We start from the raw sequence: 110,934 nt of genomic DNA on the forward strand, positions 1-110,934 counted from the left end.
CTGCGCGCTGAGGAGTGGGAGCGCCGCGCGTTGCGCGGCGCAGGGAGCCGATCCGCGTTGCGGATCGGGGCGCGGCCCTGCCGCGCTGGGCCCGCGTTGCGGGCCCGGGGGCCGGCGGCAGGCCGCCGGGGCCGATCCGCGTTGCGGATCGGGGCGCGGCAAGCCGCGCCGGCGGTCTCCGCTTCGCTGCAACCGCCAGAAGGCAGGCCCGCGTTGCGGGCCTGGAAAAAGCGGCCGGCAGCAGGGGTGGTGGTTGCTTCGCCTTGTGTGCTGGGCGAGGGTGGTGTCATGGCTGATGTGATTGGACCTCGGGTTCATATGCAGTTCACCGACTTCCTGCCAGATCCGCATGATGCGGACGTGATGCGCAGAGCCATCGAGGTCGAGGCGGACGTGATGACCTTTGAAGACGGCATGGTCACTCTCTGGCTGCAGGGCACCGAGGTGGCTGCGTTCCCCCTGCACTTGCTGAAAGCAGCAAGACTCCATCCTGCTACGGCTGCTCCCCCGCCAGATTCCCGCGCCTACACCGTCTCAGGGATTCGTAAACAGCACGGCAACGCCTACCAGCGCTGGTCCGAGGAAGACGACCAACGTCTCCTGCAACTCCACGCTTCCGGCCACGACATCGACATCCTCGCCGAAAACTTCTCCCGCCAGCCCAGCGCCATCCACGCCCGCCTGGAAAAACTCGGCGCACACCAGCCGGGCAGCCCGCAGCAGCCGGCCACGCCACCCTTCTGACACTTTGAAACCCGTGTCTCCTCCTGCGGCACGGGTGCCGCTTCACGGGCTCGGACCGTGTGCAGGGGGGAGGGGTCGGCGGGTTTGTGAAGGCATCGCCCGTATGCGAGGCGTGCGGCTGACACCCATCTCGTGTCCGGCGCTCGCGCGGTACAGTCATAAGTGCATCATCGCGTTGTGATGTGCTGTGTGAGATCCCGAGAATATTGCCATCCCCGCCCGGCGGGTCATCTTCAGCGGAGCGGATGAATGAAGAAGACCGGTGAAATCACGCTCCGGCCGCATCAGGAAGAAGCCGTGGAGGCCATCGTCCGGGGCCTGGATATTCCGCCGGGGAAGCGGATCCCGGAGGCCGGGCTGCGGGCCACGGTGGTGGCCGCGTGCGGTACCGGGAAGACGTTCATGGCTGCCGCGGCAGCGCTCCGGCTGGCCCGCGGCGGCCGGGTCCTGGTCCTGCTGCCGACCCTGGACCTCCTCACGCAGACCGTGCGCGAGTGGCAAGCTGCCGGCCATACCGGACCCGCCGTCGCCGTCTGCTCGCTCGAGGACAACTCCCAGTTGTGGCAGTCCGGCATCCGCTCGACCACCTCGGCGCCTCAGCTCGGCCTGTGGCACGGCCGCGGCCCCGTCACCGTCTACGCCACCTACGCCTCCCTCCCCGTCATCGCCGAAGCACACCGCGGCGAGTACGGCCTGCCCATGGACGTCTTCGACCTGGTCGTCGTCGACGAGGCGCACCGCACATCGGGGTCTGCGGGGAAGGCGTGGGCGGACGTCCACGACCAGGACGTCATCCCCGCCATGCGCCGCCTCTACCTGACTGCCACCCCACGGGTCTGGGTCGAGCGGCCCCCGCGCAGCCGGCGTGAGGAAGAGCTGTACGAGGCCCAGGCGGCGGTGGTGGACGAGGAGACGCCGGGCCGGACACGGCGGGCCTGGGACCGGCTCCCGAAAGAACTGGCCTGTTCCATGGACGACGAGTCGGTGTTCGGGCCGATCGTCTACGAACTCTCCCTCGCCGACGCGATCGCACGGGGGCTCCTGGCCAAGTACCAGGTCGTCGTGGCCGAACTCGTCGACCCCGTCGTCACGCCGGACCGGCTCTACGGCGAGGAACGGTACGAAGAGCAGCTTCGCGGCCAGCGGCTCGCCGCCATGCAGACCACCCTGCTGGAGACCATGGCCACCCACGGGCTGAAGACCGCCATCACCTTCCACCACCGCACAGTGGAGGCGCAGGCCTTCGCCGAAGGACTCCCCCGCGTCGCCCGCCGGCTCCACACCGTCGACCCCGCCCGGCACCCGGAGAAGGTGTGGACAGGATGGTTGCGCGGGGAGCACGAGGCCGGGCACCGGGCTGCTGTCCTTGCCGACTTCGGCCGCCGAGCAGGGCGCGCCGTACTGGCAAACTGCAAGGTCCTCTCGGAAGGCGTCGACATCCAAACCGTGGACTCAGTGGCCCTCATCGACCCCAGGGGTTCAGCCGTCGACATCGTCCAGGCCATCGGCCGCGCCCTCCGCCAGAAACCCGGAGAAGGGAAGGTGGCCACCCTGATCGTTCCCGTGTTTCTGCGGGAAGATGAGAATCCCGAGGACATTCTCTCCTCGGAATCGTACGGGCCTCTCATTCGGGTGCTGAACGGGCTTCGGGCCCATGATCAACGGGCTGTGGAAATGCTCGCAATTCCACAAGAGGCCCAGAGGCGCACTGTGGAGCCGTCGCCGCTGATCGGTGAAGCGCCCGCCGAGGGCGAGGACGAGGCGCGGCTGCTGCTCCGGTTCGCCGTGCCCCGCGACCCCGCACTGATCGCGAAATGGATCAGTTACCAGATCTTCAACACCGAACGCGCCGACTGGCGCCGCGGCCTGGAATCCGCCATCCGGTACCGGGAGCGGGAGGGCGGACTTGAGGTCCCCTACGATCACACCGAAGGGGCGTACCCGCTCGGGCGCTGGCTCTCCGACCAGCGCTGTGCGTTCCGGGCTGGGACCATGACCGGCCAGCGGGCCGCCGAGCTCGAGGCGCTCGGGATCGTCTGGGACACCTCAGACGCCGCCTTCGAGACCAGCCTCGGCGCCGCCAGGGCCTACTACGAGCTCCACGGCACCCTGGCCGCCGCCCGGGGCGCGGCGATCCTCGGTATCCAGATCGGCCAGTGGCTCACCAACATGCGTCGGCCCGGCGGGCTGGGGAAGGACCCCGTCCGCGCGGAGCGGCGGGCCGCTGCCCTGGCCGCCATCGACCCGGACTGGAACCCCGCAACGCTCGGGTGGAGGGTGGACTGGCAACGCCACTACGCCTACCTCGCCCAGCTCCTGGCCGACGGCGCCCTGCCCTCGGCCATCATCCCCGGCGTCACCCGCCACGGCGAGGACATCGGCCGCTGGCTCGCCGCCCAACAACGCGACTACCACCGGCTCAACCAGGAGCAGCAGCGCCGCCTCGCCGCTCTCGGTGTCAGCGCAGCGCCCGTACGCCCCCGTGCCGCCGCGGCGGAGGCCGGCCCTGCATCCGCGGCCGGGCGGGGCGCGGCAGCCTTCCGGAGGGGCCTGGCTGCCCTGGCGCAGTACGTCGCGCGGGAGGGCGGCGGCGCTCCTGGGCGGGCGCACGTCGAACGCCTCCCGGATGGGGCCGTGCATCGGACCGGGGTGTGGATCGCCAACCAGAAACAGCGCCGCGACCGGCTCGACGACGCGCAGCTGCGTGCGCTCGTCGGCCTCGGCGTGGACTGGGCACAGCAGGCGGGCGGGAAGGCCGTTCCGTAGGGGAACCGGATCGGTGAAAGGCATGCTCCCGCGTGTCTGGCCGGCAGCAGAGATCAGGCCGGGCGAGTCTGTCCGGTGTATGGCCTTGGGGGGGTCTGTCCCTTCAGTACGGCTGTCAGATACGGCACGGAAACGGGAGCACACCCGATCAGCACCACAGCGCCGCGATCACGGCACTCGACCACCTCCCAACCGCTCTGGACCAGGGGGGATCCGCGCGTCTTCTTGGACGCACCCGGACCACTTCCAACCGGTCCACCGGAATCGGGCTCCGGTGAAGATCCGCGGAATCCGTCGGCGTGACATGAAGAGCGCGACGCGAGGCCCAGAGAAAGACCAGCGATGTACCCCGGCAGTACGGACGGTCGCCGAGGACGCAGGCGGCGAAACGCACCTCCGCCCCCGCCGCGAAGCGCCGTGCTTGCCTCTTGGTCCTCCAGCGTTCATGACCCCACGTCAGCAGAGTCCCGACACCCAACTCCAGCAGCACACCCGGCACAGCTGGCCCCTCTCAGCGTGGTTTCCTCACCCGCAATCGAAACAGGCACAGCGCAGCCCCGCCCTCCTCCCCGAGGAGGAATGCGGAACCGGCCACAGGAACCGGCAGCGGCGGGCTCACAGCGGTTCGCCTCTACCGCAAGCCGGACGCCCTGTGGCCGAAGACCGGCATGCTCGCCGACCGGCGCCGCGGTGCATGAGAAACCCGGTGTGACGGCTGGTCGGCAAGCGGAGGACCACAGTGATCGGGGCAGAACTGGAGCGGCTGGTGTTCACCCGGGCAGTGCCGGACACCAACGAGCGACAGCTCCGTGCCCTGCTCAGGTGGGCGAAGCGCTCCAAGCAGACGGTGGCACAGGAGCTGGGGGTGTCCCGGCGGACAGTCCAGCGGTGGACGGCACGCAAGGCGTCGGCACGGGCCAGGCCCAGTGCCCGCCACATGGAACTGATCCAGGCGCGGGTCCGGACAAGGCGGCAGCCGGCTCGGCCGGCGCGTCGGCGTCCTCGTCCGTGGACCAGGCGGACAACTCGTCTTGCCCTTCCGCGTCCTTGGCCAGGGCCAGTCACGGGTCACCAAGCCGACCGCTGCGTGCCGCCCCCGCCCGCGGCCACCGGCAGCGAGCCCACGGGCATTTCCGTGGGCACTTCGATCTTGTCGATGGTCAGCAGCCAGGCCACCACCGCGGACCGGTCGAACTCCGGATGCACGTCCGTGCCACAGTGGTTCTGTTCACGAGTTCCGACGGCAGATGTGCACGACTTTGGGAGGCGCCCGGCCCGGGGCGTGGTCGATGTTCACGAGAGCGGGAGGCACTTCGTGGACCCTCCTGTCAGCCGAGTGGAGGCAGGCGTCGGCTGGGCCGCGCGCCGACGTCAGCGCGCCCCGTAGGGTGGTCTGATGTTCGATCACTTGGAGATCAAGGTGTTGCCGCCGGGACGGTTCCCTGCCCAGGTGCGGTTCTGGGTCAACGGCGAGGACGTGGTCGAAGTGGCGGTCGGTGACGGCGGCCGCGGACCGTACGCGGCTGATGCGCTGCCGGCCGACCTCCCCAGCCCTCTCCGGGCGACCGGTGAGGCACGCCGCCTGGAGCTGGGGGAACCCGACTGTACCGGTGACTGCTGCGGCTTCCTGGCCGTCGTCGTGCAGCGGTTCGGTGAGATCGTGCAGTGGTCGGACTGGGAGGTTCCGTGGGCGGTGCACAGTCCCATGCCCTACCCGCCGCCGGAGCTCCACTTCGATGCGAGTCAGTACGACGCCGAAGTGGCTCGCGCTGAGGCGGACCGCTGGTGGCAGGTGTACTCGTAGCCCAGCACGGCGCGCCGCCGACCGGCCGCGGGCTTGTACCAGCCCCACGTCCTTGCCGGCGGGGAACGCTCTGGAGAGCCCAGGTGCTGTCGAAACTCGTGAACATTTCGGCCGGGCTGCGACCGTTAACCGCCTCCTGAACTGACGTAGAAGTGCTGCCCGTTGTCGTGAACAGAGCCACACCAGCCTGCGCGGGGAAGTCGGCATGCCGGTGCCGCCCGTGCACCACTGCGGCCCGGCCCACCCGGCCCACCCGGCTCATCTGTGCCACTTCCGCGAGCAGCACCCGGTCCTGGCCCGGGATGACCGGGTCGAGGGCGGCGAGCGGGGAGCGGCGGCCGGCCGGGGCGGTGCGCACCGCCCGCCAGTCGATCCAGGGCGGCAGGAGGGGGAGCAGCGCGATGTCGAGGGCGGAGCAGAGGGGGACGACTGTGAGGGCGCCGTGGTGCTTGTAGTCGATGGTCACCGTGGTTGTTGGGGAGACGAGACCGAGCCTGACCACCTGGTCCCAGTCGGTCCTTCGGACACCGAAGCGCGGGGCGGCCTGGTCCGGGCCCAGGGGGACGTGCCGGTCGAGGAGGGCGGGCAGGGCCCGGCGGCGGGCCAGGGTGGCCACCTGGTCCGGGTGGACGTCAGGGAACGGACGGTCCCGCCTCGCACCCTGGTGGGACGGGGCAGGCGGGGCCGGTCCGTTCACACATCGCGGTGTCGGCCTGCCGCCGCCCCGGTCGCCAGCGCGGCTCCCGCGTGCCCGGCCATCGCAAGCAGAGCCGGTCCTGTGGGCAGTGCGGCCAGGTTGGGGAGCATGTACGCCGCCATGTCCCAGGGCAGGAACGCCGCGAGCGCCGGCAGTACGAAGATCAGTGCCGTCAAGGCCGTGAACGTCCCCGCCGTGGACCGGATCAGGGCCCCCACCCCCAATCCCACCAGGGCGGAGGCGGTCAGGTTCAGCCCCTGCAGGACGGCCTCGGCCAGGCCGGTGGTGGCGGCGATGGGAGCGGGCCGGTCCCCGGTGAGAAGGTGGCCGGCCGCCATGGAGGCGAGGGCGACGAGCTGCCCGGCCGCCAGACCCAGGGCGGTGACGACCACCGCCTTGGCCGCGAACAGCCGGCGCCTGTCCGGGACAGCCACCGAGCTCGTGTGGATCATCCCGGTCGCGTGTTCCGAGGTGACCGCGAGGGCACCCAGCGCCGCCAGGCAGAACTGCGCGAACGGCATGACCAGGACGCCCGGGTCGGGACTGGCGAACACCGCCCGCGCCTCGGCGGTGGAGCCGTCCCAGTCGGCGATCATCGCGGCGGAGATACCGGCTGCCGGAAACAGGATCCCGGCACTGGCGCCGAGCAGGGTGTAGGTGGAGCGGACGGTGCGCAGCTTCAGCCACTCGGATGCGACGACGCTGCTGAGAGACATGGTCTTGATCGGTGCTCCACGCCGGTCTCGGTGAGGCGGACGTAGGCGTCTTCCAGAGAGCCGTAACGCCGGGTCAGTTCGGCTACCGGTGCGGTGTCGATCAGCCTGCCGTGACCGATCACCACGACGTGGTCGGCGGTGAGGGCCATCTCGGTGATCAGGTGGCTGGACATCAGCACGGTCCGCCCCTCGGCGGCGAGCGAGCGCATGAGGCCGCGGATCCATCGGATGCCGTCCGGGTCCAGGCCGTTGACGGGCTCGTCGAAGACGAGGGTCCCCGGGTCGCCGAGCAAGGCGGCGGCCACGCCGAGGCGCTGCTTCATTCCGAGCGAGAAGCCCTTGACCCGTTTGCGGCCGACGCCTCCCAGGCCGACCTGCTCCAGTACTTCCGGGACCCGTGAGGGTGCGATCGCGTTGCTCCGCGCCAGGCAGCGCAGGTGGTCTGCGGCCCGCCGTCCGCCGTGGACGGCTCCGGCGTCGAGCAGGGCCCCCACCTCTCGCATCGGGGAGGCCGAGGTGACGAAGGGGCGCCCGTTGACCAGGGCCTGGCCCGAGGTGGGGGCGTCGAGGCCGAGGACCGCCCGCATGGTGGTGGATTTGCCGGAGCCGTTGGGGCCCAGGAAACCTGTCACCCGGCCCGGCTCCACCTCGAAGGACAGTCGGTCGACAGCGAGCGTGTCGCCGTATCTTTTGGTCAGTGCGTGGACGGAGATCATGGGCTGAAGCCTGCGGCCGGGGCGGCGGGTGATACATCGGAGCACGGTCGGGTCTTCGGCATCGGACCCTGGTCCGATCCGCGGTTCCGGCCGGTGGGCTACCGTCGGTGGGATGATCCTCAGCCGACAGCGCTTGATCGTGGTCGACGCGGTGATCGCTCCTGCTCTGGTCTTCGCCGCCTACCTGGCGGTCCGGGAGCCGCCCGCGCCGGAACCGGTCTGGGCGTCCTGGGCGTTGGCGGCGGCATTGGGCGGGCCGGTCGCCGTACGGCGGGTGTGTCCGATGCCCGCCTGCGCGGTGGTGCTCGCCGCGGTCGTCGTCGCCTTCGCCGCCGGGACGATCCCGGACTTCGCGAGCCCGGCGCCGTACGCGTGCCTGGCACCCGTCCTCTATACAGCGGCGCTCGGCGGGCGGTGGGAGCCCTTGGCGGCTTCGCTGGTCACGGGACTGTTCCTCGCCCGAGACGTGGGCCCGTGGCCCTTGGTGCTGCTCGCGCTCGCCGCGCCGTGGGGCCTGGGCCACTACGTCCGCGAGCGGCGGGCGTTCGCCGAGCGGACGGCGCTCGAGCTGGCCGAGCGCGCGGTGTCCGGGGAACGGCTGCGCATCGCCCGGGAGATGCATGACATCGTGGCGCACAGCCTGTCGGTCATCACGGTGAAGGCCGCGATCGCCGCGCACGTGGCCGATGTGCGCCCACACGAGACCCGGGAGGCGCTGCGGCACATCGAGGAGACGGGCCGCCGGGCCCTGGCCGAGATGCGCAGCACCCTGGCCGTGCTGCGGACCCCCGAAGGCCGTGCGGACCCAGAGGTGGGTCCCGCCCCGGGCCTGTCCGATCTGGCCGCGGTCGCCGAACGCGCCGCCCGGGCCGGGGTCAAGGTCACCCTGGACCTCGCCGAACTGCCGCCGCTGCCCCCCGGGCTGGAGCTGACGGCGTACCGGATCGTCCAGGAGGCGGTCACCAATGTGATCAAGCACGCGGCCCCGACCACCTGCCGGGTCACGGTGACGCCCGATCTGCACATCACGGTCGTCAACGAGGGTGACGTGCTGGCCGGTCACACGCCGGGCCACGGGCTCACCGGAATCCGCCAGAGGGTGGCCATGTACCGGGGCGAGTTCACCGCCGGTCCCCGGCCCGGGGGAGGCTTCCGGGTCGCGGCCCGGCTGCCGTTGGAGGCGGGCGCATGACGCGGGTGCTGATCGTCGACGACCAGGCGCTGCTGCGCGGGAGCTTCCGGGTGCTGCTGGAGACGGCGCCTGGGTTGAGCGTGAGCGGTGAGGCGTCGAACGGGGTCGAGGCGGTGGAGCTGGCTGCCTCGGGTCGTCCCGACGTGGTCCTCATGGACGTCCGGATGCCGGAGATGGACGGCATCGAGGCGACCCGCTGGATCATCGCGGCCCGGCCGGAGGTCCGGGTGCTGATCCTGACCACCTTCGATCTGGACGAGTACGTGTACGCGGCGCTGCGCGCCGGGGCCAGCGGCTTCCTGCTGAAAGACACTCCGCCGGCCGCGCTGCTGGACGCGATCCATGTGGTGGCCTCGGGCGAGGCGCTGCTGGCCCCGTCGGTGACCCGGCGGCTGGTGTCCGAGTTCGCGCGGCGCCCGCCCGGCGCGGCGGTGGTGGAGGGCCTGGGCGAGCTGACCGGGCGGGAGCGCGAGGTGCTGCTGCTGATCGCGCAGGGCCTGTCGAACACCGAGCTTGCTGAACACCTGACACTGAGCCGTGGGACGGTGAAGACCCACATCGGCCGGCTGCTGGCCAAACTCGGAGCACGGGACCGGGCGCAGTTGGTCATCGCCGCCTACGAGACGGGCCTGGTCACCCCGCACTCGGCCGCCCCCGGCCTCTGAGGAGAAGACCGGGGTGCCCGGGACCGGCCGCGGCGAGGTACTCGCCGACCTTCCGGGACACCCCCGGGGCGCAGCGGTACCGTCCGGCCGACCGCGCGCAGCCGGCCCGCCGTGTCGTGGCGGCCGAGGACGAGAAGACCGGGGCAGGTGAAGTGCCCGTGACGGCGCCGATAATCGCTTCGATAGTGTCCCTGCGGCGGATCTTGGTCCAGCCGCGGTAGCCGGTCAGGTACCGGGTGTTCATGCCTTTGAGCACGATGCCAGCCTGCATCCGGTGACGTGTCTGCCACAGTCCCCGCGGGCTGATCTGACGGGACTGGCCTCTGCGAGGTTCGGGTGTGAAGCCTGCGGACCTGAGCTCAGCGACAGCGGAGCCAGCCGTCTGTCCTCTCACGTCGGGCACCGTGACAACCGCCGTGCCGGTCGAACCCTCCAGGTCCGACTCTCCAGCCCGGGCGGATGCGCTGGGCGTGGCTGAGGCCGGCCGAGATGTCGAAGACGGTCGTTTGCCGACACTCGCAGCCGTGGACCCCACCACCGCTACACTCACGCAATGCAACGATAATGACAGAGTGCTGCTTGTCGTTTGACGGCGGCTCGGGGATACAGGGCCCTCCTCAACCGCCACCGGCTGCGACGTTCCTGCGCCGCAGCCAGTGCCACCACCGGCTCTGTGGCCGTTGGGTGGACATGGCTAGCGCTGTCTCCAGCGCGTTGCGGGTGCTCAAGGTATGTGTGTGCTCATCGCCCAGGATGCGGACGCGGTCATCGAGGGTTCGGCGCAGCAGGTCTATCGCTTCGGCATGCTCACCTGCACTGGTCAAAGCGAGAGCGAGGTTGTGGCGACTGGCAAGGGTATCTGGGTGCTCGGGGCTCAGGATGCGGGTGCGGCCCTCCAGGGTCTGCCGGTGCATGCGCACTGCTTGTGCGTGCTCGCCCATCCCATCCAGCGCGAGACCGAGGCTGTCCCGGCTGGCCAGCGTGTGCGGGTGCCCGTCGCCCAGAATGCGGGCGTGGTCGTTGAGTGCCTGCCGTAGCAGCTGTATCGCTTCCGTCTGCTCACCCGCCCTGGTCAGGGCGCTGGCGAGGTTGTGGCGGCTGAGCAGGGTGAGGTGGTGCTCGGGGCCCAGGACACGGATGCGGTCCTCCAGGGTGCTCCGGTGGATGCGCACTGCTTGTGCGTGCTCGCCCATCCCATCCAGCGCGAGACCGAGGCTGTCCCGGCTGGCCAGGGTATGCGGATGCCCGTCGCCCAGGACACGGGTACGGTCGTTGAGGGTCTGCCGCAGCAGACCCACTGCCTCGGCATGCTCACCCGTTCCGTCCAAAGCGCATGCGAGGTCATTGCGGCTGGTCAAGGTATCGGGGTGCACGGGGCCCAGGATGCGGGCGCGGTCTTCCAGGGTCTGCCGGAGCAGACGTATTGCCTCGGCCGGCTCTCCCATTCCGAACAAGGCATTGCCCAGGTTGTTGCGGCTGGTCAAGGTATCGGGGTGCTCGGGGCCCAGCATGCGGGTCTCGACCTCGAGGACCCGTTCATGCAGCAGGCGCGCCGCTCCGAAAGCGCCGGCGTTCTGCAGCACCTGTGCCAGGGTGTTGAGAGTGGTGCGGTGGTGCGTGGCGGTGCGCGGGTCCGCGTAGTCGAGCAGCAGCGGCAGGTGGGGGGCGAGGAGCACGGCTGCAGGCCAACCAGCGCGCCCGCGCTGGTTGGCCTCGTGCACAGCCGTGGTCAGCCGCTCGGCGAGAGCCCGGTGCCACACGGCGAGATCGGAGGTCTCGGCCGTGAGGGCGACAGCGTTGATCTCTCGAATCAGGGGATGCAGCACCACCTGCGCCCCCTCACTGCTGCCCGACGCCGGGCCGGTGCTGCCGGGAGAGTGGGGCAGGCCGAGGAGACCGTAGCGGTGCAGCCCGGCGAACGCGGCCTCCAGGGCCACCGCGGTGACCTCGTGTCCGGTGACGTCGGATAGCAGGTCCGGGGTGATCAGGGACAGTGGGACGGGGGCTTGAGCCAGCAGGGCCAGCAGTCGCAACAAGGGGCGGGCCAAAGCGTTGCCCTCCCCGGCGAGCTGGTCCAAGGACACCTCCCAGGTGTGCCGCACCACGGCGCGGGCGACGTGCGGATGGGAGGCGTTCGGGTGCGCCGCTCCCAACAGGAACTGCAGTTCCTGTTCCAGGGCCTGGCGGTAGGCGGCAAAGGTGCGGTAGCGGCTGGTGGGTCCGGCCAGATAGGTGCCGGCCGCGTGCAACGCCAGTGGCAGCCCGCCCAGTCGCGCCGCCAGCTCCCGGGCCTGCTCGGCGGTGCCGGCCGCGGGAGCAGCGTCCAGCAGGACCTGCCCCGCAGGTCGCACCGGCAGCGGCTCCAGTGGCAGCAGCTGTGCGCACGGACCCCAGGTCTGCTCGCTGCCGTCCCGGCTGGTCACCACCAGCAGGCCCCGGCCGTGAGGACGGATCCAGCCGCGATAGTCGGCCACCGGCTCCCCTGCCGGGCCGATCTCGTGCGGCTCGTCGGCGTTGTCCACCACCAGCAGCCACCGCCGCACCTGGCCCAACTGTCGCCAGACCACATCCGGCAGGCTCGCCTGCCCCGCTCGCGCGGCCTCCAGCTCTGTCTCTGGCAGGCCGCAGGCCAGCGCCGCCTGCACCATCTGCTGCGCCAGCTCGGCACCGTCGCGCCAGCGCACCCAGAACACTCGCCAGCCCGCCGCCTCGGCCTGGGTGGCCAGTTGCGCGGCCACCGTTGTCTTGCCCATCCCGCCGACCGCGCACAGCACCGCGAACCGGCCTTGTGGCCGCCGAAGCATGCCTGCCAGCACGGCGAGTTCTCCCTCACGCCCCCGCACGCGCTGAACATGCGGGGGGCGTAACGAAGCCTGCTGGCCTCGGGCCAGTCGGCTCACCGGTGCCGGCCGCGCCGGGGGCCTTGGTGCGGCATCCAGATGCCGGCCCCACAGCAACAGCCCGATGCTGACCACCACCAGCACGGCGAACACCGGCCAGATCACCCACGCCTGCGCCGCCCAGCCAGGCACCGCGTCACTGGCGTAGTTGGTCACCGGCCCCAGCACGGCCGCCACCAATGCGGCCCCTCCCGTTACCGCCGACCCGGCCCACGCACCCCGGCTACGCCCCACCGTCTGCCACCCCCGTCCACCGTCACCAGGATGTTCCCGCCTGGATCACGTCCATGGAAGGGTGCGGGTGGTCACGACGCGGACGGCGGTGTTGCTCCGGTTCAGCGACCGGATGCCAGCCCCGCTCACGGCCGCGAACGGGCGGAGTCGCGATGACCGCATTCCTCAGGACAGGTCCCCGGCGTGCTGCCTGTCGTTCCGGACCCCGCCACGCGCAGACGAGGAGCGGGCGGTGGAGCGGTTCGTCGTCCGCGTCGCCAGCGGCCGGAGCGTCAGCGTGCCGAGTCGTCGCTGACACCGCTGAGAAAGCCGGCTGGCATCGGGCCCGGTTCGCCCTGGCAGATGAACGCTCCCCAGTAGTAGGGATCGGGCCTGCGGGCGCGCATCCCCAGCCGGGCCGCGCGGAACGCGGCCCCTCGCGGCTCGCCCCGCTTCAGACGGCCGTAGAAATCCTCCATCAGCTCCTGCGTCTCCCGGTCGGGTACCTGCCACAGGCTCATCACCATGGTCCGTGCGCCGGCGATCCCCACCGAGCGGCGCAGACCGTACACGCCCTGCCCGACGGAGACCTGGCCGCGCCCCGTGTCGCAAGCCGACAGGACCACGAGCTCGGTGCCCGACAGGTCCATGGTGGCGAGGTCGGCCGCGGTCAGCAGCCCGTCCTCCGCCAGTTCGGGCAGGTGGCCACTGCGCAGCCAGGTATTGGCGCCGGCGAGGGCGAGCCCGGAGTTGAGCAGAGGAGCCGGGAACGCTCCGAGCGCGCGCCCGTCACCCTGCCGGACGCGGCCCTCCGGCAGCCGGTCGTCGTCCAGGAAATAGCCGTGCGAGGCGATGTGGAGGACGACCGGGGAGCGCTGCTGCTTGAGCTGCCCCTCCATGGCGTCGGCACCGAGCCACGCCTCCACGCCGAGCAGGGCAGCCACCTGCCGGCCTTCGTCGTGCGTTCCGGGCAGCCGGGCGAAGCTGAGGCCGGCGGCACGTCGCGGGTCCGTGTCGTCTTCCGGAGGATGCCGGTCGGTGGTCGCACCGAGGGCGAGGTCGTAGTCGGGGTCGGCGATGACGACCGGGGGGCCGGCCGGCTCGGGCGCGCTCCGTTGGGCGGGTATCAGGTCGCGGCCGGTCGTCAGGTAGGCGATTTCCCGGGCGTCGATGACGAGGCGGCCGTCATCGAGAGGCAGGACCTCGAAGGGCAGGGTGTACAACTCGCCGTCGGGAGCGACGTACCACTGCGTGAGGTCGTCGATCCCCAGCGGGTCCAGCAGGGCCTTGCGCAGGTCGGCGGCGGCCTTGTCGGCCGCCCTCACTGCCTCCTCGTCCGGAGGGGTCTTTTCGGGGTCGATGTCGCGGGCCCGTCCGCCGCGGGTGATGGCGCGGCGCAGCACTGCGATGTCCTCGTCGACGGTGTCGGCCGGACCCAGGTCCATCAGGCGGACGTCCTCATCGTGATCGGGCGTGACGACGAACGCGTAGTACCTGGCGGGTCCCCACCGCGATCCGCCTTCGGCCTCCACGGCCGTCCCGTCGAGGGTCGGGACACGTAGGAACTCGACGAGCGCCGCCCCTTCCGGGAGACAGGAACGGACGGCCTCCAGGGTGACCCGCGACAGCACCTCTGCCAGCCATCCGTCGCCGGGGAACAGGGTGCGGACCTCGGATTCGAGCTGGTCGCGGATCCCCATGAGGGACCCTGCCCGGGCCACGTACGCGATGATCCGTTCCTTCCACTCCTCCTGGCTCAGGTCACCCTGCTCTGGCCGCCCCTCCATCATGTGCGCGTGCAGTTCCCGATGAGCCTGCTGAAGTCTCGGGTACATCCCGTACCGCATGTTCCGCGCGTAGGCGTCGGTCACTTGCTCGATTCGGGCCGGCTCGGGCATCCCGCCGCTCTCGATGGTCTGCGTGAGCGCGTCGAGTGTGCTCCGCACGTCATCGCCGTCGTGCTGTCCGCTGTGGATCTCCTCGCGCCTGCGGACGAAATCGGCCTCGGCGACGATGCCCTTGCGCCGCCAGACGACTTCCAGCAACTGGGACAGCAGGGCGGGCGACTGAAGCCCGGGCTTGCCGAGGATGTTGAGCAGCGCAGCGGGCTGGTGGACCACGATGGCCTGGACTCCCGCCACCTTGGACCTCTCCTGCAGGAGGCCGTCCTGGTGCCGTTCCGCCGTCAGCAGGACCTCGATCGCGTCGCGTTCGCGTCCCGTCGCCACGAGAGCCGAAGCGAGCCCCTCTAGCAGCTCGACGTACGCGGTCTGCCTGCGTTCCGGGCCGGTGTCCTCTCCCATTAGCTCGAGCGCGCGGCGGAAGAGGCGCTCCGCTCCGTCCCACTGGCCCTTCGCGAGCAGGACCTTCGCGCGCATGCCGACGATGGCCGCGACGGCGGGAGCACTGTCGCCCAGCGCTTCCTCCGTCAAGCGCAGGCCGGTCTCCAGGAGCTCGTCGGCTTCGTCGTAGCGCCGCTGCTCGATGCGGTGGCTCGCCAGTGCGGTGCAGGCCTTCGCGTAGTGCTCGTTCTCGCGACCCGCGTGGTGTGCGATGAGGTCCATCGCCTGGCGCAGGCTGCGCTCCGCTTCGTCGTACCGCTCGTCGCCGGCGTCGATCGAGGCCACGACGATGAGCATCAGCGCGTGTTCGAGGGAGTCCTGCAGGCCGAGGGAGCAGTGTAGCTCGATCGCGTCCTGGGCGTAGCGGCGGGCGAGGTGGGTGCTCCCGGTGTCGAGGAGGAGCTTGGCGTAGTTGAGCTTGGTGATCGCCAGATCTGCACCCGACTGGCGGCCCACGAGGTACTGGTACGCGCGCAGCGCCTCCCCGAGCCGGCCGGCGAGCTTGTCGGAGACCGCCAGTTTGGCGGCGGTGTCGAGGGCGGCAGGGTCGTCGGGGCCCAGCCTGTGGTGGTCGATCACGAGGGCGAGGCGGTACTGTTCGGCGCTGTCGGAGTACCGGCCCATCCGGTGGTACAGAGCACCGAGCTGTTTAAGGCGCGCGCCGAACTCCTGCGAATCGGCGCCGTTCACGCGGCTGACGATCGCGGCGATCTCGGTCACCAGCGGCTCGGCCGCATCGAGCCTGCCCCTGCCCTGGAAGAACTCGACGAGGCCATCGACCATGGCGATGTACCGCGGGTCATCGGTTCCGAAGAGGCGGCGCCGCAGTTCCACGGCCTCGTGGTAACGCCGTTCGGCCTCTTCATCCTTGCCGAGCTGCGCGCACGCCAGGGCCAGATGGCCCAGACAGGTCGCGAACGAGGGGTGCTCGGCTCCTACCGCCTCGGCGAAGGCCGCCAGCGCCTGGCGGAACAGCCATTCGGCAAGTTCGTTCTTTTCCTGCCCCAGCTTGGCCTGGCCTAGGTTGTCGAGGACGATGGCGTACGGCTGGCCCGATGCCCCGTCGAACAGCAGAACCTGCTGCAGGGCGGAGGTCAGGAGCGGCTCGGCCCGCGCCCAGTCGCCTGTCGCCAGGTAGGCCGTGGCCAGGTCGTTCAGACTGCGGGCAGTTTCCGGGTGGTAATCGCCGTGGTGGCCGACGACGAGGGCCAGCACGAGGTCGGCGATGTGGATCGACTGCTGATCGCTGTCCGTGGACCGGAGGTGATGGAAGGTGTCCCGCAGGCGCTCGACCTCTTGGTCAACCTCGGATACCTCCCCGCTCCACTGGTCGACCCGGACCGTGTCCATCAACGCGATCTGGGTCTCCACGCACTGGACGTCCAGGTCGAGGCACTGGCGCAGGAGCCGGCGTCCGGCATCCAGGTCACCCGTGGTGATCAGGTGCGCTCCGGCGTAGCACAGCGCCTGACACCGCTGCAGGACACCATCCGCTTCGGCGATGATCTCTGCGGGGTCCCGTCGGCCCATGGTGACGTCCATGAGGGCGCACTGCCAGGGTTCGGTGGCGGCCTCGTACACGGCCTGCGTCAGCGCCTCACTGGGCGACATCCCCATCCGGTGCACGCTGATGAGGAGGATCTGCGCTGTCCCCAGGCCGGCGCCCTCCTCCAGGAGGCCCAACGCGCTCTTGGCCGCGGTGAGGTAGTCGCGTCGTACGAAGGCTTGCAGACACTGCTCGAACGATTCGTGGTCCACGTCGTCTCCGGTCTATCGCTGAAGGGCTGCGGGGCCGGGGCCGCCCGGTATCCGCGTGGTGACCTCGAAGGTTTTGACCGCCCAGTCCAGAGCTACAGGCGGCGCCGGATCGGCGTCACGCTGCACCGCGAGCAGGCCGAGCCGGTCCAGGACCCCGGTGACGCCGCGCCGCCCGGCCCGGGCAGACGTCCGGGGCGTCTCGCGGAGCCGGGGCAGCACGAACGGGTCCGAGCCGAACGGCTCCTCCGCGACCAGGAGCACCAGCCAGTCGGTGCTGCGAGCGCCGGGCTCGACCGGCTGGTCGGGCGGCAGGGACAGGGTGACGGGAGCGCCGTTGCCCGCCTGAGCCGTCCAGTGACCTGCCACGTACTCCCCGGGGAAGAGGTTCGGGTGCATGCGGTACCGATCGGTGAGGTCGAGCAGAACGCAGAACAGCTTCCGGTTCATGGTGTTGCGCAGCCTCATGAACACCGAGGGCGGCTTCCATCCCGTACCGGTCCAGGTGTAGGCGAAGTCGAGTGCCTGCAACGGTGCGGGGGCCTCTTCGTGGGGCAGGCGTCGGCAGCCGGGCGGCGCCGGGAACAGCTCGAGACGGACCGCCTCCTCCAGGGCCGGCGAGGCGCTCTCCAGGTTGCGGACCTGGAGCCAGCGGGCCATGTGGTCCAGGTCGCTGACGGTCTGCCGGACGCCGTGTTCGTCGGTGGGGACCGGGGAGGCCAGGGGCCTGTCGTCGAGGCCGGTGACCTGGATCGAGCGGCCGTCGTCGGCTTCGCGCACCCGCAGCGCGAGCCGGGACGCGGAGCCGTCGCCGGCGGGCGGGACAAGGCGGATGTGAGGCGAGGGGCGGCCACCCGGGCCGGCGGTACGGACGGTCTCGGTCAGGCGCAGCAGGACGTCGGGATCCGCCCGGACCGACACGGCCACCGGGGGAAGCGGAACGTCGGTCAGGACCATCTCGTACTGCTGGTCCTCCTCGGGCGTCCAGCCGACGGGGGTCACGACGCTGCATTGGGTGAGCACCTCGGCGACGTGGACCTCCCGGAAGGGCGCGGTGCGGTGCACCCCGAACCTCGAGCCGGTGACGACGCCGTGCACGGCACCCGCGTCCACCTCCCACTGCCCCCACAGGTACCGCAAGGCGACGCGGGTGGCACGCGGCCGCAGCGCCCCGCCGAAGACCTCACGGTCGGGAAGGTCCCCGATCGCCTCCAGGTGCGGCACCTGCCGCAGGAGCCGGCCCTCGACCCGGCACCGGGCGTGGCCGAGCACCTGCCGATAGGTGGCATCCGGGCCGAGTCGCGTCAGGGCGTGGCCGAGGGCCTCGGTGAACACGCCGTGCCAGCCGTCGGTGAACTCCCCCTCGTTGGCCACTTCCCACTCGTCGCACGCGGAGAGCGCCACGTGCCCGGGTAACTGTGCGCCGGGAGCCGGACGGGACGGGTCCGTGACCGCGGCGGCCAGCTCGGGCAGGAGGTCGCCGAGCCGGGGCGGGGCTTCCTCCAGCCTCGGCGCGCACCGCGGGGTCAGGCCGGGTGCCGGTGCTTCACGCATCGCGCTTCGGGAGTGGCAGGCGTCGATGACCGTCACGAGGGCGGCGCCGGTGGCGAGCACCTCGTGGGCCAGGACCGCGAGTTCCTTGTCGTACAGGTCCGGGGCGCCGGCGCGGCTGTCGTGGCACACCAGCGTCTGGCACATTCCGGCGCTCTCGGCGTAGGGCATCCCTTCCGGCAGGGGTGCCGTCGAGCCGTGCCCGCTGTACCAGAACAAAGCGGTGTCGCCGGGGCCGAGACCGCCCAGGTGGCCGCGGAACGCCTCGACTATCCCGGCCCGGGTGGCCTGCTCGTCGCAGAGCCTCTCGACCACGAGGTCTGCGGGCGCTATCCGGTCGCGCAGCAGCCGCTCGGCGAGCTCGACGTCGTTCACACAACCACGCAGGTTCAGACGCGGAAGCCGGTAGGTGTCGATACCGACCAGCAGGGCGTGGACCTTGGGCATCGAAGAACTCCTGTCCGGGCGGTCTCGTATCGCAGTGCCTGTCCTGGTAGCGAACGAGCACAGCCGTTCGTTCCCGAGCCCGGGGGCGCACAAGCGCACATCCCCGGCGCACGGTTTCGCCTGCCTCGCACCCCTTCCCGAGCGGTCGTCGTTGCATGGGACGAGAAGCTACTGGCCGCGCGGGACCGTCGCGATCCTCTCCTTCGCGGGCGCCCGGGCTCAGCGCAGCGGGAACTGGGCCGTGTGGCCGAACGCGATGGCGGGAACCATGTGGTGCGCGTCGAAGGAGCCGAACTCGGGGATGGTCTTCAGGTGACCGGGCGCCTTCGTCTCCCCGAGCAGGCTGGGGTTGGAGGAGTGCACCCAGGTCACCCGCCCGTCGTCGGAGTTTCCTTCCTCCACGTAGATCCCCCTGACCGGAACGCGGGGCAGCCGGATGATGTGGGAGGCGGGGACGAGCCCGTTCTGGGCGGCGGAGTAGGTGTCCTGGGAGTGGTAGGAGCGCAGACCGCGCCCGCCGCGCGGCGGCCGGGATCGAGTCCGGCGCGGTCGTGGGGGGGGCCGCGCGGGCGTCGGAAAGGGCGTCACCGGCCGGTTCCCTCACGGCTCGGGCAGCCTGGCCGCCGGGACTGGCGGTCAGGTCCAGTCCGCGCAGCGGGGTGAAGTCGACGTCGGGTTCCCGGTCGTACGCCTCGGGTCGGATGCCGAGTTCGTGGGGGCGTGAACCGCCGGCTGCCGTCGCAGCGGGTACAGCAGGAACGCGCCGAAGGCGAGTGCGAGGACGGCAAGGGGGAGGCCGCCGAGCATGAGGCGGAACGCGACTTCCTCTCCGCACGCAGAGGCGGCGAACGCGCCGTCGATGTCCTCTCCCGCGTCGCTTCTCCACGTGCCCACGACTATGTCCGCCAGGTCAACCACGCCCTGCAGCCCTGGCGGCAAGAAGGGCGCGTCCGGGGGTTCGTACGCCAAAGCAGCGCGCGCGGTACTCCTCGTCCTGGAGGAACGCCCGGTGTCGTAGCCCTTCACTTCGCCGAAGCGGGTGCCGTTCATCCAGTCATCGCGGGCTTGTGCGATATCTCGCGCGCCCGCCTCGACCAGGCCCTGGCCGGCGTACCGGCCGCAGCCGCCAAGACATCGGAGATAGCTCAACCAGCCGGTCTGGAGAAGTGATGGTGTGCCGTCAGGCTGACGAGGGCCAGACCTGGAGCAGGTAGTGCTCGGCGATGGGGTCGCTCTCCTGTTGGACGCCGTCGGGGTTGATGCTCCGGCCCCGGGCATGGAGGCGCATGCGGTAGTCGTCCGGGCCTGCGAAGGCCAGGTCGATTTCGTAGGCATCCATGTCGTCGCTCTCCTCGTCGGGGCCCATGCAGGCCGCGAGGTGGACGGTCTCCGTGGTGGAGGTGTAGTCGAACTCGGCGACGTCTTCCCACGGCTGCGACGTGTCGGGGCCGAGCCGGGCGGGAGTCAGGTCGAAGCGGATCGTCGCCGTGCCGGCGCCGATCCCCGTAATCGCGACGGCATGGTCCTTTCCTCCCGCGGCCAGGCCGTTGTTTCCGGCTGCGGCGATGGTCCGGTTCTTCAGGTGGCCCGGGTCGCCGTCACCGAGGACGTAGAACTGGTTCTCCGCGACAGAGAACCGGTAGGGACCTTTCATGTTCGGCAGCTCCAGGGAAAGTCGGAACCAGCATGGCTAGTTCATGCGTGAGTGGAAGGCGTCGCCGGGCAGGATGCGGTGGGCGTTGTAGAACTGGCCGAGCTGGTTTCCGCCCTGCCGGTTGTGCTCGGCGGCGATCATCTTGCGGCTCTGGGTCTTGCCGAGCACCCCTCCGCCTTCCCTGGCCGACGCACCGGCTCTCTGCATTCGTCGCTTCGGCACCCGCCTCAGTGAGTGCTCCAGACCTCTCCTGGGTACGGCTACTCATGCCTAGCGCAATGGTGACGCCTACCGTCACATACATGTTCAAGAGTCTTGTATCCAGAGCCCGGGCCTCCACGCGGTCCGTGCTCTATGCCGTCACAGCACTCGTGATGGTGGCGCTGCTGGTCGTTGCCGTAGTGGCGGGGAACGTCATGTGGAACGGTGCGCCGTATCCTTCGGTCGACCCCGACGCGGTCGCGCAACGGCTCAAGGCCCGGTCCGACGAGGTGTACGACGGGTTCGCGCTGCCCGAAAAGTACGCTGCGGACTCGGGCAGGGTCGATACCGGCGCCTGCTACTACCGCGGGCTGAGGAGCATCGCCCACATTGACGAGGCGCGAAGCGACGTCCGCAGCTTCGGTCTCGATTGGAGCGTGCCCGACGTCCCCGAAGCCACCGCCCGAGACGCGCAGCGGCGCGTGCGCCAGCAGCTGGTGCAGAAGGGTTGGAGACTCACCCACGAAGGCGACCGCGCAGGCGCAACCTTCCGCGAACTGGGCTTCCGATTCGAAAACCCGGAAGGCGCCGACCAGATCGACGTGCGGTGGAACAACTCGACCACGACTCTGTTCATCAGCGTCTACGCCCCTTGTGGGCAGGTTCCCGACGAGTTCGAGGAGTACAACTGGTCTGAGGCGGATTGGCACTCGAAAGAGCGACCCGCTGGGCTTTGAAGGGCCCCTCCCGCTTCTGAGGGACGGGACGCGACTCGTCACTCGGCTGGATTCGTTGGCCGAACGACTGACTTCATTGGCGGTCAAGAAGATCGTCGATGACGAGGACGAGCTGCTGGCGTTCTACGACTTCCCCGCCGAGCACTGGATCCACTTGCGGACCACGAATCCCATCGAGTCGACCTTCGCGACCGTCCGTCTGCGGACCAAGGTCACCAAGGGCGCCGGATCCCGGGCCGCCGCCCTGGCCATGGTCTTCAAGCTGGTGGAGTCCGCTCAGGCCCGCTGGCGAGCGGTGAACGCACCGCATCTCGTCGCCCTCGTGCGGGCCGGAGCCCGCTTCGACAAGGGCGTGCTCATCGAGCGTGAGGAGGTGACAGCAGCCTGAGCTACGTCCCGATCGCAGGACCCGGCAGCGGCATGTTCATGGCCGCCCTCACGCCGTTGGGTCGACCTCGTCCGAGCAGTCCGCTGAGCTCGGCGGCCAGAGCGACCGAGGCCTCGATCTCGACCTTGCGGATGGACACGCTCTCCACGAGGAAGCCAAACGGCATTCCGAGCTTGCGGCAAAAGGCCATCAAGTCTCGGGCGTTCGCCAAGCAGTGCTGATAGGACTCGGCCAGCGTGTCGTCCGCGTGGCGCAGGGAGTTCTCCAGCCAGCGTGGGATGTCGACGCCGAGCCATTTGAGGAACGTCAGTGTCTTCACCGAGCCGCACACCGAGAGCGTGAACACGACGGGCTTCGGTTCCAGCTGCCGCTCGCGACACGCGTAGTAGTAGTCCGAGACCATGCTCTTCACCGCGTCGGCGTTGTAGACGACCTGCGAGATAAAGTACGCACATCCGGCCTCCTGCTTGGCGAGCAGCCGGAGGTGCTCCTGGGGGCGCTCGGTGATGGCGACGCCGCCGAGCAGCAGGTCTGGACGGGCGCCGGCGCGTAGGGTTTGCGCCTGAAACAAACGGGTCCGCACCGCTTTGTCTTTCGAGGACGCACCAACGAAGACGCTGAGCACGCGGCCTGTGTCGGCCATCTGCATCCAGGTCCGCAGCTCCGCCGCCGTGTACTTGCCGACGCATCGGTAGATGACCGCGGGGCGGGTCCACTCGCCGAGGTGTTCCGCGTGGTAGGTGGCTGGATCGATCGTCGGCAGGTACGGAAACGGCCGCTCCGCCGGATTGCGATCGATCTCGTCGTCGATGTCGTAGAGCGCCAGGCCGTCCACATCGAGGAAGTTCAACCGTGCCAGAGTGGCCGCAGTGATCTCCCGGATCCGCTCGGGAGCGGTGCCCAGGCGGGGCGGCGTGATGCCGAACAGCAAGACACCGCTCTTGGCGCTGGCCACCAGTATCCGGTCGGCTGCGTTGTCGCTGTGGTCCACCATGACGCGGAAGTTAGCAGCCCATCCACCTCGCGGCCGGCGAGCACCACTCTGTGAGACAGAACGCCTCCCGAACCAGGGGCCGGCCGCAACCCCTTGGCGACGTCAAGACTCGTCGCCGTCGCATGTCACGATGCGACCGACGCCCAGCCGTGCCGATCAGATCCACAGGATTTGACAATTACTCGCCGACGGATCGGACGGTTTCCACATGGACAAAGACTTCGTCAACCCCGACCACGCAGCCCAGCAGTCCCGACGCAGCCGAGGTATCCGGTGACCGACATCAGCGCTCTGACCCGCCTGTGCCCGCCCCCAGAGAAACCCATGACCATCGACTGGACGTCAGTGGAGTCGGCCCTGGGCATGGCGCTGCCCGCCGACTACCGACAGCTCGCCGACCGCTACGGTCCCGGCCGGTTCAACGACTACCTCTCCCTCTTCCACCCACACGGGGTCACCGAGTTCGTCAACCTCACCGGCCTAATGCCCGGCCGAATCCGAGCCCAACTCCACGAACAAGCGCGCCTGGGCACCCCGCCCCTCCCTCATCACCCGGACTCCCTGTTCCCCATCGGCGTGACCGACAACGGCGAATACCTGTTCTGGGTCACCGATTCCCTCGATGCTCCCGAGCAATGGCGGATCGCGGTCAACGAGGCCCGCGGGCCGCACTGGTACACCTTCGACGGCGGCCTCACCAACTTCCTCGTTTCCGTGCTCTCTGGGATGACCCGTGTCCCGGTGTTTCCCTCCGGGCTGGCCGAACAAGAGCCGAGCTTCGCTCCCTCGCGCCCTGTCCTGTACAAGACGTCATACACACCGCTACAGCCCCCCGTCGACACGGCCGCAATCCGCACATGGGCACGGGCCAACGGCTACGACGTGCCCAGCCGCGGCCGCATCCCTCCCGAGGTCCGACGAGCATGGGAAGACGCCCACCAAACGTGAACCGGCCCACCCGAGATCAGGGCTTGGTCCGGCCACGGGACGCGCCGGCCGTTACGCCGTCACACACGGCTGACCTTCGGCAGGAGCTGATCCGGCTCGTACGGCTGATCAACTCCCATCCGTACCGGCAAGATCGGGGCTGATACCCGGTTGGAGCTCCACCGTGCCGCCGAGGCCGGACCGGAGAGCAGGCCGAGCGGGGACTGCCAGGCGATGCCCTGATGTCACCGGGGGCGGAGCGTGGTCCTCGTGACCGGCTTGGAGGAGCGGCTGGCGGCTCCTGGCCAGCACAGACCCCGAACCCGGACAGGTGCACGGACCGTCACCGCACACGGGCGACGGCCCTTCGGCCCAGCAGACAACCCGGGCCATGCCCGGGACGGCGTTCAGCAGGTCTTGTAGTCGTAGCGGACCGAGTTCTAGGAGCAGGTGTCGTGCACGGTCCCGTTCGCGCGGCGGAGGGTGGCCGTGTCACGGTCGTTGTTCCACACGTACGCGGAACGCTGCTGGTAAGGGTTCGTCGTCGTGTTGGTGCCGCGGCCGGATCGGATCGTGACCGTCTTGCCGGGCTTGAGGGTGAAGGCGGGGAACGTGTACCGGTGGCTGGAGGCGTCGGTCAGGGTCCGGCTCCGCAGGTTCACCGCCGTCCCGGTGGTGTTGGTGATCTGCACCCACTCCGCGTTCAGGCCGGCCTGGGTACGGGTGTCGCTGCCCGGCGAGTCGTACCAGATCTTCGACAGGTGCACCGACCCCGCCGCCTCCGCCGGAGTCGGGGAGAGCAGGGCCAGCCCGGCAGGCAGGCGGTTACGGTCAGCTCCCGGCCGCGCGAAGCCAGGCCACCACCGCGGCACGGTCGAACCACGGGCCCGGTCCCCTCATGGCTCTGGCTGCCGGCCTGGCGGGCTGCCTGACGGGCGGGCGGGAGGCGGCCCGCCGGTCGGCCCGGCTGGTACACCGCCCTCCCGGGCGGAATGGGACATGGCGCGAAGCAGTGGGATCCCGGGCCTTCATCATGCTCCGGAACCTTCGGGCGCAAACGTGCATCAGGATGAACGGGACCAAATCACCCAGCGGGCCGCCACACGCACCCGCACCTCACCGCGGACAGACGGACAGTCGCCATGACCAACCATCGGGGGAAGCAATGACATCGAACGCCGCCTGCGCACAGCCACAGCCACACCCGCCACGACCGCCCCGAATAGCGGAGGTCGACGCCCTCCGCGGTTTCGCGCTGCTGGGCATCCTGCTGGTGAACGCCCTGATGATGGCTGGCCCCTACGGCCTGGGAACAGTCGGAAACGCGGACGCCCCCGCCCTCGACCAGACCGTCAGCGGCATCGTCCAGACTCTCGCGGTCGGCAAGTTCTACCTGATGTTCTCGTTCCTGTTCGGATACAGCCTCACGCTCCAACTAGCCTCGGCCGAACGTGACGGCGCCCGCCCCGTGCCCCGGCTCCTGCGGCGGTCCCTCGGCCTGTTCGTCCTCGGTGTCGCCCACGCCGTGCTGCTGTACACCGGGGACATCCTCGTGACCTACGCGGTGCTCGGTCTGATCCTGATCACGGCACGCGACTGCGCGGCGCGGACGGCACTGCGCGCCGCCCAGACCGTGTACGCGTGCGTGAGCGGTTTCCTGCTCCTCCTCGGCCTGGGGTCGCTGTTCTTGTCCGACGCAGAGTCGGCCGAACTGGACGCGGACATCGCGTCGGAGTTCGCCGGACTGATCGCCGGCTACCAGGGCGACGCGGCCTCCGTCGTGCGGACCAACCTCTCGCAGATGCCGACCGCCCTCCTCGCCGCAGTCATGATGGGCGGCTTCGTCCTGGCTGCCTTCCTGACCGGGCTGCACTGCGGCAAACGGCGTCTGCTCGCCGATGCGGGCGTCCCGGCGGCGCGGCTGCGTCGCATCTGCGTGCTCGGTGCCGCCGTCGGCCTGCCCGGCGGCCTCTTCATGGCGTTGGCGACCAACGGGCCCCTCGGCCCCCGATGGGCGCTCTTCGGCGAGATCACTGGCATGGTCACGGCCCCGGCCCTGACCGCCGCGTACGTCTGCGGAGCACTCCTGCTGCTGCGTTCGGCTCGCGGGGCACGCGTCTCGGCGCTCTTCGCCCCCGCCGGCCGGATGGCGCTGACGAACTACCTGAGCCAGTCGCTCGTCATGGCATTCGTCTTCACCGCGTACGGCCTCGCCCTGTACGACCGTCTCGGTGCGGCCGTCGTCACCCTCGGCGTGCTGCTGTTCTACGCCGGCCAGCTGGCCCTGAGCGCACGGCTCATGGCCCGGTACCGGTACGGTCCCGTGGAATGGCTGCTCCGCGCGATCACTCTGGCACGTCGCCCGCACGCCGCCGAGCGGCCGGTGCCCGTCCGCTGAGGCCTCCGGCCCGGCGCGGGGGCCCTTGCGGATACCGACCGCCGCTGGCCCGACGGGTGGCGGCACATCGTCCGCCGCCACGTCCGGGGACTGCCGCCGGAGCTCATGAAACTGCGTCGCATGAACAACGCCGCGCCCTGCCCTGACCAGCACCCCCTGGTAACCGCACCACATGCACCGCACACACGGGACCGCCCCACCACCAGGCAGCGGCCCCGCCGCCGTCACCCCGCGGGCACCGCGCTGCGTCGCTCCGGGCCCGCCCGAAATGGCTCACTTGCTGAGTACGTCATCAGCCGGGTGCGGCCCGGGCCACGATGCCCCCACAGCTGTCAGCCGCAGTCGCCGCCCGCATCGTCGCCGGCCGAACCGGTTCGGCGGGCGTTGTGGGCACGCCATCCCTTCCACGCCCTGGCGGCGGCCGCGGTGAGCGCGGTGGAGACGAGAGCGCCGAGCACTGCTGCCGCGGACTGGGCGAGCAGCTCGGTGATGGTCGTCATGCGGTCCTCCCTTGGGCCGGTGAGCACCGGCCGGGCGGTTCCCGGCATGTGCTGTCTCCACTGCACAGGGCGGACCGGGTCCGGGCGGCGCAACTTGTGCCGGCTCGGGGCGATGTTGGGGATTGTGCTGGCAGGAGGCCCCAGCTTCCCTATGTTGTGGGGTGGTCGGGGTCGAAGGATGGGGTGGGCGATGGTCGGGATCGACGAACTGGTGCGGGTGAAGGACGAGGAGAGCTTCACCGCGGCCCTGGCCAAGCTGATAGCGGGCCACCTCGCCAAAGGGGCGTCGCTGGCCGGGCTTGCCCGGCGTGCCGGCGTCTCGGAGAACTCGCTCGCGAACTGGCGGGGCGGAGTCATCCCACGGGAGGAACAACTCGAGCGGCTGCTGGCTGCGTGCCACCGGCACAGCGAAGCCCGGGCGTGGGCCGAGGCCCGGCGCCGGGCCCTGCAGGCCCGCACCGCCCGGCAGGCCGCCCTTCAGCAGCACCGCGACTTTGACGCTGCGCAGGAGGCGCTGGCCACGTCGCGCGGTGAACTTGAGCAGGCCTTGGCGGAGCTGGGGGCGCAGCGGGCGGCGGCAGCCCTGGCCGCGGAGGAGGCAGATGGGCTGCGTCAGCGCCTGGCGAAGGAGCGGGCCGAGGCCGAGCGGCTGCGGGCAGAGGTGGCGGCGACCGCCGCCCGGGAGGCCGCGGTGGAGGCCTGGGCCCGGGAGTGGCCGCCGTTCCCGTTCGTCTTCCAGGTGCCCGAGACCAGGACCGTGGTCAAAGGGGCGTTGACCGAGTACCTCTATCCCGGAGGCCGCTACGTCGCCGCCGGAGGAAAGAACGGCAAGAGCCTGTACCTCGACCTCGTGATCCACCCGGCCAGCTACACCCAGCGATACACCCTCAGGAACGTCAGCGGAATCATCACCGACCGCACACTCCCGGCCCACGACACCTGACCAAACGCAGCTCACCGGCCTGGGCCCGCGCCTGCGGGCCGGAGTTACGCTCCTCGTCGCCGGAGCCGGATACACAGCCAAGAAGATCCGTGCCAAGAACCGCAATCGGAACCGCACCACCGACCAGACCACCGACAGCACCGACAGCACCGACAGCACCGACAGCACCGACAGCACCGACCAGACAACCGCCTGACGGCACCACGCACGACCTGCCCGGGCCCAGGCGTACCCCAGGAACGCGACCCGGAACCCGGAAACACACGCGCAGGATGACCGAGCACCACCCGCTGGGCACCAGACCCCAACCCACCACACCCCGGCACCGGCCGCGCGTCGTACCCGACCCGCCGCCGAACCAGCCGAGGGCCCCAACCCCGATAACGGAGGTTGGGGGCCCTCGGCCTTCCTGCACAGGGCTACGGGGCCGGGGTGAACTCCACGTCGGTACCGCCGCAGCCCGCCTCGATATCAGGCAGCCGGTCCCGCTCCGCCTCAGCCACCGCAAGACCCCACCGGAGCTTCGTCGCGGTCCACTTCGCAGGAGGCGGAGCGGGTTCGAAGGTTTCCCGTCCTATCGCGGACGGGTCGCATACCGTGATCTGCATGTACAGGGGGATGGAATTGGCGGGCCGCTACCGGCTCGACAGCCGGTTGGGGCACGGCGGCATGGGCGAGGTGTGGACGGCATCCGACCTGAGGCTGCGCCGCACCGTCGCGGTCAAAATGGTGCTCGCCTCCCATCTGCGTGACGACCGGCTCGCCGCCCACGTCCTGGCCCGCTTCCGCCGTGAAGGCGAGGCAGCCGCCCGGCTGAACCACCGCAACATCGCCGTCGTCCACGACCTCGGCGAGCACCGGGAGACGGGAGACGGCGGGCAGGTGGAAGTCTCTCCGTTCCTCGTCATGGAATTCCTGGCAGGGCGTGATCTCGCGACGGTCCTGCGCGAGGACCACCCCGATGGGCTTCCCATAGAGAAGGTGCTGGAGTACGGCGCCCAGGTGTGCGACGGGCTGGCCGCCGCCCACGCGCGGAACATCATCCACCGCGACATCAAGCCGTCCAACCTCATGCTGCTCGACGACGGCACCGTCAAGATCTGCGACTTCGGGATCGCCCAGATCCAGGACAGCACCCTCGTCCTGACCACGACCGGAGCGCTACTCGGCAGCCCTCTCTACATGGCTCCCGAGCAGCTCAGAGGCCAGACACCGATGCACTCGGCCGACCTGTACGCCCTGGGCGTCAGCCTGTACGAGCTCCTCACCGGGCGCCCCCTGTTCACCGCAGACTCCGCGTACGCCGTCATCGCCATGCACCTGTCCACCACCCCCGAACCGCCCAGCACCCACCAGCCCGCCATCCCGCCCGGCATCGACACCCTCATCACCTCCCTCCTGGCCAAAGACCCCGCCGACCGTCCCCTCACTGCCAAGGACGTCGCCGCACGCCTGCGCTCCGCCCACCTCGCCCCCGGGCCAACCCCCGAACCAGCAGCGGATGCCTCGGAAACCGACGAGCAGCGCCTCCAACGGGCCGCCGAAGCCGGCAACACCGACGCAATGTTCAGCCTCGCGCTGCTGCTGGCAGAGGACGACCGCCTCGACGAGGCGGAAACCTGGTGCCGGAAAGCCGCCGAAGTCGGCAACACCGACGCAATGACCGGCCTCGGACTGCTGCTGGCCAACGCCGGGCGCGCGGCCGAGGCAGAAACCTGGTACCGGAAGGCCGCCGACACCGGACACACCAACGCCATGCACAACGTCGCACTGCTGCTGGCCAACGCCGGGCGCGCGGCCGAGGCAGAAACCTGGTACCGGAAAGCCGCCGGCACCGGGAACACCGACGCCATGACCGGCCTCGGACTGCTGCTGGCCAACTCCGGGCGCGCGGCCGAGGCAGAAACCTGGCACCGGAAAGCCGCCGACACCGGACACACCATCGCTTTGAACAACCTCGCAGTGCTGCTACAGAACACCGGCCGCGCGGCCGAGGCAGAAACCTGGTACCGGAAAGCCGCCGACGCCGGAAACACCGTAGCCATGAACAACCTCGCACTGCTGCTGCAGAACACCGGCCGCGGGGCCGAGGCAGAAACCTGGCGCCGGAAAGCCGTCGGCACTCCTGACGGCACATGACCTGCGAGTGTTCAGAACCCCGCCACCGCGGAAGCGGGAACCTGGACACTGAAGCCGTTCCCGCTCCGGAGTGCTCGGCCTCACCCCGTCACTGGCCAGGGAACTTGGCCCGCACGGCATCACCGTAGACACTGTCCTCCCGGCGGCAATCCAGGTCCCCGCCGAGAACGACCTCCCCGCCCACCACCGCGCCAGGCCCGAACCCCAGATCGCCCGCCAGTGCGTCCCCCGCTGCGGCCAGCCCGAAGACGTCGGCGCCGCGATCACCTTCCTCGCCGCCCCCGCCGCATCGTTCATCACCGCCCAGTCGTTGACCATCGACGGCGGCTGGCTGCCCCACTGACCCATGACCGACCACCACCAGGGAGACCAGCTCATGAAGCAGCGCGTGCGCGCCGTCCTACTCACCGATCACGGCACCATGCTCGTCATCAACCGCATCCGCCCCGGCATCCCGGCGTACCAGGTCCTCGTCGGCGGCGGTGTCGAGCCCCAGGACGCCGACCTGGAGGCCGCACTGCTGCGGGAAGTCCGCGAGGAGATCGCCGGCGAAGCCGCCGACCTGCGTCCGTTCTGCCAGCTGGAGAACGACAAGGGCGAAGCCGAGGACTTCTACACCGCCCAGATCCTCTCCTGGGACTTCGACGACCGCACCGGACCCGAGTTTCAGCGCGACGACCGCGGCGAGTACCTGCTTGAGGAAGTCCCTCTCACCGTCGAGGCCATCGACGCCCTGAGCCTGATGCCGCCCCAGGTCAAGGACGCGCTGCTCGACTCCATCCGGGCAGGCGGCCTCACCGCCCCCGTAGCGTAGTCAGCCGCCCAGGCCCCTCAGGGACTGGGTCCCCCAATTGGCTTAGCCCCGCGACCTCGACGACCGATCTTGGGCACCCTCGTTCTCGTCTCCCCAGGCACCCCATGGACCGCACCACCAGGAGGAACCAGTGTCATACCCGCAACTGCTCACCCCCGAGGAAAAGCTTGCCGACGCGAAGAAGCTGTTGAGCCTCCCGCATATCGTCGTGATCTGCGGCTCCACCCGCTTCATGACCGAGATGAACGAGGCCGATCTGCGCGAGACCAAAGCCGGAAAGATCGTCGTCAAACCGGGCATTGACATGAAGTCGCCGCACGAGCTCTGGTCCGATCCTGTCGAAGCCGGGGCGTTGAAGGTTCGACTCGACGGTCTGCACCGGGCGAAGGTCCGGCTCGCTGATGAGGTGCTCGTAGTCGGCGACTACATCGGAGACAGCACCCGAGCCGAGATCGCCTACGCCCGGTCGCTGGGCAAGCCGGTGCGGTTCACACACCCCGAAATCGACCCTGCCGCCTGACCGCCGCTGCCACCTCAACAACCAGGGCCAGCAGCCCGCCGCCTGACCGTTTCGCGGTGGCTTCGGCCACCACTCACCCCACACCCTCCGCAGGCGTCCCTTGGAATTGATCATCTAAGGGCTGTCCCGTAAATGATCTACGGGTCGCCTCAGGCATGGTTGATCACGGTGGAGCCCGTTGGCCTATTCGGCGAGGGCGAGGTTAGGTTGTGCATCCGAGCGATGCCGAGCATCGCGTGGTGGACACCATCTCCCTTGAGGCGGCAGTCGCGGAGGATCTTCCAGGTCTTCATTCGGGCGAAGACGCGCTCGACCCGAGCCCGGACCTGCTTGTGGGACCGGTTGTGCTCTTCTTTCCAGTCCGGCAGTTCGGTCTGGCCGCGCTCGCGACGGTGTGGGATGACGAGTCCGGTGCCCAGGTAGCCGCCGTCGGCGATCACGAGGGTCTTGCCGACGGCGGCCTTGGCGCCGGACTCCTCCCACGCCTTGCAGTCGTTGCGGTTTCCGGCGAGTGGTCGGCAAACCACGACGATCAGGCGGGTGTCGGCGTCGACGACGACCCGGTGGTTGGTGGAGTACCGGTAGTTCTTCGACTGCGCTGAGATGGCGTGATCCCGGGCGGAAACCAGCGTCCCGTCCACAATGAGCACGGTGTCCTTTGCGAAACGCTGACGGGGCTAAAGCGCAAGCATCGGTCCGAGGTGGTCGATGATCCGGTCCGCGGCAGACTTGGACACCCCGAACAACGGTGCGAGCTGACGCAAGGTCAGGTTCGTGCGCCAGTACGCGGCCATCAGCAGGGTCCGGTACTCCAGTGTGAGGCTCCATAGCCGGCCTTTGCGGGCCGGGTCCGCACCCTCACATCGCAGCACGGTCACCAGCTTCCTGAAGGCGCGAGGGCTCAGCCCGGAGAACAGGGCTATCCAGGAAGGCTCCGACGCCGTGATCGTTCCACCCACGGGAGGCCGGGTGAGTGCTCTTCCGCCCAAGTACCAGCGGCCATCCGGCCCTGTGCCTGCCGATCCGGGCAGTCCAGAATGCTGCTGTGGCCGAAGACGAGCAGAGCGGCATAGAACCGCGTTCATTCCTGACATGCGTGACAGAGGTGGCCCGGCTGCTGGGCATCGGAGACGTCGTCATGGAGCCGAAGGAGCGGCAAGCCCGCCACCTCGCCCATGCGGCGCGTAAGCCCCTGCTCGAACGTGCAAGTCTGCCCGAAAAGTGGTTCGCCCCGCTGATGGCGGCCGCCGTGTACGACCCGGATCCCAGCTTCTGCCGCTGGTTCGTCGAGCCGGCGGTCTACGCATTCGGACGCCGCCGTGTGATGGCGGCCTTGGTCGACTACCTGCGGGTCGGCACGAATGCCGAGCGAGCTGGTGCCGTGCGGGCCTGGTACAGCGCCCACGTGCCCGTGCGTGCAGACCGGTCTCCGGCCTACGCACCGGGCGGGGTACGTGATCCCGCGCTGGACGAGTCGCAGGACATCAAGGCCGCCTGGCTGGAGATATCCCTGCGGATGTTCGCCGAAGCCACCGATCTGCCGATGCGCCACCGTGTCCTGCTGGATCTGCCCACCTCCCGCGCGGCATATCCGTCATACCTGCATGAACTACTTGAAAGCACAATCGCATCCGCCCGGGTCCATCCCGACCCGCACATCCGTCGCTGGGCCTCAGCAGCAGACCCGAAGGGAGTCTGAGCCCGACTCTTACCCCTCCTGGCAGTTACGGGACAGCCCTTACAGGGTGTTGCAGAAAAGCTCGGTGCGGGCAGGGCTGAGTGGCTGTTGACCTGCTGGTTCACCGTTTCAGGGCGAGGTTGTGCATGGTGGCGACGGCCTGGGCGGCGTGGTGGAGGCCGTCGCCCCTCTGGCGGCAGTCGCAGAGGATCTTCCAGTTCTTCATGCGGGCGAAGGAGTGCTCGACGCGGGCCCGGCCGCGTCGGTGTTCGGCGTTGCTCCTGCAGGAGGGGACGACCGGCCCTTCTGCGGTGCGCAACGATCAAGCCGGTGCCCAGGTAGGCACCGTCGGCGATCACCGTCGTCTCCGCGCCCGCGGCCGGCAGGTCCGACTCGCGCCAGACGTGGGCATCGACCTTGTTCCCAGGCGCCGGCCGGGCCGAGGCGAGGGCCGCAGGACCGGGAGCAGCGCGATGTCGAGGGCGGAGCAGAGGGGGACGACTGTGAGGGCGCCGTGGTGCTTGTAGTCGATGGTCACCGTGGTTGTTGGGGAGACGAGACCGAGCCTGACCATGTGGTCTCAGTCGGTCCTTCGGACACCGAGGCCCGGGGCGGTCTGGTCCGGGCCCAGGGGGACGTGCCGGTCGAGGAGGGCGGGCAGGGCCGGGCGGCGGGCGAGGAGGGCCACCTGCTCGGGGTGGACGTCAGGGAACGGACGGTCCCGCCGAGGCGGACCAGGAGACCGGCTCGGACCAGGTGCCCGACCCCGGACGCGGTCACCCGCGGCCGCCACCTCGGCAGCGACTCCCCCAGGGCCTGCGTCAGCCGGTCCGCCGCCACCCCGGCACCGATCGGGCCCCGCAGCGCCGCGCGCACGGCCCCGGGGTCAGCGGCCTCCACCACCGCCCGCGACCACAACCCGCGACCGGCGTCCGCTGGCGGGACCAGGCCCGATCCTGTCGCCCACCGCCAGGCCGCCACCGGCACCCGCAGGCGGCCCGCGGCCTGATTCTCGTCGTACTACTCCAGCACCAAACGCGCCATGAAACGCACTCCGATCACACATCGACGGCCAGGCCACCGGGCCGTGCCGGAAACATGCAGAAGAGTCCCATTTGTGTCAATAGCCCTGAATCCGGGGCGAGTTGGAAGTGCACCGCACAAGCCGCCCACGCGTACGCGAGGGAAAATTCAGCCCTGCGGGGGTGCTGGGGCCACCACCGGACACGCGACAGCGCGGGCCGCCACCGAAGTGACGTCGGCCACCTCACGCATCCGGCCGAGGGAATGCCCGCCCACCCGGCCGACCTGACACACCGCCTCCGGAGTTCCGAAACGATCGGGGGACGGCCGGGGGAACCTGATGGCTTAACTGCCCAAGGGAAGGACGTGGCAGACGCCCACGCCCCGGCCTCCCACCGGCCTCGCCCGGCGTATTCCCCTTCCGTCACGGCGCGTTCATCCGAGATGATCACCGCATGGACTTCACCAGTCGGCGCAAGGTGCTGACCTCTGCGGCGGTCGCGGTCGCCACCCTGCCTCTGTTCAACGACCTGGCCGGAAACGGCAGTACGGCCGCCGCGGAGGACGGCAGCACCACGTCCCCCGTGATGGAACGCTTCTCCTCGAACACCCATCTCTACACCAGCGACGAGGTGAAGGAGGGCGAGGACTGGATGCGCCGATTCCGGTGCAGTACCCGCAGCGACTTCGGCGACAACCTGAAGACGTCCAGCGCCGCCGTCCGCAGCACGGCGATCCTCGCCCCGCACGGCGGCGCCATCGAGCCGGGCACAACCGAGCTGTGCCTGGCCATCGCCGGCTACTCCCACAAGGAGAGCACCGGTTCCACCATGCCCACTGCCCTGACCGGGCTGGTACAGCGCGACTACTGGATGTTCGAGTCCCTCACCGAAGACGACACGCTCCACGTCACCTCCACCCACTGCGACGACCCGGCGGCCCTGGCCGTGTGCGCCAACAACCTGTACGCCGTCTCCGTCCACGGCTTCCGCCCCAAGTCCGGGCCGGAGAAGCAGATCCTCATCGGCGGCCGGGACCGGCGGCTGATGGCCAATCTGGCCTGGGCCTTCGACAAGCACGGCCTCAAGCCCCACCCCGACGACCGCGATCTGTCCGTCACGGTGACCGTGGCCGCGGCCGACGCTCGGCTCAACGGCGACGACGTACAGAACATCGTGAACCGCACCCGCACCGGAGCCGGCGCCCAGCTGGAGACGTCCACCGCGCTGCGGCAGGCTATGTTCGGCAGCCTCGACAGCCTGGAGGACCGGAGGAACACGGCCGGCACCGGCAAGGGCACCAGCACCAGAAACGAGGCCCACTTCTGGAACGGCTTCACGAACGCGGTCCGCGAGGCTGTCGACGTGCACGAGCTCGGGCTGGCGATGTCCCCGCCGCCCGTCGGTGCCTGACCGTTCCGTCGCCCTCGGCGGGCAGTCCCAGGGTCTGCCCTCGAAGTGATCTCGGATCGCGGATCACGGAGTCGTGATACGCCGCCATGAACTGTCAGATGGCGAGTGGGAAGTCGTGCAGCCGCTGTTGCCCACTCCTGTGCTGGGGCGGCCTCGGCTGGACGACCGGACGGTCCTCAACGGGATCGTTTGGCAGGTCCGCACCGGGGTCGCTGGCGGGACGTGCCCGAGCGATACGGGTCGCGAGCCGGCCTCCACACCCGTTTCCGCAGGTGGGCCACAGACGGGACGCGCGAGGGATGCTCCGGGCCGCGCAGGCGCAAGCCGACGCGGCCGTGACATCGACTGGCTGGTGCCGGTGGACTCCAGCATCGTCCGTGCCCGCCAGCACGGCGCCGGAGCCCGAAAAGGGGCCCTGGAACCCGGAACTCGGACGGTCCCGAGGCGGGCCGGCCAGCAAAATCCACCTGGCCTGCGACGGCTCCGGCCGCCCGTCACCTCCACCTTCCAACGCACCGGGCGTCGGGGTCGAAGCCGTCGCGGCGGGCGAAGGCCGACCACCTCGGATCGCCGCTCTTGCCCTCGGTCGCCGGGAGCCCGTACGCGCACCTGCTCGTAGGTGAGCAGCACCCGGGTCACCGAGCTCCAGCAGCCCGTCCGCTCCATCCAGTCCCGCTCGAAGTCCTCGCCCGAACAGGCCCCGCCGGGCCGCCACCTCCACTACATCCTGGCCCCCTGCCCGCACACCGGCATCGGCCCCGCCCCCACCGACTGACACCAGCTGGGCCCCCGCTACCGCGACGCGCTGCTGTGCGAACTGGAACGCCGCGGCCTGGACGGCATCGCCTCGGCCGTCGAGGAGGAATGCCTCGTGACGCCCGCCGACTGGGCCGCGCAGGGGCACGCCGCCGGTACTCCGTTCTCCACCGCGCACACCCTCCTCCAGACCGGCCCGTTCCGCCCCCGCAACCGGGTGTGCGGCACCGCCAACGCCGTCCTCGCCGGCTGCGGCACCACCGCGGGCACCGGCGTACCGCCCGTCCTGCTGTCGGGAAAGCTGGCCGCGGCCCGCATCACCGGCAGCCGCCGACCGGCCGCGGCCGCCACCTCCGGCACACCGGCCCGTCCCCGACCGGAAGGAGTACGTCGGTGACCCGCCGGGAACTGGACGCCGCCGGCATCACCGACAAGGAGCTGCGCGATCAGGCGGCCGGCAGGATGCTCGCCAGCCGCCCCAGCGCCGCCTTGACCCGGTCCGGCGTCACTCCCTGCGCGCGCTGCTGGAGGAAGACCTCAGGTGCCAGCGGCGCGAGCAGGGTGTCCACCAGGGCCTCGGGGTCCGGGGCGCCTGACTCGCGCAGCAGGACGAGGACGTGGATGCGCCAGAAGCCGTACGCCCCGACGGTGAAGCGCTTCTCGCCGGTCTCGGCGCCCAGCACCAGGTGGCCGTGGGTGTCCAGCAGGTCGACCATGGCGGCGTAGAAGGCGGTGAGCCGTTCGCGTGGCGGCGCGCCGGGGCCCAGGGGCGGAGGGCCGCGCAACAGCTCTTCCTGCAGGCGGCGTTCGTGCTCGTCGAGGAGGGCCGCCGCGATGGACGTGACGTCCGAGTAGCGGCGGTAGAGCGTGCCGCGGCCGATGTCGGCCGCCCGGGCGATGTCCTCCATCGTGACCGACCGCGGATCACCGGCGGCGAACAGCTCGGCGGCGGCGGAGAGCACCTTGGCCCGGTTGCGGGCGGCGTCCGCGCGTTCCCTCGTCTCCATGGCGCCCCAGCCTACCGGAATAACCGGACACCCTGTCCGGTTAGACCTCTCGTCCGGTATAACTGGACACCGTGTCCGGTTACCGTTCCGGCCGATACGAGGGGGCCCGTCATGACCACGCTGCTGCACCTCGATGCCAGCGCCCGCCGCCAGTCCTTCAGCCGAGAGGCCGGTGACGCCGTCGCCGCCGCCTGGCGCGCGTCCTGCCCCGGTGGCACCTACGTCCACCGCGACTTGGCCCGGAGCCCCGTCCCGCAGATCGGGGAGGCGTGGACCGAGCTGTGCGACCACGTCCTGGAACACGGCATCACCGACCCCGCCCGATACCGGGAAGCCGTGCGCACTCCCGCACAGGAGGCGGCCTGGGCCGTCGTCGAGCCGCTGTTGTCCGAACTCGTGGCCGCCGACGTCGTGTTGATCGCCACGCCGATGTACAACTACTCGGTCCCGGCATCCCTGAAGGCATGGATCGACCAGGTCACCTTCCCGCGCATGTCCCTGGCCGGACGGCGGTTCGTCGTGGCGTACGCGCGCGGCGGGGCGTACGGCCCGGGGACCCCGCGCCACCCGTACGACCACCAGGAGCGCTACCTGCGCGACTTCTTCGCCGGACACTTCGCCGTGCCGGAGGAGGCCATGACCTTCCTCGGCACCGAACTGGTCAACTCCCTCACCGATCCCGTCCTCGCGGGCCGGCGCGGGGCGCACGACGCGTCCCGCGCGGCCGCGCTGGCGGCCGCCCGCAGGACGGGAGCGTCCCTGTGAACTGGCTCCTCCTCGTCGCCGCCGGTCTGGTGGAGGTCGCCTGGTCGCAGAGCATCAAGCCGACGGCGGGGTTCACCCGGCCGCTTCCCACGCTGCTGTGCTTCGCGCTCGCCGCCGTCGCCGTCTATCTGCTGTCTCTGGCGATGAAGGGCCTGCCGGTCGGTACGGCCTACGCCGTCTTCACCGGGATCGGCGCGGCCGGCGCGATCACCCTGGGGGTCGTGGTCCACAAGGACCCGGTGACCCTGGGCCGCATCCTCGCCCTGGCTCTGATCGTCGGCGGCGTGGCGCTGTCCCACGCGACCGCGCCGGCGGAGTAGGGGACCGGCATCTGAGCGGACCGGTGCCGCCGCGGGCCTGCCGCTTGCACACGTACGCCTCTCCCGGTCCGGTTCGCCTCTGTTCCGACCTCCGGACCGACCAGAACCGGCCGATCTCCCGCAGCCCCCACCAGGCGGCGGCATCAGCAGCCCGGATAGGGGCACGCGCAGCGCATGACCTTTACCGTGCTGGTCCTCCTCCCCCTCGTGCTCGCCGTCGTTCTGATGACCGGCGGTGAACGTCACCACCACGGCCGGCATCGTCATCGCCGCTGAACTCGGCCGCCCGCGCCCGCTGCACCGTCGGGACCGGGCGTTGGCCGGTCAGCGGCCGGTAGGCGGCCGGTCCCGTCCGGGGGATCGTCCACCGGCCACAGGCCGAGCAGGTCCAGCAACGCCCGCAGGTCCCGGCCATCGGTCGCACGGGCAGCAACGGTACGGCGGGCCGCGGCGCGGTCCGCGGTACCCGACCGGGCCAGAGGAGCCGACTCCTCGCACGCAAACGGGTCCCTCACCCCACCGATACCACCACGATCCCGGCGTACCCGCAGCTCAGGTACCTCCGTGTCCCACTCGCGCACGCGGAAGGCGGATCGGTCCCGCCCGCGGAAACGGAGCTATTCGGCGCGGCGGGATTTGTGCGCGGCCATCCGGAGCCGGGCGTTCGCCGGAAGCCGGGTCCGGCCCGTTGGCCGGCGGGCACGCTGCACGGGGCCCTCGCACAGTCGTGGAGAACCGAGCCGGGGGCGCTGTCGGGGTCGAGGGTGAGGTGGAGGTGGGCTTCCGGGTGGGCTTCCGGGTGTCCGGCGGTGCCGCCCATCCGTGCACGGGCTCGCTGGACCCGGGGAGCTGCCCTGCGTCGGCCGCCGGCGCGTCACCGCGGGCGCCTGCGAGCAGTTCCACGCCGTCCACGTCGGGGGATCCCTCGATGTGCATGCGGCCGGGATGGGTGCGGCGCAGTTGGGCCAGCAGAAGTGCGCTGCCATTCTTCGTGTCGACCACAGGGTGGTCGACGTCGCCCGGCAGATCCGCGAAGCCGTGCGGGCCGCAGTCACCTCCTGCCACGACCCGCACGGTCCGGCCGTCACCGTCCTGGTCACGGTCGCCCGCACCGTGTGACGACCGCATTCGCCCGCCCTCCTGCTTCACCCACGCAGAAGGGAGCGCCTTCGCCGCCGGCGTCAGCGCCGGCGGATCTCAACACGCCTGGGACGCGGCGTCCCTCAGGAGGGCTCCAGCACCCGCGACGGCCGTCGGGTGCGCGTCCGGTCCGGCCGCGTGGGCATCGGTCAGGGCGGCCGCCACCGCGTCCACGAGCTGGTCGGGGGCGTCCGCGCAGCGGGCCAGCACCACAAGGCTCGGCGGGTGGCCGTCGACCGGGACGAAGGCGATCCCGGGACGGGCGTGCCTGCGCGCGGCTCCGGCCGGCAGTATCCCGGTCACCCCGTCCCACACCACCGCGTGCAGGCATTCCTCCACGGACGTCACGACCGGGCCGGGGGCGCCCTCGTCGGAGGCCAGCCAGTAGGCGCGCCACTGCGCGTCCGTCCCGGCCGGCAGCCGGAAGCGCGGACGCCCGGCGAGTTCCCTCACGTGCAGCCGCGGCCGCTCGGCGAGCGGGTCGTCCGCGGGCAGCGCCGCCACCAGGGCCTCCGCTCCGAGCCGTCGTACGGTCAGACCCGAGGTGTCGAAGGGGAGCCGGGTCAGTGCCAGGTCGGCCCGACGCTCGCGCAGGCCGCCCGTCGGATCGGTCACGGGCGCTTCGTACAGCCTGACCCGCAGCCCGGGGCGAGCGCGGCGCAGTACGGCGAGGGCAGCGGGCCCGGCATCCAGACCCGCGCCGGCGACGGTGCCCAAGACGACCTCGCGCACGGATTCCGCGGCCCGCACCCGATCGCGGACGCGCTCGGCCCGCGCCAGCAGGTCGCGCGCCTCCGGGAGCAGCACCCTTCCGGCCGCGGTCAGGCGCGCACCGGTCGGAATGCGGTCGAACAGGCGGCACCCCAGGTCCGCCTCCAGGTCGCGGATCCTGCGGCTGAGGGGCGGCTGAGCGAGGTGGAGCCGTGCTGCGGCGCGGCCGAAGTGGCCTTCCTCCGCGACCGCGACGAAACAGCGCAACGCCTTCAGGTCCATGACCAGCCACGATACCGAGAACGACGCCGCCCCTGCGGAACCGGTCTTGGACGCGGGGCCGGATCCGGGGTGAGGTGGAGCCGTCCTTGAACCACACACCTACCCCGGGCACATCCGCCCGGTCCCTCACGTGCCCACTTCTCCCCTTCCTTCCCCTCCCCTCATCTACTTCCACGAGGAGTACCCGTGTACGCGCACCCCGACGACCTTCACCGCGCCCGCTCCGTCGGCGCCGCCGCCGCGCCCGAGTTCGCGGCCTGGCTCGCCTTCCAGAACGCGGTCGACCGCGAGGACGGCGCCGTTCCGCGCCGTTACCGCGAGCTGATCTCCGTGGCGGTGGCCCTCGTCACCCAGTGCGCGTACTGCCTCGACGTCCACACCGCAGCCGCCCGCCGGCACGGCGTCACCGCTGAGGAGCTCGCCGAGACCGCCTTCGTCACCGCTTCCGTCCGCGCCGGGGGCACCCTCGCCCACGCCCTCCTCGCCGACCGCCTCTACGAGGGTCACGGCCACCACGGCCCGTCCGCCACGCCGGCGAGTACGGCGACCCCCACCTGCTGACGGCCCCGCCGTGGCGGCTCGCATGGGCGTCCGGGGGTTTGTGGAGGTGACGGGCGGGGCTGCCAGGGCGTAGGTCCGCGGGCTGCTCCACGAGGAGTGCTTGAGTGAAGGTCCAGTCCGTTTCCGACCCCGAGGAGATCCCATGACCGGCGAGAACCGCCCGACCGACGAGCAGGCCCAGCACCTGCGTGAAGAGGCCGAGGAACTCGAGCGGGCGGCCAACAAGTCCACCGACGCCGAGGAACGGCGGAGGCTGATGGAAAAGGCCCTGCGCATCCGGCAGGGGATCGAAGAGCTCCACGGACCGGAAAGCGCCACCATGGACCCCATGTAGTCCGCAGGCACGGGCCGCACGTCGCTCCCGAGGGTAGCGAGGCCGAGGGCGGGTCCTGGACGGGCCTGGGGGCTCGGGGGCCGGGGGCCGAAGGCCCCTCGTCGGCGGGTCAGGCTTGCCGAGGCGGCCGGCTCGGAAAGTCGTAGGTGACTCCGGTGAGAGTCTCCGAGAGGTCCCAGAGTCGGCGGGCGGTCTCGGGGTTCTCGGCGGATTCGGTCGGCCGGACGAGGGTGGGGTGGCCCTTGGACTCGTTGCGCCCGTCGGGTCCGATGAACTGGCCGCTCCGCGCATCGGGGCAGGCGGCTGCGTAGAGCTGGTTGAGCGCGCCGGTCTCGACGTCCTGGGCGACGAGACGGTTGGTGACCTTGAGGATCGACTTGAGCAGCCCGGTCGGTCCGGAGGACTGGAGGTTCGTGGCGGAGTAGCCGGGATGTGCCAGGAGACTGCTGACCGGGGCGGCGCTCGCGCGCAGTCGCCTGTCCAGTTCCAGGCCGAACAGGACGTTGGCGTACTTGGACTGGGCGTAGAAGCCGCGTGGTGAATACGAGCGGTCGCCGTGGAGGTCGTCGAAGTGGATGGCGCCGTTCTTGTGCAGGGTCGAGGAGACCGTCACGACGCGCGGGTCGCGCCCGGCTCGCAGCCGGTCCAGCAGGAGCCCGGTCAGCGCGAAGTGCCCCAGGTGGTTGGTGCCGAACTGGGACTCGAAGCCCTGCTTGGTGAGGGAGCGCGGCGGCATCATGATCCCCGCGTTGTTGACGAGCACGTCCACGGGCGTGTCGAGGCCGTCGGCGAACGCGCGGACGGAGTCCAGGTCCGCGAGGTCCAGTGAGCGGAGCTCTGCGGAGGCTTCGGGGAGTTCGCCGCGGAGTCTGCCCAGTGCGGCTGTGCCCTTGTCGGTGTTCCTCACGGTGAGGATGACGTGCGCGCCGCGGCGGGCGAGTTCCCGGGCGGTGACGTAGCCCAGGCCGCTGTTGGCACCGGTCACCACGACCGTGCGGCCGGTCTGGTCGGGAATGTCGTCGGCCGTCCATCGGCGGGTGCGGGTGGGGGCGGTGGTCATCGTGCGCCTCCTTGCGGCTGTTGAGGGGTGCGGAGCAGGTCATCGACGCTTGCCGCCAGCAGTCGGTGCAGGCGGTCGCGGTCGTCGGGGAGTTTGCGGACGGCGTGCAGGGCGGCGAGGCCGTGCGCGGTGGCCCAGATGCGGGCGATGCGGTCGTCGTAGGGGTCCGCGATCCCCAGGGCGTCCGCGATCACCGCGCCGACCTCGGCGCCTTCTGTGACGGTCTCGGCGGCGGGCACGTGGACACCGCCGAGGCCGTACATGACCTGGTAGAGGTCCGGTTCGTCGAGAGCGAAGTCCAGGTAGGCGGCCGCCGCGGCCCGGACGGAGGTACCGCTGGAGCGCATGTTCGCAGCGAGCCGGACGAACCCGTCTTTGACGAGGGCCAGCAGGATGTCGTCGCGGCCCTTGAAGTAGCGGTAGGCGTAGTTGGCGGAGTAGCCGATCCGGTCGGCCAGGCGGCGCATGCTCACCGCCTCCCAGCCCTCGGCCCTGGCCAGGTCACGGGCGGCTTGCAGAATTTCGGTGCGTGCTGCGGCGCGTTCGCGTTCGCGGCGCTGCCGGGAGGGGGAGGGCTCGCGCTCCGGCGGTGGCGGGGTCACAGCGCCTGGCCCTCTGCCGGGTTCTGCGCGTCGGCGGGGGTGTCGGGCATCTCCATCGGTGCGAGCAGGCCCAGCTGGTTGAAGAACTCCAGGGTGTTGAGCTCGTCCCAGTGCTCGACCGCCATGCCGTCCTGGACTCGCCAGATGTCCAGCGACCGCATTTCCACCGCCCTTCCGGTGGGTTCCTCGCCGAGCAGCGACCCCAGGTGCGTGGCCCGGTAGGTGAATCTGCCGACCACGCGGTCGCCGTCGGTCAGGACGTCCTCAAGGGTGACGCAGGTGTCGGGGAAGGCGGCGAACCAGCGGCCCCAGAAAGCCCGGTTGGCCTCACGGCCGTCCTCGACGTAGGGGTTGTGGTTGACGTACTCCTCGGCCACGAAGCCGTCCACGGCATCGGGGTCGTGACCGTTCATCAGAGCGGCGAACGCGTGCGCGACAGTCGGGTGGGACATCGGTTCCTCCGATCGACGATGTGGTTACACCGTACACGATGTGTACGGTGTAACCAATAGTGAATCGGCTGAGCCGGACTACGAGTTGGGGCAATCGGGCCCCCGGGGAGCTGCCGGCACCCGCCCTCACGGGGCGCAGGCGTCGGCTGTCGACAGGCTGTTCTCGTAGAGGTGGTGCCGGGTGATCCGGCCGTCTTCGACGGTGAGGCGCAACGCGAAGGGGCCGGCAAAGGACTTTCCGGTGGCGCGTACGGTCCCCGACAGGTGTCCCATCAGGACGGCGTCATTGCCGTCGACGAGGAAGGTGTCGACGGAGGCGCGCGCGTCCTCGGGCACGGTGTGCTCCATCAGCTCCGTGAACTGGCCGGCGCATTCGACGGCGGTGGACCGCGGGTGGATCCACGGGACGGTGGGGTTCTCGGCGAGCAGCCAGTCGACCTCTTCGGCGAACAGCTCGATGAGCCGCCCGGTGTCGCCGGCGAGTCGGGCGGCAAGGAACTCTTGCACCACGGCCCGGGTGGCCACGGCCACAGGACTCGCGGTGGTGACGGCGGTGGGCTTGACGGTCATGGCGCTCCTCGTGACTCCGGCCGGCCGGATCCCGACGGGATTCGTCGATGCAACGATCCTGCTGGTGGAGGGCTGAGCGGTCGATTACCCCGGGGGTAATGCGGCCGATGGAGCCGGCGCTGCCCGGCTCAGGTGCCCCGGCGACGGCACGGGCTGCCGGTACCGCCGGTACGGCTGGTGGCGGTGCGGTTGACCTGCGACATGCGCTGCCTCCTGGAGCGAGCGGGGGTCCCGGTCCTGCCGGTGAGGGGGCTGCCGGGGCGGGACACGGGATTGATGCCTCCCTTGCCGCGCCTGCCCCGTCCCGCGAACCACCGACACCGTCTTTCCGGGCACCGGGGCCGGGCCCGAAGCCCCGCTCAAGGCCGCCGAACCGTGGCCTCTTCGTAGGTCAGCGTCACTACCGAGCCCTCCTGACTCTCCCCGCCGGCATCGGCACCAGGCACCGCGAGGTGGGAAACCCAGGCGTTCTTCAAGTGGTACCGCGCGACCGGGCGGCCGGTGGCGTCGTACCCCACCAGAGTGATGTCCCGGCAGGACCCTTCAGCACCCCGCTTCCCCAGACTGGCCGCGATCCACTCCGAGAACCCCTCGCTCCTGTGCACACCGCGGGTGACCGTCACGTCCCCAGACCCTCGCGACTCCGCTGGCTGTCTGCGGCCCAGTACGTCACCTGTCGCCGATACCACCCGCATCTCGTCATCGTCGAGCAGTGTCTGCGGAAAGGTCACCGAATGAACCGCCTCGACGACATCGTCAAATTCCACACCGAACGATTCCACCTGCCCCATGTCTCCCATCGGCACGAGAACACCTCCAAGGGTGCGACTTCGGCCTGCCATGAGCGGTTCGCCCGTGATCCGCGTCCCCGCAGCGGCCTCTGCCCCCTCGGCGCCGGGTCAATCGCTTCGCCCGGGGCCCGTTCTGCCCGGCGGAGCTCGCTGCCGGCCCGTCAACCATGCCGATGAGGGGCTCCGGGGCATGCGCATCCGTGCGCAGGGCAGGTGCCTGCTGTGCGGGAGGTGTGCCGTGATCACCTCAAGCGCACGAAGAGCTGAAAGGAGTACGCCTCATGCCCCGTGGGTCCTCCCCTAAGCGGGAACGGCAGTACGAGCACATCAAGGAGTCCGCGCAGGACCGCGGTGAATCGGAGAAGCGGGCCAAGGAGATCGCCGCCCGCACCGTGAACAAGGAACGGGCCCGTTCGGGCGAGTCGAAGACGGCGAGCCGGTCCTCCACCCAGGACATGTCCTCCTCCAAACGCGGCGGACAGCGCTCCCACAGCGGCTCCGAAGGCCCGACGAAGGAACAGCTGTACAACGAGGCCAAGCAGCGGAACATCAAGGGCCGCTCCGACATGAACAAGGCCGAACTCAAGCGCGCCCTGGGCCACTGACCGGAGATCGTCCCGTGTCCGTGTCCCTCGGCGAGGACGTGGTGGCGCTGCTGCGTCGCCCCAGCACCTGTTACATCGCGACGACGATGCCCGACGGCTCGCCCCAGCTCACCCAGACGTGGGTCGACACCGACGGTGAGCACGTCCTGATCAACAGCGTCGAGTCCCATACGAAGACGCGGAACATCGCGCGCGACCCCCGGGTGGCCGTCGCCGTCGCCGATCCCGCGGAGCCGGCCGCGTACGTCCAGATCCGCGGTCGCGTGGTGAGTGTGACCACGGAGGGGGCGGTCGCCCACGTCGAGGCTCTCGCCCGGAAGTACCTCGGCGGCCCGTACCCCTGGTACGGCGGGCGCGACCAGGTCCGGGTGATCTACGTGATCCAGCCCGAGCACATCACCAGGCCCAGCCCCTGACGTCTCCTTGCCGCCCGGGCCGGCTCCGGCTCATTCCCGGGGCGACCGCGTCTCAGCCGGTCCCGAACCGTTCGGCCCGGTAATCGGTTGTGGCCAGGACGAAGGAGCGACCGGCCGGATCGGCGAGGCGGCGTACCTGGCGGGGGCCGTCCTCGGTGTCGGTGCCCAGCGGACGGGCTCCCAGGGACACGGCCTCCCGCTCTGCCTGGTCCAGGTCGGCGGCCGCCACCTGGATGCGCAGGTGGGCCTGGAGCGAGTCCTCCGGCCGGGGCCAGCTCGGCGGCGCGAAACCGCGGTCCGAGAGCCAGTGGCCCGTCCGGGGCGCGTCGGCCTTTCCGCGCTCGCTCAACGGGCGATCGAAGTCATCGATCGGCAGGCCCTTCGGTACGGCCTTGGCGTGGCGCACCAGCAACAGCCGGCACGGGCCGGTGGTCCTCGGCTGGTCCATACCCGCCCGCCTGCCCACCGCAGGGACGGGGAAACAGGGGACGCGCCGGTCGAGCAGGGCGGCGGGCAGATCCCGGCGGCGAGCGAAGGCGGCCACCTGATCCTGGTGGACGCCGGGGAAAGCACCCACCATCGAAACAGGCACAGCGCAACCCCGCCCTCCTCCCTGAGGACGAGCACGGAACCGGCCACAGGAACCGACAGCGGCGGGCTCACAGCGGTTCGGTGGGGCTCCGGCGTCAGTGCCGCAGTAGCGAAACGCGCTGCCCGGGCCTGTCCCTTGAAACGGGCAAGGGGGGCCCGAGCACCGCCCGAGCAGAGCGCTTGACCAGCCGATTCGAACGGATGAGGGCTGGCTACCGGTGTTCGTCCGTTGAGAAGCCGTCCGGAGCCGGGATCCGATGCTTCGTCCGCCCCGGGTGGTGTTCGCGGACTGCAGGGCGGTGCGGCGGTGGCCGGTTCGGGTCAGATCCGGCCCAGGATCCGGTTTCCGGGCGCCTTGCTGTCGGTGGAGGTGAAGAACTCCATGGCAGTGGTGAGCCATTCCTCGACGGTGAGTGCTCCGTCGCCGTCGCGGTCGAGAACGCGGAAGATCTCCTCGGCCTCGGCTGCGGGTACGCCGATGGCCTGGTAGAGGCTCGTGAATTCGGCGATGTCGACGGTGCCGTCGTCGTTGCGGTCCGCCAGGGCGAGGTCGGCCTCGATGGACGGGCGGACCATATCGGAGATGCGGGACGCGTCCGGGCACCGGCCGAGTCCGGCGGCGAAGTCCTCCCGGGAGACACGTCCGCCGTTGTCGGCGTCCACCAGCCCGGTGAGCGACTTCCAGTAGTGCGCCTTGGACTCGCGCAGCGCGCGGCTCTTGGGGGAGCCGGGGGGCTCGCCGATGCCGTCGATGAGCCGGTCGGCCAGTGTGGTGAAGTCCGCCTGGGAGATGTAGCCGTCGTGGTCGGTGTCGAGGAGGTCGAAGCGGTGCTCGAACTTACGGTGCAGCAGGTCGGTGGTCATCGTGTCACTCCGTGTTGTGTCGTGCCGGTTCCCGCGGGCTGTGACCGTGGTCTACCGCAGAGAGCGGAAGCAGGCCGGTCGCCACTCGGCGGTGTCACCTGGCCGGAGGTCCGGGTTCACCGCAGTATCGATTCACCTGAAGGCGTCTTCCGGATTTGCGGTGGTCTGCGATTCACCGCGTCCGGTCGGCGAAAGTGGCCGGACTCATTCCTCGGGGCTGGGACGACGCCGGCGGCTGCGGTTTCGCCCCGGCTGGCCGGGCGTCGAGCCCTGACAATCGAGCGTCGCCCTTCCTCGCAGCCGGATCTGCGGGCCGAGCCCTCCGACCTGCGCCTGCCCGGTCACCCAGCACCAGGGCTGCGGCCTCTTCGTCGGCGGGCTCAAGGACGGATACCTCCGCCTGGGGCGGAAGCCGGCGCGGATGCCGACGGCCCGCCGGTCGAGCGGGTTCGGCCTTGGCTGCCCATGGCGTGGCTGCGGGAACGGTTGACGGAGGTGATGAACAGCAACGGTGCGGCTGCAGCACGGTGGGCGGCCTCCAGGAAGGCGTTCGGGGGCACCCGTGCCCGGCGCGATGAGCTGCACCGTACGCACGCCGTCCTGCGGCGCGGTGAGGTGGTCTGGCGCCGTCTCGGCCGCGGGGGCCACGGAGACCGAGCGGGTTGAGTGCGAACGGCTCGTCTATCACGGCGCGTACCCGCTCGGGGCGCACCGCCGGCAGCCGGGCGAGGTCGAAGGCGCCCGGAATTCGGTCGGGGTGTTGCGGTGACGCTGCCGGGCGGCTCGTGAGCCGGCGCACACGACGTACGGCGATCCGGCGATACGGCCGGTCCCCTCGCGGCAGGCCATGGGGCGAGGCGGGGCTCGCAGGTGGCGTGCGCAGGTCGGCGGTCACAGCGTCATTTCGCCGTGTCGTCGGAGGGTACGGGTGTGGTGGCCGGGAGCGGTCCACCGCGGCCCTGGTGTCGCGGAGGCGGTCTTCCCGGCGTGCGTGGTCCTGCTGTTCACTGGCCGCGTCTCGCAGTCCCTTGCCGAGGAGGCCTTCGTGCACGACGAGCGACCGGCGGCGGAGACGGATGTTCTGGTGGTCGGCGGCGGGCCGGCGGGGGCGACGGCGGCGGCCCTGCTGGCCCTTCAGGGACACGAGGTCACCCTGCTGGAGAAGATGCGCTTCCCCCGCTACCACATCGGTGAGTCCCTCCTGCCTTCCCTTCTGCCCCTGCTGGACCTCTTGGGCGCAAGGGAAGCGGTCGAGCGGCGAGGCTTCGTCCGCAAGACCGGCGCCTACTACGACTGGGGCGGCCAGGAGTGGGAGCTGCGCTTCGGTGGGCTCGGCCGGAGCGCGCTGTACAGCTTCCAGGTCGTCCGATCGGAGTTCGACCACGCCCTCCTGGACCACGCGCGGGACCAGGGCGTCCGGGTCCACGAGGAGACCGCGGTCCGCTCCGTCGAGTTCGGTGACGGGCGTGCGGTGACGGCCACCTGGTCATCGGCCGCCGGGACCGGTGCCATTTCGTACCGGCATCTGGTGGACGCCTCCGGACGTGCCGGGCTGGTCTCGGCGCGGCACCTGCGGACGAGGCGCTTCCACGACGCGTTCCGCAACGTCGCCCTGTGGGGGTACTGGCGGGGGACGGCGCCCGTCGAGGCGGCCCCGGCCGGCGCGATCTGCCTTTTCTCGCTTCCCGAGGACGGCTGGTTCTGGGCGATCCCCCTGCACGACGGGACCTTGAGCGTCGGGCTGGTCACCGACCAGCACTCCTTCGCCGCGGCCCGGCAGTCGCTCGGCGGTACCGAGGCCCTCTACTCGGACCGGCTGCGCCGCTGCCCGGTCCTGGCCCGCCTGCTGGCCGGAGCGGAACGCGTCACCCCGCTGCGGGTGGAGACCGACTATTCGTACGTCGCCGAACGCTTCAGCGGACCGGGCTGGTTCCTGGCCGGCGACGCGGCCTGCTTCCTCGACCCGCTGCTGTCCACGGGCGTCCACCTGGCCATGTACAGCGGCATGCTGGCGGCTGCCTCGATCACCGCCGCTCTGCGGCGGCATGTGGGTGAAACCGAGGCGTCCGCCTTCTACCAGCATGCCTACCGGCACGCCTACGAGCGCCTGCTCATCCTGGTCGGCGCCTTCTACGACATCCACCAGGGCCGCGATGCCCACTTCCGGCGCGCCCAGCAGCTGAGCCACCGCGACCAGCAAGACCTGCGGCTCCACGAATCATTTCTCCACATCGTCAGCGGCCTCGAGGACCTCCACGACGCCCAGGACGGCGCCGCCAGGCTCTTCGCCGCGCTGCGCGAGCCGCTCGCCGGGCACCGGAAGGTCGGCCTGGGCGGCCACGGTGCGAGCCGCATGACCCCCTGGCCCACCAGCCCGGACCAGGCGATCGCCGGCCTGCGCCTGGTCCTCGAACCCTCCCTCGGCCTCCGGCGCACAGGGGAGTAACCTCTCGTCAGCAGTAGCCTTCGCATTCCTCGGGCGCGCTTCGGCTCGCCTCGTTCGGGAAGTGCCCGCGAGGCCTTGACCGCCTGCCGGGGGCGCGTTCACGGACTCGATCGGGCTGATGGTGCAGACGATGTCGCGGATGGCGCAGTGGCCGATGACTTCACCATGGAGCTTCGGCGATTCCGCGGGCTGTTCGAGTCCGGAGCGATGAGCTTGTCGGAGATCGCGAAGGAGACTGGACTCAACCGCCGAACGGTCCGCACATACCTGGCAGCCCAGGTGCCGGCCTCTCCGCCTCGCCGGTCATCGAGCGGGCACGCTCGTGGACGGATGGTGGACGACGTTGCTCCGCTGATCGACGCGATGCTGCGGTCGGAGATCCTGATCAAAGGGGCCGGATCAGGACGCGGCCGGTGCCGCGGGAGGATTCGATGCGGAGGCCGGTGAAGGACACGTCGGCCCGGCAGAGCAAAAGGGGCGGTGTGGTCGAAGACAGCAGTCAGGGTCACGCAACAGCGCCGTCCGGATGGGGGCGGATCTTGGCCCAGGCGAACTGGCCGGCCCGCTGGAGTTGCTCGGTGTATTCCAGCCCGAGCTCCGCTGCGGCCTGGAGCGCCCGCTGCTCCTGTTCGGCCCTGCCTCGCGTAGAACACGCTCGAGCGGCAGGGGCCCCGGGCGACCGTCTCCTTGTGGTGGAGAACCCTCCGCTCGAAGATGGTGAACACAGGAAGCAACGATGAGCGGCGGGGGGCACCGTGCTGGCGGAGGAGTTCGGATACCAGGTGTCGCCGCAACCTGCGGCGTTACAGACCCCAGGCGTGCTGCGGGCACTGGAACGCGATGCGCAGGCAATGAAGCGCCGGGTCTTGCACCTCGCTGCCTGGGTCACCGGCGCCCTGGTCTTCTTCATCGCGGTCATCCTGCAGGCGCCGCTGCTTGCCCTGTTCCCCCTGGGCAGTGTTGCGATCGGCCTGGGTCTGGCCGTGCCCGTGGTGAAGCGCCAGCGGCGGGCGGTCGAGGAGCAGCTGCGTACTCGTCCGTGGCAGGTCTGGCCCGCCCGCGTTCGGGAGTCGGGCGACAAGCAGTGGCCTCACCTGATGGAGCTATTGGCCCCGGACCGCACGGCCGCCGCGACCTTCCGGTGCCGGCTGCCCCAGGACGTCTGGATCGGCATGACCGACGGGCGGGGTGTGGTCTGGATCTGCGGCGACCTGCGCTTCGGTGGAGTGGCGGCCCTGCCCGGGGCCGAGCGGGCCTGGCCGGTCGGAGCCGTGTCGCCAGCGCAGCAGGTCCCGCCGGCGCCGGCCGGGCAGGCCGGCGCGCTGGAGGAGGAGCTGGTGCGCGAGGCGGCCCGGGTCGTGGCCTGGAACCTGTTCGGATAGCGATCCGCCGAGATCCGCCCCAGCCGGTGAGGCTTTCCCGGTCGCCGCGTCTTAGCAGCTCGGGGTCCGCCACGGTTCCAAGGTCGACGAAGCCCAAAGCGCCTTCTCGGCTGCTTCTCATTCGCCCAGTTCAGAGAGGAGTTGAGGCGCCATGGAGGCGCTTTGCCGGGCTGCATGCTTTCGCCTGCCCCACCGCACCAGAGCGACCACGGCTTTCACGAGGCCCACCAGAACGGGCATGCACCAACCGGCGACGATGGCCGCGATGGCGCCGGCGATTGCGGCCGGTATGAGCAGCAGGACGATGAGCGTGAGCCTCGCCGGCAGGGACTCGAAGTAGCCCTCGGTCGAGAACAGAGCCAGACGGCCGACGTCAGCAGGCCACCAACGAAGACCGTACGTGCGGAAAGCTCAGCCGAAACGCCGATTTCGGCTCATGCGTTGGGTGAGGCGCCAAGCGCCGTAGTGGACAGCACTCAATGACCACAGCGTCGACCAATAGACGGAGAAGCCCATGAAGAACAGGATCGCGACACCGAAAGCATTACTGACGGCGGCCGATGGCTGAATTTTGAACAGTGAGACAAGAATCAGCGCAGCCACGATCGGAGAGGCTACAGGTGTACACGCCGCCAGTACCTTCCATGCACGGCCGCCACGCATGACCAAACGCTCGAATCCAAAAGCAACAGGAAGAATGAGAAGACTTGCGGCAAACCCCACGCCGGCGGCAACCAGCACGACCTCGACGTAATCGCCGGCGAGAAAGTCTCCGTCAATGAAGAAGACTGCCGCGATCGGAAGCGTGACGACCATGAAGGCCATGACGATGGCTGCTGTCGTCATGGCGATGGACAGTGAGTGGCGAAGGACCGCCCACCGCCGAGAATCAGGATCGTAGACGGCTGCGGGTTTGCCGAATGCGGCGGTGACGTGTGGATTCGTCGGAGGATTACCAGGCAACCTTCACTCCCTTCACGTTGGGTCTCACAGTCCCTGACGCATCCGCCCGCCTCCGCGGTTGCCGCCCCTGGCCTGCACAGTGCCGGGCGCCGAGCAGACCACAGTCTCCCCCGTCGCCAGGAACATGCCGACCCGGACCGTGCCCGAGCCGCGCGCGCTCCGCGACACCATCGAGCGCATCCTCAACGGCTTCCTCGACCGACTCGACGACGAACTGCCGGTCGACGCCGGCGGCCTCGCCGATGACATCGCTCGCGCCATCGAACGGAGTTGACACCGAATCCCGGTACCGGGACCCGAAAGGACACCGGGCCCGGACCCGCTGGCTTGAAGACCCGTCGTCGGATGCAGTTGCCGGCCGCCAGTGGATGCGCCCCGCCCCGAGTGCTGCCCGAACTGTCCGTGCCACAGCGATCGATGCAGCGACACTCCGGCCGCCGCGTCGGCTCCGGGACCATGCTCTGCCTCAGCGAACAGGTCGGCGGGCTCCGAAGTTCACCGGAGGGCGCAGTCGGCGGGCCGCTACCGGGTCCAGGCCTGCAAGAACATCGCGCTGCACACGTACTCCACCGCGATGCCGGCCAACGAGGAGTCGAGGTCGCTACGGCCGTGTCGGCCGGCATCTGCCGCACCAGGCGAGTACAAGGGATGGCAAACCGCCATCCCCCAGCGTTCCGGGACGAGGAACACCGTGTCACACGCGCGCCCCGCTCTGCGTCGCCCTGAAGCCGGGCTCGCTCTCGCACTGGCGTTCGCGGCTGCCGCCGCCGTCTTCGTCGCCGTGTTCCTGTTCGGCCGGGCGAACACGCCGGACTACACCGCGGCGCTGTTCGGCCGGACGGGCACCGATGCCGTACGTCTCAAGGCACAGCTCGCCACCGGCTGCCTGGGGCTGGCCGTTCTCCAGCTGCTCCTGGCGCTGTGGATGTACCGGCGGCTGCCCGGGGTGCGCCGGGTGCCGGGCCCGGTGCCGGTCACCCACCGGATCGTCGGTGTGGTGCTGTTCGCCCTGACCGTCCCGATCGCGGTGCAATGCGTCCAGGCGTACGGCGTGCAGCTGACCGGCTCGCGTGCGGCAGTGCACTCGATCGCGGGGTGCTTCTTCTACGGGGCGTTCGCCGCCAAGGTCCTGCTGGTGCAGAGCCGGCGCCTGCCGGGCTGGGCTCTGCCACTGGCCGGGGGCGCGCTGGTGGTCGTCCTGGTGGTCGTCTGGTACACGAGTGCGCTGTGGTACTTCAACGGAGACAGCGTGCCGGTGCTGTCGCTCGAGTACCGGCACCTGCCGCCGGGGCAGATGTGACGATTCGACGGGCGCGCCGAACACCGGGACCTATCGGATGACGGTGCCCGGCGCGACGGCGAGCAGGTCATGTTCTGGAGCCGCCCTGGAGCACCGCTTCGATCTCGCCTGCGATATCGCCACGACCGAGCTGCGCGCTGCGGAAGTCCTGTGTGCACGGCAGGCGCAGCAACAGTTCGTACCCCACGTCGACGCGCACCCGCCCGGAGCGGAGTACGAAGTCGTAGGCGTGCCCCCCGCGTGTGCGGCAGTTGGAAAGGAAGTGCAGGTGGTAGCCGGCCGCGGCCACCCCCAGCATGTGGGTGGGGCTGCGGAACCCGACGACGGTCCCCTGAAGGTCGGTGTGGGTGGAGACGACCTGCCCCGCCACCGCGTCGATCAGCCGGGAGTAGGGGCGGTGCTGCTCGGGGAGCATCCTGGTGACCATGTGGTCGAAGTGTCCGTCGACGCGGACCGCGTAGAACAGGTTGTGGCTCGGGAGCCAATTGTCGATCACCGTGCGCAGCCCCGCTGCGTCGATCGGCTCCGTCAAGCGCCAGTCGTACTCGCCATGGAAGTACGTCACCGCCGCGAGCGGGGTCGGTGCGGACGGGTCGGCCTCACCGGCGGTCCCGTCGGCGCGCAACCGATAGCAGCGGCCGTCGAGGACGATCATCTCGCCGTCGAGTCGGTCAAAGGTTCCGATGCCGAAGTCTCCGTGGCGGCAGAGCTCGGCGATGGTCGTCGTGCCTTCGTAGACGCCCTCCAGCATGGCCGTCATCGTCGAGGCCTGGAATATCCGCCCTCTGGGCCGAGTTCGGGGTTCCTGCCCCGGTCCGTGTTGCGGAGTCGGATCTGATCCCGGCATGTGCCCCCCCTGAGTCCTCGTGAGTTCGACGGTCCGGCGGCGTTTACACCTCTTTCCACGGACCGGATCTGCGTCCAGCACGTTAGGGAACCGGCACGGCGGTCACAACGGCGTGCAGACGGTCGCACGTCGTGCGGTCGGCGCATCAGACCGGCGCCCGCCGTGCGACACCCCCTTGCGCCACACTTCGGGCCTGTGGGTGCGTCACCCCGGCGGGCGCGCATCCCCGCAGGTCTGAGCCCCGGCTTCCGAGCCCCACTTGGCCTGGGCCACTCGGTCGCCCCCGGCTGCGGCTCCGTACGGCGTTCTGCCGCACGCGCCAAACGCCCACTCAGGCCAGCGCACCCAGGACATGCGGCGCGGCCTCCGCGAGCGTCGGGAAGTGACGGTGGGCGTCGGGGTGCGGGGCATCGGTGTTGACCGTCCAGACCGTCATCCCCGCGGCAAGCCCGGAGCGGACCCCGGACGGCGCGTCCTCGATCACCAGGCACTCCGCCGGGTCCGCGCCGAGCTTCTCGGCGGCAAGCAGGTACGGCACCGGAGGCGGCTTCCCCTCGGCCACCGAGGCCGCGTCCACGACGAGCTCCGGCATCGGGAGGCCGGTCCTCTCGAACCGTCCCCGCACCCGGTGCTCGTAGCCGCGGCCTTCGGGGTCCGGGGGTAGGGGGGAGGGCCGGGCATCGGTTGCCCTCGTCCTGGCGGTCCTGGCCGTCCTGGTGAGTGGTTGGGGCATGCGCGGGCCGCGGTTGAACACTCACCCGATTCGTGTGGGAAGTGCACCGGCCGGCCGGCTTGCACCCGATCGCCGGATGCCGCCGACCGTCCTGGATATCGCCGCAGGTCCGATCCCTCTCCTCGCCGAAAGGTCTGCTTGCATGATTCGCCGTTGGTTCATGTCGATCCTCTGCGTGATCCTGCTTCTCGCACCCGGGTCACTCACTGCGGCTTCGGCCGCCGAGCCCCCTGCCACGTTGCGGGTCCTGACCCGCAACCCCTACCTGGGTGCCGACCTCGCACCCTTCCTCGTGGCCACCACCCCACAGGTGCTCGTCGGCGCCGTGACCACGGTGTACGCGAACGTCCAGGCAATGAAAATTCGGGTGGTGATCGGACTCCATCCTTCCGGCAGTCGCACGGTTCCGTGGCACGACAAGCCGCAGGTACGGGTGAACCACGATGCGTCGGGGTCACGCGGGCGCCGCTGCACCTCCTGGGAGAACCCTCCCTGAGTCCCGATCGGAACGACTGCCTGGCCTCGTGCGGCCCCGGCCCGTCGCTCGCCTTCCACGGCGCCTGACCACCGGCCCGGTTCGGACCGGGCGCGTCGACCCGGCCGACGCCGTGCGCTGAATGGCCCACCGAGGAAACGTTTCGTCATGTCACTTGGCCGTGTCGGCACGACGGGGCCACGGCTCGGGAGGTGGTGGGGGGTATACATATGCCCCGAACCCCCTTACGACGAAAGGATCTTGCAGTGGACCTCAATGAGGGTGACGGGATTCTCACCGGTCTGGTCAGTGATCTTCTCGAACTTCTCGGCAATCTTCTCAACGGGCTCCTGTAGAAGGACTCCGGCGCCGGACGGCCGGCAGAAGCAGCGCTCCCGGACGTGCGGCGGTACCGACCGCCGCACGCGGAGGGCCGGCCCGTGTCCTCGGAGCGCCGGCCTCTGCCGACCGTGTGGACGCAAGAGACCAACGTTCCGGAAGTGCCGACGGCGCCACCCCCGCCCAGCTCGGCCTCGGCCTCGGCTTCCCCGAACAACGCGTCACGGGAGGCGAGTTGTCGGCCGTGATCCGGTACGGTCGGCCCGAGACCGACACGTGCAACGCTGGCGCACGGGGCCCTCAGACGCCGCTCAGCGGGCCCTCACGTACTCGACCGCATCACCGCGGCCCGGCTGCGCTCGACGCCGCGCGCACGCCTCGCCCGCCTCGCCGGAGCCCTGATTTGCGGTCAGCCTGACCTGGCCCGCAGCTCAGCCTGTTTCGCCTCTACCAGGTGCAGCTCTTCCTGCACCCTGAGCGCAAGGTCATCAAACCCCATGCCTGCACGAGCTCCAAGAGCGGGGGCAAGATCTTGGCCAGCGCATCCACAGCGGCATCCTTGCGGCCCTGGTCGACCGACCGTTGAACCGCACCGACGGCATCATTGAAGTTGCGCACGAAGCTGGACAGGGGGCAGTTCGCTTTGCGTACCAAGCCGCTCGCCAGTTGTGCTATCCGAAGCAGATCCTGCAGTCGCAGCTCAATCAGACCGGCGTCCGCAATCGTCTCTGTGTATCCGCCTTGCGGCATGCCGACCTGCGGGTCACGGCAGACGATCTCGGCCTCTGGATGGCGTTTGGAGCACCGGGCGTCGGCCCGTGAGCACGGCCCCGGTGCCCGCTGTACGTGCTCGTCTCACTGCCGGGCTGTTCACGAGAACCTGATGGGAGGTTTGCGGTTTCAGGGACGCGCTTGGGTTGCCCGGCGATGTGTCGAGCGGATGAGGACGGAGACCAGGGCAGCCAGGTCTGCCGCGCCGGCGGCGTCGTCCGCGTACCGCGTGATCTGCAAAGGGCCGACCTGATCCAGCCGGACTCCCTCCAGCTCCAGGACGTAGGCAAGGGTGAGCATGGCAAGGCGGCCGTTGCCGTCCGGGAAGGGGTGAAAGAAGGCCACGTCCAGGTAGGACCTGGCCGCACGGGAGGCCAGGGGGACTCTAGGGTCGGCGCTCTCGCGCAGACAGTGCTCGAAGTCCCGCTGGGTGTGCGGCGTGAGTGCGTAGCGTTCCCGGCCGCCCTTGGCGAAGGCATCGCCCTGTCGGAACGGAACTTCGGGCGTGCCAAGGACGAGCCGCTGCCATTCCGCCAGGAGCACGAAGGTGAGCGGGCGCTTACGAGAGGCGTCTGCACGCGACTGAGTCACCGCCGCGAGCAATTGGTCGCGGCGAGCCGGATTCGAGTGACGGCCTCCCTCATCGCACCAGGTGGCAAGGCCGTCCACGGCCGCTGCGACCGGGGCAGGCGTCTCACTGGCTGCTGAAGCCCAGTCGATCTGGTTCCTGACATGGCGCCAGGCAGCCAAGGCGTCAGCGGTCACGGTATGGGTGCTCTCCGGTCAGGCCTACGGCGAAGTCCTCTCCCACGGAGTCGACCAAGGTCCGCGATGGTTCCGTCCAGCTCTTGAACCTCCCACCGATCGCGGCGTCGACCGCGGCCTTTGCGGTCTCCGGTTCCATGCCCGTGGAAGTGAGGAACCAGGTGAGCACCGTGTGGCAGAGTCCGTACCAGCCGCATTCGGCACCCGTGCGGTCCACGACCACCGTCACCAGTCGGGTGACCGCCCGTTCCAGGTGCCAGCTGCGCTCCTCGGCATCCGCCCCGGCGGGCGGCGCCAGCTGTGCGAACCTCTCGGCCAGTTCCTCCAGCCAGTCGCGCCACTCCAGCAGCGACGCGACCACCTTGGCGGCCGTCGCCGCGGACTCGCCCACGGAATGGGAGGTGCAGCACCAGCTGGTGACGACGCCACCACCACCGCCCTCGCCGACCGCCCAGTGCCATCCGCAGGTCCATCGGCCGTATCGGGCTGCCAGAAGCGCCGTGACCTCGGTGGTGAAGCGATGTCCCTCATCCCGTCCGGCACCGGCAGGAGGAACCATCGGGGCGATCACCGCGGCGACCCGAGAACCCTCCTCGTCGTCCCAGTCGAAGGCGATGAGGTCGGGATCGACGGCAGACCACGGCAGCCAGGCCGGGGCGAGCTCGTAGTTGACGGCCGTGGCGTTCCTCCGTATCGGGCAAGGCAAGGCAAGGCAACTGGGGGATCGTGCCAAAGGCTCGCGGGTTTGTCATACAGTTTTTCGGCGCCGGGGTCCACCCTGCAGGCGTTGTGCACAGCACAGACGGCGGACCAGGCACGGCGACCGTGGAGCCGCTGCAGGCGGCCGTCCTGACCACGGGCTGCCGGCCGGCGAGGCCGGCGACGATCCGGCCGGCCGTTCCGCCGACCGCGTTGGGACCGCCTTCGCCCCGTAGGCGGTGACCGTCGCAGCCGTCGCCTCGTCCGGCACCCGTCCACGTCAGCGGACCGCCGATGGGGCCGTAGACGCATGTCTGTAGTACTTCCGTCGGCCGTTCCACCGGTCCACCCGACGCGACTCGGCCCCCTGAACGACACCGGACACCGGGACCCGAACAGGTGTCGAGCCTTTCGGGTGGTTGACGACGGAAACACGGCGAGGTGGCAGGCGGGTGGCAGGGCCCGGGGAGAGCCTGTCCGAGGCCAACTCGCCGTGTCGGGAACATCAGCAGCCATCGCAGGCCGCTCGAGGAAGAAGGAGAAGCCGGCATGGCGATTCAGCGGATGGACAACGTCGGCATCGTCGTCGAGGACATGGATGCCGCCATCGCGTTCTTCGTGGAACTCGGCATGGAGCTGGAGGGCAGGACGGAGGTCGCGGGCCGCTTCGCCGACCAGTGCACCGGACTCGACGGCGTCCGCTGTGATGTGGCGATGCTCCGTACCCCGGACGGCCACAGCCGGCTCGAGCTGGCGAAGTACCTCAGCCCCGCGGTGATCGGCGCCGGGCCGCGCAACCGGCCACACAACGTTCTGGGCACGCACCGCGTCATGTTCGCCGTCGACGACATCGAGGACACCGTTGCCCGCCTGCGCCCTCACGGCGCCGAACTCGTCGGTGAGATTGCCCGGTTCGAGGGAAGCTACCTGCTCTGCTACCTCCGCGGCCCGGCGGGCATCATCATCGGCCTGGCCGAGCGACTGCGCTGAGACGGAGGCACCGGACCATGCAGCCGGCCGTCCCGGGGGGCTCCGTGCCGCGCCTTGCGCAGGGGCGGCCGTCAGTACGAGTGGTCGACCGTGACGTCCGCCGACAGGCGCAGCGCCGCTTCGGCCGGTGCGCCGCGGAGCTCCAGCAGGACGAGGGTGAGGGCGTCGATCACGGTGAGCTGGGCCAGCCGACTGGCGACGGTTTCGAGGCCGAAGACCAGGTCCTGGCCGCCCGCCACCAGCGTGCAGTCGCTCGACTCGCTCAGCGGCGAGCGGGCGTAGCTGGTGAGGGCGACGACCCGGGCGCCGGCCTGTCGTGCGCCCCGGGCGACGTCCACCGTGCTGCGGGTGGCACCCGTATGACTGATGACCAGGCACGCATCGGCCGACGTCAGCTGTGAGGCGGCGAGTCGCGCGGTCAGCAGGTCGGCCGGCGCGTCGACCGCGAAGCCCAGCGCGCGCAGCCGGTACGCGGCGTCCAGCGCGACCGCGCCGGACAGTGCCGCGCCGACCACCAGCACCCGAGAGGCCGCGTCGATCAGTCCGGCCGCGGTGCGCAGTCGCTCCGGGGTCACCGTCGCCGTCACTCCGTCCAGAGCCTCCCGGGCGGCGCGCACCGTGTCGGCCAGGGCGCGGGCGGCCGGGTCCCGGTCCCGGGAGGGCTCCTGGGCTGGCGCCTGCCGGGCGGCGGCGATCTTGAGTTCCTGGTACCCGCGGAACCCCAGCCGCTGGCAGGCCCTTACGACCGAGGACGGCGCGGTTCCGGCCAGCGCGGCGACATCGCTGACGCTGAGGTGCACCAGCTCGGCGCCCTTGTCCAGGACGACCTGGGCCACCCTCGCCTCGGTGTCACGCAGCTCGGACAGATGGGCGCGGATGTGGGCGGCGAGCCCGCCGGCGGCTGCGACCGCCCCGGGCGACGTGGAATGAATTTCCATGCGATTATCCTATCAAGGAATTCCATTCCACAGCTTGACGTGGGGAGCGCCCGTGCCCGCCAACCTGCCGTCCCTGTCGGGCCCGGCCGCCGTTCCGGTCGTCGTGCTCGCCTCGGCGATGCTGCACGCCGTCTGGAACGGCCTCACCCACGGCTTGCGCGACAAACTGGCCGGCTTCACGCTCATCAGCCTGGCCTCGGCCGGCTGCGGGGCCGTTCTCGTCTGCATAGCCCCGCTGCCCGACCCGGCGGCGTGGCCGTACATCGCAGCCTCCGCCGCGCTCCAGGTCGCGTACCAACTCCTGCTCCTGCGCGCCTACCAGCTCGGCGACTTCGGCCAGATGTACCCCACCGCCCGGGGCACCTCGCCTCTCGTGGTGGCCCTGGTCTCCGCCGCGTTCCTCGGCCACTCCCTGCCCGCCGGGCATGCCTTCGGCATCACGGTGATCTCCTGCGGACTGGCCGGCCTCGCCCTCGCCGACGGAATCCCCGGCCGGGCCCAGCTGCCCGCGCTGGCCGCCGCTCTCGGCACCGGCGTGATGATCGCCGCGTACACCCTCGTCGACGGCAGCGGCGTCCGCGTCTCCGGCAGTGTCTTCGGCTACATCGCCTGGCTCTACCTCTGCCAGGGGCTCGTCCTCCCGCTCATCGCCTGGGCCCGCCGGGGGCCCTCCCTGCTCACCACGCTGCGCCCGCTGTGCGGCCGGGGCCTGGCCGGCGGACTGATCTCACTGCTGGCGTACGGGCTCGTCGTATGGGCGCAGTCGCGTGGCGACCTCTCCACCATCGCCGCCCTGCGGGAGACCAGCATCGTCTTCGGGGCGCTGATCGGTGCGGTCGTCTTCCGTGAACGCCTCGGCCACCGGCGCATCACCGCGAGCGCCGCCGTCCTGGCGGGGATCGCGGTGCTACAGCTGACCGGCGGCGCGTGAGGGCGGGGGCGGCGCCTGTACCGGCACTGCGTCGGCTTCGGCCGGCACGGCAGCACCGCCCGGGCCATCGGTCCGGCAGCGGATCATGTGCCGGGCTGCTGGAGCATCAGTGGCTGAGCGACCGGAGCGCCGCCGCGTCGTACGGCTTCAGCTCGTCGAAGCGGTTGCCGAGGACCTTCGCCGCCCACTGCGGGTCCTGGAGCAGCGCCCGGCCGACGGCGACCATGTCGAACTCGTCGCGTTCCATACGGTCCAGGAGGTTGTCGATGTCGCCGAGCGCGGCCCCCTCGCCGGCGAAGGCGCGGAGGAAGTCTCCGTCGAGGCCGACCGAGCCGACGGTGATGACCGGCAGCCCGGTGAGCTTCTTGGTCCAGCCCGCCAGGTTCAGGTCCGAGCCTTCGAACTCCGGGAGCCAGTAGCGCCGGGTGGAAGCGTGGAACGCGTCGACCCCGGCCGCCGCCAGCGGGGCAAGGATCGCCTCCAGCTCTTCGGGGGTCTGCGCGAGCCGGGCGTCGTAGGCCTCCTGCTTCCACTGCGAGTAGCGGAAGATCACCGGGAAGTCGGCACGGACGCGCTCGCGGACCGCGGCCACGATCTCCGCGGCGAACTTCGTGCGGGCCACCGCGTTGCCGCCGTAGGCGTCGGTGCGGCGGTTGGTCCGCTCCCACAGGAACTGGTCGATCAGGTAGCCGTGGGCGCCGTGCAGTTCGACGCCGTCGAAGCCGATCCGCTCGGCCTCAGCGGCGGCGTCGGCGAACGCGCCGATGACATCGTCGAGATCGGCGCGGGTCATCGCCTTGCCGGTCCCCTCGGTGCCGTCGACGCGGATGCCGGAGGGGCCGACGGCGGGCGCGTCGGCGTACGGGGGCTCGCCCTGCTTGCGCACCATGCCTATGTGCCAGAGCTGAGGCACGATCGCGCCGCCCGCCTCGTGCACGGCCTCGGCGACCCGCGCCCACCCCGCCAGCTGTTCCTCACCGTGGAACCGCGGCACCCGGTCGCTCTGCCCGGCGGACTCGTGACCGACGTAGGTGCCCTCGGTGACGATCAGGCCCACGCCTGCGGCGGCCCGGCCGGCGTAGTAGGCCTGCACGTCCTCGCCGGGCACGCCGCCGGGGGAGAACATCCGCGTCATCGGAGCCATCGCGATGCGATTGGGGACGGTCAGGCCGTTCAGCGTGACGGGCCGGGAGAGGATCTCGGCCGCGCGGGAAGCGGTGGTCGTGGTGACGGTCATGCGGGTCCTCCGGGTTGAGGCTGTGCTCGTCGGCACGACGAGAAGTGCATAATACACATGCTATGTATCATGCATAACGCATCGTGGCTCGGGCATCGCGTGGTGCGCTCCGCCGACCACCCGGCAGAGGCCCGCCGGTCTCCCGGGTCGGCGATAATGGAAGGCCGGAAGGAGTCAGGAGGCGCAGTGCTGGAGAAACTGGAGCGGGAGCTGATGCTGCTCTCGCGGCACCAGGTGCTTGCCCGGCGCGAGCGCGATCCCGAACGTCTGGAACGGTCGGCGTACCTGCTGCTCAGCCGGATCGACGCACAGGGCCCCATGTCCATAGGACAGTTGGCAGACGCCTTCGGGCTCGACACCTCGACCGTGAACCGCCAGACGGCCGCGCTGCTGCGCTGCGGGCTGGCCGAACGCGTCGCGGACCCGGACGGCGGCATGGCCCGCAAGCTGCGGATCACCGTGGAAGGCGGGCGCCGGCTCGCCGGAGACCGTGAGGTCAACCAGGCCTGCCTGGCCCGGGTGGTCGCGGGCTGGTCCCCCGCGGAAGTACGGGAGTTGGAGGACGTCCTGCTCCGGCTCAACCGCAGCGCCGAGGCCCTCGAAGGACGGCACTGGCCGCGCGCGGAGGAAGACGACGCCCGCACCGCATGTCACCCGCCGGTACCGCGGGAATCCGGGGCGCCGGCAAGCACAGCCTCTGGTTCTGCCGGTTCCGGCAACAGGTCCTCGGCCACTGCCGATCCTCCAAGGGCATAGCGCGATCGGCCGGACCGTCCTGAGGCCGTGTACCGGAAGTACTGCCGTGCTCCTTCCCTGTGTGCGAGGGGTGTGCGCAACTCGGTGGCGTCCGGGATGGATGTGAGGGAGGCTCACGCGCATGGTTTCTGTAGTGCAGAACGTGGCGATCGACTGTGCGGACGCCTACGAGCTGGCCCGGTTCTGGAGCAGAGTGACCGGCCATCCCCAGCATCCGGAGGACAAACCGGGTGACCGGGAGACCCAGGTGCTGTCGGCGGAAGGCCCGGTGCTGTACTTCAACCAGGTGCCCGAGTCCAAGGTCATCAAGAACCGGATCCATCTGTGTTTGCGCCCTGAGACATCGCGTGAGCAGGAGGTGGAACGGCTGCTCGGCCTCGGAGCCACCTTCGTCACCGACCACCGGAATCCCGATGGCTCTGGCTGGGCAGTCCTTGCCGACCCCGAGGGCAACGAATTCTGCGTTCTTCGCAGCGAGTCCGACCGAGCCGCGATGGGTTCCTGACACCCACCGCGCTGCCTTCCGCGCCGCGCCGGAACCATGACACACGGCCCCGTTCGCGTCGACACCGAAGCCGACGGGGAGCCGGAGCCCAGGCATCGAGGTCCAGATCGAAGGCCACGCGAGCGGACGCCCCCTCGCTCCGACGCCCCTATTTGAGGCCGCTGAGCATCACGCCGCGGATGTAGTACTTCTGCAGCAGCAGGAAGAGGATCAGGACCGGCGTGGTGCTCAGGACGAGACCGGCCATGACGATCGGCATCGTGCGGGTCGGGTCCACGTGGTCCTGCAGGAGCTGGATGCCGACGGGCAGGGTCATCACGTCCGGGTTGGCGGTCGAGATGAGCAGCGCCCAGATGTACTCGTTCCACGCGTGGACGAAGGTCAGCAGGCCGAGCGTCAGCAGGACCGGCCTGGTCTGCGGGACGACGATCCGCCACCACACGGCGAACTCGCCGGCACCGTCGATGCGCGCGGCCTCCAGGACCTCGTCCGGGATCGAGACCATGAACTGGCGCATCAGGAAGATCCCGAATCCGTTGACGAGGAACGGCATGGCGAGCGCCGCGATGCTGACGGTCAGGCCTGCGCCCCCGCGTCCGAGCAGGTCGTTGCCGCCCGCCAGGGGCCAGTGCACCAGGATCAGGAAGTGCGGGATGAAGAAGAGGAACGGGGGGAACATCATGGTCGACAGCACGAGTCGGAAGATCAAGGTCCGGCCGGGAAAGCGGAGCTTGGCGAGCGCGTAGCCGGCGAGCGATGACGTGAACAGCACCGACCCGGTGATCACGGCGGTTGCGATGACGCTGTTCCGGAAGAGCACCGGCAGATCGAGCTGGTGAATCGCTGCCCGGTAGTTCGACAGGTCCAACGCCTCGGGCAGGAACCGGTACGGCAGCGTGCCGGCCTCGCCGGCCCCCTTGAACGAGGTCATCACCATGTCGAGGAACGGCACCACCGTGAGCACGGCGCCGGTCACGACCACCAGATACGAGAACCACGGGAAACGGCGGCGGATCATGCGTCCTCCCCCTTCCGGCGGAAGATCCACAACTGTGCCAGGGTGACCATGAGGACCACCACGAACAGGACGAAGGCGGCAGCGCTCGCAGGTCCCCAGCGGCCGTACGAGAACGCCTGCCGGTACATCTCCAGAGCGGCCACGTTGGTCGCGTCACCCGGCCCGCCCTTGGTCATCACGGTGATCAGCGCGAACGACTGCAGACCGCTGATGAGCTGGGTGATGCACACCAGCAACAGGGACGGCCGCAGCAGCGGCAGTGTGATCTTCCGGAAGACGGTGACCGGTCCGGCGCCGTCGAGGGCTGCGGCCTCGTAGTACGACTCGGGAATGGACTTGAGCCCGGCCGTCAGGACGAGGATCGCCGAGCCGACCGATGCCCAGGCCTGAACGACCACGACCGAGGGCAGCGCGGTGTCCGGGTCCTGGAGGAAGGCCACCGAGCCGAGCCCGAGGGCGTTGAGCGTGCCGTTGACGAGGCCGCCCGGCTCGTACATGTACTTCCACACGTTGCCGACGGCGACGACGGTCGTCACGATCGGCAGGAAGTACAGGGTGCGCCACAGACCCTGGAACCGCAGGTTGTCGATGCAGGTTGCGACGACCACGGAGCCGGCGAGCGCGAGGACCACGGTGCCCAGGGCGAACAGCAGCGTGTTGGTGAGGATCGGCGCCAGGAACGTCGATCCGTCCGCGAAGAGACCCGCGAAGTTCTCCCCGGCGACCTGTTCGATGTCTCCGAGGTCGAACCCGGCCCAGCGGGACATCGACAGCATCAGTGCGAAGCCGAGCGGCAGGATCAGGAAGACGGCGAAGAACAGCAGCGTCGGTGCCAGGAAGAGGTACGCGACAACGGCTTGGCGGCGGTGGGTCCGGCTGCTGCCGTTCACGGCGGGCCCGGCGACCCGCGTGCCGGGCGCCGCCCGCCCGGTCGCCGCCGGCGTCAGCGTGTTCACCATGAGCGCGACACCTCTCGGTCGACCTGGCGGCGGGTGGCGCGCAGTGCCTGGTCGACCGAATGCTGACCGGTCCACAGCGCCTCGATGTTCTTGCGCAGCAGCGACTTGGCCTGTTGGGCGCCGGGCACGTTCGGCTCCGGTACCGAGTACGCCAGCGCGTCCAGGAAGGGGTGCAGGTTGGCATCGCCGTGGCCGCTCAGAAGCGTCCGCATGTCATCGGCGCGGCCGGTCAGGGAGCCGGCCGACACCTGTAGGGAGCTCATCCTGGTCGCTCTCCCACCCTCCTGGGCGCTCTTCACGTTCACTTTCACTTTCTCCGTGTTGAGCCAGCGCAGGAACTCCCAGGCCGCGTGCGGGTGCTTGCCGGCCGCGTTGACCCCCAGCATGAAGCCGGTGGAGAGCGTGGCGCGCTTGCCGCCCGTCTCGGGCAGGGGCAGCGGCGCGACGCCGACGTCGCGGTAGTCCTTGCCCATCAGGGTCTTCAGGCTTCCGGTCCACCAGCCGGCGCTGATCACCATGGCGACCTGTCCGGACCGGAACGCCTTGTAGACGTTGACGCCGGGGGAGCTCGCGCCGCCGGCCACGAGGCGGTGCTCCAGATCGAACACGGCCCGGCCGGCCGGCGAGTCGATGGCGGTGCTCCTGCCGTCCTCGGAGACGAAGGTTCCGCCGGCGGCGTTGAGCAGGGCGAGCGTCTGGCCGACGGTGGTGGAGTCGTCTGCGGTCGACAGTCCGAAGCCCTGGACCAGGGTGTTGCCGTACCGGTCGCGCCGGGCGGTGCGGTAGGCGGTCTCCTCCATCTCCCGCCATGTGCGCGGCGGGCCGTCGACGCCGGCTTCGCGCAGCAGCCGCTTGTTGTAGTAGAGGGCGTACGTCTGCACCTCGGTGGGGTAGCCGTAGACGCGGCCGCCCACCGATGCGGCGTCGACCGCCGCTTCGCTGTAGCCGCGTGTGATCTCCTCGGCGTGCTCGGACGGTGCCGGCCGCAGGACGCCGGCCTGGACCAGTTGGCCGTTCCACAGGCAGTACGGGTGGAGGATGTCGGGGCCCTGGCCCGCGGCCTGCCGGACCATGAACGTGGTCAGCAGGTCCGAGAACTCGACGGCCGCGGTCTGCACTTTGACCCGGTCGTGGGTGGCGTTCCACTCGTCGACCGGGCCCTGCAGGGCCTCCTTGAGCACCCCGCTCGCGTAGTGGGAGAGCAAGGTGAGGACGATCGGATCTCCGGGCCGCCCGGTGCCCTGGTGCGGCGCGGAGCATCCGGAGGCGAGCAGCGCCGAGGGGAGCGCGAGCGCGAAGTGACGGCGGCTCAGGCCGCTGGAAGGGCGCGCAGGCGTCATCGAGCGGCATTCCGGCGCATCACGCGGAACACGCGGGTCGTGGTGAAGCCGGTTTTGCGGTACATGTGGCCTGCCGGGGACCGCGCGCCGGTCCACAGGAACCACGCGGAGTGCGCGCGGCGCGCCCGCATCCGCTCCAGGACCAGGTGCAGGAGGACCTCGCCGAGTCCGGTACCGCGCATCTCCTCCAGCACTCCGATCGGGCCGAACCTCTCGTCCACCGCGTCGAACGCGCCGTGCATCGCCCAGCCGACCATGCGGCCCGATGGGTCCCGGACGACAACGATCCGGTCGAGCGGCGTGCCCGCGGCCAGACACGCCCGGATCGTGCACGCCCAGTCCGGGCCGAAGCGGCTCCCGGCCAGCGCGAGGAGATCCACCAGGTCGTCGTCGGAGGGGGTGGCGAACCGGTAGCCCTGCGCCGTCAGTTCCTCCACGCGGCGCGCGACGTCCTCCGGGAGGCGGTAGCCCACCAGGCCGCGGTCCATCGCCGTCGCCTCGTACAGCGTGCGGAAGCCCAGCGACTCCAGGAGCCGGGCCGCTTCCGGGTACGCCTCGGCGTCCAGGCCGGGGAGGACGTAGTTCGGCGTGTACGAGGAGAAATCCACCTGGTTTCGGCCGTGGCCGTGCAGCCAGTCGAGGGCGTCGGCCAGCAGCCGGCGGCCGAGGCCGCGCCCGCGGGCGGCCGGGTCGACGAAGAAGAACGGGATCCAGCCCTGCTCCGGCTCCAGGTCGGTTCCGGCCATCGGTGTCAGACGGCGCACCGCGTAAGCCGCACCGACGACACGGCCGCCCTCTACGGCGACCCGAAGCCCCTCCGGATCGAAGTTGGCGTCGAGCAGCACCAGGGAGCGGAAGCGGTCCGCGGTGATGGGGTCGGCCGGCGCACTGCGCCGCCACACCTCCACCACCTGCGGTCCGTCGCCCGTGTGAAAGCCGCGGATGTCGGCACGGGATGTCGTTGTGCGGTCGGTCATCGGCGGGGTGTCCTTCCATGCGCAGCTCGGGGACAGGGTCGCGCGTCGCCCCGGAGATGCTCCGATCCCGGTGTGGGGGGCGTCCGTGGCGGCTGTCGGTTCTGCATCGGCATCCGCTTCCGTCAAGGGGACAGCAGCAGGTCGCTGCGGCAGCGGGTTCACGGGTAGATCAGCACGTCGTCGCCGGCCCATCGGCCGGGTGGCGCCGGCGGATCGCACAGCGCCAGTGGGTCGTCGTCCGCGTCGACGGCACGCCGCAACCGGTCGGACCCCCACAGCAGGTCGACGAAGGGACGCCGGTCACTCCCGTCCGCACCGCTGTCGACGCCGCGCCACGCGAAGTGGTCCGGGTACAGCCGCCGCAACGTGTGGAGCATCGCCACGGCGGTGCGTACGGGAGCGAAGGTCTCACGGTCGGTGACGTGGAGCTGGACCCCGCGCAGCTGCCGCCCGGCGTGCTTGTGGAACGTCGGCACGAACCGCAGATCACGGAAGCGCACACCCGGCAGGTCGAGCTCGGCGAGCGAGGACGCGAACCGCGCGTCGATGTAGGGGGCCCCGACGATCTCGAAGGGCTGTGTGGTGCCCCGGCCCTCCGAGAGGTTCGTACCCTCGAACAGGCACGTGCCGGGGTAGACGGTGGCCGTGGCGGGCGTCGGGATGTTCGGCGAGGGCGCGACCCACGGCAGGGCGGTCGCCTCCGCGCTCATGGCACGCTGCCAGCCGACGACGTCGATGACGGTCAGGTCAACCGCATTGCCCGCCGCTCGGGACACCAGCGACGCGTTGAGATACCGGGCGAGCTCGCCGCAGGTGAGCCCGTGCCGGACGGGTACCGCGGCCCGCCCGACGAAGCTCGCCCACGCCGGGTCGAGCAGCGGGCCCTCGCTGACGAGTCCACCGAGGGGATTGGGCCGGTCGGCGACCACGAACCGTACGCCCGTACGCGCTGCGGAGACCATCAGGTCGAACATGGTCCACACGTAGGTGTAGAACCTCGCCCCGATGTCCTGCAGGTCGTACACCAGGGCGTCGACACCACTGTCGAGCAGGAGCTTGTCGAGGAGCTCACCGCTGCACCGGTACGTGTCGTGGACCGGCAGACCGGTGGTGGGATCCGCGTGAGCGGGCTCGCTCTCGCCGGCCTGACCGGTCCCGTACAGACCGTGCTCGGGGCCGAAGAGAGCGACAAGCCGCACACCGGCCTCGACGAGCGCGGGTGCGGCCGGACGCAGGTCGGGCAGGACGCCGGTGTGGTTGGTCACCAGCCCCAGTCGGCCGGGCCCGGCGAGTCCGGGCGACGCGCGCAGTCGTGCGATCCCGGTCGTCACCGGGACGCGGTCGTCCGTGCTGGTCTTTTGCCCCGTCTGCCAGTGACATCTCGAAGCCACGGCGAGAAATTTACTGGTATGTCCTCTAATTCCGCAATCATTTGCCCGTAGGTCGTGCCGAGGCCCTCCGCGGCCGGGCAGCGAGGCGAGGAGCGTGAGGATGCGGTGGCCCGGCAGGGCCAACCCGGCTCGGCTATTCGTCCGGGCCCGACCCTGCCGCCCACCGCCAGGCCGCCAGGCCGCCAACCGTCCGAAACGCACTCTGATCATGCGTCAAGGGGGAACCTCCGGGCTCGGATCCACCTCCTTCCAGTCGGACACAGAAGGGAGAGCTGATGGCAACGCAGAGGCCGAGGGAGATTTCGGTGGCGTGGGGACTGACCCTGGCAGCCATAGCGTCGGAGGCGACAGTGTGGCTGCTGGGAGTGTTCGTGGTACCACCCACCGGGCTGGAGGAGCTCACGGCGTTCTCCGGCCGGAGCACCGCCTACGCGCAGCTCGCCTTGTCCGGCGGGGTGACAGCCGCCCTCCTGGCCGGCTGGCTGGCCATGGCCGGCCGGCTACGGGCCGGCCGTCCCTGGGCCCGGACTGTCCTGACCGTCGTCGGCCTCGCCTTCCTGGCGTTCCGGGCCGGTGGACTGGGCACCGACGGCATCGGCCCCCTGTGGTGGACCGCCACCAACGCACTGCCCGACCTGCTGGCCGCAGCCGCCATCATCCCCATGTACCTGCCCCGGGCGCACAGCTGGCTGGACAGCACCCGGAACCACGCACCCGCGACGGGCGCACACTGAGCAGCATGGTCACCGCGGCCGAACCGGGATGCGGGCCGACTCCGTGCCGCCGCAGAGCTTCGACCCCGAGGACAGGTCTGCCCTGAACCTCCCGGGCACCGGCCGCCGCGCCGTTCGAACAGAGCGCGTTCTGTACCGGCCCGAGGTCGGCGGGTATGGCTGCGTCCTCCTCCGCTGTACGGGGAGTTGCCCTCCGCCTGGCGTCCGCCGCGTGGGCGTCGCCTCTCAGCGTCGGGCCGCCGTCGGCGGGGTGGCGGCGCCGTTCAGGCAGTGGTCGAGAAGTGCGTGCATGCGGGGGACGGGGAGGGACGGGTTGGCTGCCGCGCCCTCTGCGGTGCGGGGGTTGGTGAGGATGGTGTCCAGGGTCTCCGGTGTCACGTTCGGATTGGCGGCGGCTGCCCGGCGTACTGCGTCGTCGGGGTCTTCCAGCGGAGGTTCGGGCAGGGTGGGGTCGGCTGCTGCCAGGGTGCGCACCTCGGGGTCCGGGTGGCCTATGAGGTGGGTCCGGCCGGTTCGGGGGAACGCGGACAGGGTCAGCAGATGAGGACGGTGGGCCGGGCGGGTGACGAAGACGTCCAGGAGGAGGTGCGGCGGAGCCAGTGGGTGGTGACAGGCCAGCCGGATCCGTACCTCCTCGTCATCGTCCAGCGCCAGTGTCCCGACGAGCTCTGCGGGCAGGCCGGGCCAGCTCGCCGCAACCCGGCGGAGCACCGGTTCCCCGGACGCCGCGCAGGTGGCGTACCAGTCGGGTGACGGCTCGGTGGCCGGCTCCGTGATCGGGCAGGTGCAGTCGGGACCGTGCTCGACGACCGTCTGGACCGCCTGGAACTCGGCCCAGGTGCAGATGGAGGGCTGGAGGCGGGCACGCATCCGCACGTCCTCGTCCGGATCCTGCCTCAACTCCGACGCCGCCTCCGGTCCCAGGTCGGGCCGGATGGCGACCAGCCTGCGGATCTCTGCATCGGGGTGGCGGGAGAGACGGGCCAGGGCGTCGGCCGGGGTATGGCGGTTCCGGGCCAGTGGATGCACCTCGTCGTCCGCGAAGCACTGCTCGACCACCGCGGGTGACAGGGCACAGGTGCCGAGCACGAACCACCTGTTGCGTGATCCGGGGGACGGCAGGGCGGCCTCCACCGCCTCCGGGTCCAGCTGCCGGCTGCCCTTCCTGGCGGCTTCCCGTACAGCGGGGTCGGGGTCGTCGAGCAGGGCCCTGCGCTGCGCAGAGGTGAGTGACAGCCACTGGTGGGCGGCGTACAGACGGAGTGCGGGGTGGTCGTGGCCGGCCATGTCCCGCGGGAAGGAGGCAGGGACCTGCCGGGAGGACCAGAGCTCCCCCACGATCTCCCATTCGGTGACCCTGCCGTCCTCGCCTCCGTCCCGGGCGGTCAGGAAGGTGACGAGAATGTCGTCCGGCAGGGGCCGGACCCACCGGGGCTGGTGGCGGGTGCCGCCTGCGAGCTGCGCACGGACCAGCCCCGAGGGGTCCGATGCCAAGGGAACGAGTCGTGCGGGGTCGACGTGCCGGTTGCAGGCGAGGGCGCGGCGGATCCGCATGGCCGGGTGGCGGAGGGCCGCTTCGATGACTGCTTCGGGCAGGGCGCGGCCCTCGCACATCAGCAAGCCGGCCTCACCGGCCGCTTCGTCCAGGAGACGTATCAGCACGTCGGCGGGCGCCGCCGGGTTGAAGGCGATGCCTCGCAGCCACAGTTCACGGAGGAGATCGGACACCACGTCATCCTGCCACCTCGCCTGCTGAACCGGGCCTCCCAACGGCTGCCTCGTCTGCGCTGCGGGCGTGGGACGGTCGTGCTCCGTCGGTCAGGGCCGCAAGCCGCTCGCCTGAGTGCGATCCCGGACAAGGCGGATACCACGCGCGGGTCGCCGTGGCCTCAGGCGTCTGCGAGGCCACCCGGCGGTGACAGGGCAGCGGCATGGTGTCGCTCGTGCTCTCGAGCAGCCCGTCGCGCACAGCACCGGACCGTAGGTGGGCACCCTTTCGGGCGGGGCGCGTGTCGGGCAGGATTCCCGTCGCACCCGGTTGCGCGGGGGGGATGCCCAGGAGCGGCGGCGCCGGCTTCAAGAGGGGGAGATCGCGTGTCACCAGAGGACGAGCAGGCGATGCGGGACGCGTTCTACCGCGATCCCTATCCGCGTTACGCCGTCGCGCGCCGTACTGAGGGGCTGATCTGGATACCCGAGGTCGATGCCTGGCTGGTCGCGCGCGAGGGCGACGTACGGGAAGTGCTGCGCCGTGCCGAGGACTTCTCTTCCGCGAACGCGCTGCTGCCGGACGTTGCTGTGGGAGAGGACGCGCGCGGCGTCCTTGCGCGAGGGTTCGGTCCGCGGCCGACCGTGGTCTCCTCGGACGGCGCCGCCCACCGTCGCTACCGGAGTCCGCTGAACAAGGGCATGCCATCCGGCCGGATGCAGACTCTGCTGCCGTATGCCCGTGAGCAGGCGGGGCGGCTGGTGGACGCCCTCGCCCCGGACGGCTCCGCCGAACTGGTGGAGGCGTACGCCCGGCGGCTGCCCGGACTGGTCATCGGCCGGCTCATCGGGCTTGAGCCCTCCGACGTCCCGTTGGCGGTACACGGCGGCTACCGCGCCGAGGAACTGCTGTTCCGGCCCCTGTCCCCGAGTGAGCAGGTCGCCGCTGCCGAGGACGTCGTGGCGCTCCAACACCTCCTGGACGGCTACGTCCGCGACCGTCGGGCCCGCCCGCGTGAGGATCTCTGCTCGGATCTGGTCGCGGCCCTCGCCCCCGGGAAAGGCGAGTTGACGCTCGAACAGCGCCACGAGTCGGTGGCCAACCTGCAGAATCTGCTGATCGCGGGATTCCTGACGACGAGCGCGCTGATCTCCACCGCTCTGCTGCACCTGCTCAGGGACCGGGAGCAGTGGTCGCTGCTGTGCTCCGATCCGACGGTGATCGGGGCTGCCGTGGAGGAATGCGCTCGCTTCGACACGGCGATTCAGGGCTTCCGCCGGGTCACGACGCGGCCGGTGACACTGGCCGGGACGAAGCTGCCCGCGGGGGCCACGGTGCTCGTGGCCTACGCCTCCGCCAACCGCGACGAGCATCGCCACGCGCGAGCCGACCGGTTCGACATACGACGCCTCGAAAGCCGGCAGCACCTCGCCTTCGGTCACGGCCCGCACAGCTGTCCGGGCGCCCGTCTGGCACGTGCGCAACTCCGGCTGACGCTGGAGCTGTTCTCCCGTGCACTGCCCGATATGCGGCTGGACGAACGACGACCGCCGCCGTCCATGCGCCCCACTCTCATCCACCGTTCGCCCGAGACCCTGTACGTGACCTGGTGAGCCACCGGCGACAGGCCGGCCCCGGATGCCGCCCCGGGCGATGGCGTCCGAGCCGGCCGGCTGCGCGGGCTCGGCGCTGACGGACGCAGGTCATGGGCTTCTGCGGCCCTCCCCCGCTTCCCGCGCACGCGGGACCGTCCTGGTCAGAGCACCTGCGTGAACAGGGCGCCCACGAGCAGTCCCAGCCCGGCCATGGTGAAGAGTGCCCCCAGGGCCGCGCCGAACCACCACAGCTTGGGGCTCTCACCCGCCAGGATCCAGTGGTCGGGGTTCGCCGGGTCGTAGAGGACCTCGACCCGGGTGCCGGGGGCAGGGGTCTTGTCCTTGGTGCGGGCGATGCTCGACTCGGTCTCCATGCGGCGGTCTCCTGCAGTGGTCCACGCGATGACCGGGGCGTAGACCGTGGTGCCGGTGCTGCGGAAGACGATCGTGGCATCGGAGTCCATGCCGCTCATCCGACTGGTCTTGAGGCGGGATACCACGCCCCGGGCCGTGGTTCCCGTCCGCAGCAACCTCTGGGTCCTGCGCGCCCTGATGTACGCCGCCGTGCCGATCGCCGCGCCGGACGCCGTCAACACCAGCGCGAGGATCCAAGGGACGAGGGAGGACATCAGAGCGGTTCCGATCACCAGGAGGGACTGCGGCGGATTCCGACGCCGGCGGCAGCGTGCGGCGCGTCAACGGGGAAGCCTACCCATGGCGGCCGAGACCCCTGTGGTCCGTGGTGGCGCGAGGGGTCGGGTCCGGTGGGCTCGGTCTCCGCGTATGCGCGAAGGCGCTCGGCCGGGAGGTCCGGGCTTCGGTGACCCCGCGTTCCTGAACCACCTCCGCGACGCGATGGCCGCGAAGGCCCAAGGCATTGCCTGACGCCCGGCGGCGCGTCGGGGTCCGTAGTCATTCGGTTCCAGGGCGCCGTACGGAAAAGAGACCGGTTCGCGGCGTACCCGGCCCGGGGTGCCGTCGGCGTGGGCAGGATGCTGCCCGCATCGCAGTCCCACCGACACCGTTGCGTGGAGGTTCGATGGACCGTTCCCCCTACCCCTTGTCCGTACCGGAGCCGGGTGCCGAGCCGGGGCCGCCGGGTGGTCCGGCGCCCCGGGAGGAGTTCGCCGCCGAACTGACCCGGCTCCGCGAGAAGGCCGGGCTGACCGTGCGGATGCTCGCCGCACGCGTGGAATCGCCGGGCGCGCACACCACCATCGGCGGCTGGTTCGCCGGGCAGAGCCTGCCGTCGATCGGCTCGTTGCCGCTGTTCCGCCGGGTCCTGGACGAACTGGGCGTGTCCGGGCCCGCCGAGACCGGGCGCTGGCTGGAGCGCCTGGCCGATCTCCGGCGGGCCCGTACCCCGCGCGCGGCCCGGGGCGTGGTGCCGTACCGGGGTCTGGCCGGGTTCGAGGAGCACCACGCCGACTGGTTCTTCGGCCGGACGCGCCTGCGGGACGCGGTCGTCGAGCAGGTCCTGACCCACGGGCCCGGGTTCCCGCACCTGCTGGTGGGAGCGTCCGGATCGGGAAAGTCCTCCCTGCTGCGGGCCGGGGTGCTTCCCGTGCTGCGCGGGGAACACGGTTTCACCCCCTGCCTGCTGACGCCGGGCAAGGCGCCGGCCTCGGCACTCCTGCATGCCCTGGCCGCCCTGACGTCCGGACCGGAGGGCAGCGCAGCCGGTGGCGGGTCCGGCACTGACTCCGACCCCGCCGCGGGCACCGGCACCGACCCCGGCACCGCCACGGGCGCCGACACGGCCACCGGCTCCGCCTCCGGCCCGGGTTCGGACCCCGGGGAGGCCGCCGCCGACCTGGACCGGTGGGCCGAACGCCGGGGGGTCCGCGTCCTGGTGGCCGTCGACCAGTTCGAGGAGGTCTTCACCGTCTGCGACGAGCCCGCCGAACGGGACCGGTTCCTGGCCTGCCTGGCCGCGCTCCCCTCGGCGCGTGTGCACGTCATCGGTGCCCTGCGCGCCGACTTCTACGCCCAGGCCCTCCAGGAACCCGCCCTCGGTACGGCCCTGCAGCGCGGCCAGATCGTCGTCGGAGCGCTCACCGCCGAGGAGATCCACAGCGTGGTGCACGGCCCGGCCGCCAAGGCCGGGCTCACCGTGGACGAGGGTTTCGCCGACCTGCTGGCCTCGGACCTGCGGAACTCCGGTGCGGGCGCTCTGCCCCTGCTCTCGCACGCCCTGCTGTCGACCTGGGAGCGGGGCCGGGGAACGGTCCTCACCATCGCCGACTACCGGGCGGGCGGGGGCATGTCCGCGGCCGTCTCCGCCAGCGCGGAGGAGGCGTACGCGGAACTGGCCGAGGGCCGGCGCGGCCTCGCGCGGACCCTGTTCCTGCGCATGGTCGCGGTCGGGGACGGCGTACCGGACACCCGCCGGGTGCTGCCCCTGCCCGGCGCGTCACGGTCTGCGGACGAGTCCGCGGATGGAGGGGCCGGACGCGTGTACGAGGTGCTGGAGCAGTTCGTGGACCGGCGCCTGGTCACGCTGGACGGGTACGGCGCGCGGATCACCCACGAGGCGCTCCTGTCCGCCTGGCCGCGCCTCCGCGGCTGGATCGAGGCCGACCGCGCCGGGCATCTGGTGTGGCAGGACCTGACGCGTGACGCGGAACGCTGGCGCGCGGCGGACGGGGAACGCTCGCTGCTCTACCGGGGCACCCGGCTGGCCCTGGCCACCCGCTGGGTCGAAGCCGACGGACGCACGCACGAACTGACGGAGCGGGAGACGGCGTTCCTCGCGGCGAGCCGCACCGCGGAGGAGCAGCGTGCCCGCCGGGACCGGCGGCGCGTCCGGCGGCTGCGACAGCTGTTGGCCCTGTTGACCGCCCTGGCCACGGTCGTGGGGGCGCTGGCGGCGGTGGCACTGGTGCAGCGGCGGGACGCCGAGCAGCAGCGCAGGGTGGCGCTGTCCCGGCTGGTCGCGGCCCGGTCGGAGCGGCTGCGCGGCAGCGACCTGGCGCTGGCCGCCCAGTTGAGCCTCGTGGCGTACCGGACGGCGCCCACCGCCGAGGCCCGGGCGGCCCTGACGGACGTCTCGGCGCTGCCCTCGGTCACCCGGCTGACGGCCTTCCGCGGGGTGGTGCAGTCGGTCGCGCTCAGTCCGGACGGGCGCACCCTGGCCGCGGCCGGCCTGGACCGGACGATCGCCCTGTGGGATCTGCGGGACACCGCCCGGCCACGGCGGCTGGACGTTCCGTCGCCGGTCTTCGCGGACACGGTGTACGCCCTCGCGTTCAGCCCGGACGGCCGGCGGCTGGCGGCCGGCGCGGGTGACGGGACCCTACGGGTGTGGGAACCCGCCGGCCCGCCGGAGGGGAGTCCGGGTGGCGGTGTCCTGTCCGGGCCTTCGTCCGCGGTGTACGGGCTGGCGTTCGCCCCGGACGGGGGTGCGATCGCGGCCGGGTCCGCCGATGGCGGGGTGTACGTCTGGCGCGGCGGCGGGGCGGACGGCGGGGCCGGGACGGGCAGCGGAGCCGGGACGGGCAGCGGCGGTTTCGGCGGCGCCCGGCGGCTGGGCGGGTTCGAGGGGCCCGTCCACTCGGTCGCGTTCCGTCCCTCCGGCGGTACCCTCGCGGCCGGCGGGGCCGACGGAGCCGTTCGCCTGTGGGACACCTCCGGAACCGGGGAACCGGTGCCCTACGCAGGGCCGTTGACCGGTGCCGCGGGTCCGGTGTTCGGGCTGGCCTTCACCCCGGACGGCAGCCGCATCACGGCCGGCAGCCAGGACCGGACCACCCGGACGTGGGCGGTGCCCGGGCCCCGGGACCGGGCGCGGCCGGCCCCGCACGTCCTGGGTGGTGCGCCGGCGGCCGCGGACGGGCCGGCCAGCTACGTGAACACGGTCGCGCACAGTGCCGACGGCCGGTGGACGGCCACCGGAAGCGCCGACAACCAGGTGCGCCTGTACGACGCGGCGACGCTCGCCCCGGCCGGCGTGTTCCCGCACCCGGGTCCGGTCACCTCGCTCGTGTTCCTGCCGGACGGGCAGGGCCTGGTCACCGGCGCCGCCGACGGCACCGTACGGATCTGGCAGCTGCCCGGCCGCCCGCTGCGCGGCATGCAGGGCACCGTGAACGCCGTGGCCTACGGGCCGGACGGGACCCTGCTCGCCATCGCCGCGAAGGAGGTGCACCTGTGGGACGTGCGGGATCCGTGGCGGCCTCGGCCGGTGGGCCGGCCGCTGGCCAACCCCACGGGCTATTCGGGCACTCTGTCCTTCTCCCCCGACGGCCGCACCCTCGCGGTCGGCGGTCGGGACGGCAAGGTGTGGCTGTGGGACACCAGCCGGCCCGAACGGGCCGCGCCGCGCGGCGAACCAGTCTCCGGCGGCACCGGAACCGTGCAGTCCGCCGTGTTCTCGCCGGACGGGCGGACCCTGGCGGTCGGCAGCGAGGGCCGTACCGTGCGGCTGTGGGACACCAGTGACCCGGACCGGCCCCGGCAGACGGGCGAGCTGACGGAACCGACCAACTTCGTCTACTCGGTGGCGTTCAGCCCGGACGGGCGGCGGCTGGCGGCGGGCACCGTCGACAAGCAGGTGCTGGTGTGGCGGATTCCCGCGGACGGCGGTGTGCCGAAGGCGGAGTCCACCCTGCACGGGCCGGGCGGTTACGTGATGTCCGTGGCCTTCAGCCCCGACGGCCGGACCCTCGCCGCCGGCACCGGCGACCGCGACGTATGGCTGTGGCGGTTCGACGGTCCCGGGGACGGAGGGCGGGCGGGCCCGGTGGCCGCCGGGCCGCCGGTCAGCGCCGGGCCGCCGCTGACCGGGCCCAGCAGCTACGTGTACGCCCTCGGGTTCGCGCCCGACGGCCGGACCCTGGCCGCCGCGAGTACCGACGGCACGGTCTGGCTGTGGGACACCGGCGGCCTCGGCCGCGCCGGGGCGGGCCGGCCCGGTGTGCGGGCCGTGCTGAGCGGTCTCGGCGGCAAGGGGTACGCCCTCGCCTACAGCCCGGACGGGCGTTCGCTGGCGGCCGGCGGGTCGGCGGCGGCCGCCCTGGTGTGGAGCACCGATGCGGAGGACTCCGCCCGGCACGTGTGCGAACGCGCGGGGTCGCCGATCACACGGGCCGAGTGGGCGTCCCTGCTGCCGGGGCTGCCGTACGCGCCTCCGTGCCCGTGACCTGCCGGCGGGTCCACGGAACGGACTCCCCGGCTGTACGGATTTGTACGGAGTCCCGTCCGGACCCGTCCGGCCTGCGGTTCTTCCCTTCCGCCGGTCCGGTCCGGCAGGGCTTGCTGGTGGGGCGCCACCGGGCAGCAAAGGCAGGGCCCGGTCGGCGGACCCGCGACACCGAGCGAAGGAGACAGACGATGCGACGCATCACCAGCGCCCTGCGGAGCCGGACCGGACTGGCCGCCGCCGCGGCGGGCCTGGCCGTGACCGCTGCGCTCGCCGGCGCCACCACGGCCGAGGCCGCCGGCAGCTATATCTCGTCCAACAGCGGCGGGGCGAACGTCCGCAGCTGTGCCAGCACCGCCTGCGGCTCGTACGGCTACCTCAGCAACGGTACCGGTGTGAGCATGCAGTGCTGGCTGGACAGCCAGTGGGTCTACCCGCCCAGCTCGAACTACGCGTCCAACCGGTGGTTCCGGGTCTCCAGCCCGGTCGGCACCGGATACGTGCACTCGTCCCTGGTCGGCGGCCAGACGTCCGTGCCGCACTGCTGACCTGCCGTCCCCACCCACCCGGCCCGCCGTGGCCGGCTCCCGCGGGAGCCGGCCACGGCGACCCTCGTCGTTCGACGGGCACGGTCCTGCGGCCCGCCCGCCGTCACGGGTGCTGCAAGCCGGCCACGCACTCTTCGAACTCGGGAAGGGTCAGCAGACCGTCACCGTCCACGTCCGCCCGCAGGAACAGCCGTTCCACCTCCTCGGGGCTCCTGCCGTGCCACGTCAGCCGCGCGAGTGCCCGGCCGAATTCGTGGACGTCCAGCATCCAGTCGTCATCGGTGTCGAACGTCCCGAACACGGTCCGCACGTCCGCCTGTTCGTTCGCCCCGGCCTCCATGTCAGGATCTCCTTCCTCGGCATTTCTGACGCGGATGCCCCGCTTCCCGCGGGCGAAACACCCGGCGAGACACCCGGAGTTCGTGACGTCCATGGTGGCCGCCTCGGGGCGCGGGAGTCCTGTGTCGGCGGCGAGGGGTGCGCAACCCGTTCGTAAGAATCGTCGAACCGTTTCCTGGCGTGGCCGGGCAGCCCCTCATCGCCGCACTCCGACAGCCGGGAATCGGCCGGCCGCACGATCGAGAGGCCCCGCCACCTGCGCTGTCACCGGAGCCACCGCAACGGCAGCCTCCGCCTCCACCCGACCCTGCTCGGCCAGCTGCAGCAAGACCCGCTCGGCGATGCCTGCGGCCGACAGGTGCCATGAACGGTCGTCCAGGCGGTACTCGCCGGCGGCGGCGCAGAGCCGGCCGCCGGCGCCCAGGGATATCGCGGTCTCCCCCGGGCCGGCGTCCAGGACGGCTCCCCGGATGTCTGAGAGGTCGAAGGCCGCGTCGGTGACCCGTCCAGCCACACGTTCAAGAGGGCAGGTGACTCGGGTGTGTTCTCCTCCACGGCGAACCTGTGGTCAGCAGCCAGTTGGAGGAAGGAGGAAGGCGGTCAGGTGAGTACCGGCACGCACCACCCGGAAATGGCGAACGGAAGCCGTCGCCAGATCGTGGTCGGGGAGCAGATCGTCCACGTACTGCTCCACCTGACGGTCGAGCAGGGCCGCCACACAGCCGTCCCCGCTCCGTGAGGAAGCGTCAGCGGTCTGCCGCTGTTGGTGTGCCGGCGAATCGCTGCGGGCCTCCCCAGGGTGGCCTCAGGCGCCGCTCGGCTGGATCATCTTCCGGCCCGCGGTGCTTCCGCCGTCCACGGTGACCGACGCACCCGTCATGTACGGGAAGTCGTCGGATGCCAGCCCGAGCACCGCGCGCGCGATCTCCTCCGCGTCGGCCATCCGTTCGAGACCGTCGACGTTGAGCGGCCCCCACGCCCGCTTGTACGTGGCCCAATCCGCGTCCGGGATTCCCGGCGGGCGTACGAAGGGGGTGTCGGTGGTGCCGGGCAGCAGGGCGTTGACCCTGATTCCCTTGGGTCCGTACGCGAGCGCTGCCGACTTCACGATGCCCTGCACCGCCCTCTTGGCGGCGGTGTACGCAGCGCCGTTCGGCCGCGCCTGTTCGGCCGCTGACGACGAGGTGCAGATGATGACGCCGCGCTGCGCCCTGAGCATGTGCGGAATCTCGTACTTGATCGCGAGGAACACTCCCCGGGCGTTGGTGGCCTGGATGTCATCCCATTCCTCGACGCTCATCTCGTGGAGGGGCTTGCCGCCGCCGATGCCGGCGTTGTTGAAGGCCACGTCGATGCCGCCGTAGCGGCTCGCGACCCGGTCCACGAAGCTGCGCACCTGGTCGTTCACGCGTACATCGGCCTGGATGTACGTGGCTTCGCCGCCCTCGTCCCGGATCTCCCGTTCCACCTGGCGCCCCAACTCGGCCCGCCTGCCGCAGAACCCGACATGGGCGCCTTCCCGGGCGAACGCCTTCGCCGCCGCCCTGCCGATGCCCGATGTGGCACCCGTGATCAGCACCGACTTCCCCTCGAAACGGCCGGCCGCCGTGCGGGACCGGGGCCGGGTGCCGACGGCCTGGGCGGCAGCGGCATGGGCGGTGGTGGCGAAGGCCGCGCCCGCCAGGCCCAGGGCGGCAGCACCACCGAGGAGGGCCCGCCGGCCCGTGGCAGCGGCTCTCGTGTTCGCGTCGGTAGGCGTGTCCGTGTTCTTGTTCGTGTTCTTGTTCGTGTTCGTATCCATGGCGATCACGCTCGCAGCCCTTCCCGGGACACGGATCCCTCCTCGGGCCGGACATCGCGGCCGGCAGGAGGAGTTGCCCTCCTCCCATGGCAGGACCCCGGGGCACGGGCGACCACCTATCGTGAGCCCCGTGAACAGACCTTGGATCGAGCTTGCGTTCGAAAGGAGATTCGCCGCCATTCGGGCCGTCGCGCTCGCAGGCGTCCTGATCGGCGATTTCCTGCTGCGGCAGAGTCCCTCCGGGGCGGGAGAGTGGGGGCTTGCAGCAGCCGGGCTCGTGCTGTGCCTGGCCGCGGGCAAGTGGGCGTTCGGCGCGCTCCTGGCCCAGTCGGTCCTGCTCGTTGCCGCACACGAGCTGGGGGCGAGCACCACTGCTTCGCTGAAGGTGCTGGCCGCCGTGACGCTCTTCGAGCTGGCGGTTCGGCAGTCCGGGCGGCGACTCGCCGCCGGGACGGCGGCACTGGCGATGGCCGTCGCCGTGAACCGCCTCGAGGACCTGCCCGGCGAACTCCTCCCGGTGCTCTACAAGATGGGCATCGTGGCGGGCCTGCCCCTGCTCCTGGGCGCGTACGTCCGCGTGACCCGCGACGCCGCCGTGCACGCCCGTCAGTACGCCGAACAGCAGGAGCTCCGCGCCGAACAACAGCTGCTGACCGCTCGCGTGGCGGAGCGCACCACCATCGCGCGCGAGCTGCACGACCTGGTGGCCCACCACGTCTCCTCCATGGTGCTGCGCGTCGGTGTCGCCCGGCATGTCGTCGCCGCCACCAGCACCACCGACCCGCGGATCACCGAGGTCCTCGACGACCTGCACTCCAGCGCGGGCGCGGCACTGACCGATCTGCGGCGCCTGGTCACCGTGCTGCGCGCCCCGGACCGGACCGGACCCGACACCGGGTCCCTGGTGACGGCCGGGGCGCTGCCGTCTGCACTGGAGTCGGTGGTGGAACACAGCCGTCAGACCGGCCTGGCCGTGACCGCTTCCGTGGATCCCCGTCTCGCGCGGCTCGACGCGGTACGTGGCCTCGCGGTCCTCCGGCTGGCCCAGGAGGGCCTGGCGAACGCGGCCAAGCACGGCGGGCCCGGTGCACACGCCGAGCTGACGGTGCGGGTGGCCGATGACGCCATCCACGTGACGATCCACGACGACGGGGCCGGCAGGGCCCGGCCACCGGCCTCCGGCGCTCCCGGACACGGCTTGATCGGCATGCGCGAACGCGTGAACCTGCTCGGTGGCCGGCTGGATGCGGGCCCCGCAGCCCAGGGCTGGCGGCTCACGGCCGAACTGCCCGCCCTCGCCCCCGATATGGAGCCCCAGCTGTGATCCGTGTCCTCGTCGTCGACGACCAGCAGCTTGTGCGCATGGGACTGCGCATGCTCTTCGAGCAGGCGCGGGACATCGAGATCCAGGGCGAGGCGGACAACGGCGCGGAGGCCGTACGACTGGCGCAGCGCCTCGCCCCCGACGTCGTCCTCATGGACCTGAGAATGCCCGGGATGGACGGCATCACGGCCACCCGCCGCATCCTGGCCGCCCGCCCCGCCACCCGGGTCGTCGCCCTCACCACGTTCGACGACGACGACCATCTGTATCCGGCGCTCGCGGCCGGAGCCTGCGGTTTCCTCGTCAAGGACACCCCACCGGCCGAACTCCTGGAGGCCGTACGCCGGGCAGCGGGCGGAGAGGCCCCGTTCAGCCGGGACGTCCTCGGCCGCCTCGTCGCCCGGGCCCTCCACACCCGGCCCTCCCCCGCGATCCCCACGGACGTCCCGGTGCCCGCCATCACCCCTCGCGAGCGGGAGGTACTCGGACTGCTCGGCGTGGGCCTGTCCAACAAGGAGATCGCCGACCGGCTGCACCTCGGGGTCACCACGGTGAAGACGCACGTGGCGAACCTGATGGCGAAGACGGGCCGGGACAACCGCATCCGTCTCGCTGTTCTCGCCGTCCTCGCCGGCATCACTCCGGACTGAGCCCACGCGAGGAAGAATCCGCCCGGGATCTGTCGCCGCCGGCTGTCAGGGGCGAGTGCCCGAGGTTTCTGACGGCTGGTCAGAGCCGGTCGGAGCGGCCCCTCTAGTCTCTTGTGGTGCAAGGTACTTGCTGACTATCTTGTACCGCATGACAAAGGAACTGTCCGCGGCCGGTGACCAGCGGCGCAGTCAGCTCCTGCGTGGGGTGCTCGACCTGTGCCTGCTCTCGCTGATCGCCGAACGGCCCAGGTACGGCTTCGAGTTCACCGAGGCGCTCGCCGGTGGCGGGCTGGAGCTGGTCAGCGACGGCAGTATCTACCCGCTGCTCGCACGGATGGAGCGGGCAGGGCTCATCTCCTCGTACCGCGCTCCGTCCCCGAGCGGTGGTGCCCCGCGCAAGTACTACCGCCTGACCGAGGCGGGGCACGCCGAACTGAGCGGCGGCCGGGCCGACTGGCTGGCCTTCGCCGGGCAGGTGGGCCGCATCCTGACCGCCACGGAACCCACGGGGGGAACCACACCATGACGAACGCGAAGATCCTCGCCGCCTGCCGCACCAACTGGGAGTACCGGGGGATCGACGAGGCATCGATGAGGGAGATGCTCGAGGAGCTCTCCGCGCACCTGGAGGACGCGCAGGCAGCCGGCCGCACCGGGCAGGACGTCGTCGGCCGCGACGTCCGTGCCTTCGCCGCCGCATGGGCGCGGGCACGCGCCCCGCTCCCCCGCCGGATGCTGCGCACCGCTTCCCTGGGGTGCTACGTCATCGGCTGCGTCCTGCTGTTCCTGTACCTGACCCAGTGGACCACCAGCCTGGACGTAACCCCCGGGCAGCTCGCCTTCTGGGCGGTGCTCGGCACCGCCACCGTCGCCTGGGAACTACGGCGCGGCAGCCTCGGCATGCGCCGGAGCTGGGCCCTCGCCTTCGCCACCGCCCTGCCCGCGGCATTCCTCACCGACTGGCTGGCCGGCGACCGGGTGCTGTTCGACCTGCCCCTGTGGGCGGCACCGCTCCTGCTGCTCCCCGGACTGCCCTACGCCGTCGCCGACGCGCGGGCCAAGAAGAGGGGCCGGCCCTGAGCGCCGCAGCTCCGGCCCGGGCGGAGACCGTGGGATTCCGTCGCGTGGAGAACCCGGACGGCATCGCTTCCGTTCGGCCTCGAGGCACTGCGCCTCTTGATCACCATTGCGCCGGTCGCCGGGTTGCATGCCTCGGGTCGCGCGGGCGGGTGAACCGAGGTTTGGTGGTTGCAGGGGCTCTCGCCGTACTGCGGCTGCAGCTGCGCGGTCGGCGGGCCCCGGGCACAACGGAGGAGGGCCGGCCATGCGGCTCGGACCGGCAGGCGGCCGCCGCCATCGCGCGGCGGTGCTCCTCGCCGCGGCGGTTTGCTCGACGGTACTCGGCTGCCCCGGACCCGCCGGGGCGCAGGACACGCCGTCGCCCCCTGCAGGTGTCCCCCGGCTGGACTGGAGTCCCTGCACGACCGGCAGCCCGTACGACTGCGCCACCGCACGCGTTCCCCTCGACCACGACGCCCCCGCCGGCCGCAGCATCGACCTGGCCGTGGTCCGCAGGAAGGCGACCGACGGAGCGCACCGTATCGGAACCCTCTTCGTGAACCCCGGCGGGCCGGGTGGCCCCGGGACGGTGCAGGTCCCGCAGAACTACGACTCCTTCCCGAAGGAGGTGCGGGAGCGGTTCGACATCGTCAGCTGGGATCCCCGCGGCATCGGCAACAGCACGGCGGTGAACTGCTTCGACAGCACCGGCGCTGCCGAGGCGTGGGGGCGTTCCAAGCCGGTCGGCTTCCCCGTGGGTGCGAAGGAGCGCACTGCCTGGATCGATGCCTACGAGGACCTCGGCCGGCTCTGCGAGAAGCGCGACGCCGACCTCCTGCGCCACGTGTCGACCGCCGACACAGCCCGGGACCTGGACCTGCTCCGGCGGGCGGTGGGCGAGCCGCGGCTCAACTACTTCGGCGTCTCCTACGGCACGATCCTCGGCGCGACCTATGCCAACCTGTTCCCGGGCAAGGTCCGCGCCATGGTCCTGGACAGCAACATCGCGCCCTCCGCGTGGACGAACGACAACCGGCCGGACGCCCGGGCGCCCACCTTCCTGCGCATGGGCTCCGACCGCAGTGCCGCGGCCACCCTGAACCGGTTCCTCGACCTGTGCGGATCCGCTCCCACGAGCCGCTGTGCCTTCTCGGCCGGCAGCCCGAAGGCGACCCGCGCGAAGTTCGAGCAGCTGATGCAGCGCCTCAGGGAGCACCCGGTGGACACGTGGACGTACGCCAGGACGGTCGGCGACACGGTGAGCAGCCTCTACATCGTCGACCCGGGCTGGGCGGACCTCGCCCGCCGCCTGCAGGACCTGTGGCAGGGCCGGGTCCCGAAGCCGCCCACGTTCCCGCCCCCGCCGCCCGTCGCGCACCCCGACCCGTATCTCGGCGACGAACAGGCGATGGCCGTGTGGTGCGGCGACAGCCCCAACCCCCGCGATCCCGCCGCCTACCACCGTCTGGAGGAGAACAGCGCACAGCGGGCGGGCGACGCCGGCCGCTACTGGACCTGGTCCGGGGAGCCGTGTGCCACCTGGCCGGCCCGGGCCGCCAACGGGTACGCCGGACCGTGGAACAAGCCCACCGCTCAGCCCGTCCTCGTGGTCGGCACCAGGTACGACCCCTCCACCCCGTACGCGGGCTCCGAGGCGATGGCGGGGGAACTGGCCGATGCGCGCCTGCTCACCCATGACGGGTACGGCCACACCGCCCTGTTCAACAACGCCAGCAGCTGTGTGAAGACGTACGAGAGCCGCTACTTCGTCGACGGCACGCTGCCGCCGCCCGGGACCGTCTGCCGTCCTGACAAGCAGCCCTTCTCCTGATCGGCTGTGACTGGCTGACCTCCGACGCTCAGCCATACCGGGGTGGTGCGGCGAGCAGCAGCACCGGTGGGACCAGGTCAGGGTGGGCCAGCCGGAGGAAGCCGTAGCCGATGCCGGCGACGCCGGTCATCAGCCCGGGGGCGTCGACCGCGCGGGGGATGCCGCATATCCAGCCGTCGCGGTCGATTTCGTCGAGGACCCGTGCCGCGGCCGCGGCGGCACGCGCGCGCAGGGACGGTTCGCCCAGGACGTCGGCCGCCGACAACAACAGTTCCACGTTGCCCAGATCGCCGTGGCAGAGGCTGTGGTTGTGCCCGAAACCACGGCTGAGGGTGGTGGACACAGCGGTCCGCGCCTCCGAGCGGACGGCGGGGTCGGGCGCATGGCGCAGCATGGCCAGCCGCCCCAGGCCGATTCCGGACGCGCCGTGGCACCAGGCCGTCATGGGGCGCGTGTCGTTCCGGCCGCGCCGGGTGCGCAGGTCTGGCCAGTTGCCCTGGTCGGCGTCGAACAGGTCGCGTTCGTGGGCCAGCGCGTCCTGGGCCGCCGTCCGGAAGCGTTCCAGCCCGGTCAGCGCGGCCAGTTCCAGCAGAGCCCACGCGATGCCCGCGCTGCCGTGGGAGAACCCCGTGAGGGGCTGTGCGCCGAGTGCGGGATTGAGCCAGGCCCGCCCGCTGCCCGCCGGACGGGCCCGAGCCAGCAGATGGTCGCCGCACCGCGTGGCGGCCGACAGGGCCGTCGCGGAGGGGCGGACCCGGTGCAGGCAGGCCAGTGCGGCGATGCAGCCGGCCGCGCCCGCGATGACGTCGTACTGGTCGTCCCGCTCGATCGAGGGGGCGAGCAGGCCGGCCAGGTCCTCCGCGAGGCCGAGGAGTTCCGGATCCGACCAGAGCACGCCGAGGTGGGTGAGTGCGTAGACCGTTCCGCCCCAGCCGGTGAACCCGCCGATGGCGTACGGGCGGCTCCGGTCCCGCTCGACCTGCCGCAGCAGCGTCCGGCCGGCCGCCCGGGCGAGGTCCGTGTGGTTGCTCTGCCCGGTGACCGCGCCGAGGTAGGCCAGGAAGAGGGCGATTCCGGCCGTTCCGTCGTACAGGTCCTGTCCCGGGACGGTGATGGCCCATTGCCCGGGGCCGGTCGCTGAGAATCCCCACCAGGCGGCGTCGTCGTCACCCCGCAGGGCCAGGTCCGCGAGCCGGTCCCCGGCCGAACGCGCGGCGGCCGTCAGGCGCTCCGCGCCGGCCGTGCGGCCGGGTTCGTCCGGGTCGGCCGCCGGTACCGGGCACGGGGCGCGCGGACCGTCGTCCCGGCGGCGCTCCGCCGTCGCCATGGAGGCCCGGACGAACCACACCTGCTGTTCGAGGTCGTCGGTGCCGAGCCCGCGGAGCCGGCGCCTCGCCCGGTCCAGCCCGGACTCCGCGAGGAACCCCTCGATGCGGACACCGGTCCCGGTCACAAGGTCGCGGGAATCGGCGCGTGCGGTGAAGACCGGAACGTCGCCGTTCCACAGCTCCTCGCGCTCGTACTCGGCCACCCGGGCCAGGTACGGCCGCAGCCGGGCCTCCACCAGGAGGCGGTGGAAGAGCAGGTCCCGGTCCAGTGCGTCACGCAGCAGGCTGGGATGGAGACTCTCGTACAGCAGCACTCCGTACGTGCGGGTCTCACGGAGGATCACGCGCACCTCGTCACGGGCGAACGCCGTCAGCGGCCCCGAGGGGTGCGACAGCGCGTCCCAGTGGGCGTGCAGCAGGCCGTACGTGTGCCGGAAGCCGGTGACGACCTCGTTGACGTAGTCCCCCGGATCCGGCTCGTGCCCGGGCAGGGACGGGCGGTTGTGGCAGCCCGTGAGGAGCACCGGCTTGCGCGCGACCCGCATCCTGTCGGTGCCGGCGTCCTGGTGGTACGGCACGGTGTAGGGCGTGAGCTGTCCGTCGGCTCCGCCGATGCCGCTGGCGTCGAAGCCCGGTGAGTCCGCGGTCGCCCAGCTCCGCTGCGGCAGCAGGCCCACGCGGAGTACGGAGCCGGAGAGCAGGTCCACCGCCGTGTGTTCGGCTTCTGCCGACGCGCCGGCCTCCAGCGACGGGTGCAGGAGCGCCTCCAGGTCGACCATGACGGGGTGTTCTCCGGCCGCGATGACGTTCTCGGCGTGGAAGTCCATGCCCTCCAGCACGTACAGGAGGGCCAGGTAGCCGCCCTGCCGCAGGTAGAAGCGCCGGACCGCCTCCGGCGAGTCGCAGGGGGTGTGATCTACGCACTCCATCCACCCGTGCGCACCGCGGTCCAGGACGCGGAGGACACGGAAGGGAGGGTCGGCTCCATGGCGGTTGAGCCAGGAGAGGAATGCGTTGAAGTGCACGTCCACGGCCATGGGGCGCGGCTTGTAGAGGACCCGCAGACCGGACGAGAACGTCGCCATGCGGACCGAGCGTCCGCGCCGGTGGCTGTCCCCGAGCCGGCTGTCCAGCCGGACCACGACGCCCGGGTCGGCGCCGGGGTCCGCGCCCGGGTCCGCGGCCGGGGCGAACGTGGCGCGCACCACGTCACGGTCGGCCTGGAGATGCCCGAGGAACTCCAGGCCGGAGTCCAGCCAGTGCCCGGTCCGTACCGCCAACTGGCGGGCCAGGACGGGGTACGCGTCCAGCAGGGCCCGGGCCTCGCGCGGATCCCGCAGCCGCTCCGTGAAGCACTCGAAACGCTGCTCGGCCGTGTGGCCGTCCAGTTCGCCCCGGAGGCGGGCGAGTTGCAGCTCCGTCACGAGCGTGCGGTTCACGGTGTGGGACAGTTCCGCCAGCAGGTCTCCGGTCAGCGAACTCTCGATGGCGAGGGGGTCGAAGCACGGGGTGCCGTCGCCGACGAGGGCGCGTTGCCCCTCCCGGAGGCGGCCGCGTGCCTCGGCGACCAGCGGCCGGACCAGGTTCGGGAACCCGTGCGGTGGTGGGTCGAGGTCATGGCCGGGGAGCCGGGCGTACGCCTTCCGCAGGTCCTCCCACCAGGGCGGTGGGTCGGCACCCTCCACGAGATCGGCCGGTGGTACGCCGAGGACCTGCCGGAACTCGTCTTCGCCGACCCCGGTGTCCGCGAGCCAGCGCGTCAGTCCGTCCCCGTGGGCGAACTGCGGCTCCGATCGCCACTGGGCGAGGCGGGCGCGCGCGAGGTCGGGGTCGCCGAGGCCGGGCCGGGGGGCGCCGGCGCGCAGGAGCGCGATCCGCTCCGCGAACGTGAGCGCGCCCGGCCAGGCCGCCGGTCGGACCGTCACGCGCGCTTCACCTGTCACAGGTGCCCGAACTGCAGGACCTGGTCGAGCAGCCCGCGGTGGAGCAGCAGATCTCGTAGTTGACGGTCAAGGTGCCCCGGAAGTACGGCGTTTCCGGGGCGGCGGCCGCCCACGCCTGCAGCGCGGGGGTGTCAAGCTCGATCTCTCCGGCCGGACTGGGCGGCAGGACGTCCCGCTCGGCGGTCTGGAGGCCCAGCAGGTAGCGCGGATCCAGCCAGGCCCGGGGGATGTCGATGCCGACGAGCAGGTCCTGCAGGGCGCGCGCCCAGTTGTAGGCGCTCTCCAGGGCACCGTCCAGGCTGCCGTCGTCATGACCGTCCATGGTCTTGGACAGGGCGTCCGCGCCGTGACGGGCGATCCGCTGGACCGTACCCATCTTGTGCTCGTCGGCGGGCATCCGGCCCTGCGCCCCGTTGGCCGTCCGGCTGACCGCCTCGTACAGCGCGACCATCCCGGGGCTGAGGAAGGGAGCCATGCCCGATCGGCCGTCCGGTTGCGCGGGCAGTCCCGCGAGGCCGAACGCCCCGGTCACCTCCTCGCTGGTGAGCACGGATGCCGCACGCTCGAACAGGGAACCGAGTTGACGTTCCGCGAGGGCCATGGCGGCGCCCGCGCTCTGCTCGCAGGACGCGCGGAGGGTGTCGGCGGCCTCCCGCCCCGCCCGGCGCAGCCGGGGCTCGGTCGTGGCCGAGCTCTGCTCGACGAAGACGATGGCCGCCTTCCGCAAACCGGCGGCCGAGACGCCCAGTCCGTCGATCACTCCGCCCGAAAGGGCCACGCGCTGCGTGGCATCGGGCCACTCCGGGTCCCGTCCCACCAGGGAGCGGAAGCCCCCGAGGGTGTCGGCCACCCGGTCGGGTACGCGATGGTACTTGGCGGGGCAGTTCGTGAAATCGTCGGCGATGGTGACCACCACGTCGATCACGGGGTCCAGTGCCCGGCGTGCGTACAGCGCCCCGATCGGGTGCCATTCCCGACCGGACACCTCACCGGCTTCAGCGTTGTGGCCCATGCCAAAACCTCCTTGGAGGAAGCAGGTGTCGGACGACGGGATGCGCGGAGGGCCCAGATCGGCACGGCATCCATCTCTCTCCAACGTAGGCCCATCCGTGCGGGCGCGCACACGCGGCCGCGGCTGGGGCCGATCCGCTGCTAGGACCGCGGTGTGCTGTCCGAACGCCACGTGGCGAGACGAGGGTGACCCGGCAGTTCGCCGCGGCCGGTGGCCCACAACAGGGTGAGCCAGGGGTCCGCGCCGCCCGGCGCCTCTGGAAACAGACGGGCGAGCACCCGTGTGCAGAGAGTGGAGGGCGGGGTCCAGGCAAGCCCGAAGCCTTCCGCCAGGTCGTGCATGTGTACCAGCGTCTCTTGCAACGCCAGCGCCGCGAAGCCTTCGGGGTCCGACACCCCGGCGGCGTGGTGGGCGCGGACCTGGGGCGGCGTGGTACGCAGCATGGCGACCAGCAGCGCGCCGCACGCCTCCAGCACCTGAAGCAGGCCGGCCGGACCCGAGTCACGGTCCGCGTAGAGGAAGACCGTGGGTCCGTCCGGCCTCTTCCTGCTCAACGCGATGGGCACATGGGTGTCCAGCGGTGGGCTCTGCGGCCCCAGTTGGACGGCGTAGTAGAACAGGTCGTTGGCGAGGTGCTCGGCGGTCTCCCAGCAGTCCCACTCCAGCGAACCGGCCTTACGTCCCCACCCCTCGGTGGGTGCGTCCCGAAGGATGCCCGTGGCAAGCCGCACGGCAAGGTCGACGTCGTCCGCGGTGACGGTAGACAGGACTGATTCGGTTTCGGCTGATCGAGACATGCCGGCACCGTATCGCGGGGGGAAGAGGGCAACCCCTTCCGGCCTCCAAGGATCTGGTGCTGTGACCGACTGCGGATGCGGGCCCGTTCGCGTCGTTGGGCGGCGGGAACGTCGGGGTGGCGGGCGTTGTTGTGAACGATGTGGTTGGGGTGGTGGGAGTTGGCCAGGGTGAACTGCCGTAGAGGTCCGAAGTGCGCCTCGATCGGACTGGCCCCGGACACACGTAGGTCGGGGTGAAGCAGAGCTCGACCGCCCCTTCGGGGTGGCTGCTGCCGAAGGGCCGTGGGGAGCCCGCACGGGTAGAGTGGGGTGATCAGGCCCGTGCTGTTCGGCCGCAGGAGTGCTCCGTCCGGTCGGGCCTCCGCGAGGAGTGCCGGGTGCCTCTGCGGACGGCAGGGGACGCGTCGAGCCCGACCCCCCTTCCGCCGGCCCCTCCGCCCATCTCCGGCTTTCGCCGGGTGGACATCTTCGCGCCGGAAGGCGGCATCACCCATCGCTGACACAGGAGTTGGCGCCATGAGCAACGTCCTGACCCGTGCGGCGGCAATCGCTTCCGCAGCCCTCCTGGCAACCACCGGCGCCTCGGTCGGCGCGGCCCAGGCGTCGGCCGTGCCGCGCGCCCCGGCCTGTCAGGTGGCAGACCTGGACTTGGGTATCGGTGAGCCGGAAGGCGCCGCGGGTTCCCTCTACTACCCGATCCTGTTCACCAACACCTCGACCCACACCTGTGTGCTGCGCGGATACCCGGGCGTCAGCGTCGTGGATGTACGGCATCGCCAGATCGGCACCTCCGCGATCCGCACCGGCGAGCCGGTGGAGACGGTGTCCGTCCTCCCGAGCGAAACCGTGACCGCCGTCTTGCGCACCAACAGCCCGGGGGTGGTGGAGAGCTGCCGTCCGACGTCGACCTACGTCAAGGTCTACCCGCCGAACAGCTTCCAGGCCGTGCAGATCCCCTACCACCTGCGGGTGTGCGGAGCCTTCGAGATCAGCCCGGTGCAAGCCTCCGAATGACTCCCGGAGCCGTACGCCGTGCCGTGCTCCGGGAGTCGGTGGGTCAGCCGATCGGGCCCCGCCAGATGTTGTCGAAGGCCGCCTCGTGGATGGCGCGCCGCTGCCGTTCGGAGGCCAGTTCCACCACGGCGTCGTTGACGGCGGCCATCACGGTCGCGACGTCGTCGTCGGTGACCTCCGGAGCGTCGCCGGTCCGCTCGCCGTGGACCCCGGCGGCCTCCGCGAGGGCGGTGAGGACGGGTTCGCCCGCGGCCTGCCGTTCCACGGCCCGGCGGCGGGCCGGCGAGTCGGCCGGCACCGGATCGCCCGCGCGTCCGAAGAGGCCTCGGCGGGTCTCCCTGACGAGCTGCCCCTCCGACTCCAGCGCGGACCGGTAGGCCGTGGCCAGGCCGCGGCCCCGGCGCCACAGCCAGTCGGTGAGCGACTCGTACGGCGCGTCCCCTACGAGCGATGCGGCCGCCTCGGCCAGCAGCCAGTCCTCGGGGGCCGCTTTCCCGCCCGGTACGAGCCGGTCGCCGTCGAGCCGGACGGCCCCGGCCTCGAGCAGGTCGATCATCTCGGCGCCCGCGAGTGTGAGGGACAGATCGCCCTGTTCTGCAGTCCGCTCGGCGCCGTCGTCCAGTGCGACGATCAGCAGATCCCGTGCAGTGGTCATGAGGCCGCCGTCCTGTGCTTCGCAGTGTGTACGTACCCGAGCGCGTCGGGCGCTCGGGCGCGAGCTTACAAACCAGCCACGGCTACTGCTCACCGCGCTGCCGGTCGGTCTCGGCCGCGACCCCGGTCTCCGAGGGCCGCGTACGGGGACTTGGTGTTCCGACCAGCGGCGGGGAGCCGTTCCGCCCCAGGTCTGGGGGATCGACCACTGAAGAGGGCCGTCTGGACGGTGTTACGTTCAGCCAGGCCTCGCCCGAGGCGGATACCTCCACCGACTGCCCCGCCTGCCAGTGCAGGACCATCCCGTCCGCAACCGGACGGCCTTCGCGGTGGGAGCACGAAAGAGGGAAGCATGGTGACGGTACGCGACCGGATGGACGAGCGGCTGCGGGCGCTGCGGCTGGTGGAGGCCGAGCGGATGGCGGCGGCCGTGTTCGCCCGGGCAGTGGCGGACGGCGTGATCGCCGCGGGGCGTTACGAGATCGAGGCGGACAGCGGCATCCGGGACATCGCCCGGTGGGTGGCGGGCCCGGCGTTCTCCGGGTCCGGACGGCTCGTGCGGTCCGGGCCGCACACCCTGCTGCCGGCCGGACAGGAGGTGCCGAACCGGCTGATCGGGGTGAACGACGTGGTGGTCGTGGACCTCAGCCCGCTGATGGCTGATCACGAGACGGGCTTCGCGCGCACGGTGGTCCTCGGGGACGATCCCGGCCGGCACCGGCTCGTCGAGGACCTGAGAGAGGTCTTCCTGGACGGTCGCGAGGTGTTTCGGCGCCACGGGAACATCACCGGCAGGATGCTGCACGCCGAGGTCCGCGCCTTGGTCCGCAAGACCGGGTGGGAACTGGCCACGTGCCATGTGGGCCGGCTGACGGGCACCGCGGTCGCCGGTGCGCCTGCCGCGATGCGGGACGAGGAGCTCATCGCCTTCGACAACAGCCGGCCCCTGCGCCGCAGGGACCAGGCCGGTTTTCCGGCCCACTGGGTGATGGAGCTACAGCTCGTCGACGAGTGCCGCGGGTTCGGTGGAACCCTCAAGCAACTCCTCGACCTCGCCTGAACGAGGCGCGGCGGGCAGGCCGCGGTGACGGTGCCTGTCCCGACGGTTTTCCTGCCCGATGCGGCACGATCCCGGCACGATCCGAGGAACCGTGCTAGCCTCGATTCCGTTGCAGTTTTGGTACCCATGAATTTCGTGTGCGCCCGACGCCGTGCGATGGGCGCATTTTTTGTTTTCCGGCATCTCCGGATGGGGTCATCTCAGCGACGGGGACGCACACCGTGTGCGACCCCAGCACTTCCCAGAAGGAGAAGATTATGGCGACCGGTACCGTGAAGTGGTTCAACGCTGAAAAGGGATTCGGTTTCATCGCGCAGGACGGTGGCGGCCCCGACGTCTTCGCCCACTACTCGAACATCGTCTCCACCGGCTTCCGTGAGCTCCAGGAAGGCCAGCGGGTGAACTTCGACGTCACGGCGGGCCAGAAGGGCCCGCAGGCGGAGAACATCGTCGCCGCCTGAGGTCTGGGCTTCAGCCCTTCCGGGGGGCGCCGCGCGGCGGCGCCCCCCTTGGCGTGTCCGGGCACCCCGCGGGGCCCGGACACGCCTTTCTGCTTCCTTTTGGCCTCCTTTTCGGCGCGGGCGATCCGGGAGGAACCACGCCGGAATGTCCTGAAGGCGGCCCGCTAATGCGGGGTACGTAAATATGAATTCCGTATTGCCCGGCCGCGGCACGGGGCACGCACCGAATTGCGCTGAATCCGTTTTGTGAGTTCGTCCTGGGCGCCACGGCGCTGTCGTGCTGTCGTGCAGGGCAACCATGGGCAAGGTGGTTCCGTGCGGCGGGTACCGGGTGCGCCGGCGCCGTCGGCCGCGTACAGGGACGGCTCGGAGGAAGGGATCAGCACGACATGCCGCTTGTGGGCGAGTACGAACCCAGCACCGAACAGTGGGTCAGGGACCAGGTCGATGCGTACGAGGGCTCCGGAGGGACCGAGGGCACGACACTGCGCGACACCGGCCTGCCGGTCGTGATCCTCACGACGCGCGGCGCCAGGACCGGGAAGATCCGCAAGACGCCGCTCATGCGCGTCGAGCATGAGGGAACCTACGCCGTCGTCGCCTCCCTCGGCGGCGCACCCAGGCATCCCGTCTGGTACCACAACGTCGTGGCCGACCCCAGGGTCGAGCTCCAGGACGGGCCCGTACGCCGGGACATGGCGGCCCGCGAGGTCACCGGCGAGGAGAAGGCCCTCTGGTGGGAGCGGGCGGTGGACGCGTTCCCCGACTACGCCGCGTACCAGGAGAGGACGGACCGGATCATTCCTGTCTTCGTCCTCGAACCCGTTCCCGGCGGCCACTGACGCATCTGCTCTGTGCCGTCGCGCCCGCGCACGGCGGCACGGTACGGCGTGGCACGGCGGACGGCCCGGTCAGGTGGTGCGCAGGTCGGAGAGCAGCAGGTGGTGGTCCGAGTACGGGGTCGGGATCACACGGTGTTCGGACGGGTCGATGCCCCGGAGGAACACGTAGTCGAACTTGAGCTGCCAGTCGGTGGTCGGCTTGCAGCCGTCGGCGGACGAGGGAGGCGAGAGAGGCGCGGGACGGCACTGGGGGTCCGTATCAGCGGCCAGGGCCCATATCCCGGTGAGTTCGGGGGCGTCGGGCACGGCGTTGAAGTCGCCGAGAACGATCGCGCGGTCGTGCCGGGCGACGGCTGAGGCGAGTACGCGGATCTGGTCTGCCCGGACCGCCTCCTGGCGTCGTTGGGCGAGGTGGGTGTTGAAGACCCGGACCGGCCGGTCGCCCACGGTGGTGGTGACCGCCATGTACCCGCGGTCTTCTGATCCACCGTGCGGGTATTCCACGTTGACGAGGTCTGTCATCGGCGCCGCCGAGAGCATCGCCTGGCCGAAGGCTCCGGGACTCCATGGCGTTCCCCCGCAGCGGCTCCAGTTCCGTAGGACCATCCCGTACTCGACGTGGTACACCAGCCCGTAGCGGCTCCGCAGATGGTCGCGGATCTTCTCCACGTCGCGCACGCATGCTTCTTGCAGGGCCACGACCTGGGGCGCGTACGTGGCGATCTCCGCTGCCCGGTCGGCGTTGCTCTTCTTGCAGGGGTTGCAGACGTTCCACGTCATGACCCGGTTCGGGACGACATCGCCGGCGGCGTCGGCGGGCAGTGACCTGGCGAAGAGGGCATCGTCGGGTGCGCTGGGGCCGACGAGCGCCACGCAGGCCACGATCAAGGCGCCCGCGAGCAGGCGCACTCCCCTACCGAGCATCGTCGCCTCCTCACGGTGACTGCCCCGCGGCATCGGGTCTCTCCATGCACGAGGTTATGGGACGGAGTATGCGGCAGCACGTGCGGTGTGCCGGAACTCGTCGCCGCCCGTGGGGCTGCAGAACGTGGCCAGCCGCGCCACCGCTTCGGCGACGGACGAGCGGAGTGCGGAAACGCCGTCGCACTGCGAGACTGCCCGCATGATCAAACTGCCTGCCGCTGCTCTGGACTCGTTGGACGGCCTCGCCTTCGGTGACGCCTTCGGGGACCTCTGGTTCGGCATCCTGCGCCGCGAAGGTCCGGCGGCCCTCGAAGCGCGGACGCCGCCCCCGGAGCCGGTGTGGCAGTGGACTGACGACACCGCCCAGGCGCTCGTCCTCGTCCGGGAACTCGCCGAGAGCGGCGGCATCGTCGACCAGGACCGTCTCGCCCTGCGCTTCGCGGCCGCCTACGCCGAGGACACGCACCGCGGCTACGGGGCCTCCATGCACGACGTGCTCCGCCGGATCGGCGCGGGCGAGCCGTGGCAGGCGGTGGTCGGCGAGCAGTTCGGCGGGCAGGGCTCCTGGGGCAACGGCGCGGCCATGCGTGCCGCCCCGCTCGGTGCCTGGCACGCCGCCGACCTCGACGCGGTCGCCGAGCAGTCCGCCCGCCAGAGCGAGGTCTCGCACCACCACCCGGAGGCGGTCGCCGGGGCGGTGGCGGTCGCCCTCGGCGCGGCGCTGGCGACCCGCAGCCGGGGCGGGAGCGCCCCGGCCCGGGCGGACTTCCTCCGGGCGGTCGCCGAGCGGCTCCCCGACAGCGATGTCCGGTCGGGGGTGCGGATCGCGGCCCGGATGCCGGAACGCACCTCGGTCCGGCACGCCGCGGAGGTCCTGGGCTCCGGGTACCGCATGTCCGGGCCCGACACCGTCCCTTATGCGCTGTGGTGCGCGGCGGGTCATCTCGACGACCTGCACGAGGGCCTGTGGTGCACGGTCGGAGGGCGCGGCGACATCGACACCAACTGCGCCATCGCGGGCGGGGTGATCGCCGCCCGCACCGGTGTCTCGGCTCTCCCCGCCGCCTGGCACGCGGCCCGTGAACCCCTGCCTCCGGTGCTGCCGGAGTAGCGGCGGGAGCGGAATCGGCCGGCACCTCTCGCGCTCGGTGCGGCGTCCGGCGCCGGCCCGAGGTCCGTTCGTGATCGATTGTCAGTGGTGGGTGGGAGGATCGGATCACCGATTCGAAAGAGGGGGATCCACCTTGTCCGGGAACCAGAATTACATCAATCACGTCGCGCTTGTGCTGGATGCCAGTTCGTCCATGTCGCATCTGAGTCGCAAGGTCGTCGAAGTCGCCGATCAGCAGATTGCGTATCTGGCCCGCCGGTCGAAGGAACTGGACCAGGAAACCCGCGTCACGGTGTACGTGTTCGCCGACAAGGTGGAGTGCGTCATCTACGACAAGGACGTGCTGCGCATGCCGTCCCTGAAGCAGCTGTACCGGGTCGGCGGAATGACGGCTCTGCTGGCGGCCACGCTGAAGTCCCAGCGGGAGCTGGCGCAGACGGCTCAACTGTACGGCGACCACAGCTTCCTGACGTTCGTGCTGACCGACGGCCAGGAGAACGCGAGTCATCACTGCCCTGACGCCCCCACCAGGGATCAGCGTGCGCTGGTCCAGGCCGTGGCCAAGATGGTCGAGACGCAGGAGGACAACTGGACGCTGGCCGTCCTCGTGCCGGACCAGATGGGCAAGCGCGAGGCCATGCAGTACGGGTTCCCGAAGGACAACATCGCCATCTGGGACGCGACGAGCACGCGCGGGCTGGAGGAGGCCGGGCAGGTCATCCAGCAGGCCACCGAGAAATTCATGGTGGGCCGCTCCCGGGGAATCCGGGGATCCCGGGCGATGTTCTCCACGGGTGCGGAGGCGGTCAACAAGGACACCATCAAGGCGGCCGGACTCACTCCGGCCGATTCCGCGAAGTACCGGCTGATTCCCGTGGACCGGGATGCGGCGATCCGGGAATGGGTCATCGAATGCGGGCACACGTACCGCACCGGTTGCGCGTTCTACCAGCTGAGCAAGTCGGAGAAAATTCAGGCGCGGAAGCAGATCGCGGTGCTGGAGAAGAAGACGGACCGGGTGTACACGGGGCCGGAGGCGCGGGCCCTGCTCGGCCTGCCGGACACGGAAGTCCGCGTCAAGCCGGACCACAACGACGAGTTCACGATCTTCGTGCAGAGCACCAGCGTGAACCGGAAGCTCGTTCCGCACACCCGGCTCCTGCTGATGGTCTGAGGGAGATCGGCCAGACGCCGGCACGGCGCGCGGCCAAGTCGGTGGACAGGTGCGGACAGCTGTCGATCGTCCCCGCGCGCCCCGTCGGCGCGCCCGCAGGTCCCGGAGGCGCTGATCGTCCCGTGCGGGACGGCTCTCAGTAGCCGAACACGGAGAGTTCCCTTCCGCGCGAGTTCCAGAGGCGGGCCGTGCCCCCTGCGGGCTCGCTGAGGGTCAGCCGATCCCGTTCGTGGGTCACGCCGCCGAGCAGGCCCGCCCTGTCGGGAACGGGCCATTCGACGGTGAGGTGGTCGCCGGGGGCGAGCTCGAACTCGGTCCCCTGTGGTTCGAACCGGACGGTGAGCGGAATATCCGGTCCGGCCTGGACGATGAACCCACCGGCAGCGGCCGCCTCGGCGCATGCCGCCGACAGCCGGCCGGCGGGACGGAGGTGCGGCGGATCAGACGGTGGGGGCGGTGGCGCGGCAGTCGGGGTGGCCCCACCGGGTTCCGACCTTGGTGATCGGCTCGCCGGCAGCGTACGGTCGGCCGCACGGGCAGGTGCCCTTGAACTTCGCCTTGAGGGTCCGCGATCCGGTGCCCGGGGCGGCCGCGGCAGCGGTCTTGCGGGCGGGCGCCGTGCCGGGCTTGCGGCGGGGCGGCGCGCTGCGTTCCGGCGCGGGTACGGGGATGTCGGCGGCCCCCAGCGCGGTGCCGGCGGGTTCCTGGGTCGTGGCCGCGTCGCTGGCGGCCTGGTCGGCGATGGCGTTGAGGTGGTCGCCGTCCTCACGGTGGGCGGGCACGTACCGGAACTCGACGTCGCGGCTCGTGAGCAGCGCGTCGATGCTCTCCACCAGCTCCCGGTTGGCGACGGGCTTGCCGGCGGCCGTCTTCCAGCCGTTGCGCTTCCAGTTGGGCAGCCACTGGGTGACGGCCTTCATGGCGTACTGCGAATCCATCCGCACCTGGAGGGCGGTACCCGGTTCCACCGCCTCCAGCAGCCGCTGGAGGGCGGTGAGTTCACCGATGTTGTTGGTGGCGCGACCCAGCGGGCCGGCCTCCCAGCGCTCGGGGCGGCCCTCGGAGTCGGCGATGACCCAGGCCCATCCGGCGGGGCCGGGGTTTCCCTTGGCCGCCCCGTCGCAGGCGGCGATGATGCGATCAGACATCCCTCGATGATGCCCGACCAGTGCCACCGCCCGGCGCACGGCCGGATGGTGGGCTTCCGGAGCCTGCGGCCGGCGGGCAGGCATGCGGGCAAAACGGGGGATTTCATCCCCTCTCGCGCCATGCGCATGATCGATGGAACGTTTTTTCGGTTGCCGTGCAACCTTTCGGCGGGGCGATGAGTCATGTCGGTGGAGCGGGCGCGAGCGCACTCGCTCGGCAACAAAGGGGATGGGAAGCTTCCAATGACTCACCGGATATCCCGGCGCGCCCGCATGCTGTCCGCCGGCCTGGCGGCCGGGGTACTCGTACCGATCGCAGCCGCCACGCCCGCCGCGGCCGCCCCGACGGTCGCCTGTACGTCCGCCAAGGCCGGGCTCGCCGCGAAGCTCCAGAAGGACATCACGGCGGCGATGGCGAACCGCAAGGGCGCCATCGCGATCGGGCTGTACGACCGCACCACGAAGACCACCTGCACCTTCCGCGCGACCTCCGCGTACGATTCGGCCAGCGTCGTCAAGGTGACCGTCCTCGGGGCACTGCTGTGGGACGCGAAGAAGACGAACCGCTACCTCACTCAGCGTGAGGCGGACCTGGCGAACGCGATGATCACCAAGTCCGACAACAACGCCACGACCGCGCTGTGGAAGCAGCTCGGCATGACGAAGATCAAGGGCTTCCTCACCGCGGCCGGCATGACGCACACCGTGCCCGGCGCGAACGGCTACTGGGGGCTCACCCAGATCACCGTCCAGGACGAGCAGCGCCTGCTGTCGCTCGTCACCGCGAAGAACACGGTGCTCAGCGACAACTCCCGGGCGTACATCCTCAAGCTGATGAACCAGGTCGTCAGCTCGCAGCGCTGGGGCACGCCCGCGGGTGCGCCGTCCACCGTGAAGGTCCACGTCAAGAACGGCTGGCTGCCGCGCGCCACGCACGGCTGGCGGGTCCACAGCGTCGGCGCCTTCCAGGGTGGCGGGCACGACTACTACATGTCGGTGCTGACCCAGGACAACAGCTCGATGGAGTACGGCGTCGCCACCATCCAGGCCATCGCCAAGGCCGTCCACAAGGACCTGGTGCCGACCACGGTGGCCCCGCAGCGCATCGCGCCGCCGGCCAGCCCGGCCGAGGCGATCCCGCCGGTGCCCGCGGTCTGACGGGTCCAGGTCGTTCCCGAACTCTTCCGAACGTTCACGAACGACCTGCCACGGCCGCGGCGGATACCCAGGGGGTGTCCGCCGCGGCCGTACCCGCGCCTTGAGCCCTCCCGCTTGACCTTGACACCGTGGCAAGGCCTTCAGTGTCGGCAGGAGGTGGTCCCGATGACCATGCGGGAAGAGGGAACGGACACGATGCCGGCACTCCGGGGGCTGTCGAGCGACAACGCGTCGGTACGGCTGCGGGCCGCGCTGGCGGTGGGCACGGCCGCGGACCCCCGCGCCGTCGGCACGCTCATCGAGCGGTGCGCGGTCGAGCCGGAGTTCCACGTACGGGACATGCTGACGTGGGCGCTGACCCGCCACCCGTCCTCGGTGACGCTGCCGAAGCTCGTCGAGGCGCTTCGCGAGGAGCGTGCACAGGCCCGGAGCCAGGCCCTGCACACGCTGTCCAAGATCGGGGACCGGCAGGCGTGGCCCGCGATCACACGGGCGCTGCTGACCGACGCCGACGACGAGGTCGCCCGAAGTGCCTGGCGGGCAGCGGTCGTCCTGGTGCCCGAGGGGGCGGAGACCGGGTTGGCGGAGGTGCTGGCGACACAGCTCGGGCGCGGCGGGCGCGAGACGCGCCTGAGCCTCAGCCGGGCGCTGATCGCGCTCGGTGAGGCCGTGGTACCGGCGCTGCGCGCCGCGTCGGCCGCTCCGGTCCCCCGGGTGCGTGAGCACGCGATCGCCACGGATCGGCTGTTGCGTGACCCCGATGCCCGATTCGAGTTCGCCATCGAGGAGGCCAGACGGATCGTGGCAGTGGGCCCGGCCGTCCGGGAGGAGCGAGAGGAGTGAGAGGAGTGCGTGGCGGTGTTGATCGGTGATGTGGCGCGGCGGTCCGGGGTCAGCGCCCGCATGCTCAGGCACTACGAGTCGCTCGGCCTGCTGCGGCCGGCGGGGCGGACCGGGGCGGGCTACCGGGAGTACTCCGGCGAGGACATCCGGCGGATCTTCCACATCGAGAGCCTGCGGTCGCTGGGCCTGTCACTGCGTGAGGTCGCCCGGGCGCTGGACGATCCCGGCTTCGAGACCGCCGAGCTCATCGGCGACCTGGTCCGCCGGACCCGGGAACGCATCGCTGCCGAAACGGAGCTGCTCACCCGGCTGCGGCGGATCGGTGCCGCGGAGCCGGCCGGCTGGGAGGACGTCCTCCAGGTCGTCGCGCTCCTCCATGGCCTGGGGTCGGAGAGTGCCGGGAGGCGCCAGCGCGCGGCCCTGTCGGCGGGCGAAGGAGGTGCGGTGCCGGTGGAGGCCCTGGTCGAGGCGGCGTTGAGCGAGACGGATCCGAACGTCGCAGGCGCCCTTCGCTGGGCAGTGGCGCAGTCGGGCGACGCCGGACTGGTTCGGTTGGCGGAGGGGCTGGGCTCGCCGGAGGCGGAGGTCCGGAGGCGCGCCGTGCGGGCCATCGCCGAGATTCCGGACCGCGAGGCGACCGCGCTCCTGAAGGACGCCCTCGCCGACCAGGACGTCGTGGTGCGCAGGCGCGCGGCTCTGGCGCTCGGGGCGCGGGAGGTGGCCGAGGCGGTTCCGACCCTCATCGGGATGATCGTCGAGGAGGTGAACGACGTCGATGCGGCCGATGCGCTGAGCGTGCTGGCGCGTGACCCCTCGCTGGCGGACCGGATCGCCGCCGGGCTCGTCGACCGCCTCGGCCGGAGCACCCTCGGGCCATCCGGGCCATCCGGGCCATCCGGGCCATCGGGATCCTCGGCCCGGCTGCGGCTGGCACAGGCGCTCGCGGACATTCCCGGGGACACGGCGTCCCGTGCTCTCGCGGACCTGGCCCGGGACGAGGACCGCGCCGTCGCGCTCACCGCCGCGTACGTACTCGGGCTGCGCGAGGTGCGGTGACGGGTCCTTCCCGGCGAGCGGGGTGGTGCCGTCGCACCGGCCGCCTGCCGCAGTTCCGCGGCCCGGGGCCGGGGAAGCCTGTTCCGTACTCTGGACGCATGCGCATGCGCCCCACCCTGAGCTGGACCCCTGCCGAGGACCTCCCGCCGGGCACCACGGATCTGGGGCCGGTCACCGGTGCGCTGAGCACCGGGCGTGTCCTGGTGCTCAGCGGGGCGGGGATCTCCACGGAGTCGGGGATCCCCGACTACCGGGGCGAGGGCGGGAGCCTGAGCCGGCACACCCCGATGACCTACCAGGACTTCACCGCGAGTGCCCAGGCCCGGCGCCGGTACTGGGCGCGCAGCCACCTCGGCTGGCGCACGTTCGGCCGGGCCCTTCCCAACGCCGGGCACCGGGCGGTCGCCGCGTTCGGGCGGCGCGGTCTGCTGGCGGGGGTGATCACGCAGAACGTCGACGGTCTGCACCAGGCGGCCGGAAGCGAGGGCGTGGTGGAACTCCACGGGAGCCTGGCCCGGGTCGTGTGTCTCTCCTGCGGCACCTTCAGTTCGCGCCGGGAACTCGCCCGGCGGATGGAGGAGGCCAATGAGGGCTTCGAGCCGGTGGCCGCCGCGATGAACCCGGACGGTGACGCCGACCTCACCGACGGGCAGGTCGGGGACTTCCGCGTGGTGCCCTGCGCGGGGTGCGGCGGCATCCTCAAGCCGGACGTGGTGTTCTTCGGCGAAGCCGTTCCGCCGCGGCGGGTCGAGCACTGCCGCGCACTGGTCGGTGCGGCGAGCTCGCTGCTGGTCCTGGGGTCGTCGCTGACGGTGATGTCCGGACTCCGGTTCGTCCGCCAGGCAGCCGAGGCCGGGAAGCCTGTGCTGATCGTCAACCGGGACCCGACCCGCGGCGACCGGCACGCCGTCGCCCGGGTCGCACTCCCCCTCGGAACGGCCCTCACGACCGTGGCCGGTCACCTGGGCATCCCCCTCGACGGCGCGGCGGCGGACCGCGGGTGAGGGAGATCGGGCGGCCTCCGGCCCATCTCTCTCTTGGCCGATCGGGGCCGGCCGTCTACGCTCTGAAGGCATTATTCAACTTGTTGCAAAAACAGGGGGAAGCCGTGCACCCGTTCCGCACCGCCGTCGAGAACCGGGACGCCGCCGCCATCGAGGAACTCCTCGCTGACGAGGTCGTCTTCACCAGTCCGATCGTCTTCAAGCCCTACGCCGGGAAGCCCATCACCGCGGCGATCCTGCGCGCCGTGATGCGCGTCTTCGAGGACTTCCGGTACGTCAGCGAGATCGCCAACCCCGACGGCCGTGACCACGCCCTGGTCTTCACCGCCACCGTGGGCGGCAAGCAGATCCAGGGCTGCGACTTCCTCCACTTCGACGACCTCGGGAGGATCGACGAGTTCACCGTCATGGTCCGCCCCCTCAGCGCCGCCCACGCACTGGCCGAGGCCATGGGTGCCCAGTTCGAGCGGATCGCCCGGGAAGCCGGACAGGCCGCCGCGGGCTGATGCCGGCTCCTCCGGCCGCCGTCACCACGGCGGCCGGAGGAGCCGGCACGGCCGATGAGAGGATCAGGGGCGGAAGCGCAGGGGGTGGTCCGCCGGTACCTCCACCACGGCGATGCGGACCCCGTCGGGGTCCGCGATCCACATCTCGATCAGCCCCCAGGGCTCCCGCTGGGGCGGCCGCAGCACCTCGGCGCCCCGGGCATGGAGCTCCTGGTGAGCCTCGTGCACGTCTTCCACCTGGAGCCACAGCCGCAGCCCGGACCCGGGCGGATCGTCGGCCCGGCCCGACACCTCCAGGAAGCCGCCGCCGAGGAAGTAGACCGTGCCGCGCTCGGGGCCGGTGCCGAATTCGCGGTGGACGGCGAGGCCGAGGGTGCCGCCGTAGAACGCGCGGGAGCGCTCGGGATCGGTGGGGCGCAGCAGGATCCTGCTGCCCAGTACGTGAACCATGGACCCACTCTCCTCCCGTCCACCGGTGTGCGCGCCCCGGACGGCGGGGGCGGCGTGGCGCGTCCGGCGGAGCCTGCGCTGCCGCTGCGCCCTCGATGCCTCCGGCCGACGACCGGCTTCCGACGACCGGCTCCCGACCGCCGACCCCGGACCCGCCCGGGTCAGCCCTGGTGGTCGGGGTCGTCCTCCATGTCGGAGATCCACTCCGACCAGTCGAGGCCGAGCGTTCCGGCCAGCCGGTCCAGTGCCTTCGGGGTGCGTCCATAGGCGACGAGCTCGAAGTCCCCGTAGCCGGTGTTGTGCGCGACGATGACGTCGGGTCCGCCGAAGTACTCCGTCTGGGCTCCGAGTTCGCGCCAGGGCAGGAATCCCATCGGCCGCAGGCACTCCTGGAGCCGGGTCACCACCTGGGGGTCGACCGTGTTCTCCTCTACGATCCAGCCGTAGTCGGCGGGCAGCCGGCTGACGGCCAGCTGGAGGAGGAACTCGGAGACCGAGTGGCTCTGGAGCACCCAGGCCGGCCTGCCGTCCTCGTCGATCCCGGAGATCAGCACCTGCGGGTCGGCGAGACCGGCGCGGGCCGCTGCGTATCCCCACTCGTTGCAGTACTGGTTCTCGGCCATGAACACGCAGATGCGCCGGTCCTCTCCGGGGCCGGTGAACGCGTTGCCCTCGGGCAGCCCGTCGGAGGTGCCGTAGCCGGTGGGGTCCGGGCGGACGGTGGGCGGCCACACCGGGTTGGTCTCGTAGATCTCCCACCGGTCCGCGAGGGAGTTGAAGGGCAGGCCCCACCATTCGTCCAGGGCGGCGGGTATCGCGAGCGAACGGTCCACGTCGGACGGCCTGTTCGGCTCGTCGGCGGCGGGGCTGGGGAAAGCCGCCGCCCGCATGCGGGTGGCGTACGGCTTGGGAGCGTCCGGGGTGGGCCGGTACCCCCACTCCTCCTGGAAACTGCGCAGCAGCTCCCATCTCGCCCCGGAACCGGCCGCATTCACCGTGCGCGCCTGCTCGAGCCGCTCGTGGAAGCGGCCGTAATCGATCTCTGTCACGAGCGCAGATCCTATAAGCGGCGAGTCGCCAACCATCTCGCCTCGCAGCCCTGTTGCCGGAGTCCGGTCGATGCATCGACCGGACTCCGTCACACGCTTCGACTCGGGATTTCAGGACCGGCCGAAGTGCATGTGCCCGATATCCTTGCCGAATCGTTGAGCCTCACGACCGAGGAGCATGGTGTGACCACTGCTGACAAGCCGCGCGGGACGGCTGCTGCTCCGCCCTCCGTGCCCTCGCAGGCCCGGCCGGTCCACATGGCTCGGCTCAACGTCGTCGGCGTGCATCTCTATCTGGAGCGGGACGGCCGGGTGTTGCTGGGGCTGCGGCACCCCGACTCGGCGTTCGCGGGTTCCGTCCACCACTTCCTCGCGGGGCACTGCGAGCAGGAGTCCGCGGTGGCCTGCCTGGTGAGGGAGGCGGAGGAGGAGGCCGGCCTCGCCATCGACCCCTCGGACGTCGAGCTGGCACACGTCGTGCACGTGGTGGACGAGCCGGGCGGGCAGCCGAGGATGCAGCTGGTCTTCCGGGCCCGGGAGTGGCGGGGGACGCCCGAGGTGCGGGAGCCGGAGTGCTGTGTCTCCTGGGACTGGTGGCCCGCGGACGAGCTTCCCGAGCCCATCGTCCCCTACGCCCGGGTGGCGATCGAGGGCATCCGGGCCGGGCGTCTCTACAGCGAACTCGGCTGGCGCTGACCGCCGCGCTTCCGGCCCCGGCGGGCCATCACTTGCAGAAGACTTCCCTGGCCACGGACGCGCCCTTGGTCCAGCCGTCCGAGAACGCCTTGTTGGCCGAAGCCGGTGGTGTGGCGTCGCAGTCGGCGCGTACGGCGTCCCAGCCCGCGATGAGTCCCGCCTTGTGGGTGGTACCCGGTGTGGCGGCGGGCTTCGTGCCTCCGGTGCACACGGTGGTGCTGCCTCCCTGTGTCACCGCGTAGCGGTCGTCGGGCTTGTTGCCGATCTGGAAGGAGCCGCCGGCCGGGACGTTGAAGGCGGTCGTGCCTCCGCTCGGCGAGGACAACTGGGCCTGCCCTTGCGTGAACCCCTGGCCCGCGACAGTGACCCGGTCCGCCGAGTCGGCGGCGGACACGGTGCAGGTCGCGGCGGGGGTGGGTGAGGGCTGGGCGAGCGCCGTCGTCGGCGCCGCGACGAGTGCCGAGACGCCCAGCGTGATCAGGGCGGCGGCGGAAGTGCGTGCACGTCGGTGCATGGTGCTTCTCCTCGGCAGGGCTCCCGGTGAGACCGGCCCGTGGACCCGGTGCGTCACGGGCCTGTGCCGTCGTGGGCGGGCACCGTGGTCCGCGGTCCCGGCTTCGTGCTGACGAGCGGCAGTGAGTCCATCGTCTCCCGGCGGGTTCGGTGTGTCGACCGGAGGTTGCGCGTCCTGCTTTGCGGAGAGCCGGTGGGTGGGCCAGCCTGGGAAGCGGGCTCGGGACGACCACCACCGCGGAAATCCGGGCCGGGGCCGGGGACAGGGACGCGGACAGGGAGGGTATGGACTGGACTGCGGGAGGAATCATGGCCGCGCTCGGTGACCTCGTCGGGATCGACGACCGGACCGTGCTGGTTCTCGGGCAGGAGCTGGATCTCGAACGGGATCAGCCGGACGTCGCCAACGCCCTCGTCCACCGGGCCGGCGACACCCTGGTGGTGGTCGACACGGGGGTCACGGAGGTCTTCCGTGCGGCGCTGCGCGAGGCGACCGGCCGGGTCGGGCCGTGGTCGCGGGCGCTGGTGCTGACCACGCACGGCCATCCTGACCACGTCGGCAACAACGATCTGGCGGACGAGCTGGGTGTGCCGGCCGAGCACCGCGTCCCCGCCCCCGACCTCGACCAGATGCGGGACCCGGCGGCGTACTGGGTGCGGTCCTTCGAGCGCATCGCCGGGTTGGCACCGCTGCCCGCGCCGCCGGTACTCGCCGGCAGGATGCTGTCGCTCTTCCGGCCGATGCGGCCCTTCGGCGCGACCACGCGGACGTACGAGGAGCGGGCGATGGAGCTGCTCCGGATCGGATCGCTCCGTTTCATCGGGTGGACCTTCGCCGACGGCGCGGTCCGCGTGCTGCGCAGCCAGGGCCACTGCGCCGGGCATGTGATCGTGCACCTGAGGGACAGCGGCGTCCTCCACCTGTCCGACGAGGGCAACGGAGCCTGCGGTGCGATGGCGGACGCCGATCAGCTCAAGATCCAGACCGTACTCGCTGCCGTCGCCGTGCTCTTCGAGCAGGGGGAGGCCGAGTTCCTCACCGACGGGCACACCTTCGCCGTGCGCCGGGGAGCGGAGGCGGTGTCCCACCTGGACGGGCTGCTGGAGCAGGCGACCGCCCTGCAGGGGGCGGCAGTCGGGCTGACCGGGGAGGGCGGGCAGGTCCGGCCGAGCACGTTCGCCGCCCGCTACGCGGAGGCCGTCGCCGGGCTGGGGGCCGGCGGCGCCAATCCGAACGCGATGTTCGGCGCGATGATGACGGTCAACCAGCTCCGCGAGCTCGGGCTGCGGCCGGAGTCCGGTGAACCGGACGCGCCTTGGTCCCGGCCCGCGCTCCGGAACCCCGGCGCGACGACGTGAAGGCGTGGCGGTGAGCTCGCGCGGGACGGCCCGCGGGGCCCGGGCGTGACGCCGGACCTCGGCGGGCCGGGTGTGGCGTGTCCGGCGCCGGTGTGGGGTGTGGCGGCGGAAGAATGGGCCCCGCACGTACAGGATCGGATGCCGAAGTGACTGCTGATGTGGTGGAGCCCGCTCCGCGGTGGTGTTCGGAACGGGTGAGCCGGGACCGTTTGGAGGGTGCGGTCGCGTGGCTGCGGGTGCCCGCGGCCCGGGGCGGGTTGGGACTGACCGTGACCGATGTCCTGCGCGTGCTTCCGCAGTCGGCCGCGAGCGGCCTCGCGCCGGCCGTGTTCGTACCGGACAGCGTGTTGTCCGCGCACCCCCTGATGCACGGCCCCCGGCCGGAGGAGGGCTCCGGATCCCGTCCGACATCGGTCCCCGCCTCCGCCGTCCATGACGGTGACGGCCGGCTGCCGACCGGCACCAGGCTCTGGGGGGCGGCGGATCACGGCGCCCGGGACCCGCGGTGACCGGGGAGGTCGTCCTCTTCGCCCTGGTGATCGCCCTGTCGCCGTTCACCCTCATCCCGGCGCTCTTCATGCAGTTCACCCCGCGGGCCCATGCGACCGGCGGTGCCTTCCTGGCGGGCTGGGTGGCCGGGGTCGCCGTCCCGGTGTCGGTGTGCGTGGCGCTGACCCCGCTGGTCCAGCGGCTCGAAGGCGGGCACTCCTGGACGGCCTGGGTGCGGATCGGGCTCGGCGCGCTCCTGGTCCTGCTGGGGATCCGGCAGTGGCTGGTCCGGCACGGGAAGGCGGCGCCAGGCTGGATGCGGCTGCTCGCGGACGCCACCCCGCCCCGGGCCTTCCGGCTGGGGCTGCTGCTCTCCCTGCTCAACCCGAAGATCTTCCTGCTGTCCGCCGCGGCGGGCATCGCGGTCGCGACCGAGGATCCGACCCCGGCCGGTGCCGTCATCGCCGTGGCACTGTTCACGGCCTGCGCCGCCGCCACGGTCCTGCTGCCCGTCCTGCTCCGGCTCGTCTTCGGGGAACGCGTCGTGGGGCCGCTGGCGCGCGCCCGGAGCCTGCTGGAGCGCAACGCGGCCGCGGTCATGGCCGTCGTCATCGCCGCCATCGGGCTCCTCCTGCTCGCCGAGGGGCTCGCCGAGGTCTGACGGGACGTCGCCGCGCCCCGGCGGCCGGGGGGAGAGTCATGCGCCCTCGGGTGCCCGGGCACGGGCCCGTACGAGCGCGGCGAGCACGGCCGCCGCGAGGGCGGCGACGGCGGCTGAGAAGACGGTCCCGGCCGCGGTCGGGCCGTACGCCGCCGCCAGGGCACCGACGCCGACCGCGGGTGCGGCCAGCATCGCGTACAGGATGACGAAGAAGGCCGAGTACGCCTCGCCGCGCCGTTCGGGGGCCACCGATGCGGCGATGCCCGTGACGCCGTCCCCGACAGCGGCGCCGGTGGCCAGGCCGGTGAGCACGGAGGCGGCGATCAGGGGCACGAGGAGCCGTCCGAGCAGCGCGGTGGCGATGAGCGTCGCCGCCACCACGAGCCCGCAGCACGCCGCCGGGAGCGCGTTGCGCGTACCGAGCGCGCCCACCAGGAGCTGACCGGCCGCGGTACCCAGGAACGCGAGCCCCACCATCAGCCCGGAGGCGGCCAGGTTGCTCACCCCGAGCTCGGCGAGAAAGAGAGCGCTGACCGAGGCGAACACCCCGAGGACGGCGAAGCCCGAGCCCGAGACCAGCGCCGACCGCAGGAACGGACCCCGGGCCGCGGCGGGAACGCGCAGCCGCTGGACACCCAGGGACACCCGGCCGGTGGGCGTGACGGTCTCCGGGACGGCGACGAGACCGATCAGCGCGATGACGGCGAGCGCGCCCTGGGCGCCCCACAGGATCCGCAGCGGCGCCGGCGCGTACTGGGCGGTGATGCCGCCGAGCAGGGTGCCGCAGGCGAGACCGCCCATGTTCGCGGCGAGAGCGAGGATGCCCGCCCGGGCCCGGCGGGCCGCCGGGGCGAGCTCGGTCAGTCCGGCCGTGGCCGCCGCCGTGATCAGAGCCGCGGACAGCCCCGACAGGACACGGCCCGCCAGGAGCGCCGTCAGGCCCTGCGCGAGGAGGAACAGCGCGGCGGCGGCGACGGACAGCAGCAGCGCCGCGGCCAGCACCGGCCGCCGGCCGACCTGGTCGGCGAGCCTGCCCAGGACGAGGAGACCGACGACCACGCCGCCCGCGTAGACGGCGAACACGACCGTCGCCGCGGACGAGGAGAACCCGAAGGCGCGCTCGTACAGCGGATAGAGGGGGGTCGGGACGGTGGTGCCGACCATCGTGGTCCAGAAGGCGAACGCGACGGCCGCGGTGGCCAGGCGTCGTCGGTGGCCCGGAAGCCGGACGGTGCGGGTGCAGGTGCCGGCACCGGCACCGGTACCGCCGGAGGGCATCGCCGTCCATTCGCTGCGCATGGTCCGTACGTTCCCGTCCGGCCGCGCATCTTCCGGGCGGGTCCCCGGCGCGCCTTCCGAGGGGTTCACCCGTCCGGAGCAGCGTGGTCGCCCGTGGGGAACGGCGGCCGCGGCGGGCCGCGCACGGGCCGGAACGGTGCGGGGGCCGCTGCGCGCGCCGGCCGCCGGGAGGCGGCGCCGCTCCGGCCGGGGCCAGGATCGGGGGTGCGCGCCCGGTGCCCCACGGCACGACGCCGGCGCCCCCGCCCCCCGCCCCTACAGACACACGCACGACGCCGGGGACTGCGATCCCGGTCTTCCGCCACGACGGGACGCGACCCAGGTTCCCCCTACGGAACGAAGGGACACAGCGATGGAAGCCTTCCCCCTGACCCGGGCCGAACGAGCGCTGCTGCCGTCGGCCGACGACGTCCGCTTCTACCGCGAGCACGGCTGGTACCTCTCCGAACCGCTGCTCTCGCCCGGCGAACTCGCCGAGGTCGACCGCAGCAACGAGCGCTTCTACGCGGGCCACCGCGACCGCCCGCTGCCGAAGAAGCCGCCCCGCGAGGAGTACTGGGAGCCCCACCACGGGGACGTACTGCGGCACAACGACTTCATCTGCTACGAGAACCTCACCGCGCGGCGCATCCTGTGCAAGCCGCTCGTCGCCGCCGTGGCCGCCCGTCTGATGGGCACCGACCAGGTACGGCTGTGGACCAGCACGCTCACGCTCAAGCCGCCTCAGCCGGACGAGCCGAGCAATGTCGTGCCCTGGCACACCGACCGCCACCACTGGCAGATGTGCACCTCCGACAGCCTGCTCACCGCCTTCATACCGCTGCACGCGTGCGACGAGAGCTTCGGCACCCTCACGGTGATCGACGGCAGCCACCGGTGGGAGGAACTGCCCCTCCCGGACAGCAGCACGCTCCACTTCGCCCAGCGCGACACCGGCGAACTGGAGGGCCTGCTGCACGCCACCGCGCGTCACAACGGCGACCGCGCACGAGCCGTCCCGCTCGCCATCGGCCAGGGCCGGATCAGCTTCCACCACTGCCGCACGTACCACGGCAGCGGGCCCAATGTCAGCGGCGCACCCCGACGGGTGGTCACCGTCCGCTTCCAGGACCGGGAGAACCGTTGGCGCCCCTACCCCCTGGGCGACGGCAGCCTGGCCACGCACAACATGAACGACCTGGTCCGCCGCACGGCCGAGGGCCATCCCGACTACACGGACCCGGAGTTCT

The 110,934-nt window shown here is 71.2% G+C and carries 107 protein-coding genes and 9 pseudogenes (1 of these 116 only partly in view); 64 read left to right on the forward strand and 52 right to left on the reverse strand.

What is annotated here, in order from left to right; genetic code table 11:
- Positions 1-288 precede the first annotated feature (288 nt).
- From ACGFQ9_RS00005 to ACGFQ9_RS00015, 3 genes and pseudogenes are all read left to right on the forward strand, one after another.
- Positions 289-744 carry a hypothetical protein gene (locus ACGFQ9_RS00005; protein ID WP_393569502.1) on the forward strand — a complete coding sequence of 152 codons (456 nt, stop codon included), beginning with the start codon at positions 289-291 and terminating at the stop codon, positions 742-744.
- Between the two features lie 249 nt (positions 745-993).
- The gene (locus tag ACGFQ9_RS00010) at positions 994-3,510 is read left to right on the forward strand and encodes a Helicase associated domain protein (RefSeq protein WP_393569504.1); all 2,517 of its coding nucleotides are present in this window, start codon (positions 994-996) and stop codon (positions 3,508-3,510) included.
- Between the two features lie 781 nt (positions 3,511-4,291).
- A pseudogene (locus ACGFQ9_RS00015) lies at positions 4,292-4,459 on the forward strand (helix-turn-helix domain-containing protein); the annotation flags it as partial.
- A gap of 119 nt (positions 4,460-4,578) precedes the next feature.
- On the opposite strand, the gene ACGFQ9_RS00020 reads toward ACGFQ9_RS00015, so the two are convergent.
- Complete coding sequence (locus tag ACGFQ9_RS00020; RefSeq protein ID WP_393570828.1) at positions 4,579-4,716, reverse strand: hypothetical protein; 138 nt, start codon at positions 4,714-4,716, stop codon at positions 4,579-4,581.
- A 190-nt stretch (positions 4,717-4,906) separates the two neighbouring features.
- On the opposite strand from ACGFQ9_RS00020, the gene ACGFQ9_RS00025 reads away from it, so the two are divergent.
- A complete protein-coding gene (locus tag ACGFQ9_RS00025; protein WP_393569506.1) occupies positions 4,907-5,314 on the forward strand; it encodes a hypothetical protein in 408 nt (135 codons plus the stop codon).
- A gap of 693 nt (positions 5,315-6,007) precedes the next feature.
- Here ACGFQ9_RS00025 and ACGFQ9_RS00030 read toward each other — a convergent pair.
- Positions 6,008-6,727, reverse strand: a complete 720-nt coding sequence (locus ACGFQ9_RS00030; protein ID WP_393569508.1) for a hypothetical protein — start codon at positions 6,725-6,727, stop codon at positions 6,008-6,010.
- On the reverse strand, positions 6,691-7,443 hold the full coding sequence (locus ACGFQ9_RS00035) for an ABC transporter ATP-binding protein (RefSeq protein WP_393569509.1): 753 nt from the start codon (positions 7,441-7,443) through the stop codon (positions 6,691-6,693). Before ACGFQ9_RS00035 ends, ACGFQ9_RS00030 begins: the two co-directional genes overlap by 37 nt.
- A 112-nt stretch (positions 7,444-7,555) precedes the next feature.
- Here ACGFQ9_RS00035 and ACGFQ9_RS00040 point away from each other — a divergent pair, with 112 nt between their 5' ends.
- Both ACGFQ9_RS00040 and ACGFQ9_RS00045 read left to right on the forward strand, forming a co-directional pair.
- Positions 7,556-8,635, forward strand: a complete 1,080-nt coding sequence (locus ACGFQ9_RS00040) for a sensor histidine kinase (RefSeq protein ID WP_393569511.1) — start codon at positions 7,556-7,558, stop codon at positions 8,633-8,635.
- Positions 8,632-9,300, forward strand: coding sequence for a response regulator (locus ACGFQ9_RS00045; RefSeq protein WP_393569513.1), 669 nt, complete (start codon positions 8,632-8,634; stop codon positions 9,298-9,300). Before ACGFQ9_RS00040 ends, ACGFQ9_RS00045 begins: the two co-directional genes overlap by 4 nt.
- Here the strand turns inward: ACGFQ9_RS00045 and ACGFQ9_RS00050 are convergent.
- The 5 genes from ACGFQ9_RS00050 to ACGFQ9_RS00070 form a co-directional block, all read right to left on the reverse strand.
- Complete coding sequence (locus tag ACGFQ9_RS00050; RefSeq protein WP_393569515.1) at positions 9,269-9,928, reverse strand: PASTA domain-containing protein; 660 nt, start codon at positions 9,926-9,928, stop codon at positions 9,269-9,271. The genes ACGFQ9_RS00045 and ACGFQ9_RS00050 overlap by 32 nt on opposite strands.
- Complete coding sequence (fxsT, locus tag ACGFQ9_RS00055) at positions 9,918-12,377, reverse strand: FxSxx-COOH system tetratricopeptide repeat protein (protein ID WP_393569517.1); 2,460 nt, start codon at positions 12,375-12,377, stop codon at positions 9,918-9,920. Before fxsT ends, ACGFQ9_RS00050 begins: the two co-directional genes overlap by 11 nt.
- Before the next feature lie 329 nt (positions 12,378-12,706).
- Positions 12,707-16,513 carry a CHAT domain-containing protein gene (locus ACGFQ9_RS00060; RefSeq protein WP_393569519.1) on the reverse strand — a complete coding sequence of 1,269 codons (3,807 nt, stop codon included), beginning with the start codon at positions 16,511-16,513 and terminating at the stop codon, positions 12,707-12,709.
- Between the two features lie 12 nt (positions 16,514-16,525).
- On the reverse strand, positions 16,526-18,508 hold the full coding sequence (locus ACGFQ9_RS00065) for a caspase family protein (protein WP_393569520.1): 1,983 nt from the start codon (positions 18,506-18,508) through the stop codon (positions 16,526-16,528).
- A gap of 219 nt (positions 18,509-18,727) precedes the next feature.
- Entirely contained in the window at positions 18,728-18,910 is a 183-nt protein-coding gene (locus ACGFQ9_RS00070) for a hypothetical protein (protein ID WP_393569522.1), read from the reverse strand.
- 318 nt (positions 18,911-19,228) lie between these two features.
- Here ACGFQ9_RS00070 and ACGFQ9_RS00075 point away from each other — a divergent pair, with 318 nt between their 5' ends.
- Positions 19,229-19,678 carry a hypothetical protein gene (locus tag ACGFQ9_RS00075; RefSeq protein WP_393569524.1) on the forward strand — a complete coding sequence of 150 codons (450 nt, stop codon included), beginning with the start codon at positions 19,229-19,231 and terminating at the stop codon, positions 19,676-19,678.
- Between the two features lie 10 nt (positions 19,679-19,688).
- On the opposite strand, the gene ACGFQ9_RS00080 is transcribed toward ACGFQ9_RS00075, so the two are convergent.
- Both ACGFQ9_RS00080 and ACGFQ9_RS00085 read right to left on the reverse strand, forming a co-directional pair.
- Positions 19,689-20,162, reverse strand: coding sequence for a hypothetical protein (locus ACGFQ9_RS00080; RefSeq protein ID WP_393569526.1), 474 nt, complete (start codon positions 20,160-20,162; stop codon positions 19,689-19,691).
- Positions 20,163-20,198: 36 nt separating this feature from the next.
- A complete protein-coding gene (locus ACGFQ9_RS00085) occupies positions 20,199-20,330 on the reverse strand; it encodes a hypothetical protein (RefSeq protein ID WP_393569527.1) in 132 nt (43 codons plus the stop codon).
- A 134-nt stretch (positions 20,331-20,464) separates the two neighbouring features.
- Here ACGFQ9_RS00085 and ACGFQ9_RS00090 point away from each other — a divergent pair, with 134 nt between their 5' ends.
- Together ACGFQ9_RS00090 and ACGFQ9_RS00095 are read left to right on the forward strand one after the other, a co-directional pair.
- Positions 20,465-21,100 (forward strand): hypothetical protein, encoded by a 636-nt coding sequence (locus tag ACGFQ9_RS00090; protein ID WP_393569529.1) that lies wholly within the window; start codon positions 20,465-20,467, stop codon positions 21,098-21,100.
- 79 nt (positions 21,101-21,179) lie between these two features.
- Positions 21,180-21,488, forward strand: a pseudogene (locus ACGFQ9_RS00095) (transposase); the annotation flags it as partial.
- A gap of 1 nt (position 21,489) precedes the next feature.
- On the opposite strand, the gene ACGFQ9_RS00100 reads toward ACGFQ9_RS00095, so the two are convergent.
- Positions 21,490-22,482, reverse strand: a complete 993-nt coding sequence (locus ACGFQ9_RS00100) for a methylenetetrahydrofolate reductase (protein WP_393569531.1) — start codon at positions 22,480-22,482, stop codon at positions 21,490-21,492.
- Between the two features lie 273 nt (positions 22,483-22,755).
- Between ACGFQ9_RS00100 and ACGFQ9_RS00105 the strand changes: the two genes are divergently transcribed.
- A complete protein-coding gene (locus tag ACGFQ9_RS00105) occupies positions 22,756-23,430 on the forward strand; it encodes a histone-like nucleoid-structuring protein Lsr2 (protein WP_393569533.1) in 675 nt (224 codons plus the stop codon).
- 419 nt (positions 23,431-23,849) lie between these two features.
- On the opposite strand, the gene ACGFQ9_RS00110 is transcribed toward ACGFQ9_RS00105, so the two are convergent.
- On the reverse strand, positions 23,850-24,281 hold the full coding sequence (locus ACGFQ9_RS00110) for a lamin tail domain-containing protein (RefSeq protein ID WP_393569535.1): 432 nt from the start codon (positions 24,279-24,281) through the stop codon (positions 23,850-23,852).
- 293 nt (positions 24,282-24,574) lie between these two features.
- Between ACGFQ9_RS00110 and ACGFQ9_RS00115 the strand changes: the two genes are divergently transcribed.
- Positions 24,575-25,807, forward strand: a complete 1,233-nt coding sequence (locus tag ACGFQ9_RS00115) for a DUF418 domain-containing protein (RefSeq protein ID WP_393569537.1) — start codon at positions 24,575-24,577, stop codon at positions 25,805-25,807.
- Positions 25,808-26,139: 332 nt separating this feature from the next.
- Here ACGFQ9_RS00115 and ACGFQ9_RS00120 read toward each other — a convergent pair whose 3' ends face one another.
- Complete coding sequence (locus tag ACGFQ9_RS00120) at positions 26,140-26,307, reverse strand: hypothetical protein (RefSeq protein ID WP_393569539.1); 168 nt, start codon at positions 26,305-26,307, stop codon at positions 26,140-26,142.
- A 190-nt stretch (positions 26,308-26,497) separates the two neighbouring features.
- On the opposite strand from ACGFQ9_RS00120, the gene ACGFQ9_RS00125 reads away from it, so the two are divergent.
- From ACGFQ9_RS00125 to ACGFQ9_RS00145, 5 genes are all read left to right on the forward strand, one after another.
- Positions 26,498-27,250: a helix-turn-helix domain-containing protein gene (locus tag ACGFQ9_RS00125; protein ID WP_393569541.1), complete on the forward strand. Its 753-nt coding sequence runs from the start codon at positions 26,498-26,500 to the stop codon at positions 27,248-27,250.
- A gap of 606 nt (positions 27,251-27,856) precedes the next feature.
- The gene (locus ACGFQ9_RS00130) at positions 27,857-29,389 is read left to right on the forward strand and encodes a protein kinase (protein WP_393569543.1); all 1,533 of its coding nucleotides are present in this window, start codon (positions 27,857-27,859) and stop codon (positions 29,387-29,389) included.
- A 70-nt stretch (positions 29,390-29,459) separates the two neighbouring features.
- The gene (locus ACGFQ9_RS00135) at positions 29,460-29,732 is read left to right on the forward strand and encodes an SDR family oxidoreductase (RefSeq protein ID WP_393569545.1); all 273 of its coding nucleotides are present in this window, start codon (positions 29,460-29,462) and stop codon (positions 29,730-29,732) included.
- Between the two features lie 33 nt (positions 29,733-29,765).
- On the forward strand, positions 29,766-30,203 hold the full coding sequence (locus ACGFQ9_RS00140; RefSeq protein ID WP_393569547.1) for an NUDIX domain-containing protein: 438 nt from the start codon (positions 29,766-29,768) through the stop codon (positions 30,201-30,203).
- Between the two features lie 130 nt (positions 30,204-30,333).
- Positions 30,334-30,723, forward strand: coding sequence for a hypothetical protein (locus ACGFQ9_RS00145; RefSeq protein ID WP_393569548.1), 390 nt, complete (start codon positions 30,334-30,336; stop codon positions 30,721-30,723).
- A 149-nt stretch (positions 30,724-30,872) separates the two neighbouring features.
- On the opposite strand, the pseudogene ACGFQ9_RS00150 reads toward ACGFQ9_RS00145, so the two are convergent.
- Positions 30,873-31,682, reverse strand: a pseudogene (locus ACGFQ9_RS00150) (transposase).
- 86 nt (positions 31,683-31,768) lie between these two features.
- On the opposite strand from ACGFQ9_RS00150, the gene ACGFQ9_RS00155 reads away from it, so the two are divergent.
- Positions 31,769-32,422: a hypothetical protein gene (locus ACGFQ9_RS00155; protein WP_393569550.1), complete on the forward strand. Its 654-nt coding sequence runs from the start codon at positions 31,769-31,771 to the stop codon at positions 32,420-32,422.
- Between the two features lie 100 nt (positions 32,423-32,522).
- Here the strand turns inward: ACGFQ9_RS00155 and ACGFQ9_RS00160 are convergent.
- Positions 32,523-32,850 (reverse strand): annotated as a pseudogene (locus tag ACGFQ9_RS00160) (transposase family protein); the annotation flags it as partial.
- Between the two features lie 125 nt (positions 32,851-32,975).
- On the opposite strand from ACGFQ9_RS00160, the gene ACGFQ9_RS00165 reads away from it, so the two are divergent.
- The 4 genes and pseudogenes from ACGFQ9_RS00165 to ACGFQ9_RS00180 form a co-directional block, all read left to right on the forward strand.
- The gene (locus ACGFQ9_RS00165) at positions 32,976-33,410 is read left to right on the forward strand and encodes a hypothetical protein (RefSeq protein ID WP_393569552.1); all 435 of its coding nucleotides are present in this window, start codon (positions 32,976-32,978) and stop codon (positions 33,408-33,410) included.
- A gap of 469 nt (positions 33,411-33,879) precedes the next feature.
- Positions 33,880-34,836: a poly-gamma-glutamate hydrolase family protein gene (locus ACGFQ9_RS00170; RefSeq protein WP_393569554.1), complete on the forward strand. Its 957-nt coding sequence runs from the start codon at positions 33,880-33,882 to the stop codon at positions 34,834-34,836.
- Positions 34,837-34,909: 73 nt separating this feature from the next.
- Complete coding sequence (locus tag ACGFQ9_RS00175) at positions 34,910-35,455, forward strand: transposase (RefSeq protein ID WP_393569556.1); 546 nt, start codon at positions 34,910-34,912, stop codon at positions 35,453-35,455.
- A 69-nt stretch (positions 35,456-35,524) separates the two neighbouring features.
- Positions 35,525-35,989 (forward strand): annotated as a pseudogene (locus ACGFQ9_RS00180) (phytoene synthase); the annotation flags it as partial.
- A gap of 49 nt (positions 35,990-36,038) precedes the next feature.
- Here ACGFQ9_RS00180 and ACGFQ9_RS00185 read toward each other — a convergent pair.
- The gene (locus tag ACGFQ9_RS00185) at positions 36,039-36,599 is read right to left on the reverse strand and encodes a TetR/AcrR family transcriptional regulator (RefSeq protein WP_393569557.1); all 561 of its coding nucleotides are present in this window, start codon (positions 36,597-36,599) and stop codon (positions 36,039-36,041) included.
- Between the two features lie 111 nt (positions 36,600-36,710).
- Here ACGFQ9_RS00185 and ACGFQ9_RS00190 point away from each other — a divergent pair, with 111 nt between their 5' ends.
- The 3 genes from ACGFQ9_RS00190 to ACGFQ9_RS00200 all read left to right on the forward strand — a co-directional run bounded on the left by ACGFQ9_RS00190 (position 36,711) and on the right by ACGFQ9_RS00200 (position 38,803).
- The gene (locus ACGFQ9_RS00190; RefSeq protein ID WP_393569559.1) at positions 36,711-37,364 is read left to right on the forward strand and encodes an FMN-dependent NADH-azoreductase; all 654 of its coding nucleotides are present in this window, start codon (positions 36,711-36,713) and stop codon (positions 37,362-37,364) included.
- Positions 37,361-37,684: a DMT family transporter gene (locus ACGFQ9_RS00195; RefSeq protein WP_393569560.1), complete on the forward strand. Its 324-nt coding sequence runs from the start codon at positions 37,361-37,363 to the stop codon at positions 37,682-37,684. Before ACGFQ9_RS00190 ends, ACGFQ9_RS00195 begins: the two co-directional genes overlap by 4 nt.
- Positions 37,685-38,506: 822 nt before the next feature.
- Positions 38,507-38,803 carry a hypothetical protein gene (locus ACGFQ9_RS00200; RefSeq protein ID WP_393569562.1) on the forward strand — a complete coding sequence of 99 codons (297 nt, stop codon included), beginning with the start codon at positions 38,507-38,509 and terminating at the stop codon, positions 38,801-38,803.
- Between the two features lie 78 nt (positions 38,804-38,881).
- On the opposite strand, the gene ACGFQ9_RS00205 is transcribed toward ACGFQ9_RS00200, so the two are convergent.
- Entirely contained in the window at positions 38,882-39,817 is a 936-nt protein-coding gene (locus ACGFQ9_RS00205; RefSeq protein ID WP_393569564.1) for a LysR family transcriptional regulator, read from the reverse strand.
- Positions 39,818-40,003: 186 nt separating this feature from the next.
- Between ACGFQ9_RS00205 and ACGFQ9_RS00210 the strand changes: the two genes are divergently transcribed.
- The gene (locus ACGFQ9_RS00210) at positions 40,004-40,378 is read left to right on the forward strand and encodes a carboxymuconolactone decarboxylase family protein (protein WP_393569566.1); all 375 of its coding nucleotides are present in this window, start codon (positions 40,004-40,006) and stop codon (positions 40,376-40,378) included.
- Between the two features lie 142 nt (positions 40,379-40,520).
- Positions 40,521-40,712 carry a DUF6381 family protein gene (locus tag ACGFQ9_RS00215; protein WP_393569568.1) on the forward strand — a complete coding sequence of 64 codons (192 nt, stop codon included), beginning with the start codon at positions 40,521-40,523 and terminating at the stop codon, positions 40,710-40,712.
- Between the two features lie 109 nt (positions 40,713-40,821).
- Here ACGFQ9_RS00215 and ACGFQ9_RS00220 read toward each other — a convergent pair whose 3' ends face one another.
- From ACGFQ9_RS00220 to ACGFQ9_RS00240, 5 genes are all read right to left on the reverse strand, one after another.
- Entirely contained in the window at positions 40,822-41,772 is a 951-nt protein-coding gene (locus tag ACGFQ9_RS00220; protein WP_393569570.1) for an oxidoreductase, read from the reverse strand.
- Positions 41,769-42,374: a TetR/AcrR family transcriptional regulator gene (locus ACGFQ9_RS00225; protein ID WP_393569572.1), complete on the reverse strand. Its 606-nt coding sequence runs from the start codon at positions 42,372-42,374 to the stop codon at positions 41,769-41,771. Before ACGFQ9_RS00225 ends, ACGFQ9_RS00220 begins: the two co-directional genes overlap by 4 nt.
- Positions 42,371-42,826, reverse strand: a complete 456-nt coding sequence (locus ACGFQ9_RS00230; protein ID WP_393569574.1) for an ester cyclase — start codon at positions 42,824-42,826, stop codon at positions 42,371-42,373. Before ACGFQ9_RS00230 ends, ACGFQ9_RS00225 begins: the two co-directional genes overlap by 4 nt.
- 126 nt (positions 42,827-42,952) lie before the next feature.
- Complete coding sequence (locus ACGFQ9_RS00235; protein WP_393569576.1) at positions 42,953-43,396, reverse strand: nuclear transport factor 2 family protein; 444 nt, start codon at positions 43,394-43,396, stop codon at positions 42,953-42,955.
- Positions 43,397-43,755: 359 nt separating this feature from the next.
- The gene (locus ACGFQ9_RS00240) at positions 43,756-44,196 is read right to left on the reverse strand and encodes a phage tail protein (protein ID WP_393570754.1); all 441 of its coding nucleotides are present in this window, start codon (positions 44,194-44,196) and stop codon (positions 43,756-43,758) included.
- A 272-nt stretch (positions 44,197-44,468) separates the two neighbouring features.
- On the opposite strand from ACGFQ9_RS00240, the gene ACGFQ9_RS00245 reads away from it, so the two are divergent.
- Both ACGFQ9_RS00245 and ACGFQ9_RS00250 read left to right on the forward strand, forming a co-directional pair.
- On the forward strand, positions 44,469-44,792 hold the full coding sequence (locus ACGFQ9_RS00245; protein ID WP_393569578.1) for a plasmid stabilization protein: 324 nt from the start codon (positions 44,469-44,471) through the stop codon (positions 44,790-44,792).
- Between the two features lie 14 nt (positions 44,793-44,806).
- Positions 44,807-45,208, forward strand: coding sequence for a PPOX class F420-dependent oxidoreductase (locus tag ACGFQ9_RS00250; protein WP_393569580.1), 402 nt, complete (start codon positions 44,807-44,809; stop codon positions 45,206-45,208).
- Positions 45,209-45,260: 52 nt separating this feature from the next.
- Here the strand turns inward: ACGFQ9_RS00250 and ACGFQ9_RS00255 are convergent, their stop codons facing one another.
- Positions 45,261-45,656, reverse strand: a complete 396-nt coding sequence (locus ACGFQ9_RS00255; RefSeq protein ID WP_393569582.1) for a VOC family protein — start codon at positions 45,654-45,656, stop codon at positions 45,261-45,263.
- 464 nt (positions 45,657-46,120) lie between these two features.
- Positions 46,121-46,663: an EF-hand domain-containing protein gene (locus ACGFQ9_RS00260; protein WP_393569584.1), complete on the reverse strand. Its 543-nt coding sequence runs from the start codon at positions 46,661-46,663 to the stop codon at positions 46,121-46,123.
- Positions 46,664-47,708: 1,045 nt separating this feature from the next.
- Between ACGFQ9_RS00260 and ACGFQ9_RS00265 the strand changes: the two genes are divergently transcribed.
- The 3 genes and pseudogenes from ACGFQ9_RS00265 (at position 47,709) to ACGFQ9_RS00275 (ending at position 50,491) form a co-directional block, all read left to right on the forward strand.
- On the forward strand, positions 47,709-49,109 hold the full coding sequence (locus ACGFQ9_RS00265; protein WP_393569586.1) for an NAD(P)/FAD-dependent oxidoreductase: 1,401 nt from the start codon (positions 47,709-47,711) through the stop codon (positions 49,107-49,109).
- Between the two features lie 165 nt (positions 49,110-49,274).
- Positions 49,275-49,505: pseudogene (locus tag ACGFQ9_RS00270) on the forward strand (IS21 family transposase); the annotation flags it as partial.
- Between the two features lie 359 nt (positions 49,506-49,864).
- Entirely contained in the window at positions 49,865-50,491 is a 627-nt protein-coding gene (locus ACGFQ9_RS00275; RefSeq protein ID WP_393569588.1) for a hypothetical protein, read from the forward strand.
- A gap of 411 nt (positions 50,492-50,902) precedes the next feature.
- On the opposite strand, the gene ACGFQ9_RS00280 is transcribed toward ACGFQ9_RS00275, so the two are convergent.
- On the reverse strand, positions 50,903-51,337 hold the full coding sequence (locus ACGFQ9_RS00280; RefSeq protein WP_393569590.1) for a hypothetical protein: 435 nt from the start codon (positions 51,335-51,337) through the stop codon (positions 50,903-50,905).
- A gap of 256 nt (positions 51,338-51,593) precedes the next feature.
- Here ACGFQ9_RS00280 and ACGFQ9_RS00285 point away from each other — a divergent pair, with 256 nt between their 5' ends.
- Together ACGFQ9_RS00285 and ACGFQ9_RS00290 are read left to right on the forward strand one after the other, a co-directional pair.
- Positions 51,594-51,728 carry a hypothetical protein gene (locus ACGFQ9_RS00285; RefSeq protein ID WP_393569591.1) on the forward strand — a complete coding sequence of 45 codons (135 nt, stop codon included), beginning with the start codon at positions 51,594-51,596 and terminating at the stop codon, positions 51,726-51,728.
- 417 nt (positions 51,729-52,145) lie between these two features.
- On the forward strand, positions 52,146-52,754 hold the full coding sequence (locus tag ACGFQ9_RS00290) for a DUF6529 family protein (protein WP_393569593.1): 609 nt from the start codon (positions 52,146-52,148) through the stop codon (positions 52,752-52,754).
- Positions 52,755-52,821: 67 nt separating this feature from the next.
- On the opposite strand, the gene budA is transcribed toward ACGFQ9_RS00290, so the two are convergent.
- Together budA and ACGFQ9_RS00300 are read right to left on the reverse strand one after the other, a co-directional pair.
- On the reverse strand, positions 52,822-53,601 hold the full coding sequence (budA, locus tag ACGFQ9_RS00295) for an acetolactate decarboxylase (RefSeq protein WP_393569595.1): 780 nt from the start codon (positions 53,599-53,601) through the stop codon (positions 52,822-52,824).
- A 331-nt stretch (positions 53,602-53,932) separates the two neighbouring features.
- A pseudogene (locus tag ACGFQ9_RS00300) lies at positions 53,933-54,238 on the reverse strand (HAD family hydrolase); the annotation flags it as partial.
- Between the two features lie 238 nt (positions 54,239-54,476).
- On the opposite strand from ACGFQ9_RS00300, the gene ACGFQ9_RS00305 reads away from it, so the two are divergent.
- Together ACGFQ9_RS00305 and ACGFQ9_RS00310 are read left to right on the forward strand one after the other, a co-directional pair.
- Positions 54,477-54,830 (forward strand): hypothetical protein, encoded by a 354-nt coding sequence (locus ACGFQ9_RS00305; protein ID WP_393569597.1) that lies wholly within the window; start codon positions 54,477-54,479, stop codon positions 54,828-54,830.
- A 900-nt stretch (positions 54,831-55,730) separates the two neighbouring features.
- Complete coding sequence (locus tag ACGFQ9_RS00310; protein ID WP_393569599.1) at positions 55,731-55,970, forward strand: hypothetical protein; 240 nt, start codon at positions 55,731-55,733, stop codon at positions 55,968-55,970.
- 78 nt (positions 55,971-56,048) lie between these two features.
- On the opposite strand, the gene ACGFQ9_RS00315 is transcribed toward ACGFQ9_RS00310, so the two are convergent.
- Both ACGFQ9_RS00315 and ACGFQ9_RS00320 read right to left on the reverse strand, forming a co-directional pair.
- On the reverse strand, positions 56,049-56,684 hold the full coding sequence (locus ACGFQ9_RS00315) for a Fic family protein (protein ID WP_393569601.1): 636 nt from the start codon (positions 56,682-56,684) through the stop codon (positions 56,049-56,051).
- The gene (locus tag ACGFQ9_RS00320; RefSeq protein WP_393569603.1) at positions 56,674-57,390 is read right to left on the reverse strand and encodes a hypothetical protein; all 717 of its coding nucleotides are present in this window, start codon (positions 57,388-57,390) and stop codon (positions 56,674-56,676) included. The genes ACGFQ9_RS00315 and ACGFQ9_RS00320 overlap by 11 nt, the downstream gene beginning before the upstream one ends.
- Positions 57,391-57,932: 542 nt before the next feature.
- Between ACGFQ9_RS00320 and ACGFQ9_RS00325 the strand changes: the two genes are divergently transcribed.
- Entirely contained in the window at positions 57,933-58,373 is a 441-nt protein-coding gene (locus ACGFQ9_RS00325; protein ID WP_393569604.1) for a VOC family protein, read from the forward strand.
- A gap of 71 nt (positions 58,374-58,444) precedes the next feature.
- Here ACGFQ9_RS00325 and ACGFQ9_RS00330 read toward each other — a convergent pair whose 3' ends face one another.
- Positions 58,445-59,311 (reverse strand): MurR/RpiR family transcriptional regulator, encoded by an 867-nt coding sequence (locus ACGFQ9_RS00330; RefSeq protein ID WP_393569606.1) that lies wholly within the window; start codon positions 59,309-59,311, stop codon positions 58,445-58,447.
- A gap of 118 nt (positions 59,312-59,429) precedes the next feature.
- Between ACGFQ9_RS00330 and ACGFQ9_RS00335 the strand changes: the two genes are divergently transcribed.
- Positions 59,430-60,242 carry an EamA family transporter gene (locus ACGFQ9_RS00335; RefSeq protein ID WP_393570756.1) on the forward strand — a complete coding sequence of 271 codons (813 nt, stop codon included), beginning with the start codon at positions 59,430-59,432 and terminating at the stop codon, positions 60,240-60,242.
- A gap of 106 nt (positions 60,243-60,348) precedes the next feature.
- Here the strand turns inward: ACGFQ9_RS00335 and ACGFQ9_RS00340 are convergent, their stop codons facing one another.
- Complete coding sequence (locus ACGFQ9_RS00340; protein ID WP_393569608.1) at positions 60,349-61,479, reverse strand: NADH:flavin oxidoreductase; 1,131 nt, start codon at positions 61,477-61,479, stop codon at positions 60,349-60,351.
- A gap of 156 nt (positions 61,480-61,635) precedes the next feature.
- Between ACGFQ9_RS00340 and ACGFQ9_RS00345 the strand changes: the two are divergent.
- A pseudogene (locus tag ACGFQ9_RS00345) lies at positions 61,636-62,100 on the forward strand (MarR family winged helix-turn-helix transcriptional regulator); the annotation flags it as partial.
- A gap of 256 nt (positions 62,101-62,356) precedes the next feature.
- Positions 62,357-62,740, forward strand: a complete 384-nt coding sequence (locus ACGFQ9_RS00350) for a VOC family protein (RefSeq protein WP_393569610.1) — start codon at positions 62,357-62,359, stop codon at positions 62,738-62,740.
- 148 nt (positions 62,741-62,888) lie between these two features.
- On the opposite strand, the gene ACGFQ9_RS00355 is transcribed toward ACGFQ9_RS00350, so the two are convergent.
- The 5 genes from ACGFQ9_RS00355 to ACGFQ9_RS00375 all read right to left on the reverse strand — a co-directional run bounded on the left by ACGFQ9_RS00355 (position 62,889) and on the right by ACGFQ9_RS00375 (position 68,425).
- Complete coding sequence (locus tag ACGFQ9_RS00355) at positions 62,889-63,758, reverse strand: carbohydrate ABC transporter permease (RefSeq protein WP_393569612.1); 870 nt, start codon at positions 63,756-63,758, stop codon at positions 62,889-62,891.
- Positions 63,755-64,717, reverse strand: a complete 963-nt coding sequence (locus ACGFQ9_RS00360) for a carbohydrate ABC transporter permease (RefSeq protein WP_393569614.1) — start codon at positions 64,715-64,717, stop codon at positions 63,755-63,757. Before ACGFQ9_RS00360 ends, ACGFQ9_RS00355 begins: the two co-directional genes overlap by 4 nt.
- Complete coding sequence (locus ACGFQ9_RS00365) at positions 64,711-66,057, reverse strand: ABC transporter substrate-binding protein (protein WP_393569616.1); 1,347 nt, start codon at positions 66,055-66,057, stop codon at positions 64,711-64,713. Before ACGFQ9_RS00365 ends, ACGFQ9_RS00360 begins: the two co-directional genes overlap by 7 nt.
- A complete protein-coding gene (locus ACGFQ9_RS00370; protein ID WP_393569618.1) occupies positions 66,054-67,034 on the reverse strand; it encodes a GNAT family N-acetyltransferase in 981 nt (326 codons plus the stop codon). Before ACGFQ9_RS00370 ends, ACGFQ9_RS00365 begins: the two co-directional genes overlap by 4 nt.
- 158 nt (positions 67,035-67,192) lie before the next feature.
- The gene (locus ACGFQ9_RS00375) at positions 67,193-68,425 is read right to left on the reverse strand and encodes an exo-beta-N-acetylmuramidase NamZ domain-containing protein (protein WP_393569620.1); all 1,233 of its coding nucleotides are present in this window, start codon (positions 68,423-68,425) and stop codon (positions 67,193-67,195) included.
- Positions 68,426-68,730: 305 nt separating this feature from the next.
- Between ACGFQ9_RS00375 and ACGFQ9_RS00380 the strand changes: the two genes are divergently transcribed.
- Positions 68,731-69,159, forward strand: a complete 429-nt coding sequence (locus tag ACGFQ9_RS00380; RefSeq protein ID WP_393569622.1) for a hypothetical protein — start codon at positions 68,731-68,733, stop codon at positions 69,157-69,159.
- Between the two features lie 225 nt (positions 69,160-69,384).
- Here ACGFQ9_RS00380 and ACGFQ9_RS00385 read toward each other — a convergent pair whose 3' ends face one another.
- A complete protein-coding gene (locus ACGFQ9_RS00385; protein WP_393569623.1) occupies positions 69,385-70,887 on the reverse strand; it encodes a hypothetical protein in 1,503 nt (500 codons plus the stop codon).
- Positions 70,888-71,277: 390 nt separating this feature from the next.
- Between ACGFQ9_RS00385 and ACGFQ9_RS00390 the strand changes: the two genes are divergently transcribed.
- Positions 71,278-72,480 carry a cytochrome P450 gene (locus ACGFQ9_RS00390; RefSeq protein ID WP_393570757.1) on the forward strand — a complete coding sequence of 401 codons (1,203 nt, stop codon included), beginning with the start codon at positions 71,278-71,280 and terminating at the stop codon, positions 72,478-72,480.
- A gap of 143 nt (positions 72,481-72,623) precedes the next feature.
- Here the strand turns inward: ACGFQ9_RS00390 and ACGFQ9_RS00395 are convergent, their stop codons facing one another.
- Positions 72,624-73,109 (reverse strand): DUF3592 domain-containing protein, encoded by a 486-nt coding sequence (locus ACGFQ9_RS00395; RefSeq protein ID WP_393569625.1) that lies wholly within the window; start codon positions 73,107-73,109, stop codon positions 72,624-72,626.
- A gap of 392 nt (positions 73,110-73,501) precedes the next feature.
- On the opposite strand from ACGFQ9_RS00395, the gene ACGFQ9_RS00400 reads away from it, so the two are divergent.
- Positions 73,502-77,602, forward strand: a complete 4,101-nt coding sequence (locus ACGFQ9_RS00400) for a hypothetical protein (protein WP_393569627.1) — start codon at positions 73,502-73,504, stop codon at positions 77,600-77,602.
- 191 nt (positions 77,603-77,793) lie between these two features.
- Entirely contained in the window at positions 77,794-78,150 is a 357-nt protein-coding gene (locus tag ACGFQ9_RS00405; protein WP_393569629.1) for an SH3 domain-containing protein, read from the forward strand.
- A gap of 103 nt (positions 78,151-78,253) precedes the next feature.
- Here ACGFQ9_RS00405 and ACGFQ9_RS00410 read toward each other — a convergent pair whose 3' ends face one another.
- Positions 78,254-78,490, reverse strand: a complete 237-nt coding sequence (locus tag ACGFQ9_RS00410; protein ID WP_393569631.1) for an EF-hand domain-containing protein — start codon at positions 78,488-78,490, stop codon at positions 78,254-78,256.
- 195 nt (positions 78,491-78,685) lie between these two features.
- On the reverse strand, positions 78,686-79,003 hold the full coding sequence (locus ACGFQ9_RS00415) for a hypothetical protein (protein WP_393569632.1): 318 nt from the start codon (positions 79,001-79,003) through the stop codon (positions 78,686-78,688).
- Between the two features lie 90 nt (positions 79,004-79,093).
- On the opposite strand from ACGFQ9_RS00415, the gene ACGFQ9_RS00420 reads away from it, so the two are divergent.
- The gene (locus ACGFQ9_RS00420) at positions 79,094-79,228 is read left to right on the forward strand and encodes a hypothetical protein (RefSeq protein ID WP_393569634.1); all 135 of its coding nucleotides are present in this window, start codon (positions 79,094-79,096) and stop codon (positions 79,226-79,228) included.
- Between the two features lie 66 nt (positions 79,229-79,294).
- On the opposite strand, the gene ACGFQ9_RS00425 is transcribed toward ACGFQ9_RS00420, so the two are convergent.
- Complete coding sequence (locus tag ACGFQ9_RS00425) at positions 79,295-80,290, reverse strand: SDR family NAD(P)-dependent oxidoreductase (protein ID WP_393569636.1); 996 nt, start codon at positions 80,288-80,290, stop codon at positions 79,295-79,297.
- Between the two features lie 130 nt (positions 80,291-80,420).
- On the opposite strand from ACGFQ9_RS00425, the gene ACGFQ9_RS00430 reads away from it, so the two are divergent.
- The 5 genes from ACGFQ9_RS00430 (at position 80,421) to ACGFQ9_RS00450 (ending at position 85,154) form a co-directional block, all read left to right on the forward strand.
- Positions 80,421-81,614: a sensor histidine kinase gene (locus tag ACGFQ9_RS00430; RefSeq protein WP_393569637.1), complete on the forward strand. Its 1,194-nt coding sequence runs from the start codon at positions 80,421-80,423 to the stop codon at positions 81,612-81,614.
- Positions 81,611-82,264 carry a response regulator gene (locus ACGFQ9_RS00435; protein WP_393569638.1) on the forward strand — a complete coding sequence of 218 codons (654 nt, stop codon included), beginning with the start codon at positions 81,611-81,613 and terminating at the stop codon, positions 82,262-82,264. The genes ACGFQ9_RS00430 and ACGFQ9_RS00435 overlap by 4 nt, the downstream gene beginning before the upstream one ends.
- Positions 82,265-82,412: 148 nt before the next feature.
- Positions 82,413-82,790: a PadR family transcriptional regulator gene (locus ACGFQ9_RS00440; protein WP_393569640.1), complete on the forward strand. Its 378-nt coding sequence runs from the start codon at positions 82,413-82,415 to the stop codon at positions 82,788-82,790.
- Positions 82,787-83,344, forward strand: coding sequence for a hypothetical protein (locus tag ACGFQ9_RS00445; protein ID WP_393569642.1), 558 nt, complete (start codon positions 82,787-82,789; stop codon positions 83,342-83,344). Before ACGFQ9_RS00440 ends, ACGFQ9_RS00445 begins: the two co-directional genes overlap by 4 nt.
- Before the next feature lie 244 nt (positions 83,345-83,588).
- A complete protein-coding gene (locus ACGFQ9_RS00450) occupies positions 83,589-85,154 on the forward strand; it encodes an alpha/beta hydrolase (protein ID WP_393569644.1) in 1,566 nt (521 codons plus the stop codon).
- A 28-nt stretch (positions 85,155-85,182) separates the two neighbouring features.
- Here the strand turns inward: ACGFQ9_RS00450 and ACGFQ9_RS00455 are convergent, their stop codons facing one another.
- The 4 genes and pseudogenes from ACGFQ9_RS00455 to ACGFQ9_RS00470 form a co-directional block, all read right to left on the reverse strand.
- The gene (locus tag ACGFQ9_RS00455) at positions 85,183-88,407 is read right to left on the reverse strand and encodes a type 2 lanthipeptide synthetase LanM family protein (protein WP_393569646.1); all 3,225 of its coding nucleotides are present in this window, start codon (positions 88,405-88,407) and stop codon (positions 85,183-85,185) included.
- A gap of 7 nt (positions 88,408-88,414) precedes the next feature.
- Positions 88,415-89,437, reverse strand: a complete 1,023-nt coding sequence (locus ACGFQ9_RS00460) for a mersacidin/lichenicidin family type 2 lantibiotic (RefSeq protein ID WP_393569648.1) — start codon at positions 89,435-89,437, stop codon at positions 88,415-88,417.
- Between the two features lie 140 nt (positions 89,438-89,577).
- Positions 89,578-90,234 carry a hypothetical protein gene (locus tag ACGFQ9_RS00465; protein WP_393569650.1) on the reverse strand — a complete coding sequence of 219 codons (657 nt, stop codon included), beginning with the start codon at positions 90,232-90,234 and terminating at the stop codon, positions 89,578-89,580.
- A 68-nt stretch (positions 90,235-90,302) separates the two neighbouring features.
- Positions 90,303-90,484 (reverse strand): annotated as a pseudogene (locus ACGFQ9_RS00470) (IS630 family transposase); the annotation flags it as partial.
- A gap of 266 nt (positions 90,485-90,750) precedes the next feature.
- Between ACGFQ9_RS00470 and ACGFQ9_RS00475 the strand changes: the two are divergent.
- Positions 90,751-91,248: a DUF4232 domain-containing protein gene (locus tag ACGFQ9_RS00475; RefSeq protein ID WP_393569651.1), complete on the forward strand. Its 498-nt coding sequence runs from the start codon at positions 90,751-90,753 to the stop codon at positions 91,246-91,248.
- A 43-nt stretch (positions 91,249-91,291) separates the two neighbouring features.
- Here ACGFQ9_RS00475 and ACGFQ9_RS00480 read toward each other — a convergent pair whose 3' ends face one another.
- Positions 91,292-91,903, reverse strand: coding sequence for a GPP34 family phosphoprotein (locus ACGFQ9_RS00480; protein ID WP_393569653.1), 612 nt, complete (start codon positions 91,901-91,903; stop codon positions 91,292-91,294).
- Between the two features lie 351 nt (positions 91,904-92,254).
- Here ACGFQ9_RS00480 and ACGFQ9_RS00485 point away from each other — a divergent pair, with 351 nt between their 5' ends.
- The 3 genes from ACGFQ9_RS00485 (at position 92,255) to ACGFQ9_RS00495 (ending at position 94,265) form a co-directional block, all read left to right on the forward strand.
- Entirely contained in the window at positions 92,255-92,962 is a 708-nt protein-coding gene (locus ACGFQ9_RS00485) for an aminopeptidase (protein WP_393569655.1), read from the forward strand.
- A 257-nt stretch (positions 92,963-93,219) separates the two neighbouring features.
- Positions 93,220-93,423, forward strand: a complete 204-nt coding sequence (locus ACGFQ9_RS00490) for a cold-shock protein (RefSeq protein WP_393569657.1) — start codon at positions 93,220-93,222, stop codon at positions 93,421-93,423.
- A 389-nt stretch (positions 93,424-93,812) separates the two neighbouring features.
- Positions 93,813-94,265 carry a nitroreductase family deazaflavin-dependent oxidoreductase gene (locus tag ACGFQ9_RS00495; RefSeq protein ID WP_393569659.1) on the forward strand — a complete coding sequence of 151 codons (453 nt, stop codon included), beginning with the start codon at positions 93,813-93,815 and terminating at the stop codon, positions 94,263-94,265.
- A gap of 69 nt (positions 94,266-94,334) precedes the next feature.
- Here the strand turns inward: ACGFQ9_RS00495 and ACGFQ9_RS00500 are convergent, their stop codons facing one another.
- Entirely contained in the window at positions 94,335-95,189 is an 855-nt protein-coding gene (locus tag ACGFQ9_RS00500) for an endonuclease/exonuclease/phosphatase family protein (RefSeq protein ID WP_393569661.1), read from the reverse strand.
- A 199-nt stretch (positions 95,190-95,388) separates the two neighbouring features.
- On the opposite strand from ACGFQ9_RS00500, the gene ACGFQ9_RS00505 reads away from it, so the two are divergent.
- Positions 95,389-96,300, forward strand: a complete 912-nt coding sequence (locus tag ACGFQ9_RS00505; protein ID WP_393569663.1) for an ADP-ribosylglycohydrolase family protein — start codon at positions 95,389-95,391, stop codon at positions 96,298-96,300.
- 133 nt (positions 96,301-96,433) lie between these two features.
- Positions 96,434-97,474, forward strand: a complete 1,041-nt coding sequence (locus ACGFQ9_RS00510) for a vWA domain-containing protein (protein WP_393570759.1) — start codon at positions 96,434-96,436, stop codon at positions 97,472-97,474.
- Between the two features lie 440 nt (positions 97,475-97,914).
- On the opposite strand, the gene ACGFQ9_RS00515 is transcribed toward ACGFQ9_RS00510, so the two are convergent.
- The gene (locus tag ACGFQ9_RS00515; protein ID WP_393569665.1) at positions 97,915-98,622 is read right to left on the reverse strand and encodes a ribonuclease H; all 708 of its coding nucleotides are present in this window, start codon (positions 98,620-98,622) and stop codon (positions 97,915-97,917) included.
- Between the two features lie 243 nt (positions 98,623-98,865).
- On the opposite strand from ACGFQ9_RS00515, the gene ACGFQ9_RS00520 reads away from it, so the two are divergent.
- The 5 genes from ACGFQ9_RS00520 (at position 98,866) to ACGFQ9_RS00540 (ending at position 103,189) form a co-directional block, all read left to right on the forward strand.
- Positions 98,866-99,780 carry a serine hydrolase gene (locus ACGFQ9_RS00520; RefSeq protein ID WP_393569667.1) on the forward strand — a complete coding sequence of 305 codons (915 nt, stop codon included), beginning with the start codon at positions 98,866-98,868 and terminating at the stop codon, positions 99,778-99,780.
- 165 nt (positions 99,781-99,945) lie between these two features.
- A complete protein-coding gene (locus ACGFQ9_RS00525) occupies positions 99,946-100,623 on the forward strand; it encodes a HEAT repeat domain-containing protein (protein ID WP_393569668.1) in 678 nt (225 codons plus the stop codon).
- A 15-nt stretch (positions 100,624-100,638) separates the two neighbouring features.
- Positions 100,639-101,679: a HEAT repeat domain-containing protein gene (locus ACGFQ9_RS00530; RefSeq protein ID WP_393569670.1), complete on the forward strand. Its 1,041-nt coding sequence runs from the start codon at positions 100,639-100,641 to the stop codon at positions 101,677-101,679.
- 98 nt (positions 101,680-101,777) lie between these two features.
- Positions 101,778-102,683 (forward strand): NAD-dependent protein deacetylase, encoded by a 906-nt coding sequence (locus ACGFQ9_RS00535; RefSeq protein ID WP_393569672.1) that lies wholly within the window; start codon positions 101,778-101,780, stop codon positions 102,681-102,683.
- A 104-nt stretch (positions 102,684-102,787) separates the two neighbouring features.
- Positions 102,788-103,189 (forward strand): nuclear transport factor 2 family protein, encoded by a 402-nt coding sequence (locus tag ACGFQ9_RS00540; protein ID WP_393569674.1) that lies wholly within the window; start codon positions 102,788-102,790, stop codon positions 103,187-103,189.
- Positions 103,190-103,252: 63 nt separating this feature from the next.
- On the opposite strand, the gene ACGFQ9_RS00545 is transcribed toward ACGFQ9_RS00540, so the two are convergent.
- Together ACGFQ9_RS00545 and ACGFQ9_RS00550 are read right to left on the reverse strand one after the other, a co-directional pair.
- Positions 103,253-103,639: a VOC family protein gene (locus ACGFQ9_RS00545; RefSeq protein ID WP_393569676.1), complete on the reverse strand. Its 387-nt coding sequence runs from the start codon at positions 103,637-103,639 to the stop codon at positions 103,253-103,255.
- A gap of 161 nt (positions 103,640-103,800) precedes the next feature.
- Positions 103,801-104,688, reverse strand: coding sequence for a hypothetical protein (locus tag ACGFQ9_RS00550; protein ID WP_393569678.1), 888 nt, complete (start codon positions 104,686-104,688; stop codon positions 103,801-103,803).
- A 183-nt stretch (positions 104,689-104,871) separates the two neighbouring features.
- Between ACGFQ9_RS00550 and ACGFQ9_RS00555 the strand changes: the two genes are divergently transcribed.
- Positions 104,872-105,384, forward strand: coding sequence for an NUDIX domain-containing protein (locus ACGFQ9_RS00555; RefSeq protein WP_393569680.1), 513 nt, complete (start codon positions 104,872-104,874; stop codon positions 105,382-105,384).
- 28 nt (positions 105,385-105,412) lie between these two features.
- Here the strand turns inward: ACGFQ9_RS00555 and ACGFQ9_RS00560 are convergent, their stop codons facing one another.
- Complete coding sequence (locus tag ACGFQ9_RS00560) at positions 105,413-105,898, reverse strand: hypothetical protein (RefSeq protein WP_393569682.1); 486 nt, start codon at positions 105,896-105,898, stop codon at positions 105,413-105,415.
- Between the two features lie 308 nt (positions 105,899-106,206).
- On the opposite strand from ACGFQ9_RS00560, the gene ACGFQ9_RS00565 reads away from it, so the two are divergent.
- Entirely contained in the window at positions 106,207-107,256 is a 1,050-nt protein-coding gene (locus tag ACGFQ9_RS00565; protein ID WP_393569684.1) for an MBL fold metallo-hydrolase, read from the forward strand.
- A gap of 505 nt (positions 107,257-107,761) precedes the next feature.
- Positions 107,762-108,406: a GAP family protein gene (locus tag ACGFQ9_RS00570; RefSeq protein WP_393569686.1), complete on the forward strand. Its 645-nt coding sequence runs from the start codon at positions 107,762-107,764 to the stop codon at positions 108,404-108,406.
- A gap of 36 nt (positions 108,407-108,442) precedes the next feature.
- Here the strand turns inward: ACGFQ9_RS00570 and ACGFQ9_RS00575 are convergent, their stop codons facing one another.
- The gene (locus ACGFQ9_RS00575; protein ID WP_393569688.1) at positions 108,443-109,705 is read right to left on the reverse strand and encodes an MFS transporter; all 1,263 of its coding nucleotides are present in this window, start codon (positions 109,703-109,705) and stop codon (positions 108,443-108,445) included.
- A gap of 352 nt (positions 109,706-110,057) precedes the next feature.
- On the opposite strand from ACGFQ9_RS00575, the gene ACGFQ9_RS00580 reads away from it, so the two are divergent.
- Positions 110,058-110,934: the 5' portion of a phytanoyl-CoA dioxygenase family protein gene (locus ACGFQ9_RS00580; protein ID WP_393569690.1), read on the forward strand. Its footprint extends 29 nt past the window's final position; 877 of the gene's 906 nt are visible here — the first part of the coding sequence; the start codon lies at positions 110,058-110,060; its stop codon lies off the right edge, out of view.

The organism is Streptomyces sp. NPDC048603, from assembly GCF_043199475.1.
Classification (GTDB): domain Bacteria; phylum Actinomycetota; class Actinomycetes; order Streptomycetales; family Streptomycetaceae; genus Streptomyces.

Coding starts and splice junctions, on each gene's coding strand:
- ACGFQ9_RS00140 (WP_393569547.1), top strand. CDS start 29,766: ATGAAGCAGCGCGTGCGCGCCGTCCTACTCACCGATCACGGCACCATG.
- ACGFQ9_RS00025 (WP_393569506.1), top strand. CDS start 4,907: ATGTTCGATCACTTGGAGATCAAGGTGTTGCCGCCGGGACGGTTCCCT.
- ACGFQ9_RS00350 (WP_393569610.1), top strand. CDS start 62,357: ATGGTTTCTGTAGTGCAGAACGTGGCGATCGACTGTGCGGACGCCTAC.
- ACGFQ9_RS00505 (WP_393569663.1), top strand. CDS start 95,389: ATGATCAAACTGCCTGCCGCTGCTCTGGACTCGTTGGACGGCCTCGCC.
- ACGFQ9_RS00525 (WP_393569668.1), top strand. CDS start 99,946: ATGACCATGCGGGAAGAGGGAACGGACACGATGCCGGCACTCCGGGGG.
- ACGFQ9_RS00575 (WP_393569688.1), bottom strand. CDS start 109,705: ATGCGCAGCGAATGGACGGCGATGCCCTCCGGCGGTACCGGTGCCGGT.
- ACGFQ9_RS00425 (WP_393569636.1), bottom strand. CDS start 80,290: ATGGATACGAACACGAACAAGAACACGAACAAGAACACGGACACGCCT.
- ACGFQ9_RS00215 (WP_393569568.1), top strand. CDS start 40,521: ATGACCGGCGAGAACCGCCCGACCGACGAGCAGGCCCAGCACCTGCGT.
- ACGFQ9_RS00185 (WP_393569557.1), bottom strand. CDS start 36,599: ATGGAGACGAGGGAACGCGCGGACGCCGCCCGCAACCGGGCCAAGGTG.
- budA (WP_393569595.1), bottom strand. CDS start 53,601: ATGCCGGGATCAGATCCGACTCCGCAACACGGACCGGGGCAGGAACCC.
- ACGFQ9_RS00235 (WP_393569576.1), bottom strand. CDS start 43,396: ATGACCGTCAAGCCCACCGCCGTCACCACCGCGAGTCCTGTGGCCGTG.
- ACGFQ9_RS00330 (WP_393569606.1), bottom strand. CDS start 59,311: ATGGAAATTCATTCCACGTCGCCCGGGGCGGTCGCAGCCGCCGGCGGG.
- ACGFQ9_RS00005 (WP_393569502.1), top strand. CDS start 289: ATGGCTGATGTGATTGGACCTCGGGTTCATATGCAGTTCACCGACTTC.
- ACGFQ9_RS00545 (WP_393569676.1), bottom strand. CDS start 103,639: ATGGTTCACGTACTGGGCAGCAGGATCCTGCTGCGCCCCACCGATCCC.
- ACGFQ9_RS00560 (WP_393569682.1), bottom strand. CDS start 105,898: ATGCACCGACGTGCACGCACTTCCGCCGCCGCCCTGATCACGCTGGGC.
- ACGFQ9_RS00495 (WP_393569659.1), top strand. CDS start 93,813: ATGCCGCTTGTGGGCGAGTACGAACCCAGCACCGAACAGTGGGTCAGG.
- ACGFQ9_RS00335 (WP_393570756.1), top strand. CDS start 59,430: ATGCTGCACGCCGTCTGGAACGGCCTCACCCACGGCTTGCGCGACAAA.
- ACGFQ9_RS00485 (WP_393569655.1), top strand. CDS start 92,255: ATGGTGACGGTACGCGACCGGATGGACGAGCGGCTGCGGGCGCTGCGG.
- ACGFQ9_RS00100 (WP_393569531.1), bottom strand. CDS start 22,482: ATGGTGGACCACAGCGACAACGCAGCCGACCGGATACTGGTGGCCAGC.
- ACGFQ9_RS00355 (WP_393569612.1), bottom strand. CDS start 63,758: ATGATCCGCCGCCGTTTCCCGTGGTTCTCGTATCTGGTGGTCGTGACC.
- ACGFQ9_RS00340 (WP_393569608.1), bottom strand. CDS start 61,479: ATGACCGTCACCACGACCACCGCTTCCCGCGCGGCCGAGATCCTCTCC.
- ACGFQ9_RS00520 (WP_393569667.1), top strand. CDS start 98,866: ATGACTCACCGGATATCCCGGCGCGCCCGCATGCTGTCCGCCGGCCTG.
- ACGFQ9_RS00535 (WP_393569672.1), top strand. CDS start 101,778: ATGCGCATGCGCCCCACCCTGAGCTGGACCCCTGCCGAGGACCTCCCG.
- ACGFQ9_RS00460 (WP_393569648.1), bottom strand. CDS start 89,437: ATGGGCCACAACGCTGAAGCCGGTGAGGTGTCCGGTCGGGAATGGCAC.
- ACGFQ9_RS00365 (WP_393569616.1), bottom strand. CDS start 66,057: ATGACGCCTGCGCGCCCTTCCAGCGGCCTGAGCCGCCGTCACTTCGCG.
- ACGFQ9_RS00390 (WP_393570757.1), top strand. CDS start 71,278: ATGCGGGACGCGTTCTACCGCGATCCCTATCCGCGTTACGCCGTCGCG.
- ACGFQ9_RS00325 (WP_393569604.1), top strand. CDS start 57,933: ATGGCGATTCAGCGGATGGACAACGTCGGCATCGTCGTCGAGGACATG.
- ACGFQ9_RS00035 (WP_393569509.1), bottom strand. CDS start 7,443: ATGATCTCCGTCCACGCACTGACCAAAAGATACGGCGACACGCTCGCT.
- ACGFQ9_RS00030 (WP_393569508.1), bottom strand. CDS start 6,727: ATGTCTCTCAGCAGCGTCGTCGCATCCGAGTGGCTGAAGCTGCGCACC.
- ACGFQ9_RS00410 (WP_393569631.1), bottom strand. CDS start 78,490: ATGGAGGCCGGGGCGAACGAACAGGCGGACGTGCGGACCGTGTTCGGG.
- ACGFQ9_RS00445 (WP_393569642.1), top strand. CDS start 82,787: ATGACGAACGCGAAGATCCTCGCCGCCTGCCGCACCAACTGGGAGTAC.
- ACGFQ9_RS00260 (WP_393569584.1), bottom strand. CDS start 46,663: ATGACCACCGACCTGCTGCACCGTAAGTTCGAGCACCGCTTCGACCTC.
- ACGFQ9_RS00465 (WP_393569650.1), bottom strand. CDS start 90,234: ATGTCTCGATCAGCCGAAACCGAATCAGTCCTGTCTACCGTCACCGCG.
- ACGFQ9_RS00370 (WP_393569618.1), bottom strand. CDS start 67,034: ATGACCGACCGCACAACGACATCCCGTGCCGACATCCGCGGCTTTCAC.
- ACGFQ9_RS00255 (WP_393569582.1), bottom strand. CDS start 45,656: ATGGACCAGCCGAGGACCACCGGCCCGTGCCGGCTGTTGCTGGTGCGC.
- ACGFQ9_RS00170 (WP_393569554.1), top strand. CDS start 33,880: ATGGACTTCACCAGTCGGCGCAAGGTGCTGACCTCTGCGGCGGTCGCG.
- ACGFQ9_RS00065 (WP_393569520.1), bottom strand. CDS start 18,508: ATGCCCAAGGTCCACGCCCTGCTGGTCGGTATCGACACCTACCGGCTT.
- ACGFQ9_RS00280 (WP_393569590.1), bottom strand. CDS start 51,337: ATGACGACAGCAGCCATCGTCATGGCCTTCATGGTCGTCACGCTTCCG.
- ACGFQ9_RS00360 (WP_393569614.1), bottom strand. CDS start 64,717: ATGGTGAACACGCTGACGCCGGCGGCGACCGGGCGGGCGGCGCCCGGC.
- ACGFQ9_RS00230 (WP_393569574.1), bottom strand. CDS start 42,826: ATGTCCCACCCGACTGTCGCGCACGCGTTCGCCGCTCTGATGAACGGT.
- ACGFQ9_RS00475 (WP_393569651.1), top strand. CDS start 90,751: ATGAGCAACGTCCTGACCCGTGCGGCGGCAATCGCTTCCGCAGCCCTC.
- ACGFQ9_RS00515 (WP_393569665.1), bottom strand. CDS start 98,622: ATGTCTGATCGCATCATCGCCGCCTGCGACGGGGCGGCCAAGGGAAAC.
- ACGFQ9_RS00040 (WP_393569511.1), top strand. CDS start 7,556: ATGATCCTCAGCCGACAGCGCTTGATCGTGGTCGACGCGGTGATCGCT.
- ACGFQ9_RS00405 (WP_393569629.1), top strand. CDS start 77,794: ATGCGACGCATCACCAGCGCCCTGCGGAGCCGGACCGGACTGGCCGCC.
- ACGFQ9_RS00305 (WP_393569597.1), top strand. CDS start 54,477: ATGATTCGCCGTTGGTTCATGTCGATCCTCTGCGTGATCCTGCTTCTC.
- ACGFQ9_RS00190 (WP_393569559.1), top strand. CDS start 36,711: ATGACCACGCTGCTGCACCTCGATGCCAGCGCCCGCCGCCAGTCCTTC.
- ACGFQ9_RS00045 (WP_393569513.1), top strand. CDS start 8,632: ATGACGCGGGTGCTGATCGTCGACGACCAGGCGCTGCTGCGCGGGAGC.
- ACGFQ9_RS00115 (WP_393569537.1), top strand. CDS start 24,575: ATGACATCGAACGCCGCCTGCGCACAGCCACAGCCACACCCGCCACGA.
- ACGFQ9_RS00400 (WP_393569627.1), top strand. CDS start 73,502: ATGGACCGTTCCCCCTACCCCTTGTCCGTACCGGAGCCGGGTGCCGAG.
- ACGFQ9_RS00240 (WP_393570754.1), bottom strand. CDS start 44,196: ATGGGAGACATGGGGCAGGTGGAATCGTTCGGTGTGGAATTTGACGAT.
- ACGFQ9_RS00130 (WP_393569543.1), top strand. CDS start 27,857: ATGTACAGGGGGATGGAATTGGCGGGCCGCTACCGGCTCGACAGCCGG.
- ACGFQ9_RS00010 (WP_393569504.1), top strand. CDS start 994: ATGAAGAAGACCGGTGAAATCACGCTCCGGCCGCATCAGGAAGAAGCC.
- ACGFQ9_RS00220 (WP_393569570.1), bottom strand. CDS start 41,772: ATGACCACCGCCCCCACCCGCACCCGCCGATGGACGGCCGACGACATT.
- ACGFQ9_RS00565 (WP_393569684.1), top strand. CDS start 106,207: ATGGCCGCGCTCGGTGACCTCGTCGGGATCGACGACCGGACCGTGCTG.
- ACGFQ9_RS00480 (WP_393569653.1), bottom strand. CDS start 91,903: ATGACCACTGCACGGGATCTGCTGATCGTCGCACTGGACGACGGCGCC.
- ACGFQ9_RS00440 (WP_393569640.1), top strand. CDS start 82,413: ATGACAAAGGAACTGTCCGCGGCCGGTGACCAGCGGCGCAGTCAGCTC.
- ACGFQ9_RS00125 (WP_393569541.1), top strand. CDS start 26,498: ATGGTCGGGATCGACGAACTGGTGCGGGTGAAGGACGAGGAGAGCTTC.
- ACGFQ9_RS00090 (WP_393569529.1), top strand. CDS start 20,465: ATGTTCAAGAGTCTTGTATCCAGAGCCCGGGCCTCCACGCGGTCCGTG.
- ACGFQ9_RS00245 (WP_393569578.1), top strand. CDS start 44,469: ATGCCCCGTGGGTCCTCCCCTAAGCGGGAACGGCAGTACGAGCACATC.
- ACGFQ9_RS00450 (WP_393569644.1), top strand. CDS start 83,589: ATGCGGCTCGGACCGGCAGGCGGCCGCCGCCATCGCGCGGCGGTGCTC.
- ACGFQ9_RS00490 (WP_393569657.1), top strand. CDS start 93,220: ATGGCGACCGGTACCGTGAAGTGGTTCAACGCTGAAAAGGGATTCGGT.
- ACGFQ9_RS00205 (WP_393569564.1), bottom strand. CDS start 39,817: ATGGACCTGAAGGCGTTGCGCTGTTTCGTCGCGGTCGCGGAGGAAGGC.
- ACGFQ9_RS00120 (WP_393569539.1), bottom strand. CDS start 26,307: ATGACGACCATCACCGAGCTGCTCGCCCAGTCCGCGGCAGCAGTGCTC.
- ACGFQ9_RS00080 (WP_393569526.1), bottom strand. CDS start 20,162: ATGAAAGGTCCCTACCGGTTCTCTGTCGCGGAGAACCAGTTCTACGTC.
- ACGFQ9_RS00500 (WP_393569661.1), bottom strand. CDS start 95,189: ATGCTCGGTAGGGGAGTGCGCCTGCTCGCGGGCGCCTTGATCGTGGCC.